The 115,343-nt window shown below is 34.2% G+C and carries 102 protein-coding genes, 1 tRNA gene and 1 pseudogene (2 of these 104 cut by a window edge); 18 read left to right on the forward strand and 86 right to left on the reverse strand.

The window, feature by feature from the left end; genetic code table 11:
* The 18 genes from ileS to NQ558_RS00330 all read right to left on the reverse strand — a co-directional run.
* Positions 1-2,841: the 5' portion of an isoleucine--tRNA ligase gene (gene ileS / locus NQ558_RS00245; protein WP_005359992.1), read on the reverse strand. The gene continues 318 nt to the left of window position 1, outside the view; 2,841 of the gene's 3,159 nt are visible here — the first part of the coding sequence; it begins with the start codon at positions 2,839-2,841; its stop codon lies off the left edge, out of view.
* A 676-nt stretch (positions 2,842-3,517) separates the two neighbouring features.
* Positions 3,518-4,876, reverse strand: a complete 1,359-nt coding sequence (gene radA / locus NQ558_RS00250) for a DNA repair protein RadA (protein ID WP_005359987.1) — start codon at positions 4,874-4,876, stop codon at positions 3,518-3,520.
* Positions 4,877-4,933: 57 nt separating this feature from the next.
* Complete coding sequence (locus NQ558_RS00255) at positions 4,934-5,347, reverse strand: hypothetical protein (protein ID WP_005359985.1); 414 nt, start codon at positions 5,345-5,347, stop codon at positions 4,934-4,936.
* Positions 5,348-5,424: 77 nt separating this feature from the next.
* Positions 5,425-7,890 carry an ATP-dependent Clp protease ATP-binding subunit gene (locus NQ558_RS00260; protein WP_040446213.1) on the reverse strand — a complete coding sequence of 822 codons (2,466 nt, stop codon included), beginning with the start codon at positions 7,888-7,890 and terminating at the stop codon, positions 5,425-5,427.
* A gap of 60 nt (positions 7,891-7,950) precedes the next feature.
* Positions 7,951-9,510 (reverse strand): cadherin-like beta sandwich domain-containing protein, encoded by a 1,560-nt coding sequence (locus NQ558_RS00265; protein WP_005359980.1) that lies wholly within the window; start codon positions 9,508-9,510, stop codon positions 7,951-7,953.
* Positions 9,511-9,548: 38 nt separating this feature from the next.
* The gene (gene purD, locus NQ558_RS00270) at positions 9,549-10,820 is read right to left on the reverse strand and encodes a phosphoribosylamine--glycine ligase (RefSeq protein ID WP_005359979.1); all 1,272 of its coding nucleotides are present in this window, start codon (positions 10,818-10,820) and stop codon (positions 9,549-9,551) included.
* A 48-nt stretch (positions 10,821-10,868) separates the two neighbouring features.
* Complete coding sequence (gene purN / locus NQ558_RS00275) at positions 10,869-11,474, reverse strand: phosphoribosylglycinamide formyltransferase (RefSeq protein ID WP_005359976.1); 606 nt, start codon at positions 11,472-11,474, stop codon at positions 10,869-10,871.
* A 109-nt stretch (positions 11,475-11,583) separates the two neighbouring features.
* The gene (gene purM, locus NQ558_RS00280; protein ID WP_005359975.1) at positions 11,584-12,609 is read right to left on the reverse strand and encodes a phosphoribosylformylglycinamidine cyclo-ligase; all 1,026 of its coding nucleotides are present in this window, start codon (positions 12,607-12,609) and stop codon (positions 11,584-11,586) included.
* Between the two features lie 89 nt (positions 12,610-12,698).
* Positions 12,699-13,199: a 5-(carboxyamino)imidazole ribonucleotide mutase gene (gene purE, locus NQ558_RS00285; protein ID WP_040446211.1), complete on the reverse strand. Its 501-nt coding sequence runs from the start codon at positions 13,197-13,199 to the stop codon at positions 12,699-12,701.
* Between the two features lie 89 nt (positions 13,200-13,288).
* On the reverse strand, positions 13,289-15,307 hold the full coding sequence (locus tag NQ558_RS00290) for an aminopeptidase (RefSeq protein WP_040446209.1): 2,019 nt from the start codon (positions 15,305-15,307) through the stop codon (positions 13,289-13,291).
* A gap of 29 nt (positions 15,308-15,336) precedes the next feature.
* On the reverse strand, positions 15,337-15,687 hold the full coding sequence (locus NQ558_RS00295) for a hypothetical protein (RefSeq protein ID WP_259907595.1): 351 nt from the start codon (positions 15,685-15,687) through the stop codon (positions 15,337-15,339).
* A gap of 10 nt (positions 15,688-15,697) precedes the next feature.
* Positions 15,698-16,162, reverse strand: a complete 465-nt coding sequence (locus tag NQ558_RS00300; protein WP_084812528.1) for a VanZ family protein — start codon at positions 16,160-16,162, stop codon at positions 15,698-15,700.
* 44 nt (positions 16,163-16,206) lie between these two features.
* The gene (pyrE, locus tag NQ558_RS00305; protein WP_005359966.1) at positions 16,207-16,887 is read right to left on the reverse strand and encodes an orotate phosphoribosyltransferase; all 681 of its coding nucleotides are present in this window, start codon (positions 16,885-16,887) and stop codon (positions 16,207-16,209) included.
* 15 nt (positions 16,888-16,902) lie between these two features.
* A complete protein-coding gene (locus NQ558_RS00310; protein ID WP_005359963.1) occupies positions 16,903-17,805 on the reverse strand; it encodes a dihydroorotate dehydrogenase in 903 nt (300 codons plus the stop codon).
* On the reverse strand, positions 17,805-18,572 hold the full coding sequence (locus NQ558_RS00315) for a dihydroorotate dehydrogenase electron transfer subunit (RefSeq protein WP_005359962.1): 768 nt from the start codon (positions 18,570-18,572) through the stop codon (positions 17,805-17,807). Before NQ558_RS00315 ends, NQ558_RS00310 begins: the two co-directional genes overlap by 1 nt.
* A gap of 82 nt (positions 18,573-18,654) precedes the next feature.
* Positions 18,655-19,572: an orotidine-5'-phosphate decarboxylase gene (pyrF, locus tag NQ558_RS00320; protein WP_005359960.1), complete on the reverse strand. Its 918-nt coding sequence runs from the start codon at positions 19,570-19,572 to the stop codon at positions 18,655-18,657.
* A 97-nt stretch (positions 19,573-19,669) separates the two neighbouring features.
* On the reverse strand, positions 19,670-20,947 hold the full coding sequence (locus NQ558_RS00325) for a dihydroorotase (RefSeq protein WP_040446205.1): 1,278 nt from the start codon (positions 20,945-20,947) through the stop codon (positions 19,670-19,672).
* A gap of 120 nt (positions 20,948-21,067) precedes the next feature.
* Positions 21,068-22,891: a DUF2079 domain-containing protein gene (locus tag NQ558_RS00330; RefSeq protein WP_040446203.1), complete on the reverse strand. Its 1,824-nt coding sequence runs from the start codon at positions 22,889-22,891 to the stop codon at positions 21,068-21,070.
* Positions 22,892-23,061: 170 nt separating this feature from the next.
* Here NQ558_RS00330 and NQ558_RS00335 point away from each other — a divergent pair, with 170 nt between their 5' ends.
* Together NQ558_RS00335 and NQ558_RS00340 are read left to right on the forward strand one after the other, a co-directional pair.
* On the forward strand, positions 23,062-23,943 hold the full coding sequence (locus NQ558_RS00335) for a DegV family protein (RefSeq protein ID WP_005359954.1): 882 nt from the start codon (positions 23,062-23,064) through the stop codon (positions 23,941-23,943).
* 253 nt (positions 23,944-24,196) lie between these two features.
* Positions 24,197-25,081, forward strand: a complete 885-nt coding sequence (locus tag NQ558_RS00340) for a DegV family protein (protein WP_005359952.1) — start codon at positions 24,197-24,199, stop codon at positions 25,079-25,081.
* Between the two features lie 521 nt (positions 25,082-25,602).
* Here the strand turns inward: NQ558_RS00340 and NQ558_RS00345 are convergent.
* From NQ558_RS00345 to NQ558_RS00370, 6 genes are all read right to left on the reverse strand, one after another.
* Complete coding sequence (locus NQ558_RS00345) at positions 25,603-26,184, reverse strand: HdeD family acid-resistance protein (protein ID WP_040446201.1); 582 nt, start codon at positions 26,182-26,184, stop codon at positions 25,603-25,605.
* Positions 26,185-26,287: 103 nt separating this feature from the next.
* Positions 26,288-30,043 (reverse strand): phosphoribosylformylglycinamidine synthase, encoded by a 3,756-nt coding sequence (locus NQ558_RS00350; protein ID WP_040446199.1) that lies wholly within the window; start codon positions 30,041-30,043, stop codon positions 26,288-26,290.
* A gap of 147 nt (positions 30,044-30,190) precedes the next feature.
* A complete protein-coding gene (locus NQ558_RS00355; protein ID WP_005359943.1) occupies positions 30,191-30,943 on the reverse strand; it encodes a TIGR03915 family putative DNA repair protein in 753 nt (250 codons plus the stop codon).
* A gap of 23 nt (positions 30,944-30,966) precedes the next feature.
* A complete protein-coding gene (locus NQ558_RS00360; protein ID WP_005359942.1) occupies positions 30,967-32,292 on the reverse strand; it encodes a putative DNA modification/repair radical SAM protein in 1,326 nt (441 codons plus the stop codon).
* A 253-nt stretch (positions 32,293-32,545) separates the two neighbouring features.
* Positions 32,546-33,526 (reverse strand): leucine-rich repeat domain-containing protein, encoded by a 981-nt coding sequence (locus NQ558_RS00365; RefSeq protein ID WP_050750944.1) that lies wholly within the window; start codon positions 33,524-33,526, stop codon positions 32,546-32,548.
* A 95-nt stretch (positions 33,527-33,621) separates the two neighbouring features.
* Positions 33,622-34,770, reverse strand: a complete 1,149-nt coding sequence (locus tag NQ558_RS00370) for a helveticin J family class III bacteriocin (RefSeq protein WP_040446197.1) — start codon at positions 34,768-34,770, stop codon at positions 33,622-33,624.
* A 342-nt stretch (positions 34,771-35,112) separates the two neighbouring features.
* On the opposite strand from NQ558_RS00370, the gene NQ558_RS00375 reads away from it, so the two are divergent.
* Positions 35,113-35,916, forward strand: a complete 804-nt coding sequence (locus NQ558_RS00375; protein WP_005359938.1) for a zinc dependent phospholipase C family protein — start codon at positions 35,113-35,115, stop codon at positions 35,914-35,916.
* Here NQ558_RS00375 and NQ558_RS00380 read toward each other — a convergent pair.
* Positions 35,894-36,904, reverse strand: a complete 1,011-nt coding sequence (locus NQ558_RS00380) for a LacI family DNA-binding transcriptional regulator (RefSeq protein WP_040446195.1) — start codon at positions 36,902-36,904, stop codon at positions 35,894-35,896. The two genes, NQ558_RS00375 and NQ558_RS00380, sit on opposite strands and share 23 nt — an antisense overlap.
* Before the next feature lie 340 nt (positions 36,905-37,244).
* On the opposite strand from NQ558_RS00380, the gene NQ558_RS00385 reads away from it, so the two are divergent.
* The 3 genes from NQ558_RS00385 (at position 37,245) to NQ558_RS00395 (ending at position 41,162) form a co-directional block, all read left to right on the forward strand.
* On the forward strand, positions 37,245-38,528 hold the full coding sequence (locus tag NQ558_RS00385; protein ID WP_005359934.1) for a galactokinase: 1,284 nt from the start codon (positions 37,245-37,247) through the stop codon (positions 38,526-38,528).
* Positions 38,525-40,030, forward strand: coding sequence for a UDP-glucose--hexose-1-phosphate uridylyltransferase (galT, locus tag NQ558_RS00390; protein ID WP_005359933.1), 1,506 nt, complete (start codon positions 38,525-38,527; stop codon positions 40,028-40,030). Before NQ558_RS00385 ends, galT begins: the two co-directional genes overlap by 4 nt.
* 103 nt (positions 40,031-40,133) lie before the next feature.
* Positions 40,134-41,162, forward strand: a complete 1,029-nt coding sequence (locus NQ558_RS00395) for an aldose epimerase family protein (protein ID WP_005359931.1) — start codon at positions 40,134-40,136, stop codon at positions 41,160-41,162.
* A 121-nt stretch (positions 41,163-41,283) separates the two neighbouring features.
* On the opposite strand, the gene NQ558_RS00400 is transcribed toward NQ558_RS00395, so the two are convergent.
* The 9 genes from NQ558_RS00400 to purF all read right to left on the reverse strand — a co-directional run bounded on the left by NQ558_RS00400 (position 41,284) and on the right by purF (position 51,706).
* Positions 41,284-42,684: a glycoside hydrolase family 25 protein gene (locus NQ558_RS00400; RefSeq protein ID WP_005359929.1), complete on the reverse strand. Its 1,401-nt coding sequence runs from the start codon at positions 42,682-42,684 to the stop codon at positions 41,284-41,286.
* 25 nt (positions 42,685-42,709) lie between these two features.
* Positions 42,710-43,894: a bifunctional phosphopantothenoylcysteine decarboxylase/phosphopantothenate--cysteine ligase CoaBC gene (gene coaBC, locus NQ558_RS00405; protein WP_005359927.1), complete on the reverse strand. Its 1,185-nt coding sequence runs from the start codon at positions 43,892-43,894 to the stop codon at positions 42,710-42,712.
* A 47-nt stretch (positions 43,895-43,941) separates the two neighbouring features.
* Positions 43,942-44,337 carry an aspartate 1-decarboxylase gene (gene panD / locus NQ558_RS00410; RefSeq protein WP_005359925.1) on the reverse strand — a complete coding sequence of 132 codons (396 nt, stop codon included), beginning with the start codon at positions 44,335-44,337 and terminating at the stop codon, positions 43,942-43,944.
* Positions 44,338-44,440: 103 nt separating this feature from the next.
* Positions 44,441-45,283: a pantoate--beta-alanine ligase gene (panC, locus tag NQ558_RS00415; protein ID WP_005359923.1), complete on the reverse strand. Its 843-nt coding sequence runs from the start codon at positions 45,281-45,283 to the stop codon at positions 44,441-44,443.
* A 99-nt stretch (positions 45,284-45,382) separates the two neighbouring features.
* Entirely contained in the window at positions 45,383-46,213 is an 831-nt protein-coding gene (gene panB / locus NQ558_RS00420; RefSeq protein WP_005359921.1) for a 3-methyl-2-oxobutanoate hydroxymethyltransferase, read from the reverse strand.
* Entirely contained in the window at positions 46,210-47,082 is an 873-nt protein-coding gene (locus tag NQ558_RS00425) for a Rossmann-like and DUF2520 domain-containing protein (protein ID WP_040446191.1), read from the reverse strand. The genes panB and NQ558_RS00425 overlap by 4 nt, the downstream gene beginning before the upstream one ends.
* A 252-nt stretch (positions 47,083-47,334) precedes the next feature.
* On the reverse strand, positions 47,335-48,543 hold the full coding sequence (locus NQ558_RS00430) for an FKBP-type peptidyl-prolyl cis-trans isomerase (protein WP_040446189.1): 1,209 nt from the start codon (positions 48,541-48,543) through the stop codon (positions 47,335-47,337).
* A gap of 210 nt (positions 48,544-48,753) precedes the next feature.
* Positions 48,754-50,184, reverse strand: a complete 1,431-nt coding sequence (gene purB, locus NQ558_RS00435; RefSeq protein WP_005359915.1) for an adenylosuccinate lyase — start codon at positions 50,182-50,184, stop codon at positions 48,754-48,756.
* Between the two features lie 79 nt (positions 50,185-50,263).
* Positions 50,264-51,706: an amidophosphoribosyltransferase gene (gene purF, locus NQ558_RS00440; RefSeq protein WP_005359913.1), complete on the reverse strand. Its 1,443-nt coding sequence runs from the start codon at positions 51,704-51,706 to the stop codon at positions 50,264-50,266.
* 496 nt (positions 51,707-52,202) lie between these two features.
* On the opposite strand from purF, the gene NQ558_RS00445 reads away from it, so the two are divergent.
* Positions 52,203-52,790 carry a PBECR4 domain-containing protein gene (locus NQ558_RS00445; RefSeq protein ID WP_040446233.1) on the forward strand — a complete coding sequence of 196 codons (588 nt, stop codon included), beginning with the start codon at positions 52,203-52,205 and terminating at the stop codon, positions 52,788-52,790.
* A 145-nt stretch (positions 52,791-52,935) separates the two neighbouring features.
* Here the strand turns inward: NQ558_RS00445 and NQ558_RS00450 are convergent, their stop codons facing one another.
* The 6 genes from NQ558_RS00450 to gatC all read right to left on the reverse strand — a co-directional run bounded on the left by NQ558_RS00450 (position 52,936) and on the right by gatC (position 58,322).
* Positions 52,936-54,237 carry a hypothetical protein gene (locus tag NQ558_RS00450; RefSeq protein WP_040446187.1) on the reverse strand — a complete coding sequence of 434 codons (1,302 nt, stop codon included), beginning with the start codon at positions 54,235-54,237 and terminating at the stop codon, positions 52,936-52,938.
* Between the two features lie 38 nt (positions 54,238-54,275).
* A complete protein-coding gene (locus NQ558_RS00455) occupies positions 54,276-54,788 on the reverse strand; it encodes an RNA polymerase sigma factor (protein WP_005359898.1) in 513 nt (170 codons plus the stop codon).
* A 132-nt stretch (positions 54,789-54,920) separates the two neighbouring features.
* Positions 54,921-54,994: transfer RNA gene (locus NQ558_RS00460), tRNA-Pro, on the reverse strand.
* 80 nt (positions 54,995-55,074) lie between these two features.
* Positions 55,075-56,511 carry an Asp-tRNA(Asn)/Glu-tRNA(Gln) amidotransferase subunit GatB gene (gene gatB / locus NQ558_RS00465; protein WP_005359891.1) on the reverse strand — a complete coding sequence of 479 codons (1,437 nt, stop codon included), beginning with the start codon at positions 56,509-56,511 and terminating at the stop codon, positions 55,075-55,077.
* Positions 56,512-56,522: 11 nt separating this feature from the next.
* On the reverse strand, positions 56,523-57,998 hold the full coding sequence (gene gatA, locus NQ558_RS00470; RefSeq protein ID WP_005359890.1) for an Asp-tRNA(Asn)/Glu-tRNA(Gln) amidotransferase subunit GatA: 1,476 nt from the start codon (positions 57,996-57,998) through the stop codon (positions 56,523-56,525).
* Positions 57,999-58,025: 27 nt separating this feature from the next.
* Positions 58,026-58,322 carry an Asp-tRNA(Asn)/Glu-tRNA(Gln) amidotransferase subunit GatC gene (gatC, locus tag NQ558_RS00475; RefSeq protein ID WP_005359889.1) on the reverse strand — a complete coding sequence of 99 codons (297 nt, stop codon included), beginning with the start codon at positions 58,320-58,322 and terminating at the stop codon, positions 58,026-58,028.
* Between the two features lie 291 nt (positions 58,323-58,613).
* Between gatC and NQ558_RS00480 the strand changes: the two genes are divergently transcribed.
* On the forward strand, positions 58,614-59,339 hold the full coding sequence (locus NQ558_RS00480; protein ID WP_040446184.1) for an MBL fold metallo-hydrolase: 726 nt from the start codon (positions 58,614-58,616) through the stop codon (positions 59,337-59,339).
* 10 nt (positions 59,340-59,349) lie between these two features.
* Positions 59,350-59,457 (forward strand): annotated as a pseudogene (locus NQ558_RS00485) (VOC family protein); the annotation flags it as partial.
* Positions 59,458-59,536: 79 nt separating this feature from the next.
* Here the strand turns inward: NQ558_RS00485 and NQ558_RS00490 are convergent.
* From NQ558_RS00490 to NQ558_RS00505, 4 genes are all read right to left on the reverse strand, one after another.
* The gene (locus NQ558_RS00490) at positions 59,537-60,424 is read right to left on the reverse strand and encodes a cysteine ABC transporter substrate-binding protein (protein WP_005359885.1); all 888 of its coding nucleotides are present in this window, start codon (positions 60,422-60,424) and stop codon (positions 59,537-59,539) included.
* A 152-nt stretch (positions 60,425-60,576) separates the two neighbouring features.
* On the reverse strand, positions 60,577-61,326 hold the full coding sequence (locus tag NQ558_RS00495) for an amino acid ABC transporter ATP-binding protein (RefSeq protein ID WP_005359881.1): 750 nt from the start codon (positions 61,324-61,326) through the stop codon (positions 60,577-60,579).
* Positions 61,327-61,335: 9 nt separating this feature from the next.
* A complete protein-coding gene (locus tag NQ558_RS00500) occupies positions 61,336-62,013 on the reverse strand; it encodes an amino acid ABC transporter permease (RefSeq protein ID WP_005359879.1) in 678 nt (225 codons plus the stop codon).
* Positions 61,994-62,653, reverse strand: coding sequence for an amino acid ABC transporter permease (locus tag NQ558_RS00505; RefSeq protein WP_005359878.1), 660 nt, complete (start codon positions 62,651-62,653; stop codon positions 61,994-61,996). Before NQ558_RS00505 ends, NQ558_RS00500 begins: the two co-directional genes overlap by 20 nt.
* A 421-nt stretch (positions 62,654-63,074) precedes the next feature.
* On the opposite strand from NQ558_RS00505, the gene NQ558_RS00510 reads away from it, so the two are divergent.
* The gene (locus NQ558_RS00510) at positions 63,075-63,722 is read left to right on the forward strand and encodes a phosphoribosyltransferase (RefSeq protein ID WP_005359877.1); all 648 of its coding nucleotides are present in this window, start codon (positions 63,075-63,077) and stop codon (positions 63,720-63,722) included.
* 455 nt (positions 63,723-64,177) lie between these two features.
* Here NQ558_RS00510 and NQ558_RS00515 read toward each other — a convergent pair whose 3' ends face one another.
* Positions 64,178-64,942, reverse strand: a complete 765-nt coding sequence (locus tag NQ558_RS00515) for an NYN domain-containing protein (RefSeq protein WP_040446180.1) — start codon at positions 64,940-64,942, stop codon at positions 64,178-64,180.
* A 184-nt stretch (positions 64,943-65,126) separates the two neighbouring features.
* Here NQ558_RS00515 and NQ558_RS00520 point away from each other — a divergent pair, with 184 nt between their 5' ends.
* Entirely contained in the window at positions 65,127-65,345 is a 219-nt protein-coding gene (locus NQ558_RS00520) for a hypothetical protein (RefSeq protein WP_005359875.1), read from the forward strand.
* A 555-nt stretch (positions 65,346-65,900) separates the two neighbouring features.
* Here the strand turns inward: NQ558_RS00520 and NQ558_RS00525 are convergent.
* Both NQ558_RS00525 and NQ558_RS00530 read right to left on the reverse strand, forming a co-directional pair.
* A complete protein-coding gene (locus tag NQ558_RS00525) occupies positions 65,901-66,071 on the reverse strand; it encodes a hypothetical protein (RefSeq protein WP_005359873.1) in 171 nt (56 codons plus the stop codon).
* Between the two features lie 260 nt (positions 66,072-66,331).
* On the reverse strand, positions 66,332-66,691 hold the full coding sequence (locus tag NQ558_RS00530) for a hypothetical protein (RefSeq protein ID WP_005359872.1): 360 nt from the start codon (positions 66,689-66,691) through the stop codon (positions 66,332-66,334).
* A 17-nt stretch (positions 66,692-66,708) separates the two neighbouring features.
* Between NQ558_RS00530 and NQ558_RS13170 the strand changes: the two genes are divergently transcribed.
* Entirely contained in the window at positions 66,709-66,804 is a 96-nt protein-coding gene (locus tag NQ558_RS13170; RefSeq protein ID WP_084812527.1) for a helix-turn-helix domain-containing protein, read from the forward strand.
* Between the two features lie 103 nt (positions 66,805-66,907).
* Here NQ558_RS13170 and NQ558_RS00535 read toward each other — a convergent pair whose 3' ends face one another.
* Genes NQ558_RS00535 through glnA form a run of 3 tightly spaced genes read right to left on the reverse strand, consistent with a single transcriptional unit; the run spans position 66,908 to position 70,062 of the window.
* Complete coding sequence (locus tag NQ558_RS00535; protein WP_005359870.1) at positions 66,908-68,122, reverse strand: LL-diaminopimelate aminotransferase; 1,215 nt, start codon at positions 68,120-68,122, stop codon at positions 66,908-66,910.
* A gap of 22 nt (positions 68,123-68,144) precedes the next feature.
* Positions 68,145-68,693: an ANTAR domain-containing response regulator gene (locus NQ558_RS00540; RefSeq protein ID WP_040446176.1), complete on the reverse strand. Its 549-nt coding sequence runs from the start codon at positions 68,691-68,693 to the stop codon at positions 68,145-68,147.
* 37 nt (positions 68,694-68,730) lie between these two features.
* A complete protein-coding gene (gene glnA, locus NQ558_RS00545; protein ID WP_005359868.1) occupies positions 68,731-70,062 on the reverse strand; it encodes a type I glutamate--ammonia ligase in 1,332 nt (443 codons plus the stop codon).
* A gap of 237 nt (positions 70,063-70,299) precedes the next feature.
* Between glnA and NQ558_RS00550 the strand changes: the two genes are divergently transcribed.
* Positions 70,300-71,412 carry a L,D-transpeptidase gene (locus tag NQ558_RS00550; RefSeq protein WP_005359867.1) on the forward strand — a complete coding sequence of 371 codons (1,113 nt, stop codon included), beginning with the start codon at positions 70,300-70,302 and terminating at the stop codon, positions 71,410-71,412.
* A gap of 142 nt (positions 71,413-71,554) precedes the next feature.
* Positions 71,555-72,181 (forward strand): ribonuclease H1 domain-containing protein, encoded by a 627-nt coding sequence (locus NQ558_RS00555; protein ID WP_005359866.1) that lies wholly within the window; start codon positions 71,555-71,557, stop codon positions 72,179-72,181.
* Between the two features lie 360 nt (positions 72,182-72,541).
* Here NQ558_RS00555 and NQ558_RS00560 read toward each other — a convergent pair whose 3' ends face one another.
* The 10 genes from NQ558_RS00560 to NQ558_RS00605 all read right to left on the reverse strand — a co-directional run bounded on the left by NQ558_RS00560 (position 72,542) and on the right by NQ558_RS00605 (position 82,456).
* On the reverse strand, positions 72,542-72,928 hold the full coding sequence (locus NQ558_RS00560) for a hypothetical protein (protein ID WP_005359863.1): 387 nt from the start codon (positions 72,926-72,928) through the stop codon (positions 72,542-72,544).
* A 210-nt stretch (positions 72,929-73,138) separates the two neighbouring features.
* The gene (locus NQ558_RS00565) at positions 73,139-73,798 is read right to left on the reverse strand and encodes an HAD family hydrolase (protein ID WP_040446174.1); all 660 of its coding nucleotides are present in this window, start codon (positions 73,796-73,798) and stop codon (positions 73,139-73,141) included.
* Between the two features lie 96 nt (positions 73,799-73,894).
* On the reverse strand, positions 73,895-75,652 hold the full coding sequence (gene aspS / locus NQ558_RS00570) for an aspartate--tRNA ligase (RefSeq protein ID WP_040446171.1): 1,758 nt from the start codon (positions 75,650-75,652) through the stop codon (positions 73,895-73,897).
* Between the two features lie 465 nt (positions 75,653-76,117).
* Positions 76,118-78,472 (reverse strand): ferrous iron transport protein B, encoded by a 2,355-nt coding sequence (gene feoB / locus NQ558_RS00575; protein ID WP_005359859.1) that lies wholly within the window; start codon positions 78,470-78,472, stop codon positions 76,118-76,120.
* Positions 78,473-78,699: 227 nt separating this feature from the next.
* Positions 78,700-78,990: a hypothetical protein gene (locus NQ558_RS00580; protein WP_005359857.1), complete on the reverse strand. Its 291-nt coding sequence runs from the start codon at positions 78,988-78,990 to the stop codon at positions 78,700-78,702.
* Positions 78,990-79,628, reverse strand: coding sequence for a peptidoglycan recognition protein family protein (locus NQ558_RS00585; RefSeq protein ID WP_005359854.1), 639 nt, complete (start codon positions 79,626-79,628; stop codon positions 78,990-78,992). Before NQ558_RS00585 ends, NQ558_RS00580 begins: the two co-directional genes overlap by 1 nt.
* Positions 79,629-79,646: 18 nt before the next feature.
* Positions 79,647-80,963 carry a sensor histidine kinase gene (locus tag NQ558_RS00590; RefSeq protein ID WP_040446169.1) on the reverse strand — a complete coding sequence of 439 codons (1,317 nt, stop codon included), beginning with the start codon at positions 80,961-80,963 and terminating at the stop codon, positions 79,647-79,649.
* 11 nt (positions 80,964-80,974) lie between these two features.
* The gene (locus NQ558_RS00595) at positions 80,975-81,709 is read right to left on the reverse strand and encodes a LytR/AlgR family response regulator transcription factor (RefSeq protein ID WP_005359849.1); all 735 of its coding nucleotides are present in this window, start codon (positions 81,707-81,709) and stop codon (positions 80,975-80,977) included.
* A 20-nt stretch (positions 81,710-81,729) separates the two neighbouring features.
* The gene (locus tag NQ558_RS00600) at positions 81,730-82,308 is read right to left on the reverse strand and encodes an accessory gene regulator B family protein (RefSeq protein ID WP_005359843.1); all 579 of its coding nucleotides are present in this window, start codon (positions 82,306-82,308) and stop codon (positions 81,730-81,732) included.
* A 1-nt stretch (position 82,309) separates the two neighbouring features.
* Complete coding sequence (locus NQ558_RS00605) at positions 82,310-82,456, reverse strand: cyclic lactone autoinducer peptide (RefSeq protein ID WP_005359841.1); 147 nt, start codon at positions 82,454-82,456, stop codon at positions 82,310-82,312.
* A 712-nt stretch (positions 82,457-83,168) separates the two neighbouring features.
* On the opposite strand from NQ558_RS00605, the gene NQ558_RS00610 reads away from it, so the two are divergent.
* The gene (locus NQ558_RS00610) at positions 83,169-83,963 is read left to right on the forward strand and encodes a polysaccharide deacetylase family protein (RefSeq protein WP_040446167.1); all 795 of its coding nucleotides are present in this window, start codon (positions 83,169-83,171) and stop codon (positions 83,961-83,963) included.
* 115 nt (positions 83,964-84,078) lie between these two features.
* Here NQ558_RS00610 and NQ558_RS00615 read toward each other — a convergent pair whose 3' ends face one another.
* A complete protein-coding gene (locus tag NQ558_RS00615; RefSeq protein WP_005359838.1) occupies positions 84,079-85,119 on the reverse strand; it encodes an aldose epimerase family protein in 1,041 nt (346 codons plus the stop codon).
* Positions 85,120-85,287: 168 nt separating this feature from the next.
* Here NQ558_RS00615 and NQ558_RS00620 point away from each other — a divergent pair, with 168 nt between their 5' ends.
* On the forward strand, positions 85,288-85,839 hold the full coding sequence (locus tag NQ558_RS00620; protein WP_005359837.1) for a hypothetical protein: 552 nt from the start codon (positions 85,288-85,290) through the stop codon (positions 85,837-85,839).
* 71 nt (positions 85,840-85,910) lie between these two features.
* On the opposite strand, the gene NQ558_RS00625 is transcribed toward NQ558_RS00620, so the two are convergent.
* The 3 genes from NQ558_RS00625 to NQ558_RS00635 are packed head-to-tail and all read right to left on the reverse strand — an operon-like array spanning position 85,911 to position 88,984.
* Positions 85,911-86,615, reverse strand: coding sequence for an SDR family NAD(P)-dependent oxidoreductase (locus NQ558_RS00625; RefSeq protein WP_005359835.1), 705 nt, complete (start codon positions 86,613-86,615; stop codon positions 85,911-85,913).
* A gap of 20 nt (positions 86,616-86,635) precedes the next feature.
* Positions 86,636-87,814: an MFS transporter gene (locus NQ558_RS00630; protein WP_005359834.1), complete on the reverse strand. Its 1,179-nt coding sequence runs from the start codon at positions 87,812-87,814 to the stop codon at positions 86,636-86,638.
* An 18-nt stretch (positions 87,815-87,832) separates the two neighbouring features.
* On the reverse strand, positions 87,833-88,984 hold the full coding sequence (locus NQ558_RS00635) for an alpha/beta hydrolase-fold protein (RefSeq protein WP_040446165.1): 1,152 nt from the start codon (positions 88,982-88,984) through the stop codon (positions 87,833-87,835).
* 247 nt (positions 88,985-89,231) lie between these two features.
* On the opposite strand from NQ558_RS00635, the gene NQ558_RS00640 reads away from it, so the two are divergent.
* Positions 89,232-90,338: a lactonase family protein gene (locus NQ558_RS00640; protein ID WP_005359831.1), complete on the forward strand. Its 1,107-nt coding sequence runs from the start codon at positions 89,232-89,234 to the stop codon at positions 90,336-90,338.
* Between the two features lie 78 nt (positions 90,339-90,416).
* Here NQ558_RS00640 and NQ558_RS00645 read toward each other — a convergent pair whose 3' ends face one another.
* From NQ558_RS00645 to NQ558_RS00695, 11 genes are all read right to left on the reverse strand, one after another.
* The gene (locus tag NQ558_RS00645) at positions 90,417-92,018 is read right to left on the reverse strand and encodes a response regulator transcription factor (protein WP_005359830.1); all 1,602 of its coding nucleotides are present in this window, start codon (positions 92,016-92,018) and stop codon (positions 90,417-90,419) included.
* Positions 92,019-92,117: 99 nt separating this feature from the next.
* Entirely contained in the window at positions 92,118-93,074 is a 957-nt protein-coding gene (locus tag NQ558_RS00650; RefSeq protein ID WP_005359826.1) for an ABC transporter ATP-binding protein, read from the reverse strand.
* A complete protein-coding gene (locus NQ558_RS00655; protein WP_005359823.1) occupies positions 93,075-94,067 on the reverse strand; it encodes an ABC transporter ATP-binding protein in 993 nt (330 codons plus the stop codon).
* A gap of 13 nt (positions 94,068-94,080) precedes the next feature.
* On the reverse strand, positions 94,081-94,953 hold the full coding sequence (locus NQ558_RS00660) for an ABC transporter permease (protein WP_005359821.1): 873 nt from the start codon (positions 94,951-94,953) through the stop codon (positions 94,081-94,083).
* A complete protein-coding gene (locus tag NQ558_RS00665; protein WP_040446163.1) occupies positions 94,950-95,903 on the reverse strand; it encodes an ABC transporter permease in 954 nt (317 codons plus the stop codon). The genes NQ558_RS00660 and NQ558_RS00665 overlap by 4 nt, the downstream gene beginning before the upstream one ends.
* A 114-nt stretch (positions 95,904-96,017) precedes the next feature.
* Entirely contained in the window at positions 96,018-97,529 is a 1,512-nt protein-coding gene (locus tag NQ558_RS00670) for an ABC transporter substrate-binding protein (protein WP_040446161.1), read from the reverse strand.
* Positions 97,530-97,752: 223 nt separating this feature from the next.
* Positions 97,753-99,072, reverse strand: coding sequence for a neutral/alkaline non-lysosomal ceramidase N-terminal domain-containing protein (locus NQ558_RS00675; RefSeq protein WP_005359813.1), 1,320 nt, complete (start codon positions 99,070-99,072; stop codon positions 97,753-97,755).
* A gap of 45 nt (positions 99,073-99,117) precedes the next feature.
* A complete protein-coding gene (locus NQ558_RS00680; protein ID WP_005359812.1) occupies positions 99,118-100,689 on the reverse strand; it encodes a carboxylesterase family protein in 1,572 nt (523 codons plus the stop codon).
* Between the two features lie 18 nt (positions 100,690-100,707).
* Positions 100,708-102,321 (reverse strand): carboxylesterase family protein, encoded by a 1,614-nt coding sequence (locus tag NQ558_RS00685; protein ID WP_005359811.1) that lies wholly within the window; start codon positions 102,319-102,321, stop codon positions 100,708-100,710.
* A 9-nt stretch (positions 102,322-102,330) separates the two neighbouring features.
* A complete protein-coding gene (locus tag NQ558_RS00690; RefSeq protein ID WP_005359809.1) occupies positions 102,331-102,975 on the reverse strand; it encodes a nuclear transport factor 2 family protein in 645 nt (214 codons plus the stop codon).
* A 9-nt stretch (positions 102,976-102,984) separates the two neighbouring features.
* Entirely contained in the window at positions 102,985-104,088 is a 1,104-nt protein-coding gene (locus NQ558_RS00695) for an alpha/beta hydrolase (protein WP_005359808.1), read from the reverse strand.
* Positions 104,089-104,358: 270 nt separating this feature from the next.
* On the opposite strand from NQ558_RS00695, the gene NQ558_RS00700 reads away from it, so the two are divergent.
* Positions 104,359-105,039 (forward strand): TIGR00266 family protein, encoded by a 681-nt coding sequence (locus tag NQ558_RS00700; protein WP_005359806.1) that lies wholly within the window; start codon positions 104,359-104,361, stop codon positions 105,037-105,039.
* A 164-nt stretch (positions 105,040-105,203) separates the two neighbouring features.
* On the opposite strand, the gene NQ558_RS00705 is transcribed toward NQ558_RS00700, so the two are convergent.
* The 11 genes from NQ558_RS00705 to NQ558_RS00755 all read right to left on the reverse strand — a co-directional run.
* A complete protein-coding gene (locus NQ558_RS00705; protein ID WP_147347941.1) occupies positions 105,204-105,452 on the reverse strand; it encodes a hypothetical protein in 249 nt (82 codons plus the stop codon).
* A 557-nt stretch (positions 105,453-106,009) separates the two neighbouring features.
* Positions 106,010-107,638 carry a Na+/H+ antiporter NhaC family protein gene (locus tag NQ558_RS00710; RefSeq protein ID WP_005359803.1) on the reverse strand — a complete coding sequence of 543 codons (1,629 nt, stop codon included), beginning with the start codon at positions 107,636-107,638 and terminating at the stop codon, positions 106,010-106,012.
* A 100-nt stretch (positions 107,639-107,738) separates the two neighbouring features.
* Positions 107,739-108,548, reverse strand: a complete 810-nt coding sequence (locus NQ558_RS00715) for a Cof-type HAD-IIB family hydrolase (protein ID WP_005359801.1) — start codon at positions 108,546-108,548, stop codon at positions 107,739-107,741.
* 202 nt (positions 108,549-108,750) lie between these two features.
* Complete coding sequence (locus NQ558_RS00720) at positions 108,751-109,014, reverse strand: hypothetical protein (protein ID WP_005359800.1); 264 nt, start codon at positions 109,012-109,014, stop codon at positions 108,751-108,753.
* A 45-nt stretch (positions 109,015-109,059) separates the two neighbouring features.
* Positions 109,060-110,808, reverse strand: coding sequence for a Na/Pi cotransporter family protein (locus NQ558_RS00725; protein WP_005359798.1), 1,749 nt, complete (start codon positions 110,806-110,808; stop codon positions 109,060-109,062).
* A 230-nt stretch (positions 110,809-111,038) separates the two neighbouring features.
* Positions 111,039-111,707 (reverse strand): response regulator transcription factor, encoded by a 669-nt coding sequence (locus tag NQ558_RS00730; RefSeq protein ID WP_005359797.1) that lies wholly within the window; start codon positions 111,705-111,707, stop codon positions 111,039-111,041.
* Positions 111,708-111,876: 169 nt separating this feature from the next.
* Positions 111,877-112,521 carry a phosphate signaling complex protein PhoU gene (gene phoU, locus NQ558_RS00735; protein ID WP_005359795.1) on the reverse strand — a complete coding sequence of 215 codons (645 nt, stop codon included), beginning with the start codon at positions 112,519-112,521 and terminating at the stop codon, positions 111,877-111,879.
* A 4-nt stretch (positions 112,522-112,525) separates the two neighbouring features.
* Positions 112,526-113,275 (reverse strand): phosphate ABC transporter ATP-binding protein PstB, encoded by a 750-nt coding sequence (gene pstB, locus NQ558_RS00740; protein WP_005359794.1) that lies wholly within the window; start codon positions 113,273-113,275, stop codon positions 112,526-112,528.
* Positions 113,276-114,184, reverse strand: a complete 909-nt coding sequence (gene pstA, locus NQ558_RS00745) for a phosphate ABC transporter permease PstA (RefSeq protein WP_005359792.1) — start codon at positions 114,182-114,184, stop codon at positions 113,276-113,278.
* Entirely contained in the window at positions 114,184-115,008 is an 825-nt protein-coding gene (gene pstC / locus NQ558_RS00750) for a phosphate ABC transporter permease subunit PstC (protein WP_005359791.1), read from the reverse strand. Before pstC ends, pstA begins: the two co-directional genes overlap by 1 nt.
* Before the next feature lie 98 nt (positions 115,009-115,106).
* Positions 115,107-115,343 carry the 3' portion of a substrate-binding domain-containing protein gene (locus NQ558_RS00755; RefSeq protein ID WP_326930477.1) on the reverse strand. The gene runs 648 nt beyond the window's last position, so only the last 237 of its 885 coding nucleotides appear in the window; the start codon falls outside the window, past its right edge — the gene reads right to left on this strand; its stop codon occupies positions 115,107-115,109.

The raw sequence follows: 115,343 nt of genomic DNA on the forward strand, positions 1-115,343 counted from the left end.
ATATCCCTCAACCTGAGCCATATCAATAAGTAAATCTTCTTTTTCAAGAACTACTTCGTTGCCGTCAAAATCGAATGTTAAAGGTTCTCCGGCATTAATCTTATCCATAGCTGCATTTCCGTCTAATGATGATAATGCTTCTTTAATCTTGCCTAAGAATTTACCATATTTAGGTCCAACTGTTCTAAGCTGTGGCTTAAATGAATATGAAGTAAATGCTCTTACATCATCTGTAAACTCAACTTCCTTAACATTTAATTCTTCTTCAATGATTTCTTTGTAGAAATCAGATAATTCAAATTCTGCCTTAACGAACATCTTTCCAATTGGCTGTCTATTCTTAATTGCAGATGCATTTCTACATGCACGACCAAGTACTACAATATCAAGTACTCTTTCCATGTTTTCTTCCAATTCTTTGTCAATGTAAGATTCATTAACTTCTGGGAAGTCACATAAATGAATACTTTCAGGTGCTGTTTCATCTACGCTTCTTACGATATTCTGATAAATATCTTCTGTCATAAATGGAATCATTGGTGCAGCAGCCTTTGATACTGTAACAAGTGCTTTATATAATGTCATGTAAGCATTAATCTTATCCTGTGGCATGTCTTTTGCCCAGAAACGTTCTCTTGAACGTCTTACATACCAGTTACTCATATCATCTACAAAATCATCTAATGCTCTTGCAGCTTCAGGGATTCTGTAGTTACCAAGGTTTTCATCTACTGCCTTAACCATAGAGTTAAGTTTTGATAATAACCATTTATCCATAACACTTAATTTATCATAATCAAGTGTGTATTTTGTTGGGTCAAACTGATCAATTTCAGCATATAAGACATAGAACGCATATGTGTTCCAAAGTGTTCCCATAAACTTACGCTGTCCTTCCTGAACTGCTTTACCATGGAAACGGTTTGGAAGCCATGGAGCTGAGTTAGTGTAGAAATACCATCTGATGGCATCGGCACCGTACTGTCCTAATGCTTCAAAAGGATCTACTGCGTTACCCTTTGACTTACTCATCTTCTGTCCGTTTTCGTCCTGAACATGACCAAGTACGATTACGTTCTTGTATGGAGCCTTATCAAACAATAATGTTGATTCAGCCATTAATGAATAGAACCATCCTCTTGTCTGGTCAACAGCTTCTGAGATAAAATCTGCAGGGAACTGTTTTTCAAATAAATCTTTATTTTCAAATGGATAATGATGCTGTGCAAATGGCATTGCTCCTGAGTCGAACCAGCAGTCAATAACTTCAGGTACTCTCTTCATTGTGCCACCACACTCTTTACACTTAAATGTTACCTCATCAATGTAAGGTCTGTGTAATTCAACCTTAGCATTATCAGGATTTCCACTTCTTTCTGCTAATTCTGCACGGCTGCCAATTGATTCCTGACATCCGCAATCGCAACATTCCCAGATATTAAGTGGTGTACCCCAATAACGGTTTCTTGAAATACCCCAATCCTGTACATTTTCAAGCCAGTTTCCAAAACGTCCTTCACCGATTGATTTTGGAATCCAGTTTACAGTGTTATTATTTGCAACAAGTTTATCCTTAACTTCTGTCATCTTAATAAACCATGATTCTCTTGCATAATAGATTAATGGTGTATCACATCTCCAGCAATGTGGATAATCATGTTCAAACTTAGGTGCATCAAATAACTGTCCTCTCTTGTCAAGGTCTACTAATACCTTAGGATCAGCATCCTTTACAAATAAACCTGCATAAGGTGTGTCTTCTGTAAGTTCACCCTTGTCATTTACAAGCTGTACAAAAGGAAGGTCATAGTTACGTCCTACATTAGCATCATCTTCACCGAAAGCAGGAGCAATATGAACAATACCTGTACCATCACTCATAGTAACGTATGTGTCACATGTTACAAAGAAACCTTTCTTTCTCTGCTTATCAGCAATAGCCTTTGCACATTCATATAATGGTTCATATTCTTTATATTCAAGGTCAGCACCCTTCATTGTTTCTAATACTTCATAAGCTTTTTCGTCTTCTGTTGCAAGCTTTCCTAATACTGTGTCAAGTAAAGCTTCTGCCATATAATAAGTATATCCGTCAGCTGCTTTAACCTTGCAGTATGTGTCATTAGGGTTAACACAAAGAGCTACGTTAGATGGAAGAGTCCAAGGTGTTGTTGTCCATGCAAGGAAATATGCATCTTCACCAACAACTTTAAATCTTACGATAGCTGAACGTTCCTTAACTGCCTTGTATCCCTGTGCAACTTCCTGTGATGAAAGAGGTGTTCCACATCTTGGGCAATAAGGTACAATCTTAAAACCTTTGTATAATAATTTCTTATCCCAGATAGTCTTTAAAGCCCACCATTCAGATTCAATAAAATTATCATCATAAGTTACATATGGGTTCTCCATATCTGCCCAGAAACCAACTGTTCCTGAGAAGTCTTCCCACATTCCCTTGTATTTCCATACAGATTCCTTACATTTCTTAATGAAAGGTTCCATACCGTATTCTTCAATCTGTTCTTTTCCATTTAAACCTAATAATTTTTCTACTTCAAGTTCTACAGGAAGTCCGTGTGTGTCCCATCCTGCCTTTCTTGGAACCATATATCCCTTCATTGTTCTGTATCTAGGGATCATATCTTTAATTACACGTGTTAATACGTGTCCGATATGTGGTTTTCCGTTAGCTGTTGGAGGTCCATCATAAAAAGTATATGTTGGTCCTTCTTTTCTATTTTCCATACTTTTTTCAAAGATGTGATTGTCATCCCAGAATTTTTCTGTTTCTTTTTCTCTGTCAACAAAGTTCAAATTGGTTGATACCTTCTTGTACATTTCAATCTCCTTTCTTTTTTGTCATCAGATGTTTGCGAAAATAATGTATTCCCGGTATGCGACAGATTTTTCTGCAAGCAAACACGTTAATTTTCTTATTTTGCTCCGCCGCCTATGGTACAGCGAAAAACTAAACTCGCTCCGCTTGGACAGTAGTTTTATCGCTGTACACTATGCTCGCAAAATTACGAAAATTTGCCTATTGTTTGCTTGCAGAAAAATCTGTCGCATATCCTATCTGCATTGTTTTCGAAAACATCCAATGATATCTGTGTATTTATTTTATTGTGCGTCCACTATGGAGCACTTTTTATTTAGTGTGTAAACACTAAATAAAAAGGCTCCCGCCCTGTAAAGGACGAAAGCCTGTATTTTCGTTAACCACCTTTTACAGCATACGCAGGATTTCTCCTTTAATATGTGTTCCCTTTAACGGTGGATACCGTCAGCGCCTACTAAACTTTATACGTTCTTTGGGCTGCAACTCCAGAGTGATGTTCATATACCTGCTACTTGTATTCGGCTTCCACCTTATCCGAACTCTCTATAACGTTCACTATGCATTATTTATGCAAGGCAACTACTGTCTCTATCAACGCTTTTATTATTTTATTGTCCTTTTGGACTTTTTCTTACTTTGTTATTCTAATCTAACAAATATCAGTTGTCAACTTTTTTAAATAAGTTCTTCAGCTTCTTTTATATTATTTACCCCAATTATATTGATTCCAGTGATTTCTGTAAGATTTTTCTTGGATACAGCAGGCATTATGCACGTTGTAAAACCAAGTTTCTTAGCTTCCTGTACTCTTTTGTCTGCCTGTGATACCGCTCTTACTTCTCCTGCAAGCCCTACTTCACCGAAAACTATTGTCTTTGGGTCTATTACTCTGTTCTTAAAGCTACTGATTAATGCCATTACTAATGCAAGGTCTAATGCCGGTTCATTGATTTTCATTCCACCTGCTATATTAACATATGCATCATAATCGCACATCTGAACTCCAATTCTTTTTTCGATAACTGCCATTAAAAGATTAACTCTGTTATAGTCTGTTCCCACCGCCGTTCGTCTCGGCATTCCAAAGTTGGTGTGGGATATTAATGCCTGTATTTCTACAAGAATCGGTCTTGTTCCTTCCATTAAACATGCCACAACTGAACCTGAAGCATCCTCAGGTCTTCCATCTAACATAAATTCTGACGGATTTAATACTTCCCTAAGTCCTTCTGAACTCATTTCAAATACTCCAATTTCATTAGTTGAACCAAAACGGTTCTTAACTCCTCGGATTATTCTATATGCTGCATGTCTGTCACCTTCAAAATATAAAACCGTGTCAACCATATGTTCCAAAACCCTAGGTCCTGCAACAACCCCTTCTTTGGTTACGTGACCTACAATAAATATTGGAATGGTATTACCCTTAGCTAACTGCATAAGAAAGTTAGTTGACTCCCTAACCTGACTTACACTGCCTGGAGCTGAGCCTATATCCTCTCTTAGCATAGTCTGTATTGAGTCTATTACTACTGCATCAGGTTTTGTTTCTAAAATAACTGACTCTATTATATCAAGGCTTGTCTCTGACAAAAGACTTAAATTATCGGAAAACTGTCCCATTCTGTTTGCTCTAAGCTTAATCTGCTTAAGGGATTCTTCTCCTGAAATATATAAAATCTTCTTGCCATTATTTGACATATTTCTACATACCTGAAGAAGTAATGTGGACTTTCCTATTCCCGGATCGCCGCCTACAAGTATTAGCCCGCCGGGAACTACTCCCCCTCCTAATACTCTGTCCAGTTCTCCAAAACCTGTTGTGATTCTCTCCTCATCATCTGCCGTAACCTGATTTATTGTTACCGGTTTATTATTAATTAATCCCCTTCTAATGTTATTGTTGGTCTTTGCCCCCATCGGTTCTTCTACAAAAGTTCCTACCTCTTTACATCCCGGACACTGTCCTAACCATTTACTTGACTCGTAACCGCACTCTTTGCAAAAGAAAACCGTCTTTTTTGATTTTGCCATGGCTCTCCTATTTTGTTTTGTAGCTTTATTTTATATCTTAATTTAAAATCTTACTTATTATGCTGTTACAACTTTTACAGTAGTAAGATTTCCGTTTTCTAAATCTACATCTAATGTAATCTTTCCGCCAACGTCTGTCTTAGATACTCCAAGGTCTCTGTCTCCAACAAAAACTCTGTATTCCTTGTTAGATTCTAATTCTAATGTAATCTGTGTCTGACCTTTTCCGTCTACGAAAAAGCTTACTTCATCTGCTGTTTCCTTAAAAACGCTTACTGCTGTTCCCGGAATTGATTCATAAACAAAAGTTCCGTTCTTTTCAAGTTTTGTAATTTCCTTAAATGTTTTTACTTTATATAAATCTCCATTAACTTCAAAGTCTGCTAACTTTGTTTTCTGTGGTAATTCATAATTACCGAAGCTGATTGAACCATTATTTTCTTTTCTGATTAATTCCTTAATTACTGCCATTTTGTCCTCCTGTTATTAAATCATCTAATGTGACTTTATCTATTTTTTTTGGTAGTTCTAGTATAATACATTTTAAACTATTCTGCCACAGAAAAAGTTACGGATTTGTTCTTATATGACACTGTAACTTTATCTCCCTGCTTAACTTTTTCTGCAAGTATTTCCTCTGCCAGATTGTCTTCTATTTTGTTCTGAATCATCCTTCTTAAAGGTCTTGCACCATACTTCTTATCGTAGCTTTCCTTTGCAAGGGCACTCTTCAGTGTTTCAGTATATTTAAGCTCAATATTCATCTGTTCCTTAACCTGTTTTGCAAGATTTCTAAGCATAATGTTAACTATGCTCTTTACTTCTTTTTCAGTTAAAGCATGGAATACTATAATTTCATCAATTCGATTAATAAACTCAGGTTTAAACATTAACTTAACTTCTTCCATAACACTTGCTTTCATCTTTTCATAATCCTGCTTCTCTGTTATGTCTCTGCTAAAACCTAAATGTTTAGGGTCTATTATTCTGTTTGCTCCTGCATTTGATGTCATAATAATAATTGTATTTTTAAAGCTAACTTTTCTACCCTTTGAATCTGTAATCTGGCCGTCATCAAGAACCTGTAACAATATGTTAAACACATCAGGATGAGCTTTTTCGATTTCATCAAAAAGAACTACTGAATATGGATTTCTTCTAACCTTATCACTAAGCTGTCCGCCTTCTTCATATCCAACATATCCCGGAGGTGAACCAATAAGTTTTGATACACTGTGTTTTTCCATATATTCTGACATATCAACACGAATCATTGCATCTTCTGAACCGAAAACTGCTTCTGCCAATGTTTTTGAAAGTTCTGTTTTTCCTACACCTGTAGGTCCCAAAAACAGAAATGAACCAATTGGTCTATTGGCACTTTTTAGTCCCACTCTTCCTCTTCGTACAGCCTTTGCCACGGCAGTTACAGCTTCTGTCTGGCCTACAACACGCTTATGCAATATTGATTCTAACTTTAATAATCTCTGCTGTTCGTTCTTTCCCATTTTTGTTACCGGGATTCCTGTCCACATTGATACTATTTCTTCTATTGTATTTTCATCAATAACAGGTCTGTATTCTTTCTCTGTTCCCTGCCACTTTGCAATAGCCTTATCAAGAGCTGTCTGTGCTTTGTCTAAATCCTTTTTGCGCACTGCTGCTCCCTTGAAATCTCCGTGTCTTACGCACATTTCAAGTTCAAGATTTAATTCAGCTACATCAAGTTCTTTATTTGTTACTGACTTTGGCTTTGGTTTTTCCTTAATTCTTACTTTTGAACATGCCTCATCTATTAAGTCAATTGCCTTGTCCGGAAGATTTCTGTCATTAATATATCTTGTTGAAAGTTTTACTGCAGCTTCCACTGCTTCATCTGAAATATTAACCTTGTGAAATTCTTCATAAGCACTTTTTAATCCATGCAAAATCTCAATAGTCTGGGCTTCTGTAGGCTCCTCAACAGTAACCGGCTGAAATCTTCTCTCAAGGGCTGCATCTTTTTCAAAATACTTTCTGTATTCTGCAATTGTTGTTGCCCCTATAACCTGGAGACGTCCTTTTGTTAATGATGGTTTCAAAATATTTGAGGCATCCATTGAACCTTCTGCGCCACCGGCACCGATAATTGTATGAATTTCATCAATAAAAAGAATAATGTTTCCTGAATTTTCAACTTCATCCATTATTCTTTTTAATCTTTCCTCAAACTCGCCCCTATATTTTGAGCCTGCAACAGTACCTGAAAGATCAAGACTTATTAATCTTTTTCCTTCCATTGTTTCAGGAACAAGTCCTTGTACAATCTTCTGGGCTATTGCCTCAACTATTGCTGTCTTACCAACACCCGGCTCTCCTATAAGACAAGGATTATTCTTTGTTCTTCTGCTTAAAATCTGAATAATTCTTCTTATTTCAACATCTCTTCCAACTACAGGGTCAAGCTGACCTGCCTTTGCTGCCTTAGTCAAATCTCTTCCGAACTGGTCTAATGTTGGTGTTGCAGAAACGTTGTCATCTCTTTGACGCTTTTCTGTCTGGATGTACTGTCTTATCTCTCTTGGATCTCTATTTGTAAGTTTTAAAATATCTGCACAAATCTTTTTAATATTTACCCGAAAACTTGTAAGAATACAATGTGCCTCACAATCAGGATCTGCAACTATGGCAAGAAGAATATGCTCTGTTCCAATCTGAGGCAATCCCTGTTTTGACGCCTCTACATAAGCTCTTTCCAATATTGCCTTGGCCCTTGCTGTTGTTTCCAGATTTCTGCTTCTGGACCTTGTACGCACTCTGCCTTCTATTCCCATGTCCTCACTAATGGCTTTCATTATATCTGCATAAACAAGATTATAGTTATACAAAATATTTGCTGCCACACCTTCTGATACTTTGGAAATGCCTGCCAATAAATGTTCCGTGCCGATATAATTCATACCAAAACTTATAGCCACTTCTTTAGCATATTCCATAGCTTCAATAGCCTGTCTGGTAAAATTACCTCTTTCCATTACCTTTCCTCCATATTTTTCTGCTAACATACCCCAGACCGAAGTCTGGGGTATTCCTAATTAATCTAAATCAATAAATTCAAAATCTTCATCATCCTCATCGTCATCCGGAAGCATGTCTTTTAATGTTTCTTTCATATCTTCTTCCGCTTCTAACTGAGCTTTTTCAGATTCTTTCTCTATTTCATCTTCAGTTGTTTCTGCCGCATCTTCTATGTCATCTAAATCTAATACAACATCCTGATTCAAATCAGTAGCTTCTTCAACCTGTGGAATTTCCACATCATCTGCTTCAGGGAAATCTTCAACAACCTCATCTAAAGCTTCTGGTTCTTCAACAGTTTCAGGAATTGAAACATCTTCAGGTTCTTCTATTTCTTCAACCTGTTCTTCCATAGGTTCAATTTCATCTGATTCTTCCACGTCATTTGATTCTGTTAAATCTTCTGCATCTTTCTTGTCTTTTCCATTGCCATTGTTTTTGTCATCATATTTTTTCTGCTTGGCAAGTCTTTTTTCTTTTCTGTTAAGCTTAATATTTATAATAACAAAAATAAGAATAATTATAACAATTACAAGTCCGCATGCAATCTTAAGAAGCATATTGTATTTTGATACTAATGTATTATATTTGTTCTTTACATTGTTGTATGCCTTATTTGCTGCTTCAATCTGAGTATTTACATCATCTTCTGCAATATATCTCTGGAAACATTTTTCATTGTCATCGTAGCAATAAAGGTTTGTATCGCCATTCCAGTTCATTGCATATAGAAGATATAACCCCTCTTCTTCATTTAAAACCCAGGCATTAACTTCCTGATCAATTACAGTAATCTGTTTCTTTGTGTACTTCTTTAAGCAAGATGCCTTTTCAGAAGGATTAACTACCGTATACATTCTGCTGGCAATCTTAATATTTCTTAATGAAGAAAACTTCTTTGTTTCATAATCATAGATGTAAAATCCTTTAGTGCTTCCCTTCTTTAAATAGAAAGCTGTAATGTCTTTCTTGTCACCTTTGATTACTTCATACTGCTTACCGTCATACTCAGCTTTTGTTCTTGAAAAACCTTCAGGAATAAGATCATCCTTAAAATCTTCTACTATCTTGTATTCACCTTTGCCAACTGTAATGTCTGACTTAGAAGCCTTCTTTGATTTCTTACTGCTTGTTGAACTGCTGTCTTTAGCAGTTGTTTCATCTGTTGAACTTCTGGCTTTGTATGTTGCCTGTTCAGCCTCTGTAAGCTTTGTAGTATTAATTTCATATTTGTTTTTTGCGCCTGTACTTGATGTAACAACTACTGCTGTGTAGTTTTTACCAAAATCCATTTTAGTATTAATTCCATCTTTCTCTATAGCCCATGTTGAACCTGAAGTTGCAGGACTTGCAACAATCTCAATAGATTCTGTATCTGACATAACTGTTATGTCATATGTATAAGTTGTTGAGCTAAAATTAAGTTCTGCCTTTGTCTTCTTTCCTGCTGCATTTACAGCATAAACTTTCATAGACTGTAAATCTGTTGTCTGGTCAGCCAAAACACTTACCTGAACGCCTGTTGTAAGCATTGCCAAAGTTAAAATCAGCATAACCATCTTTCTTAAATTTTTCATTTAAATACCTTCCTTATTTTGATATTTTAAGTATATAACTATGCCTCATCAATAGCCTTGCCAATATCATTTCTCATATATTTATTTTCGAACTGAATTAATTTTGTAGCTTCATAGGCATTTGCTCTGGCTTCCTTTAAATCTTTTCCTTTTGCAGTTACCCCAAGTACACGTCCACCGTTAGTAACAATCTTGTCACCTTCAGCCTTTGTGCCTGCGTGGAAAACATAATATCCTTCTTTGTTTTCAAAGTTTTCAAGGCCTTTGATTTCAAAGCCTTTTTCATATGAAACAGGATATCCGTCACTTGCCAATACAACACATACTGCTGCATTGTCTTCAAACTGTAAATCTATCTGATCTAAGGTTCCGTCAACACATGCTTCAAAAACATCAATAATATCATTCTTCATTCTTGGAAGAACTACCTGAGCTTCAGGATCACCGAATCTTGCATTGTATTCAAGAACCTTTGGTCCGTCTTCTGTTAACATTAAGCCAAAGAAAATAACTCCCTTAAACTCTCTTCCTTCTGCTGCCATGGCATCAACTGTTGCCTGGTAAACATACTTCTTGCAAAATTCATCAACTTCTTCTGTATAAAAAGGACTAGGTGAAAATGTTCCCATTCCTCCTGTATTAAGACCCTGATCACCATCTTTTGCTCTTTTGTGATCCTGTGCTGATGTCATAATCTTTATAGTTTTTCCATCAACAAATGAAAGTACTGAAACTTCACGACCTGTCATAAATTCTTCTATTACAATAGTATTTCCTGCATTACCAAACTTCTTATCAAGCATTAATTCCTTAACGCCATCCATTGCTTCTTCCTTAGTATTGCAAATCAAAACACCTTTTCCAAGAGCAAGTCCGTCTGCTTTTAATACAATAGGATATTTAGATGTTTCAAGATACTTCATTGCTTCTTCAGGTGAATCAAAGTTCTCGTATCCTGCTGTAGGAATATTATATTTCTTCATTAAGTCTTTTGAGAAAGCTTTTGAACCTTCAAGAATGGCTGCATTCTTTCTTGGTCCGAATACCCTAAGTCCTGATTCTTCAAACTTATCAACAATACCGCCTACCAATGGATCATCCATACCTATAACTGTTAAGTCGATTTCTTTTTCCTTTGCAAAATCAACTAATTTATCAAATTCCATTGCTCCAATGTTTACACATTCAGCAACCTGACCGATTCCTGCATTTCCCGGTGCACAATAGATTTTATCAACCTTAGGGCTTTTTGCCACTGCTGTTGCAATTGCATGTTCTCTTCCGCCACTTCCAACAATAAGTACTTTCATTTTATATCTCCTTGTCTTACTATCCTTAATAGATTCTATTCAATAAAATTATTCTCCAATTGCTATTTTGCCATTGGCAATATCGTTAATTGCCTGTGGTAAAATCTTCCACTCTGCCTGCTCCATAACTCTCTTCTGAAGAATTTCAGGTGTATCACCTTCTAATACCTCAACAGCCTTCTGGTATATAATAGGACCTGTATCTGTTCCTTCATCTACGAAATGAACTGTAGCTCCTGTAATTTTAACTCCACGCTCCAATGCTTTTTCGTGAACGTGTAATCCATAAAATCCGTTTCCGCAGAAAGATGGGATTAATGATGGATGTATATTTATAATTCTGTTTCTATATTTATTAATTAATTCTTCCGGTAAAACCACAAGAAAACCTGCAAGTACAATCAGGTCAAGATTGTATGAATCTATTGTTCCGATTAATGCCTTATTAAATTCATCTCTTGTAGCATAATCCTTAATACATACGCTTTCTGCCTTAATTCCGTTTTCTTTTGCTCTGGTTAAAGCATATGCGTCTTTCTTATTGCTAATTACAACTTCTAACTTAGCATTTGTAATTACTCCACTATGTACACCGTCTATAATAGCCTGTAAATTAGTTCCACCACCTGAAACCATTACTCCTACCTTTAACATAATTCCTCCTATTAAGTACCAAAAAAGTTATTGATACTAAGCAGTATTTATTTTCTTTAGAAAAGCATATAGGCTAGTTGAAAAACTAGCCTTTTCATTTAAATATTTACTATACTAATTCTGCACACTTTTCTCCGGCTTCTACCTGTCCTAATTCGTAGCATGTTTCTCCTGCTGCCTTTAAAGCTTCCATTGTCTTGTCTACGTCTGCAGGATCAATTGCCAATACCATACCGATACCCATGTTGTAAGTATTGTACATCATTTCTTCTTCAATATCTCCTGTCTTTGCAAGAAGTTTGAAGATTGCAGGTACTTCGTAGCTGTCTTTCTTAACTACTGCCTTTACTCCGTCAGGAAGCATTCTTGGAATGTTTTCGTAGAAACCACCACCTGTAATGTGGCTGCATCCCTTGATTGTTACTCCTGCTTCTTTTACTTTCTTTAACGCCTTAACATAAATTCTTGTAGGTGCAAGTAACGCTTCACCTAAAGTCTTTCCTAACTCATCATAATATGTATTAAGAGATTCTTCTGTCATTTCGAATACTTTTCTTACTAAAGAAAATCCGTTGCTATGAACACCTGAAGATGCAATACCGATTAACTTATCGCCAGGCTTAATGTTTTCACCTGTAATAAGGTCTTTCTTGTCTACAACGCCTACTGCAAATCCGGCAAGATCATATTCGTCAACAGGCATAAGTCCCGGATGTTCTGCTGTTTCACCACCAACTAATGCAGCTCCTGACTGCTTACATCCTTCAGCTACACCACTAACGATTGTTGCAATCTTTTCAGGATAGTTCTTTCCACATGCAATATAGTCAAGGAAGAAAAGAGGTTCTCCACCTGAACATGCAATGTCATTTACACACATGGCAACACAGTCAATACCGATTGTGTCATGCTTATCCATAATATATGCTAACTGTACTTTTGTACCACATCCGTCTGTTCCTGATAATAATACAGGTTCTTCCATCTTCTTAATTGAATCTAAGCTAAAAGCACCTGCGAAACCGCCAAGACCACCTAAAACTTCCGGTCTCATTGTTTCCTTAACATGCTTCTTCATAAGCTCTACTGATCTGTAACCTGCTTCAATATCAACGCCTGCCTTCTTGTAATCCATAGTATAATCTCCTTAATTCTATATGTACTTTTCTATTGCTTTTATATTATTTTATATGATGCTTAAACATCTTTTACACTTTTTAATTCTTAGTAGTTCTTGTAACCTACTTCTTTAAGTCTTGCATCTTTTTCAACTACTGAATCTTTCATTTCCTTGCTAAAATCTTTAAGTTTTGCAAGTAATTCAGCATCTGATGTAGCAAGAATCTTTGCTGCAAGGATACCTGCATTCTGACCGCCATTAATAGCTACAGTTGCAACCGGGATTCCTGAAGGCATCTGAACGATTGAGTAAAGTGAATCTACTCCACCTAAATCTGAAGTCTTCATTGGTATTCCAATAACAGGCATTGGGAATAATGCTGCGCACATACCCGGAAGGTGTGCTGCCTTTCCTGCTCCTGCAATAATAACTTTAACTCCTCTTTCTTCAGCTCCTTTAGCCCATTCAAAGAAAATATCAGGCTCTCTGTGTGCTGAAATTATGGTCATCTCATAATCGATTCCCATCTGATCAAGAAAATCTGCTGCTTTGCTCATTACAGGCATATCTGAATCGCTGCCCATTACAATTGCTACTTTTGCCATTTTGTTCTCCTTTTCACATAAATTCATCTTAAAGCGTTATAAATTTAACATATTCTACATTGTACCCATAAAAATAACTGTAGTCAACATTAGATTTCTTCCAACGGTTCATTTAGAAGTTCTGTTCCTTCCAATACGAAACGTCCGTCTTTTATTATAGTAATTTCGCTGCCATCTTTTCTTACTGCCGTTATTTCACCAAGTTCATCATAAGGCATTGTAATGTCGGTATGGCAACCAAAATATGCTTTCTTTATGTCTGTCTTTCTAAGAGCTGACACTTCATTCTCTCTTGCCACTATTTCCTTGCCGTCAGGATTATATGTTTTAATATCCTCCTCAAAGCTATAGCAGGTATCACCCACTGCAAAATGTGGTCCCATTTTTTCAACAATAAGAATAGGAAGTTTGTAAACCACATGGTACTTCTTTGCAACCATATAAGCTGTTGTGTTAGTACCTATGGCAAACTCTCCAATAGGAAGTGTTTCATGGTTAAACATTACATTCTGCTTAATAAATTTCTTATTCTCTTCCTCAGTGTCAAAATTCTTACAAGTGTAATCTTTTATTTTTCCATCTTCAAATGTAATCTGCAAATCATTATACTTTAAGTCATTTAAATATACCTGACTTACGTGAAGGACTCCCTCTGTTCCCTTTAACTTAGGTGAAGTAAAAACTTCTCCCAAAGGAATGTTTACATCTGCAAGACAGTTTTCAAAATTAGTTTCCTTTAAAGGATTCTTAAGGTCATGCATCTGAACTTTCATGTTAGTTTTGTTGTCGCCTTTTCCAAGAACCTTTACATATTCTGCCTGGTCCAGTGCATCAATTATGTTCTGCTGAACCTTTCCGTATATTTCAGAATCAAGAGTGTTAATCTTTACAGTTTCCTTAAACATCTGTTCAAAGTCGTCCCCAAACTCAGGTATTGGAAAAGCAATAATTGTAAAACTTCTTTCGTCTCCCTTAATATACTCTTGAACCATTGTCTGGTATTCAGTAATATATTCTGACTTAAGTTTCTGCTGTTCTTCTGAAAGTGCATATGCCTGTTTCTTATTTTCCGGTTCAAAAGGTGTCTCTCCGAAAATCTCAATTACTGCAGGGCCTGCCATCTTTCCTGCCAACTGTTTTCTGCTTTCATAAGCATGTCTTGAAACTTCTAATTTTCTCTTAATATATGCCTTGTCCAAATACAATGCATCATCGTATCTGTGATCGTAAGCATACTGCCTGTTAGGACTTGTTGTTGTATAACCTACCTGATAAATTACAGGTTCAAGTCCCATTTTCTTAAAATTAAATATTGCAGATCTGATAATTCTTTCAAAGCCCAATGAATATCTAATATCAACAGTGCCTTTCTTAGAAATATCTTTTCCTGTGTTTATAAAACCAATTCTGTAGCCTTCTGTATAAACCTTTGCAAGTCTGTCTATTTCTTCCTGACTTAAACTGTTAAGAAACTCTGCCATCTTAAGTTCATTAAACCCTACGTGCTCACCATATTTGTAAAGATATCTTAAGTCATTTAAATCGCTGTTCATAACAATATCAACAGCAAACTTATTGTCGGGATTAATTCTGTCCTCAATCATAAGGTCTGTAAAAATCTCTGTGTTATCTTTTTCATATGAATAAACCGTTTCATAAACATTGTCATATTCTAATTGTTCCACATCTTCAAAATAATTATAAATCTGTGTAAACAATTCCATTTGAAGAACTACTTCTTCTAATCTCCCCATATATACATTTCTAATCATTCCACGATTTTTTGTGTAAATATAGCAAAGTATCTTTCCGTATTCTTCTCCTAAAGTTTTCACTGCATACTCAGGATTGGCGAAACTTTCTTCATAGTTTTCACTATAAATTTCTTCAAATAAACTTTTATTAAGTTCTTTCAACCGGTCTAATGAGAAATCATTTATCTCTCCTGATTTTATGATGCTGTTTAAATCATCTATTTTACAAATAAACTTAGATGCCTTACAGAAAAAGCTCTTAAAAGGCTCTGACACTGTATCTTCATTTATTATTTCTCTTATTCGTGAGGTTGCAATCTCATATCTTTCAAAAATAATATCCAAATGCTCCACTCTCTTTCTTTAAAATCTATACACATTTTTTATACATATGCCAAATACATACCTAATATAAAAATCCAAATAACTGCATTAGTTATTGTGCCTATATATGTATATTTTAAAAATTTATTTTCTTCTTTAAAACTATTAATTCCAATAACAAATCCTGCTATAGCTGACACCATAACCAACAATATTAAAAGGCCCACATAAATTCCTGCATTGCCTTTTTTAAGTATTGAAATAACCACTGCCAGTATAAATAACAATATATTTACGCCGGCAATAACTGATGACTTTCTGCCACCTTTTGTATAATTCCTTAAAGGTATCTTTCGTCCTTTTTTCTCTTCTTTTTCTTCTCTTTTTTCTTCTTTGCTTCTCTTCTTCACTTTGTTATTCTCACTTATTTCTATTTTTCATGAATAATTTCATGATTTTTAAAACAATATACCCCAACAGTCCCCCAACTGTATTAAGAAAAATATCATCCACGTCAAAGGCTCCCACTTTTAAAACAAGTTGGGCTGTTTCAATAAGCATGCTGAAAACCATTGTAAGCAATGTTACACTTACAAAATTGTTTACGATTTTCTCCCTTGACATACTTGGTAACAAAAAGCCGAATGGCATAAAGAATGCTACATTTCCTGCCAGATTCATTATTGTAATCTGCCACCCATATGTATGTTTCATTCGCCAAAATCTGTTTATTTCTTTAAACAGAACCAGGTTATATCTGTATTCATCACTAACCATGGTTCTGTCTAAACTTTCTGAAAAAAACATGGCATATAAAGTTACCACCAGATATAGGATGAACAATATTTTTCCAAACATACGCATCTTTTTATCTGATTTTCTCAATTCAACTTTGCCTCCAATATGATAGCTTAATTAGCTGTCATTAACTATTTAGCACCATACTGTTTATAATATTCATCAATTGCTGTCTTGATTGTATCATCAATAACAACTTTTCCATTACATTCCTTATTGTAAAGATATTCAACAACATCTGCCATTGAAACAATTGCGTTAGCCTTAAATCCATATTCTTCCTGAATTTCATCAAGAGCGCTCTTTTCTCCGCCTTTTCCAACTTCCATTCTGTTTAGTGAGACCATTAAGCCTACGATTTCAACATCTGCTGCACTTCTTACCTTTGGTACAGTTTCTTCCATGGACTTTCCTGATGTAGTTACATCTTCAATCATAACAACTCTGTCGCCGTCTTTTAACTTGCTTCCAAGGAAGCTTCCCTTATCTGCGCCGTGGTCTTTTTCTTCCTTACGGTCTGAACAGTAACGGATTTCTTTTCCATATAATTCACTGTAAGCAATAGCTGTTACAACACTGATTGGAATACCCTTGTATGCAGGTCCAAATAAAACATCAAAATCATCTCCATATGTATCATGGATTGCCTTTGCATAATATTCGCCTAATCTCTTAAGCTGTGAACCTGTTACGTATGCACCGGCATTCATAAAGAAAGGTGATTTACGTCCGCTTTTAAGTGTAAATTCTCCAAACTTTAAAACATCACTTTCTACCATAAAATCAATAAATTCCTTCTTATATGCTTCCATTTTTTAATATCTCCTTTATTTTACTAATCCAATTAGACTGTTAATATCTTCCACATTATGTCTTCTCATGTAGTCCTCAATTCCTTCAACCACCTCTATTGTTGTGTTAGGGTTATTAAAGTTTGCAGTTCCCACTGATACTGCTGTAGCTCCGGCAAGAATAAATTCCATTGCATCACTTGCATTTGCAATTCCGCCCATTCCTATTATTGGAACCTTTACGGCATTAGCCACCTGATATACCATTCTTACTGCCACAGGCTTAATTGCAGGACCTGAAAGTCCGCCTGTCTTGTTGGCTAATACGAACTTCTGTCTTTCCACATCAATCTGCATACCTGTTAACGTATTTATAAGTGATAAAGCATCTGCACCACCTGCTTCTGCAGCCTTTGCCATCTCTGTTATATCTGTAACATTAGGGCTTAACTTCATTATTACAGGCTGTTTTGCTACTGCCTTTACTGCTTTTGTAATGGCTTCTACTGCTTTAGGATCCTGTCCGAAAGCTATTCCGCCATGCTTTACATTGGGACATGAGATGTTAATTTCTAACATGTCTACCTTTTCATGGCCTAATTTTTCAACTACATCAATATAATCCTCTGTAGTTCTTCCACAAACATTAACAATAATATTTGTATCATAATCCTGAAGATATGGGATGTCACGCTTTGCAAACAAATCATATCCCGGATTCTGAAGTCCTACCGCATTAAGCATTCCACCGTATGTTTCTGCAATACGTGGTGTAGGATTTCCCTCCCAAGGCACATTGGCAACACCTTTTGTTACAACTGCTCCCAATCTGTTTAAATCTACAAATTCACCGTATTCTGCACCTGAACCAAATGTTCCTGAGGCTACCATTACCGGATTCTTAAATTCAACTCCTGCAATATTAACTTTTGTATTCATTAAAGTTCCACCTCCTCTGCCAAAAATACAGGTCCGTCTTTGCATATTCTCTTGTTATTAACATTTGAATGATGGTCTTTCTCCTTAGACTGACATACACATGCAAGGCAGGCACCAATTCCGCATGCCATTCTTTCTTCTAAAGAAAGCTGACATTCAATTCCTTTTTCAAGAGCATATTCTTTAATAGCCTTAAGCATTGGTGTAGGACCGCATGCATAAATCACATCGCCCTCAACTGCCTGTTCCTTTATGGCATCAATAACTGTACCCTTTGTACCTGTACTTCCATCTTCAGTTGCAATATATAACTTTCCATTGCTTTCTAATTCATCAGTAAGGAATAATTCATCACGATATCCTGCCACAATCTGAACTTCTGCCTTAGCCTTTAATTCTGTGGCAAGCTGAACCATAGGAGGAATACCAATTCCACCACCTATTAATATAGCCTTCTTTCCTTCTCTCTGCATAAAGCCGTTTCCAAGTGGTCCAATAATTGCCACACTGTCTCCTGCCTTATACGCTGACATTTCAGTTGTGCCACCTCCAACAACTCTGTAAACAATACGAAGGCTTCCATTAGCCTTGTCTACCTGACAAATACTAATAGGTCTAGGCAATAATTTAGTTTTGTCATTACAGTAAACTGAAATAAACTGTCCTGCAACTGCTGTGTCTGCTGCTTTTGTTTCAATCCACATGCTATACACACCGGTTCCAATACATTCCTGTGAAATTACTTTTGCAAGTTCTTTACTTCTCATATTCGCTCCTATTTGTTTAATAATTGTTTTATTATCATTTCTTGTTTTATTTTTATGAGTTATTAACAATCTTCCCTGTTTATTAGAAAATTGAGTTAATATCTTCAATCATATCGATTACAGCCTGTCTTGAAGCATCAGCATAATTTAAGCTGCCAAACTTAGCATATTTATCCTGCTTATATGCACAAATAATTCCTCTTGAAGAGTTAACAATTGCACCAAGTCCGTCTTCGTTAAAGTATGGCTTAAGTCCATCTGCTGTACCACCCTGTGCACCGTAACCAGGTACAAGAATGTAGCTCTTTGGCATTACTTTTCTAAGAACTTTTCCCATTTCAGGATATGTTGCACCAACTACTGCACCAATATAGCTGTAGTCGTTACCCATATGTTCTTCTCCCCATTTTGCTACCTTTTCGCCAACCCATTCATAAAGTGGTCTGCCATCAATTAATCTGTCCTGAAATTCTCCACTTGAAGGATTAGATGTTTTAACTAAAATGAAAAGACCTTTATTTTCTTCTTTACATACATCAATAAATGGTTTAATTCCATCTGTTCCAAGATAAGGATTTACTGTTGCAAAGTCTTCATCAAATAATGAATATTTCTTGCTTCCAACCTGTACTTTTCCAAGATGACCTGTAGCATATGCTGCTGATGTTGAGCCGATATCTCCACGCTTAACATCGCCGATTACAACAAGGTCTTTTTCCTTTGCATATTTTACTGTCTTATCGAAAGCAACAAGTCCCGGTACTCCAAACTGTTCATACATTGCTATCTGTGGCTTTACTGCAGGAATCAAATCATATGTATTATCGATAATTCCTTTGTTGTACTGCCAAATTGCCTCTGCCGCTCCCTCTAATGTTTCGCCGAACTCATCAAAAGCTTTCTTTGTAATGTGTTCAGGAATGTAACTCATCATTGGATCAAGTCCTACTACAACAGGTGCGTTTGTTTTTTTGATTTTGTCTACTAATTTGTTTATCATTGCTTTCTTCCTTCCTTATTGGATTTTTGTTATATTTTGATTTTTAATCTATTATTCTCAAAATCTATTTTGTGTTTTAATATTTATTTGCTAAATTTTATTTGTTTGAGTAAACAACTTTTCCGTTAAGAATTGTATATTCAACTTCTCCTGAAACTTTGTAACCGTCAAAAGGTGTATTCTTACCCTTTGATTCAAAAGTGTTTACGTCTATAGTGTATTCTTTATCAGGATCAATAATTGTAATGTCCGCAATCTTGCCCTCATCTAAAGTTCCCTTTGGAATGCCTAAAACTTTCGCAGGATTGTAGCTCATTTTTGCAGCCATCTGCATCGGAGTTAAATATCCTTTCTTAACTAAGTTGGTAACTGTTAATGCTACTGATGTTTCAAGACCTACTATTCCAAATGGTGCATGTTCTAAGTCTTTAGCCTTTTCCTCTGCACTATGTGGGGCATGGTCTGTTGAAATAACATCCATAATGTCATCCTGTAATCCTTTAATAAGAGCTTCCATATCCTCTCTTGCACGTAAAGGTGGATTCATTTTAAAATTACCGTCGTTACTTGTTATATCATCTGAACACATAGAAAAATGATGTGGGCAAACTTCTGCTGTTACTTTTATGCCTTCTTCCTTTGCTCTTTTAACCATTTCAACACTATCCTTAGTTGAGCAATGGCACAAATGTAATGTTGCCCCTGTTTCCTTAGCCAACATAATATCACGCATCGCAATAACGTCTTCAACTGCATTGCTTATTCCCTTAACTCCAAGCTCACTTGACTTGTCTCCTAAGTTAATAACGCCGCCTTCAACTAAATTAATGTCCTCACAATGAGCAAGTACCGGCACATTAGCCTTTGCGGCATTCTTCATTGCTTTTCTATAAACACCTGAGTTCATTACTGACTTGCCGTCTTCGCTTATGGCACAAATTCCTGCCTTTTTAAGCTCTTCCACATCAGTAATTTCAACTCCTGCCATATTCTTTGTAACTGCACCAACAGGAAGTACATTGGTAAGTCCCGTTTTTTCACCTTTTTCAATAATGTACTTAACTGTTTCTACATTATCTACTACCGGTTTAGTGTTAGGCATACAGCAAACAGTTGTAAATCCGCCTTTTGCAGCAGCCTTGCTTCCTGTTTCAATATCTTCTTTGTATGTAAGTCCCGGATCTCTGAAATGTACGTGCAAATCAATTAATCCCGGCATTACATAACAGCCTGCTGCATCAATTACAGTGTCAGCCTGCTTTTCAATTGATTCTGCCTTTTCCTTAATAATTCCATCTTCAACAAAGATGTCCATTACTTTGTCTAAATTCTCTGACGGATTAATTAGCCGTCCGTTTTTAATTAATATTGTCACTATTTACCTCTTTCCATGATTCAGTAGTATTACTGTCTCACTTTGTAAAATTATACAATAAGCCATCTAAAAGTATATCAAAAAAGCACACCCCTTTCAATAAAAAGGGCGTGCCTTATTTTACTTTTTCTTGTATATGCTAATAAGTCCTTGTTCCTGATATGCAATCTCATATCTGCCTGAGCTTAAAACCTGATCAAATTTCTGTTTCTCATTGTCAAATCTCTCATCTACCACAAGATAATCTGTATAAACAGGCTGTTCTAAATGGTTCTGATCATACATTACAAGATTTTTAAACAAATGTGGTGTAAAAAATCCTGATGCACAAACTGAAGCATTAGTAGGAACAAGCTCTAATGCTTTGTCTATTTTCTCATAGGTTGATTTGTTTTCTGTATATGTTTTGTAATAATTAGGCATTTTAGGAAACTGATTGCCTACAAACATTATTCCTGCACAAAGCACTGCTATGCTTACGTATGTTTTCGCCTTTTCTGCTTTAACATCAGCCATATTCATAATTGCAAGATACATTATTAATGCAATAACTCCAAAATTATACTGGAAGTTTATATCATGCATATACACATATGTTGTAAATATATTAATTATAATAAGTGGTGAAAGTAATATATATCTTGTATATTTCTTTCCCGTTGTAAAAATAACAGTTGCCATTGGTCCAAACATTAGTATAAAATAAGCAATCTTTTCTACACTGTCTGCGCTGGAATTTGTAATCATCTGTGCAATTACATATCCCGGATTTGCAATAATGCTTTTGAATACCTGGCTTAATCCTCCATCTGCATCAAAATACAAATTGCTAAATCTGTTATCCATAATTCCAAGTCCATAGCTGTTAACCACAGAAATTGCAATTAGGAAATAAACCGCTGCGCAAACCATTAATATTAGTCCTCTTTTTTTGTCTTTTCTTGAAAGCAAATAGAATGTTCCAAGAACCAATACATATATTGCCGCGTCCTCTTTCACAAAAAATGCAAAAAGCATCATTAATATCATAATGTATGTTTTCTTCTTTTCTGCTGCCCATATTGTCATCAGCAAAAAGAATGTAAGAAAACAGTTCTCATGCATATCATACACTGCCCCGCCTGATGTTGCCGGATACAATGCATAAAGTAAAGTAAATCCTACTGTCATCCAATTAGACAATCTGTATTCCCTGGCAATAAGAACTATTGGTATAACCGGCAAAGCTATCATTAATGCCTGTATTAGCTGTACTGTTACCGGACTTGGAAAAATAAAATATATAGGAAGTGCAATATAATATATTGGTGAAAAATGAACACCAAAATGAGAAAGAAGTCTGTTTCTCTCAAGGGTTGTTGCAACAGAACCTGTCTGTCTCATATTTTCATACATCTGAGTAAATATTCCAAAATCAAATGTTGAATTAAGATATGACTTATATCTTAATACTGTAACTATTCCAACAAATCCAAACAATAACACACCTATTATTGCAACTATAATATTAGTATGTATTCTTTTTATTTTTAATTCTGATATAAACTGATAAATGTCTTCTTTAACATACAAAAAAGCGATCGCTGCTATAAAAGCAAGTATTGCCTGATAACATGGTCCGCCTATTGGATTACCGGCGTTTGTTATCCAATCATTTGAATATCCAATAAAAGCACATAACAATAGGAATATATATGTAAAAACAAACATTAATCCTCCTGCAATCTTTTTGTTTTTGTAATATATAATTCCTAATATAATGCTAAAAATTATAGTCATTATAAATGCCTTAGTAAAATTTCCATCAGCCGGAAACTGAATATTACTAATCTGCTTATAGGCACCTCTTAATATAGATGTTAATGCCCATCCGCCTACAATGCTTATAATAATACCTTCAAGTATTTCTTTTTCATATTTTGTAAATTTTTTTAATGTGTCCACCTTTTTACTCCCTTTTGTTTTCATTTACATGATATTTTACCATACAACCCTAAATATTGTGAACTATTTGTAAATGTTTTTTTGTAAAACCGCAAAATCTATTGATTATTATTCTATAAGTGTTATACTTATGTAGTATTAAATACTACGTAGAAAGGTTATAAAAAACTATGTATAAAATTGTAAGCGACAGCGCATGTGACTTGTCAAAAGAATATTTAGAAAAACACGACGTTACCATCGTACCATTATCAGTATCTTTCGATGGCGAAACTTATTATAGAGATGGAGTTGACATAACAAGGGATGAATGCTACCAGAGAATGGTTGATGATCCTAAACTTTTTCCAAAAACCTCACTTCCAAGTGTGGAAAGCTATGCAGATGTTTTTAGAAGCTTTGTGGAACAAGGTTTTCCTGTTGTATGTTTTACCATAACAACTCTTTTTAGCGGTTCTTATAACTCTGCTATTAATGCCAAATCTTTAGTGTTAGAGGATTACCCTGACGCAAATATTTGTGTTATTGACTCAAAACAGAATACTGTAACTCAGGCATTGTTAATTGACCAGTTTGTCAGAATGCTTGAAGATGGTCTTTCTTTTGAACAGGCTATGTCTAAGTTAGATGCTTTAATGGCCTCAGCCAGAATCTTCTTTACAGTAGGTTCACTTGATTATCTTAAGATGGGTGGTCGTATTGGCAAGGTTGCCACAGCTGCAACAGGCAAGCTTGGGGTTAAACCTGTTATTATTATGAAAGACGGAGATATTGGTCTAGGTGGAATTGGCAGAAACCGCAATAAGCTTAAGAACAGTGTTTTACAGGTTGCAAAGAAGTATTTAGACGAAAATAACAAAGATAATTTTATTGTATCTGTAGGTTATGGTTATGATAAAGAAGAAGGCTTTGAATTTATGAAGGAAGTTGAATCGACTCTTGATGTAAAGCTTGATTCTGAAACTAATGTTGCAATCGGTATTGTTTCAGCTGTACATACAGGACCTTACCCTATAGGTCTTGGTGTAATTAGAAAATACGAAACATTATAATTTATTTATTCTAAATGCAAAATATATTTTTTTAAATAAAATCACTATTTTTTATATTAATGTACTAATTTAAAGTTATGATTTCAAATAATTGTAACTTTAAATTTTTGCATATTTTTGCTTACATTTTATTTTTATTGTTTATATATACTACTATATCTCTTTTCTGTTGTATTTTTGTTTTAATATTATTACTTTTATGATACACTCTAAACATAGGATATAGAGTATTTATCGGAAAGGACTTGATTTTATGTACCAGATTATTAGTGATAGTGCCTGTGATTTAACAGAGCTTTATGTTAAAAAACACAATATAGAAATTGTCCCTCTTACTGCTTCTCTTGATGGAGAAACATATTTAAAGGACAAAACAGAAATTAATAGAAAAGACTTTTATACTACAATGGTTGAGAACCCTGATATTTTTCCAAAGACTTCTCTTCCAAGTGTTGAAAGTTATGAGACAGTTTTTAGAAAGTATGCAGAACAGAACATTCCTGTTGTATGTTTTACAATCTCAATTCATCTAAGTGGTTCATATAATTCTGCTTCAATGGCTAAGGATGTTGTTGAAGAAGATTATCCTGATGCAAAGATTGTTGTATTAGATTCACAGCAGGACACAGTCAGTCAGGCTCTTATAATTGACCAAGTTGTAAGAATGCAAAACGACGGCATTCCATTTGATACAATGATTGAGAACACTAAGAAACTTATGGGCACAGCACGTATTTTCTTCACTGTAGGTTCACTTGATTACTTAAGAATCGGCGGTCGAATTGGAAAAATGGCAATTTCAGCCACAGGAAAGCTTGGAATCAAACCTATCATTATCTTGAAAGATGGTGAAGTAAATCTTGGTGGTGTAGGAAGAAACCGTGGCAAGCTTAAAAAGAACCTTATCCAGATTGCAGACAAATATTTAACAGAAAACGGTAAAGACAACTTCGTTGTTTCAATAGGATATGGCTATGATGCCATAGAAGGCGTAGCATTCAAGGATGAAGTTGAAGCCGGACTTGGTGTCAAACTCAACGGTGACACTAATGTAGAAATCGGTGTTATTACAGCAGTTCATACAGGACCACATGCAATAGGAATTGGAGTTATCCAGAAATACGAAACATTGAAATAAGTTAAGAATTGATTCTTGAAATAAGACTGAAATATAATTTGAAATAAGATTTAGGAGCATACCATTTGTTGGTTATGCTCCTATTTTTTTGTTATAGTAAGTCAATATGTAACAAATTGATTTTAGTCTAGTGTTGCATGGAGCAAATCTAGATGTCTGTACCCCGATATTAGAAATATTTGAAATATTGGGGTACATTCGTCGTGGGTTCAAACTATTTGTTGCGTAATTTTGATAATGATTTTAGTGTGCGTACCCCGAAAAACAAGATATTTCATATAGCGGGGTATTTTTGCTGCAAACTCAAATTATATGTTGTATTATTTGATAAATAATTTTGGTAAATGTACCCCAAAAATAGCGACTTTTGAAATATCGGGGTACACAACACATTTATTAGCAATTTTCCCCGATAATTTTCCCCGATAATTTTCCCGATAATTCAATCTCCCCTCATACAAGAAAAGCCCTACGGATTTCAAAGTTGTTCACTCTAAATCCATAGGGCTCTTCTTATATATTTAGTTCATCTGTGAATCTATCCATTTCTTTATCTTTCCCGAAACAGATAATGTTGTGATTAAATCAATCAATCCAGTTACCGCAAATATTGCTCCTGAACACTGGATTAAGAAATCTCCTGCTGTTCTTGTGCCATCGTCATTGTGATTCATTGGCATTGTTAAAACTGATATGCCAAGTATTATACAAATAATGGCAAATACAAGTAGTGGAATCCAATGGCATCCCATTCTTCTAAGGTCTAACGCATTCTCTATTTTCATAAGTCCACTGACTATTATTATTAATGCAATTACATAAGTAATAATTGAAAGTATTAGATTCATGCATGCAAGCACTACTATCCCAAGTAATATTAAAGCAATTCCTGCCACAAATTCATATCTATAAAAATCATTAATAAAATTCTTTTTTCTGTATTCTATTAAGTATCTTATTCCTAAAGCAAATAACATTACTGCAAGTATTATACAAACAGCATTTAATGTTTTAGTCGGATACAAAAACATTAAAACTCCTATTGCTATAGCAAGAATTGAATACAAAACCATTTCCCATTTTAGATTCTTTAAATAGCTCAATATGGTCCTCCTTTCCAAAACTAAATCAAGAAGCCCTTCAGAGATAGTGTTAGACAACTATCCCTGTGAAAGCTTCTTGTTATGTTCTTGTATGTTTTACTTATTATTTAAAGTAGTTTACACCTGATTCAAATACCTTAAGATCCTGTTCTCCGTAGATATTTGTTGCTACTGAACGACCCTTTCTTTCGATATGAGCCATCTTACCAAAGCATCTGCCGTCAGGACTTGTAATACCTTCAATAGCATAGTATGAACCGTTTACGTTCCATTCTTCATCCATTGTAGGCTGTCCCTGCTGGTTTACATACTGTGTTGCAACCTGACCGTTTGCAAATAATTCCTTAATGCATTCTTCAGGTGCTACAAATCTTCCTTCTCCGTGTGATGCTGGGTTTACATAAACTCCACCAAGTTCTGCATTCTGTAACCAAGGTGACTTGTTTGATACAACCTTTGTATAAACCATCTTTGAGATATGACGGTTAATTGTATTATATGTTAAAGTTGGTGCATTTACATCCTGTCCTGTAATCTTGCCGTTTGGTACTAATCCTAACTTGATTAATGCCTGGAAACCATTACAAATACCAAGTGCAAGACCATCTCTTTCATTTAATAGTTTGTGAACTGCTTCTTCAATCTTAGCATTCCTAAATGCTGTTGCGAAGAATTTAGCTGAACCATCAGGTTCATCACCTGCACTAAATCCACCTGGGAACATAATAATCTGTGACTGTGCAATGCTTTCTTCAAAAATCTTAACTGAGTCTCTAATGTCTTCAGGTGTTAAGTTCTTGAATACCTTAGTAATAACATTTGCACCAGCTTTTTCAAAAGCCTTAGCACTATCATATTCACAGTTTGTACCTGGGAATACAGGGATAAATACTGTAGGTTTTGCAACTTTGTTCTTGCAAACATATACGCTGCCCTTATCATAAATTGGTGTATCAAGTAATGATGTATCCTTATGGCTTCTTGTTGGGAATACCTTTTCTAATGGTTTCTCCCAAACCTTAATTGCTTCGTCCATAGGAATTGAATCATAACCATATTCAAATACTTCCTTATCGTTTGTTTCACCGATAAGAACATAACTTGATGTAATATCGTCAAGTCTGTCTGCAGGTACTTCAGCAATAATATCACCAAATCCAGGTGCAAATAAATCTGCTCCAGGGATTCTTCCACTAATGCTTACACCAATCTTATTACCAAATGCCATCTTACTTACGGCTGGGATAACACCCTTTCCTTCAACAGCATATGCTGAAATAATAACTCCATTCTGAATCATTTCATGAATTTCATCATATAACTTCATGATTTCATCATATACAGGCTTGTCATACTGATCCTTGCTAATTTCAAACTTAACAATCTTATTGCCTGCTGCCTTAAATTCAGGAGTAATAATATCTTTTTCTTTAGCTACATCTACTGCAAATGATACAAGTGTTGGTGGTACATCAATATCATTAAATGTTCCTGACATACTATCCTTACCGCCAATTGATGGAAGACCAAATCCCATCTGTGCATCAAATGAACCAAGAAGTGCTGCAAATGGCTGGCTCCAACGACGTGGATCTTCAGTCATTCTTCTAAAGTATTCCTGATATGTCATACGTACTTTCTTGTAATCACCACCTGTTGCAACAATCTTAGCAATTGAGTCAACTACTGCATACATTGCTCCATGGTATGGGCTCCAACTTGAAAGATATGGATCAAATCCATATGACATCATTGTTACTGTATCGCAATCTCCCTTTAATACAGGAAGCTTAGCTACCATAGTCTGTGTTTCTGTCATCTGATATTTTCCACCAAATGGCATAAATACTGAACCTGCTCCAATAGAACCGTCAAACTTTTCAACTAATCCCTTCTGTGAGCAAACATTTAAATCTGACAATGTTTCTAACCATTTCTGTTTTACATTGTTAACAGGCTGTTTGTTGAAGAAGTTCTTGTTTTCATCAGGCATGTCAACTTCAACTGTTGTTTCCTGATGTGCACCGTTTGTATCAAGGAAGGCTCTTGAAAGGTTAACGATTTCTTTACCTCTCCATTCTAATACTAAACGTGGTTCTTTTGTAACTTCTGCTACTACTGTAGCTTCAAGGTTCTCTTCGTTAGCATATTTTAAAAACTGATCAACGTCACTCTTATCAACAACAACTGCCATTCTTTCCTGTGATTCTGAAATAGCAATTTCTGTTCCGTCAAGACCTGCATACTTCTTTGGAACCTTGTCTAAGTTAATGTGTAATCCATCTGCCAATTCACCAATAGCAACTGAAACACCGCCGGCACCAAAGTCATTACACTTCTTAATAATGTGGCTAACTTCTTCTCTTCTAAATAAACGCTGCAATTTACGTTCTGTAGGTGCATTACCTTTCTGAACTTCTGCACCACAAGTTTCAATAGATTCTTCTGTATGAATCTTTGATGAACCTGTAGCTCCACCACAACCGTCACGACCTGTACGGCCACCTAATAATATAATAATATCTCCCGGATCCGAGTTAAGTCTCTGTACTGCACGTCTTGGTGCTGCACCCATAACTGCTCCGATTTCCATTCTCTTTGCTACATAATCAGGATGATAAATCTCTTTAACTAAACCTGTAGCCAAACCAATCTGGTTACCATATGAGCTATATCCATTAGCTGCTCCCTGAACAAGTTTCTTCTGTGGTAACTTACCCGGAAGAGTTTCTGACATTGATTTAGTAGGATCTGCTGCACCTGTAACACGCATAGCCTGATATACATAAGTACGTCCTGATAGTGGATCTCTGATAGCTCCACCAAGACATGTTGCAGCACCACCGAAAGGCTCGATTTCTGTAGGATGGTTGTGTGTTTCATTCTTAAAGTTTACTAACCATTCTTCTGTTTTTCCATCTACTTCTACAGGAACTACAATACTACATGCATTGATTTCGTCTGACTTCTCCTGATCATCAAGTTTGCCTTCCTTCTTAAGCTTACGCATTGCAATAAGAGCAAGGTCCATAAGACATACAAACTTGTCTTTTCTTTCTCCAAAAACGTCCTTTCTTGTGTCAAGATATTCCTGATATGATTTTTCAATAGGTTCTTTAAAATATCCGTCATCAAAAGTAACGTCTGTTAATTCCGTATTAAATGTAGTATGACGACAATGATCTGACCAATAAGTATCTAATACTCTGATTTCAGTCATTGATGGGTCTCTGTTTTCTTCATTCTTATAGTAATTCTGAATGTGTAAGAAATCCTTAAAAGTCATAGCCAATCCAAGAGAATCATATAATTCCTTTAAAGGTTCTTCAGCCATATCCTTAAAGCCATCGAAAATAATAACATCTGCAGGCTCTTCAAACTCTGTAACTAAGGTTTCAGGTTTCTCCAATCCTGTTTCTCTTGAATCTACAGGGTTAATGCAGTAATTCTTAATCTGTTCAAACTCTTCATCAGATATATTGCCTTCTAAAACATAAGTAGTTGCTGTCTTAATAACAGGCTCTTCATCTTCATTTAAAAACTTAACACACTGAACTGCTGAATCAGCTCTCTGATCAAACTGTCCCGGCAAAAATTCCACACTGAAAACCTTAGAATTATCCGCATCATATGGGAATGTTTCCTCATATACATTATCTACCGGTGGTTCTGAAAATACTGATGTTAATGCTCTGTTGTAAGTTTCATCTGAGATGTTTTCAACGTCATATCTTACAAGCACTCTTACATCCTTTAATGCATCAATTTCAAGATATCCCTTAATATCTTCTGTAAGTTCCTTTGCAGTAACAGCAAAAGGCTGTTTTTTCTCTACATAAACTCTCTTAACTTTACTCATGAATTCCTCCTGAATAGTTTTTCTATTATTTGTATTTTTATGAAATAATGCTCGACCCAGCATACTACATTAATTTCACTCCGTTAGTATAACACCGATTGAAAATAAAGTACATATTATATTTTTCATATTTCCGCATATTTCCAGCTATTCATGCTCTAGCATATTCTTTCTATACCACTTAGGTAAATGCGTACACTGGCACTTAGGATTATATCTTTCCTTTATTGCTATGGTATTAAAAAATATCTTCCACAAATCCTCGTATTCATCATCTTTTCGAACGCTCCTCACTAACTGATCCATATTCTGTCCTTCAACCAAAACAGTTGCCATACCTTTCTGATGAACTGCTGCCTTTATTCTTCTCTGGTCATATATAATCCAGTTCTCATTAGGAAACCTATTTTGAAAATGTGCATACACCTGTGACAGCACATCACACTTAGGCTCAATTCTACTATACAAAACATTACCTTTAAGCTCTTCAAATCTAATAAATTCTATAAATGAATGTGCCTCGTTGGAAGTCTTTCTACTAAGTTCCATTACTCTCATAACTGCCGGAACGTGAAGCATCTTCATAACTCTTGCACCGTATCTGTAACCATATCTCAGAAATTCAAAAACCGCATCCCCCTTATCCTCTGCAAAATTCATACACGTTCTAAAAACTGCAATATAAGCCTCTTCTGAAATCTTAATCTTTATTGAACGAATAACTCTTTCAGCCTTAGAATTGTCAGTTTCAATATTAATAAATTCAGAGAAAAAGGTTGGTGCATAATCCCTGCCCGGATGGATGTTAACAGAATATCCCTTATTCATGTACACCCACCCGTCATAAATTGCTGTCATTATTCCTTCTATATTGTCTTCACAAACTAACGTAACATTCATATTGCTCTCCGATTATTCTAAACTTACTGTTTTAATCCCAAATCCATAAGCGTCATCTGCTTATAAGTTGTGTCATTCTCAATAGCGTAAACCTGCTTTCTGTCAGTATCTGCCAATGTTCTTGCCAATGCATCCTGATCCATTGACAGTGGAATCATAGTCTTTCCACCGCAGGTTATAAAATATGCTGCCCTTTTAAGAACTACCCCCATCTTCTTTAAGCTGTTAAAGTCAAGCATTCCATAATGTCTTGCCGCAGTTATTCTTCTTGCCGACTTTACTCCAATTCCCGGCACCCTTAATAAGGTATAATAATCTGCTCTCATAACTTCCACAGGAAACTTATCCAAATGATTAACTGCCCAATCACATTTAGGATCCAAAGCCACATTAAAATTAGGATGCTCCTTATTAAGCAACTCCTTAACATCAAAGCCATAATACCTTAACAGCCAGTCTGCCTGATAAAGTCTATGTTCCCTAAGCATGGGGTTAGGTCCTATTATTGCAGGTGAATCAATATTATGATTCACATCCACAAAAGCCGAATAAAACACTCTTTTTAAATTAAACTGTTTATACATAGTCTCCGTAACTGACATAAGCTGATAGTCCGTTTCAGGCGTGGCTCCTATAATCATCTGTGTGCTCTGCCCTGCCGGAACAAACTTAGAATTATTCTTCCGCCCAGTTCTTGTTACAATCTGATATCCTTCCTTACCATCTGAAATCAGTCTGCCTGAACCCATCTGAATCTGCTTCATTGGTTTCAAAATATTAGTATAATTCTTATTAGGTGCAAGTTGCTGTAAACCTTCCTTAGTTGGAAGCTCCAAATTAACGCTCATTCTGTCAGCCACAAACCCAACCTTCTCAATAATATCTTCAGAAGCCCCCGGAATAGCCTTAACGTGAATATATCCAAAAAACTTATATTCATTACGCAGCTTCCAAATAGTTTCGTAAATAAGTCCCATTGTATAATCAGGATTCTTTAAAATGCCCGAACTTAAAAACAATCCCTCTATATAATTTCTTCTGTAAAATTCAATGGTAAGCCTGCAAACCTCATCCGGCGTAAATGAAGCTCTAGGTACGTCATTGGACTTCCTGTTAATGCAATACTTACAGTCAAAAATGCACTCGTTGGTAAATAATATTTTAAGCAATGAAACACATCTTCCATCTGCCGAAAAAGTATGACAGATTCCGCAAGCATGAGTATCTCCAATGCCCTGCCCTTTATTGCCCCTGTCAACTCCACTGCTTGTACAGGCTACGTCATACTTAGCCGCATCAGTTAATATCTTCAACTTCTCTGAAATAGTCATATTCTGTGTAATCTCCATAGCCTGTCTCCTTCTTTATGTTTTTTCGAACGTTTGTTCTGTGATTAGAATAACATACTTATATTCAAAAATCAACAACTCTTAGCCTAAATTTTTTATAATTTTTTCATCAAATATTAAGCCAACATTTTTTAACTTTATATCGGAGATTATTCCATTTTTTTAACTTTTTATTTCAAAGATCACGCTAATATTTTTAGCCAAAAGAAGCTGCCCACTTTACATGAAACAGCTTCTCTATTCTTAAAATATTTTATTTAATTATGTTTGCTTTTTTAAAGTATTTATTCAAAATACTAATGTTGTTTTCATTTCCATCCTTTATTGTAATCTTCAGGTTATAATTTTCGTTATTAGGGATATATTCATATACTCCTTTAACCTTTGTCTTAGTGTACTTCTTTCCGTTCCAGCTATAGTACACCTGACTTGTAGTATATTCAGTATCATTTATTTTTGTTACTGATTTTGGTATTGTAATCTCTGAAAAATCACCGCAGGTCTGTGGAAAATCATCCGGAATTTTTTTCTCATAAAGTAATGCTGATAAGCAAATTTCTTCACATCCGTCATTAACATTAACTGTTTTTCGATTCATTGGAACTCTTACAAGTTTTTTTCCGTCCTTTGTATAAACCATTCCATTTATTGATTTATATTTTTTATCTTTTGCCATCACCTGAAGATTTTCCGCTTCACAATAGCTTGCCATTGCCGGTTCAAAAGCTGTATTAAACTTTACTGTTTTAACATTTGAGCCTGACATTAATACTGCTGCTGAATAATCTTCATTAGAATCTAACATCACTTTAAGATTTCCCGGCATTGTTATTGTCTTTAATTTTTTACATTTTCCTAAAGCATTCTGACCGATTTTTCCAACCTTTTCAGGTATAGTTATATTCTTTATTTTTGTTCCGTAAAAACTATACTTTCCGATTTTTGTTACTGTACCTGAAATAGTAACCTTCTTCAGATTTTTACATTTGTAGAATGCTTTATCTGATACTGATGTCACACCCTTTCTTATTACAACCTTCTTAATTTTTTTGTTATTTTTGAAGGTCATTTTAGCCGGCATTTTTCCTTTTCCTTTAATAACCAATGTTCCCTTCTTAATAGAATAAGTTACATTACTCTTTGCTTTTGCCGCATTAACACCCTGAGCCGGAATCAAACCAATTACCATTGTTAATGCTAGTATAACTCCTATTTTTTTGTACAATTTCTTCATATCCGTACCTCCTTGTTTTCTATACGATGCTTTCATATTTGCATCTATTTTGTTTTGTTATATATTAAACGAAAGTTTTTTATATTTTATTCCATTTAATCCATAACAGATTTATCTATACTATAAATATATGAATTTCTTAAGCCATCATTGATTATTGTTGCAAAAAATAACTTCGACCCTCTAATTTTAATTCCTTCAATTTCAACATTTGACTTATTCAAAATAACTTTTTCATCGTTAAATCTTGGAACAGATATAACTGCAGTAGACTTCCAATTACCTGATTTGCTAATATTTGCAATGCAATTATCCAAGTTATCTTTTCCAGATGATTGATATATATTTAAACCATTTGTTAATTCAATTCCCTGAAATGACTTTTGTGGATATGTTGTTTCATCTGACTGCTTTATGAAATAATATTTCAAAGCTTTACTTAATATTGAATTCGACTTACATGACACTGTTTCTTCTTTATCAAGTGCTTTATTTACTTCAGTAAAATCATAACAACTATATTGTAAATTGCTTCCTGCTTTCGCCCATATAATTATATATTTAGAGTCTGTCGAAAGTGCAGCGTCACATCTTGTTAATGTTCCTATATTCTCTGGATTTCCATTACTTCCTGCTTTGTTAGCATAATTAATATATGTTAACCTGTGAAGAGATGTATAATTATATGTTTTATTTGCCTGATATTCGACTCTTGCAACTTGAACTGACCAATATGTGCTATCACTTATCTTATTTTCCTTGCTTGAAACTAATAAATAAGTTTTTCCATTATATTTATATATTTCAAGTGTTTGCCCATGTCCACATTTATTTAATGTCATTTTACTCTCATAACTAGCTTTTTTTGTTGATTGGTCTATTTTCATTTTTAATATACTTATAGTTCCCTGACTTTGCTGGGTTACATAAATATATTTCTTTTCATCATCAATGCAAAAATTTTGAACACCTTTCTTTCCCAACAATCCTTCCAAAGAATATTCTGCAATTGCTGTTGTTTTTCTAACACTTGCTAAATAGTAACTATTAGCCGCTCTTGAATTGGTAATCATTAATCCTCTTTTTTGCATATACTGATTGTAATCACTTAAAGTTTCAAAATCTCCTTCATCATAAATTTCTCCAAGTTGGCTATCACTCGCCATTATGTCATAACTCTTTCCCATTAACATTACACACAACACTAGCATTGATACCATTAACTTTTTCATCTTCTTGTTCATACCTTTTTCTCCTTTCATTCTAAAAATTTTATTGATAATTGCCTAATTGCTATATTTTTTCTATCACTTTCTCTCTCTATTTTTCTCTCTTATTAATTACAACGTATGAGAAAGAAAAAAGTGACAACTTTTTTAATTTATATTTTGTTTAGTTTTTTGTCTTATTTTGTGTTATTTTTCTTCTATAATGACATTATGGTTCTTTTACTTATATTTAACAAAATATTCTCACTTTAAAATGGTAAATATGTTAATATATATTGTATAAGTTCTAATAAATGAAATATTAAAATTAAACATACAAATCAATCATAAAAATATTTGTAAATAGGAGGTGTTTTTATGCCATCTGCATATGCACATTATAAATTTGGAAAAATGGTAATTCCCGGATTACCAAAAGATATAAAGAATGTTATTAAGAAATATCCCGCTCCGTTTAAGGCAGGGTTACAGGGACCAGATTTTCTATTTTATTACAGGGCTTTTTCGAAAAATAAAACTAATCAGATAGGCGTTTCTATTCATCATAAAGATTTTTATCCTTTTATGACACACGCCGTTAAGATTGTAAATAAATATGGAAAAAACAGTTCGCAGTACAGTTACCTTTTAGGACTTATTTGTCACTATGTATTGGACAAAAACTGTCATCCTTATGTTAATGTAACAATGGATGAAACCGATTGTGGGCACATTGAAATTGAGGGTGCTTTTGAGCATAAGCTTCTTGTTGAAGACGGATATACTCCTGAAAGTTTTCCTATGCACCATTTAATTCCAACTAAGGAAAGTGTTGCTGAAAGTATGTCACCTTTTTATAATCAGATTTCAACATACACAATTCACGCTTCACTTAAATGGATGTATATAATCAAGAAGTTCTTTGTTGCGCCACATAAAGCAAAAAGGACATGCATTGATTTATTAATGCATGCCACTTTTCATTATAAAAGTTTATATGGCCACGTTGTTGAACCTGACAGTAATCCTAAATGTGAACATCACTTAGATTACTTGTACGAATTGTTTGAAAACTCTGCGACTGAAGCAGTTTATTTAATTCAAAATTTCAATAATGCTTTATACGGAGATGTGTTGTCAAACAAATTTCGTTATGATTTTAGCGGAGCTCTTTATTTTTAACAGGTCCGCATGATTCTCTTTCAACTAACTCACAAGGCATTTTTACATTCAATGGAGTTGTTATGCTACAGTTAGTAGCTCCAAAAAGGAAGTTGGCACCATACTGTCCCATATCATATGCAGGTGCATGTATGGTTGTCAATGTTGGAGTTGTATAATTACAAATCTGTGCATCATCAAATCCAATAACTGAAATATCTTCAGGAATCTTTAATCCGTTTTCTTTAATAGCCTTCATTGCTCCAAATGCAATATAATCACTTGCCGCAAATACGGCTGTTGGCATATCTTTGGACTGAATAAATTCACTCATCATACTATATCCTGATTCAATGGAATATTGTCCTTCTTTTAAATATTTGTCATAATCAAGACCATGTTCTGAACAATATTTTACATATTCCTTAATTCTTTCATCATCAAAAACTTCATCAGTATCTAAAATTTCTCGTCCGCCTAAAAATCCAATCTTTGTATGACCTAGTTTTGTAAGATAACTCATTGCTTTATTTACTGCATATTCAAAGTCTAATGTAAATGATGTAACACTATAATCTGCTACAGGCATATCTAAGAATACAATATTTTTAGATATTCTCTTTAATTCTTTCACTTCTTTTTTGCTAAACTTTCCAATGCAGATAAGTCCATTAATATTTTCAAGATAATCCATATAATTAACATCTGTCTTGAAAGCTCTTACTATCTGAATACAATTTTTTATACAAAAATCTTCAATACCATTACGAACTGAAAGATAATATGTATCCTGAAGTTCCTGCTCTGCTGAAAACCACTGAACAATACCCAATCTGAATGTGGCCTTTGTACTTCTTCCTACTTTTTTGTAGTTTAATTTTTTTGCAGCATCAATTACTTTCTGCTTAGTTTCCATCGTTGTACTTAAAGATGAATCATTATTAAGTATTCTTGAAACTGTTGTAATACTTACTCCTGCCATTTCAGCAATATCTTTTATTGTTGCCATTTCTTCTCTCCATTCTTCCATTCTATATAAGATTACAATCCATGTAATCAAACTTTCGGTATTTTCTGCTTAAATTTAATGCTATTCTATAGTAATAAACTTTCATAGATTTTGCAATACTTTTTACTAAAGTTTTACTTTTTCTTTTACCGAATCGTTTTTATTTATTTTTCCCTTATTCACTTGTTACAGTTTTTGATTCGACTATTTGTGCAATATATTCAAACTTTATTTTTTTATCAAAAAACTATTGATATTTTACTAAAAAAGTTATACATTTTAGTTAAACAAATTTTACAGTAAAAGCGAAGTAATATTTTTATGTATCGGGAGGTTTTCAATGACAAACGTAACAACATTAAAGAATCAGTTTTTGAATAATGAACACGATAGCACATTGGCTGATTTATATTATGATGATGCAGAAATGATTAAATACCAGAAAGAAAGATATGTTAATGCATTAGATAAATATATAGAGCTTTTCGGTGAAGAGAACGTTGACATTTATAGTGCACCGGGAAGAACTGAAGTAGGTGGTAATCATACAGACCATCAGCACGGTATGGTTTTGGCCGCCTCTGTTAACTTAGATGCAATTGCAATTGTTGGAAATAATGACAAAAATACTATTGAACTTTTTTCTGAAGGTTATTCACCATTAAGCATTAGTCTTGACAACATTGCTGTTAACGAAGCAGAATTTGGTACTACTTCTGCTTTAATTAAAGGTGTTATTGCAGGAATGAACGACCACGGTTACAAAACAGGTCCTTTTAAGGCATACGTTACAAGCGATGTTTTAAATGGTGCAGGTCTTTCTTCTTCAGCAGCATTTGAAGCAATTATCGGAACTATTCTTTCAGGTTTATATAACGATATGAAAGTTTCTCCAATTGATATAGCAATTATTGGTCAGTATGCTGAGAATGTATTCTTCGGAAAACCTTGTGGTCTTATGGATCAGATGGCTTGCTCAGTTGGTGGATTTGTACATATTGATTTTAAAGATCCTGCTAATCCTATTGTTGAAAAAGTTGATTTCGACATTGCAGATAAGGGTTACAGCCTTTGTATAGTTGATACTAAAGGTTCACACGCAGACTTAACAGATGACTACTCTGCCATTCCTAAAGAAATGAAAGAAGTTGCAGCTTTATTTGGGAAAGAATTTTTAAATGATATTCCGGCTGAAGAATTTTTCAATAAACTTCCTGAGATTTTCAGAAAAGTTGGAGACAGAAATATTTTGAGAGCTATGCATTTCTTTAAGGACAATGAACGTGTTCAGAAAGAAGTTGACGCTTTAAAAGCTGATGACTTTGACACATTTTTATCTTTAATTAAGGAATCAGGAGATTCTTCTTACAAGCGTCTCCAGAATATTTATTCTAACCATGATTTCCAGAACCAGCCTGTTTCAATAGGTATTGCAATTAGTGAAAATGTTTTAGGAAACAATGGTGTATGCAGAGTACACGGTGGTGGTTTTGCCGGCACTATACAGGCTTTTGTTAAAACTGATTTTGTACCTGAGTATAAGAAAGCTACAGAAAGTATTTTCGGTGAAGGTGCATGTCATGTATTAAAGATTAGAAAGTATGGAGGTGTTAAAGTATTATGATTAACGTCTCAGAATTAGATAAAAATATAAAAAAATTAGTACAGTATGGTATTAATTCAGGTTTAATTCCTGAATCAGAAAGAAATTATTCAACTAATATGATTTTGGATGCTTTTGGCAAAGATGATTACTCTGATCCTGATATTTCAGGTGAGGAGATTAATCTTGACAATATATTAGATAACCTTTTGGATATTGCCTGTGAAATGAAGCTTATTGAAGACTCTATTACTTACAGAGACCTTTTTGATACAAAGCTTATGAATTTCATAATGCCACGTCCTTCACAGGTTTCAGAAATCTTTTGGAAAAAATATAGCAATTCTCCGAAAGAAGCAACCGATTTCTACTATGATTTTTCTACAAAAACTAATTACATTCGAAAATCACGAGTAGAAAAGGATTTAAAATGGACTGTTCCTTCACAGTACGGTGAAATTGACATTACTGTTAATTTATCAAAGCCGGAAAAAGATCCTAAAGCTATTGCAGCCGCAGGAAAAGCTGCTTCATCTTCTTATCCGAAGTGTCAGCTTTGTATGGAAAATGAAGGATATGCAGGTCGTGTAAATCATCCTGCAAGACAGAACCATAGAATCATTCCTATTACTATCAATGATTCAAACTGGGGATTTCAGTATTCTCCATATGTTTATTATAACGAACATTGCATAGTATTTAACGGACAGCATGTACCAATGAAGATAGATAAAGCAGCTTTTAGAAAATTATTTGATTTTGTTAAGCTCTTTCCTCATTATTTTCTTGGTTCAAATGCAGACCTTCCAATTGTTGGAGGTTCAATTTTAAGTCACGACCATTTCCAGGGGGGTAATTATACTTTTGCCATGGCAAAGGCTGATATTATCAAAGAATTTTCAGTTGATGGTTTTGACGATGTTAAATGTGGTATTGTAAAATGGCCTTTATCAGTTATCAGATTACAGTCAAAAGACAGTGACAGAATAATTGAACTTGCCGACCATATTTTGAAGGCTTGGAGAGGCTACACTGATGAGGATGCATTTATTTATGCTGAAACTGACGGAACACCACACAATACCATAACTCCTATTGCAAGATTTAAGGATGGTATGTTTGAACTTGATTTAGCATTAAGAAATAACATTACTACAGAAGAACATCCTTTAGGTGTATATCACCCACACGAAGAACTTCACCATATTAAGAAAGAGAATATTGGTTTAATTGAAGTTATGGGTCTTGCAGTACTTCCATCAAGATTAAAAGGCGAGATGAATTTACTTGCTGAATATATTCTTGAAGGAAAAGATATTCGCGAAAACGAAGCTATTGAGAAACATGCCGATTGGGCATACGATTTTCTTGCCAACTATGATGACGTTAATAAAGATAATGTTATGGACATTATTCAAGCAGAAATTGGAAAAGTTTTCGTAAAAGTTTTAGAAGACGCAGGCGTTTACAAATGTACACCTGACGGCTTAGAAGCATTTTTGAGATTTATTAAAACTTTATAGTTTTATTTCTATATTTGTTAACATAGGCAAAACTACTTTTTCATTCCCTCCCCTTTTTCATATTTTCTCGTAGTTTTGCCTATTAAAAATTAGGAGGATTATAATGACAGTTAAAGATTTTGGAATTACAAAAGATGGTATTGCTACTAAGCTTTACACCTTAAAAAATAATAATTTAGAAATTAGTGTAACTGATTTTGGTTCAACTCTTGTAAGCATTGTTGTTCCTGACAGAAATAACAAGCCTACAGACATCGTTTTAGGATATGATGATGTATCAGGCTATGAAACAGATGACGGATATTACTTTGGTTGTAATGTTGGAAGATGCGCCAACAGAATAGCTAAAGGACATTTCGTGCTAAATAACACAGAATACAATCTTGATATTAATAACGGACCAAATAACCTTCACAGTGGTCTTAATCCATATTCTAAACGTGTATGGACAGTGGAAAATCAGAATGACACTTCAATTACTTTTTCACTTGAAAGCCCACATATGGATCAGGGATTTCCCGGAGCCTTAAAGATGTATGTTACTTACGAATTGTTGGAAGATGGCTTTAAGATTAACTACAATGCTACTCCTGACAAGGATACTATTATTAACGTGACTAACCATTCTTATTTTAATTTAAATGGCGAAGGTTCAGGTACTGTTTTAAATCACAGTGTAAAAATATATGCAGACAGCTTTACTCCTGCTGACGAAACATCAATTCCTACAGGCGAGATTGAAGCTGTAAAAGACACTCCAATGGATTTTAATAATTTTAAAACTATTGGCCAGGATATTAATAAAAACTACATTCCTTTAAAATATGCTAACGGATATGACCATAACTGGATTACAGATCCTACTGATTCTAAGCTTCACAATATTGTGGATGCTGTAGGTGATGTTTCGGGAATAGAAATGAAGATTTCTACTAATTGTCCGGGTGTTCAGATGTACACAGCCAACTTTGTTGAGAATGTAAAAGGTAAAAAAGACCACATTTACAATGTTAGAGAAGCTGTTTGTTTTGAACCACAGTATTATCCCGATGCTATTAATCATGATAACTTTGTAAGCCCTGTATGCAAGGCAGGATGCACATATAACAAAGATATCATTTATAAGTTTTAACAGAAAAAGCATGTATCAACTTTTTTGTTCTCCTTTACGTTGATACATGCTTTTCTTATTGCATAATTACCGTTTCAAATCTTCTTGCCAAACCTGTGCTTACACAGATTAATCTATGTAATTATTTAATCTTTTTATGTTTTACCTTACTCCAGCTCTTTGAATACACTTTCTTGTTTGCTGCATTCTTTTTGTAAGCTTTTACTCTGAAATAATAAGTTTTCTTTGATTTTAACTTCTTTATTTTAATACTTGTCTTTGTTGTATACTTAGACTTTGTTGTTTTTGAAGTAAATTTCTTTGATGTAGAATACTGTATTCTGTATCCTTTTACAGATGAAATCTTCTTCCACTTAACTGTGGCTTTCTTCTTACCTACCTTAACTGAACTTATTTTTACTCTTGTAGGAGCTTTTACCGGTTTAGGTGTTGCCACTGTATTAACCGTTGAAGGTCCCTTCTTTACTGTAATATCATAACTTCTGTCTCTCACTTCTCCAAACCAGAAATTAATATCTACCTTTCCACTTATACCACTTACCTTAGCTGTAGATGAGCTCTGCCACATACTGTAGTTGCTCTTGTAATCACAGCCATTATTATTGTACTGTGCAACCCATGTTCTCCATGTATTATCACCGCCAAGGCTTGAATCAAGATAATTGTTCCACCAGTTAAGGTTTGCATAAATACCACATTCATAGCCTGCATTCCTAATTATTCCCAGAAACTTGTTTGCAATCTTTGTTCTCATTGATTTTGAAAGCTTAGCCTGAACCGCATCTTCCATATCATAATAAATTGGAAAGTTTAATGTATGTCCCTTTATTAATCTTAAAACATGATTTGCTTCGCTTTCAGCCTGTTTAACTGAAGTAGCATATGAATAAATATAAACTCCATATGGAATATTGTTCTTTTCACATCCTGCAACATTTTCAGCCCATTTCTTATCATCCTGGCTCTTTATGTTATCTCCGTAACCACATCTGATAATTGCATAATCAACATCACTTGCAGCTACTTTCTTCCAGTTAATTGTTCCATTGTGGTAACTAACGTCTACACCTTTCATTGTGGCGCCCTTAATTACCTTCTTATTACCATTAACAAACTGACCTGCTGCATTCTTACCCCAGGCAACAACCTTTGTTGATGCAGGCTTTGTTGTGGCCGGTACTGTTGTAGGTTGCGGTGTTGTTGGTTCTTCTGTTGTTGGTTCCACTGTAGTCTCAGGCATTGTCGTTTCATCAGTTGTAGTCTCAACTATTTCTCCTGTAGTAGTTTCCACTGTCGATGTTTCCACATCTCCTGTGTTCACACCTGAGCCTGTTGAATCATTAATATCTGAGTATGTTTTCTCTCCTGATATTTCAACATTTCCACTACTCTGGACTGTTACGTTGCTTTCTTCTGCCGATACCGTAATGCCACCATATGTAAATCCGTTTGCAAATGTTGCCGTTGTCATTAATGTTGCAACAAGTAAACTGCAAACTTTCTTCTTTAAGTTATTTCTCATCCCTACTCCTTACTTAATCATTCTCCTATTTCTTTACAATAGTATCTAAAATCTGCGCTGCCACTTCTGCCTTAGATTCTAATGGTAACTCAACTACATTGTCCTTAGTTATAAGTGTTACCACATTAGTGTCTGTACCAAAACCGGCACCTTTAACTTTCAAATTGTTGGCACAAATCATATCTAAATTCTTCTTTTCAAGCTTAGCTTTTGAGTTCTCCAACATATTCTCTGTTTCCATTGAAAAACCACATACAAACTGGTTCTTCTTTCTTTTAGACATTGTTCCAAGAATATCAGTGGTTCTTTCTAACTGAATAGACCCTTCCCCATCCTTCTTCTTAATCTTCTCTGTAGCAACAGTTTTCGGTCTGTAATCAGCCACTGCCGCACTCATTATAACAATATCCTGCTGGTCGAAATTTTCATCTACTGCTTCAAACATATCCTGAGCACTTAAAACATCAATAATCTTAACAAAATCAGGTTTCTTAATTGAAGTTCTTCCCGTTACCAAAGTAACTTCTGCCCCTCTAAGCATTGCATTTTCAGCAATGGCATATCCCATCTTCCCTGTTGAATGATTACTTATAAATCTTACAGGATCAATCTTTTCAAGTGTTGGACCTGCTGTTATAAGAACTTTCTTGCCTAACAAGTCCTTTTCACAACCGATAGTCTTTAAAATATATGAATAAAGCACTTCCGGTTCAGGCATCTTACCCTTGCCAGTGTCGCCACATGCCAAATATCCGCTTGCCGGTTCAACAATCTCATATCCGTAACTCTTTAACTTAGTCAGATTGTCCTGTACAATAGGATTTTCAAACATATTAGTATTCATTGCCGGAGATATAATCTTAGGGCATTTAGCCGCCATTATAGTTGTTGTAAGCATATCATCTGCTATTCCCCCTGCAATCTTTCCAATAACATTGGCACTTGCCGGTGCAACCATAAAAATATCTGCCTGTTTAGCCAATGATACATGTTCTACGCTAAATTCAAAATTACGATCAAATGTATCAACCAGGCACTTATGACCTGTAAGTGTTTCAAATGTAATAGGATTTATAAAATTTGTTGCATTTCTTGTCATTATTACGTGAACACTGCATCCCTTCTTTACAAGCATACTTGCAAGGTTGGCTATCTTATATGCTGCAATGCTTCCTGTAACTCCAAGCACAACTGTCTTTCCTTTTAACATAAAAATTTCACCTTTCCAAATTTTACTACAGAAATATGATATAATTTTTATTTTTCTAAGTCAAATAATTTTCCATGTTTTTCGTAATTAGTTACCCTTGTAATCTTATTTTCATCATCAACAAAAACAACTTTAGGCTTATTATCCTTAATTTCTGAAGGATCCATCTGGGCATAACTCATAATAATAATCTTGTCCCCAAGGCTGACCATATGAGCTGCTGCACCATTAAGACAAATCATTCCTGAACCTCTCTCTCCTGCTATAACGTATGTTTCAAATCTGTTGCCATTGTTTACGTCTGCTATCTGTACCTTTTCATATTCATAAATTCCTGATGCATCCATTAAATCCTCGTCAACTGTTATGCTTCCCACATAATCAAGCTCTGACTGAACTACTGTTGCTCTATGAATTTTACTTTTTAACATATTAATCTGCATTGTTTTATCCTTTCATCACTTCCAAATATCTTAATTGTCACAAATTATCATAATTTCAGACAGTAAAACCTACTAATTTTACTGTCTGATTTATTACCATAAATTAGTGTAAAATTGTATTATCTATTAATCTTGTTTTTCCTATGTATACCGCCATTGCAATTAACATAGGTGCTTTAATTTCTTTCTGTTGCTGCATTGTTAGTCCGTTAACTGCCTTAACATAATCGATTTTTGCAAGAGGTTCTTTTTCAATATTTTCTTTCATCTTTGCAACTAATACATCAGCGTCCTTTTCTCCATCTGCAATAAGCTGTTTAGCCAAGTTGATTGTCTGGCTTAAAACTAAAGCTGCCTTTCTTTCTTCAGGTGAAAGATATGTATTTCTTGAACTTTTTGCAAGACCGTCTTCTTCTCTGATAATTGGGCATCCTACTACTTCAATATCCATATTCAAGTCCTGAACCATATGCTTAATGATTGCAAGCTGCTGTGCGTCTTTTTCTCCAAAATAAGCTCTGTCAGGCTGTACAATGTTGAAAAGTTTGTTTACTACTGTACAAACGCCTCTAAAATGTACAGGTCTGCTTAATCCACAAAGTTCTTCTGTTAAAACTGACATATCAACATATGAACTGAAATCGTCATGATACATTTCTGATGGTTCCGGGTGGAATATTAAATCTACTCCTAAGCTTTCACAATATTTTGAATCTTTTTCAAGGTCTCTTGGATAACTGTCTAAATCTTCAGTTGGTCCAAACTGCATTGGATTTACAAAAATACTTACTACTACTTTGTCATTGTTCTCTCTTGCTTTTGTGATAAGGCTTCCGTGTCCTTCATGCAAATATCCCATTGTTGGTACAAAACCTACTGTCTGTCCTTCTTTTTTCCACTGTTTTACGTTTTCTCTTACTTCTTTTATTGTTGTTACAACTTTCATGTTGACCTCCTGTTTGTTGAAGCTACGCTTCGCTGTTATATTTGATTTTTTCAAGTTAATGATTACCGGATTGCTACGTGCTTCGCACTCTCGCAATCCTTAGAAGTACAATTTTTCTATTACTTCGTCATCTATTTTGTATGAGTGTTCTTCTGCCGGGAAAGCTCCGCTCTGGATTTCTTCCATATATTCTTTGAATGCTTTTTTCATTGTTTCGCCTACACCTGCAAACTGTTTTACGAATTTTGGCACGTAGTCTGTAAACATTCCTAACATGTCCTGATATACAAGTACCTGTCCGTCGCACTGGTTTCCTGCTCCAATACCGATTGTTGGAATATGAAGTGTTTTTGTTATTTTTGCTGCAAGTTCTGCAGGTACACATTCAAGTACTAACATTGAAGCTCCTGCTTCCTGTACTGCCTTTGCATCGTCTATTAATTTCTGTGCATCACTTTCTGTCTTTCCCTGAACTTTATAGCCACCAAGTGCATTTATTGACTGTGGTGTAAGTCCTAAATGGGCGCATACAGGAATTGATGCTTTTACTATTGCTTCTATCTGTGGGCAAACTTCTTTTCCACCTTCTAATTTAACCATGTTGGCATGACCTTCTTTCATAAGTCTGCCTGCATTAACAACTGCATCATATGGTGATGTCTGATATGACATAAATGGCATGTCACAAACTAAAAATGTGTTCTTTAAGCCTCTTGATACTGCTGCACAATGATGAATCATGTCTTCCATTGTTACCTGAATTGTATCTTCATATCCAAGCATTGTATTTCCAAGTGAATCACCTACAAGAATTGTGTTTACTCCAACTTCTTCCATTAATTTTGCTGTTGAATAGTCATAGCAGGTAAGCATTGAAATCTTCTTTCCTTCCTGCTTCTGTTTTAACAATGTACTTACCGTATTTTTCATTGTAATACTTCCTCCATCTTACTATAATCTCTATCTTTGTTTTTTATCTTTGCAATTTCCAATACTTCTTTTGACACTGCTTTATAGATTTCATTGGTTTTTTTATCAAAAACGCTCATATGTTTTCTTACTGTAGACACATCACAACGCTCAATAGGCCCCGTAAGTGCTTCTACAACGCCCTCTTCTACAATGTGCTTAACATTTCCCTTAATAATTGGTGCTAATGCATTATGAGCCGATTTTTCATCAAACCCACACTGTTTAAGCAGTTCTTCACTAAGACCTATTAAACCAACAACAAGATTGCTGGCAATAGCCGCCGCTCCGTGGTATTTAATTTTGTCATCCTTTGAAATAATACATACAGTGTTTCCGAAACTTTCAAACAATTCTTTCATTTTATTGATTTTTTCAATATTTCCTTCTATTGTGAAATAACTATCTGATAATTCCTTGTAAGATTCGTATCTGTTACTCACTGCAAAGAGTGGATGGATAGAATAGCCAAAACTTTCATATTCGGCTATACTCGAAAAGATATCTGAGGATAATGCACCACTACAATGGCACACTATTTTATTGTTAAGCAAAGGTTTATTATACTTTGCCATCCAATTTTTATGACTTGATTTTAACTGATTCCATAGATTCTCAATCTGTCCATCGGGGACAGTCAAAAATAAAACTTCACTATCCTCTACCAACTGTTCCATGTTCTCATAATACTTAGAACCGGTAAACTTTGCTGCTTCTATGGCTTCTTCATTGATTATGCTATAATAACCAACTACATTCTGGTTATTATCTGCCAAATATTTTCCAAGGGAAAAACCAACTTTTCCCGCTCCTATAAATCCAAACTTCATGAGCATCCCTCCTTCTTTCAAAATCGGGATAGTTAGTCTCATTCCTAAGATATGAGCTACCGTCGCATCAGTTTTTTATATAGTCATTTTCCTTCGGTATAGTTTCTGTCGAATACCATCCGTGGAATAATTTAGCACATTTAAAATAGTAATGCAACCTTATAGCAAAAAAAAGAATGCCATCTTATCATTCCGATAAAATAGCACTCTTTTTATTCCATCAATACCTGTTTTCAAAAATCCAAGTATTTATTATTTTGCTGTTGTTGCAGCTTCTGTTGTTTCTGCTGCTGTTGTAGGTTCTGAACCTTCCTTAACTGTTACATTTTCAGCAATATATTTCTGAACTCTCTGTGTAATTACAGCATATTCAACTTCTTTTTTACCATATGTTGATTCTAGTTCTTTTACTGATAATGAGTTCTGCTGTGCAAGTGTTTCAGCTTCTTTGTTGTAATCTGAATCTGAAGGAACTAAATCTGCCTTCTTTGCTAATGCCTGGTATACCATCTTTGTCTTTAATGATGATTCAACCTGGCTCATGATGTTGTTATCCCAGTCTTCTTTTGACATTGAAGCTGCTTCAAGATATGAATCAAGATCTACACCATACTGTGACTGAAGCTGTGATTCGTAGTTTGCATCTGCAACTTTCTTTAAGCTTTCTTTTTCTGTTGAGCTGTATGATACAACTTCACAAGAAGCTACAAAGTTTGACCAAACTTTGTTCATAATGTTTGATGTTCTCATCTGTTCTCTTGCATATTTTTCAAATGACTTAACATCTGTTACACCGTATGCACCGAATTTTTCTTTTACAAACTTGTCTGTTAACTTTGGAACTGACTTAGTTGAAATACTCTTAATTGTAAAAGTAAACCAAACTGTCTTTCCTGCAAGTTTAACTTCTTTCCCATCAATCTTTGTGTTGTTTTTGTATGTGTCAGGGAATTTTAATTTCTTAGTAAACTTGTCCCCAACTTTGTGCTGTCCTTCTAATGCTTTAGTAAATCCATCAATGTATCCGCTACTATTATTTCCAAGGTCAATTTCCTGATCAGAAGCTGTACCGCCTTCAAAAGTAACTTTCTTACCCTTATACTTAATCTGTCCTGTGTAGTCAACTTTAACTTTGTCTACTGATGAAATCTTTGCACTCTTAGTATCTTTATATGTTGCGCTCTGCTCTAAGATGTAATCAACCTGTGACTTATAACTATCATCTGTTACCTTTACATCATCTTCGTATACTGTTAACTGTGAATAATCTGCAAGCTTAATAACACCGCTGTCAACTTTAATCTTCTCATCCTTTACAGAATAAACTGTTGCTGCCTCGCTTTCGCTTGCTGTTGTTGTCTCTTTACTTGACTTTGATTTGTTGTCTTTGCTGCCTCCGCATGCTACTAATGACAATGCTAATACAGCAGAAAAACCAACTGCCAAAACTTTCTTAAACATTTTCATTTCTCCTCTACTATTTATTATGACGTGATTTTTGTTAAATCGTTTTAATTCTTAAAGAAAAAAAATAAAATCAGTCATATGTTCGGAAATTCTATACTTTCCGACTCAAACATACAACTGATTTTATCACACTTGCCTTAATAATTAAAGTATTTATTTCATTTAACTGGCATTCTGCCTACTGTTTCACAAAAAAATCACAATTTATACATTGATTGTTGCTGACATTCCAAGAATCTCTTTGTTTTCTTCCAAAATAGGATTAATAACTTCTGTAAGGAATTCGTCAACCTGTTCAGGTGAACGTCCAACATACTTTGAAGGATCCATTGTCTTCTGAAGATCTTCAAGACTCATATTAAATGCAGGATCATTTGCAATAAGTTCAAGAAGATTGTTATCTAAACCTTTCTCCTTAACATTTTTTCCTGCTTCCATTGATAATTCACGAATCTTTTCGTGTAATTCCTGTCTGTCTCCGCCTGCCTTAACAGCATCCATCATAATATTTTCTGTTGCCATAAATGGAAGTTCGCTCATAAGTCTCTTTTCAATAACCTTGTCATAAACTACTAATCCGTCTACTACATTAAGGTATAAATCAAGAATACCATCAATTGCAAGGAATGATTCAGGAACGCTTAAACGCTTATTAGCTGAGTCATCTAATGTTCTTTCAAACCACTGTGTTGCTGATGTAATTGCAGGATTTAAAGCTGTAACCATTACATAGTTAGCTAATGATGCAATTCTTTCGCTACGCATTGGGTTTCTCTTATATGCCATAGCTGATGAACCAATCTGATTCTTTTCGAATGGTTCTTCAATTTCTTTAAGGTGCTGTAAAAGTCTAATGTCATTTGAAAACTTGTGAGCACTTGCAGCAATACCTGCTAATACATTAAGAACCCTTGTGTCCATCTTTCTTGAATATGTCTGTCCGGATACAGGGAAGCACTTTGTGTATCCCATCTTCTTAGCAATCTTGTTTTCTAATTCTTTAATCTTTTCATGGTCGCCTTCAAATAATTCTAAGAAGCTTGCCTGAGTTCCTGTTGTACCCTTGCTTCCTAAAAGCATCATACTGTCAATAATGTAGTCAAGATCATCTAAGTCTAATTTTAATTCCATAAGCCATAAAGTTGCTCTCTTACCAACTGTTGTAGGCTGAGCAGGCTGGAAATGTGTAAACGCCAATGTTGGCTGATTTTTATATTTATCTGCGAATTTTGCAAGTTCATTAATTACGTTTATGAGTTTCTTTCTTACAAGCTTTAATGCTTCTGTCATTACGATAATATCTGTATTATCTCCAACATAGCATGATGTTGCACCAAGGTGGATAATTCCTTTAGCCTTAGGACACTGTACTCCGTATGCGTAAACATGTGACATAACATCGTGACGTACTAATTTTTCTCTTTCTTTTGCAACATCATAGTTAATATCATCAGCGTGAGCTTTTAATTCATCAACCTGTTCCTGAGTAATGTTAAGTCCTAATTCCATTTCTGATTCTGCTAATGCAATCCATAACTTTCTCCAAGTTTTAAATTTCATGTCAGGTGAAAAAATGTACTGCATTTCCTTACTTGCATATCTTTCTGATAATGGGCTCTGGTATCTGTCGTTCATAAAAACCTCCAAAATTTTTTATTAATTAAGATTACAGATTGCGAGAGTGCTAAGCACATAACAATCCGTGTAACTATTTTTACTTGTCATACTCTCCACGAATGTCTTCCGTTGGTGGTTCCATTGGATATTCACCTGTAAAGCATCCCTTACAGATAGCCTTTCCACCTGATAATTCGATTAGTCTGTCTATGCTAAGATAAGCCAATGAATCTGAACCGATTACTTGTCTTATATCTTCTATAGTACGGTTGTGAGCTATAAGCTGTTCCTTATTTGGCACGTCCGTTCCAAAATAGCATTCACTGATAAATGGTGGTGAACTAATTCTTACGTGAACTTCTGTTGCACCTGCATCTTTAAGCATCTGTACAATTCTGTCACTTGTAGTTCCTCTTACAATTGAGTCGTCAATCATAACAACTCGCTTGCCGTTAACAGCTTCCTTCAAAACATTTAATTTTACTCGAACGCTTGATTCTCTACTCTTCTGCTGAGGTTTAATAAATGTTCTTCCAACATATGCATTCTTGACAAAAGCAGTTCCGTAAGGAATTCCTGACTGCATTGCATATCCCATTGCTGCTGCATTACCTGATTCAGGAACCCCCACAACAATGTCCGCATCAACAGGACTATCCATTGCTAAAAACTTTCCTGCCATAATTCTTGAATGATAAACACTTGTACCGTCAAAATTACTGTCAGGTCTTGCAAAATAAATATATTCAAATACGCATCTTGCCTGTTCTTCAGGCTTTAAGCATAATGATTTGTCTGATTTGATACCATCCTTGTCTATTACAACAACTTCTCCCGGCTCCACATCTCTGACAAACTCTGCATCAATTGTATCCAATGCACAAGTTTCTGAAGCCAATATGTAAGCATTATCACGCTTACCTATACAAAGAGGTTTAAAACCATATGGATCTCTTGCTCCAATTAATTTTCTAGGACTTGAAACAACAAGGGCGTACGCACCTTTAATCTTCTTCATAGCATTTACTACTGCTTGTTCGGCTGTTTTAGTCTTAATTCTCTCTCTTGCTATGTGATAAGCTATAACTTCTGAATCGATTGTTGTCTGGAAAATAGCACCTGTATATGCCAATTCCTCTCTCAATTCGTTAGCATTAATAAGGTTTCCATTATGTGCTAACATTAAAGTTCCCTTAACATAATTAATAACCAAAGGCTGTGCATTACTTGGAATGCTTTCTCCTGCTGTTGAATAACGGCAATGACCAACACCAATGTTACCTTTTAAGCTTGCTATATTCTCCTGGTTGAACACTTCGTTAACCAATCCCATCCCTTTTAAAAGGTCAACCTTTCTAGGTCCAAAAGTATCTGATACGGCAATACCACAGCTTTCCTGTCCACGATGCTGTAACGCAAACAGTCCGTAGTAAATTGATGATGCAACATCGTTGCCATCCAAATCATACATTCCAAAGACACCACATTCTTCATGAGGCTTGTCCGGTTCCCAAGACATTCTAGTATCCATGTGACTCATAAACTTCTCCTATTTGTATCTTACAGTATTTATTTGTTTCCGACTTACTATTTTAAGCCGAGTTTTGAGTTCATTATAGAACGTATGAGTTATAATTTCAATCCTTTATTGATATAGATTGGTGTAGAAAATGAGGATGAAGGTGAATTTTAACCGTTAAATATGTCAACTTATCTTTTAATTATTTATGTTGATTCAAACTGATTTTTTCTGCATATAATAATTTTGAGCATTATAATTTTAATGCTCATCAAATACTTGTAATCCCTTGACTACAAGTACTACTATGTTATAATCAAATCAGAGGATAGCGACGTTGATCGGCTATCGTGGCTTCGAAGCAGTTGACTGTTTCGGTATGCAGCCAATTGTGGAGCCTGACCTTGGGTTATGCGATAACCTCAAACCGAATAGGTTTTTCTAAACCGAAAGAAAACGCTTTACAAGAGTCTTGCATATGCAAGGCTCTTTACTTTTAACGTGGGGGATAAATCATATGAATCTATTACAAAAATCAGCCAGAGCCTGGAAAGAAATAATTGAATATAGATATCTCTTTGTTTATGGCTACCAAAAACAATTATATCCAATTAATCTTATTTTTTCTTTAAATGAGTATCCACATCTTGCAGGTTTTCAGTATGCAAAAGATATTGCACTCCCAAACTACTCATCTGCAAAAATAGCAGACCGTGTAATTGAAGGCAAAATATCTTTTGATACGTTAAAAAAAGCTACCCAATATAAAGATATGATTAAGCCTCGTTTGGAGGCACTAATTCATTTAAAAGAATCTCTTGATAATGAATTTAATCTATATTCATTTATGCCTCGTATGTATCCATTTTATACTACAATAAAGGCAGATTATTTAATATCAAGTCATACAAACATAAACAATTTTATATTTATAATTAATACCAATTCACAGAATGAATCGAAATGTGATTTTCTTTGTTGTTCAACTTTTGAAAAAGGAAAACGTGATTATGAAACCAATCAACGTGCCAGAACATTACTCAAAAAAGAACGTATTCACATTCCTTCTAATACTTCTGTTATATTTTTTGATAAAATTAATTAATGTATACATAAAAATCTCCACTATATATAAAGCCCTCATTTCTTCATATATAGTGGAGATTTTATTATAACTCCTCGCCGTTCTAGACAGTGCCATTGTAGAAAAAGGAAGAAATATTTGTTTATCAGTAACAAATGGTATAAGATTATCCATTAAACTTTTTCAGCTTTGATAAGTCTATTATATATGCCTTTTTATTAAGTGTAATTAACATTTTATTTTCCTTACTCATTAAATAAAATTCCATATTCTCCCACTCCTTATTAGGAATTTTCAATTTCATCCACTCTTCTTTTTCAAGATTTATTAAATATATAATTTTATTAGATGCATCACCAAATATGGCATATTTTTCAGATGCAATAATTGGTTCAACTTTTCTTTCCTGAATGTTAATCTGAAATTTAGAACCTTTCATTACATTTTCTATTGTCAGAATATTTTTGTTGAACATATATGTCCAATTAAAATTTATGTCAATTTGTGTATTAAAATATTCCTTTTCAACTTTCCCACTTTTCAAATTCACAAGATACTTACTGTAATATTCAGTTTTATTTTTTGTAAACGCCTTGCCTAGAGTTAATATATGGTAGTCATCCACAAAAACTATTTCATCAGTTGTTGCATATCCGTTTATTACGCTTTTCTTGATTTTCTTTTCTGTTTTGTTTTTCAAATCAAACACTGACCAATATCCCTTTGTTCTAAAATTGCAAAGAAGTGTTTTTCCATTTGGTGAAAGTACAAAATTGCAAATCATTTTGTCATTTGAAAGCTTTATAATTTCATTTGTGTCCAAATTAATTTTGGCAATTGTCTCTTTTATTACAGTATCTTCTTTTGTTTGATACAAGGCCACATAAACTGTCCTTTCTTCCATAACCGGAAAAACTTCACTAACTGCCCCATTATAATTGAATCCGCAAATTTCATTGTTTTTTATAACATAATCAAAAGAAAAATCTTTGCCATCATATTTACCTTGGAATCTATTAACCTGTTCACTTGTCAACTGACTATTTTTTATACAATAAACACTTTTAACTTTTTCTGAATCCTCTTTATTGTACTCCAATATGAAAGTTTCATTCCTTCCAACAATTTCCATATTATTACTTAATTGAATTTCTGCTCCCGGTTCTTCATACTCTTTATATGCATTAGTTTCTCCAATATTGGAAGTAGTTTCTAAGTGAACCTCCTGTACCTTTTTTGTTCCGAACACACTTTGTAAAAATTCTCCAAACGGATTGGAAGTGTCTGCTCCAACGGTTATTCCCATTGTACATACTACTATTAACACCAGACTTGCCATTGCCCATTTCATTCTTTTTATTTTCATAAAATCAGTATTTGAACTTTCTTTTGTAATTTTTTGCTGTTCAAGTAATTCTCTTTTCCAATTTTCCGGAGTTTTGATTGTATCTAATTTTTTTAAATTCATATTTGCCTCCATTCTTCAATTCCTTATGATTTTTGATTTTAAACCTGCTTTTTTATGATTTTTGCAAGCTTTTCTCTACCACGTTGTAACCTTGATTTTACGGTATTAACACTTAACTGAAGAATATCCGAAATTTCTTTTGTACTATATTCCTGATAATAATAAAGAACTAAAACTTCTCGATACTTTAAAGATAGTTTTCTCAATGCTTTAACTAAATTTTCTGTATCACTGTCAAATTGAATTTTATTTGCTGAATCATTTTTCACTCTTTCCAATTTCTCTCTATCTAATCCAATTGATACATTTTTATTCCAAAAAGTTCTATGGTAATCATTGCACTCATTTCTTGCTACTCTAAGTAACCATGCTTTCAAATGTTCACTGTCATTAAAAGTTTTTGAACTCTTGTAAAGCTTTATAAATGTATTTTGAAAACAATCTTTAGCTGCTTCTTCATTTTGTGTCCACACCACACACATTCTTGTTATGTAATCAGAATATTTCTCAACAACTTCTTCATAACTCATACCGGCATAAGTTTTATCCATCTCTCTCCTCCTTCTGTTTTTTTGAAAAATTTATTTTTCTATATAAAACACGATTGCTTTCAAACTTTGGGTGCAAATTAATTAAATATTTTCACGCCACAAAAAAAGAGCCTATTTCTAAGCTCAAAAAAATCGGTGCGACAGGATTCGAACCTGCGACCTCTGCGTCCCGAACGCAGCGCTCTACCAAACTGAGCCACGCACCGCTTAAGAAAAATCATTGCAGATGTTTAATTTTACATCTGCAACAATTTTTTTAACCAAGTATAATATTACTACTTTGTAGTTATTTATTCAATATTTCATTAAGGATTTTGTTAATCATCTGTGGATTAGCCTTGCCCTGTGTAGCCTTCATAGTCTGGCCTACCAAAGCTCCAATTGCTTTCTTGTTTCCACCCTGATAATCGGCAACTGCCTTAGGATTGTTGGCTACAACTTCTTCAATTATCTTCTTAAGACCATCTGTATCGTTGTCCATCTTTAATCCGTGTTCTTCAACATATGCTTCAGGATTTACGCCACCATCAAAGATTGCTTCAAAAACTTCCTTGGCAACTGTTTTGTTAATCACATCATTTTCGATTAATTTAAGGAACTTGGCAAAATTTTCACCTGTAAGTTTTACCTGATCAGGCTCAATGCCCTTGTCCTTAACTATACGCATTGTTTCACCCATAAGCCAGTTGCTTGCTTCCTTAGGTGCGCTACCCTTTTGTACTGCTGCTTCAAAAAGATCTGCCAATGGTTTGTATAATGTAATAATGTCAGCATCATATTCAGGAAGGTTAAATTCTGAAATATATCTTGCCATCTTTTCATCTCTAAATTCAGGTTCTTTTGACTTAACTTCAGCCATCCATTCGTCACTAATGATAATTGGAACAAGGTCAGGATCAGGGAAATATCTGTAATCCTGAGCATCTTCTTTTGAACGCATAGCATAAGAATATTCCTTTGTATCATCCCATCTACGTGTTTCCTGAATTACTGCTTCTCCTGCTTCTATTAAATCAATCTGTCTTTCTCTTTCATTTTCAATTGCTCTTGCAATAGCCTTAAAAGAGTTAAGATTCTTCATTTCTGTTCTTGTGCCAAATTCTTTTGCACCATATTCACGAACTGAAAGGTTTACATCTGCTCTCATAGAACCTTCGTTAAGCTTACAGTCTGATGCTCCAAGATACTGAATTATAAGACGAAGTTTCTCAAGATAAGCTATAACTTCATCGCTTGAACGCATATCTGGTTCTGACACGATTTCAATAAGTGGAACTCCTGAACGGTTTAAGTCAACTAATGAGCAATCATTCCAATCGTCATGTACTAACTTACCTGCATCTTCTTCCATATGAATTTCGTGGATTCTTACCTGTTTTTTTTCTCCATCATCACCTTTGATTTCAACATAACCGTTTGTACAAATAGGTTTGTAAAGCTGTGAAATCTGGTAGTTCTGTGGGTTATCAGGATAAAAATAGTTCTTTCTGTCAAACTTGCAATTCTGTGTAATGCTACAGTTTGTTGCAAGTCCTACAGCCATGGCATATTCAACTACCTGCTTGTTTAAAACAGGAAGGGATCCCGGCATTCCTGTACAAACAGGACATGTATGTGTGTTTGGTGCTCCGCCAAACTCTGTTGAACAGGAGCAGAAAATTTTTGTTTTTGTTGCTAATTCTACATGAACTTCAAGTCCAATAACTGTTTCGTACTGTTTCATTGCTGCTCCTCCTAATCTCTTGCTTTTGCTACATCACATCTGTCATAGCCATTTTTTGCCTGCTCAAATGTGTATGCTGCTCTTATAATATTTTTTTCTTTAAAGCAGTCACCAATAATCTGCATTCCTATTGGAAGTCCGTTAGAATCCTGTCCACATGGAACTGAAATACCCGGAAGTCCTGCAAGGTTAACTGAGATTGTGTAAATGTCTCCAAGATACATCTTAATTGGGTCTGAAAGGCTGTCTCCTAATTTAGGAGCTGTGGTTGGTGCAGCCGGTCCGATAATTACATCGTATTTTGCAAAAGCTTCATCGAAAGCTTTCTTTATAAGTGCTTTTGTTCTAAGTGCTTTCAAATAGTAAGCATCATAATATCCTGAACTTAAAACGAAAGAACCTAACATAATTCTTCTCTTAACTTCTTCACCAAAGCCTTCTGAACGTGTCTTCTTATACATATTGTGAAGTCCATTGTATTCTTCTGTTCTGTATCCGTATTTTACACCATCAAATCTTGAAAGGTTTGAGCTTGCTTCTGCTGACGCAATAACATAATATGCAGGAATTGCATACTCAACAAGGCTTAAATCAAATTCTTCAACAATTGCACCTTTGTCTTTTAATACATCAACTGCCTTAAGAATTGCTTCTTTAACTTCAGGTTCAAGACCTTCACCAAAATAGTCTTTTGGAATACCAATCTTTAGTCCCTTAACATCCTCAACTAAAGCTTCTGTAAAGTTGTAATCATCTCTCTTTACTGATGTTGAATCTTTTGAATCGTAGCTTGCAATAGTTTCAAGAATTGTTGTGCAGTCTGTAACGTCTTTTGCAACAGGTCCAATCTGATCAAGTGATGAACCATAGGCAATAAGACCGTAACGGGATACTGTTCCGTAAGTTGGCTTAATTCCTGTTACACCACAAAATGAACTTGGCTGTCTAATTGATCCACCTGTATCTGAACCCAATGCATATGAGCATTCTTCTGCTGCAACTGCTGCACAGCTACCACCTGATGAGCCACCAGGTACATGTTCTTTATTCCATGGATTCTTAGTTGGTCCATAGAAAGATGTTTCTGTTGTACTTCCCATGGCAAACTCATCCATGTTAGTTTTTCCAATAATTACTGCTCCTGCTTTTTCAAGATTAATAACAGCTTCTGCTGAATATGTTGGATAAAAGTTTCCTAAGATTTTTGAGCTACATGTTGTAAGCTTGTCTCTTGTACACATATTATCCTTTATTGCTACAGGAACACCTGCCAAAGGACCTGTTAGCTGTCCTTCATCAATTAATTTCTGTATATGTTCTGCCTTTTCTAAGACTTCTTCTTTTTTATAAACTGTAACATAACTATTTATATCTTTCTCAACAGCTTCAATCTGGTCAAATGCTGCATTTACTGCATCTACAACCCTGACTTCGCCTGACTTGATTTTTTTACCCAGCTCTACTGCTGTCAAACTCATCAAATTCATGAATATATCCTCTCTTATCTTAGCTTATTATTCTTCAAATGTTTTTGGAACTACAAAAGCTCCATCCTTCTGTTCCGGTGCATTCTTCAATATATTCTCTCTATCATCCCCGTTAACAACAACATCTTCTCTGAAAACATTGTTTACAGGAAATACATGGCTCATAGGTTCTACATTGCTTGTATCAAGCTGATTTAACATATCAATGTAGTCAAGCATTCTTCCCATGTCACTTTTAGCCTTTTCTTTTTCTTCGTCAGATAATTCAAGCTTTGCAAGAATTCCAACGTATTCTATTGTTTCGTCTGAAATAATATTAGCCATAATGACCTCCTCTTTATTCTGTAGTATCTACATACTTTTCCACACTTAATCTATATCTTACAAAATATCGGTGTAAAAATCAATGAAATACGCTTTATTCCGTACAAAAAGCAGTAAAAAACTTTGTATTATTAACATATTAATGTTCTTTCCTTATAACTTGACTTACATATGGATTATAATTAAAATATTTAAAAATAAACTTGTAGTTAATAATGTAATTCAAATGGAGCTAACCCCATTATGCTACATTATTTATTATAGTATCAAATACATATAGGAGGACTTACCTTGACTGTAACATATATCGGACATAGTGGTTTTTTACTGGAAACTGAAGATGCATATTTTCTTTTCGATTATTTTGAAGGCACAATTCCTGAATTAAAGAATAATAAAAGCATTATTGTTTTTTCCAGTCACCGGCATCACGATCACTTTAATCCTGAAATTTTTGAACTTATTAAAATTTATCCGGATATACGTTATGTGTTGTCATATGATATTCCCCTTAAAAGACATCTAAAAAAATATGAAAACCAGGGGATAGACCTAGCGAAAAACATTTTGATAACGAAAAAGAATATCGAAACAATGCTTAAGCTGCCTAACGGAAAGGACTTAAAAATATCAACTTTTAGGTCTACAGATGAAGGTGTAGCATTTCTGTTAGAATATGATAACAAGGTTTATTATCACGCAGGAGATTTAAACTGTTGGTATTGGAAGGAAGAACCTAAGTCTTATAGAAATAATATGATTCAATTATATATCCGCGAAATTCAAAAAATGGATAACTTAAAGATTGATGTTGCCTTTGTTCCTTTGGATCCCAGACTTGAAGAAACAGCATATGAAGGTTTGGAAATATTTATGGAACATACTAATCCACAAATTGTATTTCCAATGCACTGCTGGGGAAAGTATGATATAATCAGTTCTTTCCTTAATAAACATCCTGAATATAAAGAAAAAATCCGGATGATTAATAATGAAGGACAAATTTTTAATGTTTGAGGAAATTTATATGAATTTTAAAATGGTATATGAAAATTATAACGTATTTGACTTAAAAAAATCTTTGGACTTTTATGAAAAGGCCTTAGGGCTTAAGGAAGTCCGTAGAAAAGAAGCTGTGGCACTAACTATATATCAGTAGTGCAACAGCCTTTTTTATATTATATACTATATTTTTAAAGTATGGCCCTTATTTATTATTCAACCACTCCGCCTTCAACTACAAGTTTTTCAGGATCGATACTATCTCCGTAAACACTCTTTAATGTTTCATCAAAGTCCTTATGGAAGAATTTTTCCTTAGCCAATGTCTTAATTTCATCATTTAACCAGTTAAGCAACTCTGTGTTACCCTTCTGTACTGCAGGTGCAATTGTGTCAATATCTCCAAGTGATTCAACTCCTACTACGAATCCTTTGTTCTGTTTTGCCCATGCAAGAACTTCTGTGTTGTCTGTTGAGAATGCATCTCCACGGCCATCTAACAAAGCATCATATGCTTCCTGATATTCATCAAATTTTACAAGTGTTACATCAGGATAGTTTTTTGAAAAATATGTTTCTGCTGTTGTTCCCTTAACAACAATTAATTTCTTTCCCTTTAACTGATTTACATCTGTTATTTCTGCCTTTTGTGGTGAAACAATTCCAAGTGCCACCTTCATATATGGAAGTGCGAAATCAACCTGTTCTTTTCTTTCATCAGTTACTGTAAAGTTTGCCAATGTAATGTCAACTTTTGCTGATTTTAAATATTCAACACGGCTTGCTGCCTCTACATAAACAAAATCAACTGCATCTTCACTACCAAGAAGATCCTTTGCAATTCTCTTTGCAAAATAAACATCATACCCCTGAACTTTTCCATTTTCGTCTACATAACCAAATGGATTCTTGTCGCTAAACACACCAATTTTGATTTTGCCTGACTTCTTAATTTCGTCAATAGTTCTAGCCTTTGCCGTAGCTGATGCCTGACTTGCATTTTCTGCTCCATTCTGTGTAGTATTGCTGTTTCCACATCCTGCAATAACTCCTGCAATAATACCAACTACCAATAAAACTCCTAAAATTTTCTTTTTCATCCTGATTCCCTCCTAAAAAATTTTTGCTGATTTAACCAGCTTTATATCTAAACATTTTCTTATCTAAAGCTGTTTAAAGATTGTTTTAACATTTGTATCTCTAAATATTTTCGTATTAAAAACTGTTTAAAGCTACTTTGACATTTATATATCTAAACAGTTTCATATTGAAAACTGTTTAAAAACTGTTTTGCCCTTTGCGTCTTTGGATTTTCGAAAAATCTTTTTGGCTCAGATTCTTCTACTATTTTTCCCTTATCTAAGAAAATAACCCTGTCTGCAACTGCTTTCGCAAACTCCATTTCGTGGGTTACTATAATCATGGTCATTCCTGTTTGGGCAAGTTCAAGCACCACCTGCAAAACCTCCCTTACCATTTCCGGATCAAGTGCCGCTGTTATTTCATCAAGAAGTAAAATCTCCGGATTCATAAGCAAAGCTCTTACTATTGCAACTCTCTGCTTCTGACCGCCTGAAAGCTGTCGTGGGTAACTATCCTTTTTCTCCAAAAGTCCAACCCTTTCAAGCAACTTTTCGGCTTCTTTTTCAACATCGCTCTTTTTTCTTTTTTGAGCTTTAACCGGTGCCAAAATCAGGTTATCCATAATTGACATATTTGGAAATAAGTCATAACTTTGAAAAACCATGCCTATTTTTTCTCTAATTAAATGAATGTTCTTTTTTTCATTCTCATAATTTTGTCCGTCTAATTTGAGTGCACCCTCATTAATACTTTCAAGCTTATTCAAACACCTTAAGAAAGTACTTTTTCCACAACCTGACGGGCCGACTATAACCACAACCTCGCCTTTTTCGATTCCAAAAGATATATCGTCTAAAACATTTGTTTTTCCATCATATGATTTCTTTAAATGTTCAACTTTCAAAATTTTTTCTGCCATGATTTTCTCCTATCCTGCTAACTTTTTCCCCAAGAATGCTGACAATCTTGAAAAAGGAAAGCATATTACAAAATACATAAGGAATATTGCACCGTATACCCAAAGTGCCGAGTCGCTAGCGGTATATCTTGATGCGTCAATTATTTGTTTTCCAACCTTTACTACTTCCACAACGCCGATAAGCACTACCAAAGATGTTGTTTTAATCATACGTGTAAGCAGATTGATTGCCGATGGAAGCAGCCTTCTTATAGTCTGTGGAAAAATAATATAAATAAATACCTGCAATTTTGTAAGACCAAGCCCATAACCGCTTTCATATTGGTGCTTTGGTATTGAAATAAGTGCGCTTCTAACAAGGTCGCCCATTTCAGCCGTGCCCCAAAATGTGAACACTATGACCGCCGCCAATTCTCCCGGCATGTTCATTCCCAAGTGCTTGGCTGCCCCAAAATAAACAAGGAAAAGTAACACTAGTTGAGGCATAATTCTTACAATTTCCAGATAAATTCTGCAAATCAATTTGACTACTTTGTTTTTTGATGTCATTATCATTCCCAAAATGAATCCCAGTATAATTGAAAAAATCATTGCTATAAGAGCAATTCGTAATGTTACCCAAAGTCCCTGGCATAGCCTTAGAAAATTGTTGCCTTTAAACAACACACTAATCCCCATATTCTGCATAGCGAACCCTCCTTTCAACCAAACTGCAAATCAATGAAATCGGAAGCAAAATAATAAGGTAAGCAATAACCAACATAAATAATGCTTCATCTGTTTTGTAATAAATTCCAATTAAATCTTTTGTAATAAACATTAAATCAGCCAATGCCACAGCACTAAAAACTGATGTTTCTTTTATTAAAAATATAATGTTGGCACAAAATGCCGGAATTGAATTTGAAACTGCCTGTGGAAGAATTACATATCTAAAGGTCTGTGATTTTTTCATTCCAAGGCTTAATGCTGACTGAATTTGAATGCTTTCCACATTATCAAGTCCGCTTCTAAAAGCCTCTGCCATATAACTTCCTCCAAGGAAAGCCAATCCTATAACACCACACTGCTCCGATGTAAGTACAATTCCAACCTTTGGCAATCCAAAATATAAGAAAAATAACTGAATCAACAACGGTGTGTTTCTTGACAATTCAATATAAAATCCAACTATTTTGTCTAAAACCGGCACCTTAAAATATCTAATCAGGCTTACGATTAAGCCTACAACTATAGCAAGCAAAATCCCCCAAAATGCCATAATCAATGTTAACTTTGCTGCTTCCACATACAAGGGTATATGCTCATTAATAAAATTAAAGTCCATTAGTCTACCTGCTTTCTAACTGTGCTATGTGAATATGTAAGAGAATTGCACATACATACTGAACTATATTTTAAAAATTCAATAATACCTCTCATTTTTAATCTCTCCCTTTTTCCCTATTGGTATTGTAGGATATGATAGTTTTTAAAAACGTTTTTTATCAATGGTTTTTTACTAAATTTTCTACCAATTTCTGTATTATATGCATTTTTGTGAAAATTTAACACATATTCATCTTATTTCTTATAAACAATTAGTTTTTCACTTTATTAATTGGGGTGGAATTTTTTGACAGTTTGGAATATTTTTTCATTGAAAACCGCAGAGATTATTGTATAATTGTTTTATAAGTTTGTACGGCTAAAAATTGAATATTGGCAGGTAATCAATTTCCAGATTGATTACGGAAAGGAGGCCCTTTATGATTAAAAACAAAATCGTGAAATACTATGCCAGAAAGGACTCTAACATTGCATTAAAAGTTATTCCTGGGCATTTTGTTACTAATCACTCACACCTTAATTATTATCTTGACATGACTACTATGAAGACACGTCAGAACGAAGCTGAACGAATCGCCATTGCCATGAAGGATTATTATAATGTTATGGATAAGCCAATTGATACAATTGTTTGTTTAGACGGTTGCGAAGTTATCGGTGCTTTTCTTGCAAGTGAGCTTAGCAGATCAGGAGTTTTATCAACTAACGCACATAAGACTATTTACGTCGTCACTCCTGAATTTAATTCCAACGGACAGATGATTTTCAGAGATAACCTGAAACCTGAAATCTATGGAAAGAACGTTCTTCTGCTTCTTGCTTCAGCAACAACAGGAAAGACTGTCCGCAACAGCATTGAATGCATCGAATATTACGGTGGCATTCTTCAGGGTATCTCAGCTATCTTTAGCGCAGTTGATTCAATTAACGGACATAGAATTGATGCACTATTTAGAGCAGATGATATTCCTAACTATGAAGCATTTGCTCACAGTGATTGTCCAATGTGCAAGGAAGGCAAACCTGTAGAAGCACTGGTTAACGGATATGGATATAGTGAGATATAGGATTATTTGATATAGAAGTATTTAATTTCGTTTTATACAATTTAGAAATTATTTTAGATTTATTTTTAATTTGTACAGCCGTATTTTCTGGAGAAATTTATTTTAATAAGATACACTTTTAGGTGTATTGCAGAAAGCACATCCCATAGGGTGTGCTTTCTGTTGTTTTTTGGGGATGACTTTGTATTTTCGGCTACGATTACGTGTCGGTGAGCCAAAATGCCGGCCCCCGGGGGTGTGGACACCGCCCCGAACGACTTTGTACGAAAAATGAGAAGAGAAATCTTCAAACACACACAATTTTTGCCACCAAAAAACCACCACACCGGCAGCCCCATATTTCTGCCAATGTGGTGGTTATGTTTTCTCTTAAATTGTAAATCTCTAGAATCCTATAATTCTTCTACCATATCATTTACACTTATTGCAATCTTTAGAGCTTTTTTCTACATTCTCTAACTATTGCTATTGCTCCACAAACCTTCTTCTTCAAGTCTGTCCCAGTTTACAACAAGTACTTTTGGCTTCTTTCCTCTGTATTGCTTCTCTTCTTCAGCCAAATACTTATTACTCATTAAGTCGTCAAGTGCAGCCTGTATTCTTTCTCTTGAAACTCCACTATGTGCTGAAACATTATCAATGGTTTTATAATATGTTGCCATTTTGCGTCTTTTCTTTAAAATGTATAATGACTTCAAAATCGCATCATAATAATAGTGCTGTTCCTGATTTGTTCTTGGCATTTCAACATATGAGTTAGCTGAAGATTTAAGCTTGTTACTTAACGATCTCTTCACGCCATAAATAATAACTTTCTTCTTTAATTCACGAAGATACTTAATTGCCAAATTAAAATGTGCATCACCTGTAAATATAACAAATACATCCGGCGAATCTTTTTTTGCCGCTTCACGATAAATTGCATCTAATATAATAAAATCTGTAAAATCCTTATCTACACCATCTTTAGTGCTTGCGGTGTGCACAACATTTTTTGTAATTTTTTCTAATTTAGGTAATTCTTTTTCTATTGCACTACCATTAAAATCCCCAAAAAACATTAACTTTTTCACATTATATTCTTCTGTAAGTTCATCATACCATTCCTGCACATTAGGTTTCATTGAAAAAATATTATTGTATCCATAGTACCAATGTTCATAGTCTACAAATACTGCTGCGCTAGGCTTATCGCTTTTTTTGAATAAATTGCTAAACAACGTTCTCCTCCTTTCCCAGTTAATCTATTGCATTATAACAAATTTTTGTCATAAGGTAAACAACCGCCGCAAAATCCACAACGGTTTGCGACGGTCAAGTTTTTAATATTTCGTTACAAAAATTGTATATTGGATTAATGGCAAGGGAATTGAAATAACCACTGCAAAAGATATTTCTAATATTATGAACATATTGTCTTACACTGAATTGTCAAAATATGAAATCAAAGAAGAAAAAGCCGGTGGATTTTATATTGATATTTATTGTGGTAATGATGTAAAACGACTGACAATGCTAAGTGATTATATTGTGTTGGATGGGGTAAGTTATAAAACAAATGAAGATTTGACAAAGATAATTCAGCCGTATATGGATAATGTGTATGGGAAATACATAGAATAAATAATAAACGGGAGTTCATCAGGGGATATACCCCAAAAATAGAAAGATTTGAAATGTCGGGGTACATTTATCGCATTTTCAAACTATATGTTGCATAAAAATGATGGAGTTTGAGGCAAGTGTACCCAGAAAATTAAGGATTTTCAAATGTCGGGGTACATTTATCGCGTTCTCAAACTATATGTTGTGTAAAATCATTGAAATTTTAGACAAACGTACCCCCAAAAAATTGGGAATTTAAAATATCGGGGTACACCTAGGATAAAATATCACTTATAAGTGGCATGTAACATTCAAAAATGTGAAATTTGTACCCCAAAAATCAAGGAAAAAATTATATCGGGGTACCGGGAGCAAAAAAGACTTCAATGCTAATTAATAGTTCGTTGTAATTGTAACAAACTAATTAGCGTTGAAGCCTTGTTAATTCATAAACGGAACATTATTGTTTCCTGACTTTGTTATGATTCTTTTTCTTCAATATTATTGTTCAGCACCTCAACAAAACTGTCCTCATGTGCTTCATGTAAAGGATTGTACATTTCTTTTATTCCATTAACTGATATATAATACATATGTGGGATTTTTGTATTCGTACTCTCTGGCCATACCGGACGCAATAAACATATCCATAAATTCATCCAAATCCATATTGCAATCATAAACTGCATCTCCCAGATTATTCATTGCCTCTTCTCTTTCAAAATCATCAAATGTACAAGTCATTCTAACCTTCCCCTTTACTGTTGAACATTAATATCTCAAAACAATCAATTATAATTCTACTTTGTTTTCTTATTCCTTGTGGCTGACCACTTTGAATAAATCGTCTTATTATTTGATACTTTATACGTTCTTATTCTAACATAATATTTCTTTTTATTCTTTAACTTTCTAATCGTTCTAACAGTTGTAGAATTACTTTTTATTGTAATTTTCTTACCTTTTTTGAAAGATTTATTAGTTGCATATTGCAACTGATATCCTTAAACTCCTGAAACTTTTTTCCATTTTATTTTAATAGATTTCTTTCCACTATTAACACTTTTAATTGCTGTTGCATTTACGTATGTATTGTTAATAGCTGTATTCGAAATATCTTTATTTGTATTGTTGATTATATGTTTTATATCTGGTTCTGTTGACTTCTGTAACGCATCCGTATAACTATCCTTATATGAATATCCACATTCTTTACATTTATGTAATGTATATCCACTTTCACTTTCGGTTGGTTTAATTACTGTATCGACATATTTATGTCCTAACGCATCTATTGTTTCTGTATACGACTCATCACATTCAGTACATATATATTTTTTAACTCCTAACTTTGAGGCATCCATCTTAAACGTCGGATCACTTGAAACGCGGTGACAATGTTAATATTTCTACCCTGGCATATTTGTGTAAGATTTTAGAATGTTCAATAGAAGATGTTGTTAGCATAAAATATTAGTAGAAATTCCAAAGACTTTTCTACTTAACAAAAAATACTACTTTATCAGATGTAATCTCATTTGATAAAGTAGTATTTTTATGTTCTAAAATATTTCTAATCCCTACAGATTCTTGATTCTCTCAATTGCCTTTAATGTATTCTCATGTGTTCCAAATGCTGTCAGTCTGAAGTATCCTTCACCACTTGGACCAAATCCTGAACCAGGTGTTCCTACGATGTTGGCATTGTTAAGAAGATAATCAAAGAATTCCCATGAAGTCATATCCTTTGGTGTTTCAAGCCATACATAAGGTGCGTTAACACCACCGCTTACTGAAAAGCCTGCATTTTTAAGTCCGTCCATAATAACCTTAGCATTGTTCATGTAGTAAGCAACCTGTGCCTTTGTCTGCTTCTTTCCTTCTTCTGAATATACAGCTTCGCCGGCTCTCTGGATAATGTATGGAGCACCATTAAACTTTGTTCCATGTCTTCTAGCCCAAAGTGCATTAAGCTTTGTTCCGTTAGATTCTAATTCTTTAGGAATTACTGTAAATCCAAGACGTGTACCTGTGAAACCTGCGTTCTTTGAGAAACTTCTTAGTTCAATGGCACAAGTCTTTGCACCGTCACATTCATAAATTGTGTGAGGTACGTTGTCTTCTGAAATATATGCTTCATATGCAGCATCGTAAATAATAACTGCACCAACTTTGTTAGCATAATCAACCCATTCCTGTAACTGATCCTTAGTAATTGTTGAACCTGTTGGGTTGTTAGGGAAACATAAATAAATAATGTCAGGTGTTTCCTTTGGAATCTCTGGTGCAAAATTAGTAGCCTTTGTACATGGCATATAGATTACATTGCTCCAGCTTTCAGTTTTCTTAATAAATTCTCCTGTTCTTCCTGCCATAACGTTTGTGTCAACATATACAGGGTAGACAGGATCACATACAGCGATTCTGTTATTTTCTGCAAAAATATCACCAATATTACCTGAATCTGATTTTGCTCCGTCACTAATAAAGATTTCATCTAAAGCAATATCAACACCTCTTGCTTTGTAATCATTCTCTCTGATGGCACTTCTCAAAAATTCGTAGCCCAAATCAGGTGCATATCCGTGAAATGTTTCTGCTACTGCCATTTCATCAACTGCCTTATGTAAAGCTTCAATAACTGCAGGTGCCAATGGCTGTGTAACGTCCCCAATACCTAAACTGATTACATCTCTGTCAGGATTAGCTTCTTTGTAAGCTGCAACTTTTTTTCCAATAGTTGAAAACAAATAACTACCCTGTAACTTTAAATAATTCTCATTAATCTTATACATCTTTTTCTGTCCTTCTTTCTTTTTATTCTTTATACATAATTGCCAGAATCATTTCGGCTGTTTCAACCATAGTTCTTCCACTGTCCATGGCTGATTTTTGTATGTACCTGTGTGCCTCATTTTCCGACATATTATTTTTGTCCATTAGAACTTCTTTGGCCTGATTAATCACTGCCTGTTCTTCTTTTGTACGCTGTCCCGGCTTTCTCTTTTTCTTTCGGGTTCTCTCAAATAAGTTATTCTCCATCATTTCGATGGAATTAAGGAAATCCCTTACCTTGATTGGCATCTCCAGCATTGCAATGCCGGTTTCGTCTTCAAGCAATCTCTGTTTTGATGCTACAAGAAGCATCTCGAATCTGCCTTCAACATTCTCCAATATTCCGGTATACAACATATCCGGGAGTCTGTACCCGCTTATTATAATTCCTTCACCTAAATTATCCGCCAGGTTTATGGCCTGCGCCCCGGTTGTGCAACTTGATACAACATCGTATCCGTTTCTAACCAAAAGGTTCTTTATGGCCGTTCCATCTTGGGCTTTAGGAAATGCTACTATTATTCCTGACAATGTTTTCCCTCCGAATTTTGTTCAATCTTAATGATTCTTAGATTCGTCCTAAATACCTGTCAATTTCCCAATCAGTAACCTGTGATGTGTATTCCATCCATTCTTCTTCCTTAGCCTTAATGTATTTCTTGAATACTTCCTTGCCAAGAACTCCCTTAACAAAATCTGATTTTCTCATTTCCTGAATTGCTTCGTAAAGATTCTTTGGAAGATTTTCAATTCCTGCTTCATCTCTTTCCTCATCAGTCATTGAGTAAATATCTCTCTGAATGCTGTCAACAGGCTGAAGGTTATTCTTAATTCCGTCAAGTCCTGCTGCTAAACATACTGCAATTGCAAGATATGGGTTAGTAGCACAGTCAGGGCTTCTAAGTTCAACTCTTGTACCAAGTCCTCTTGCTGCCGGCACTCTAATAAGGGGGCTTCTGTTTGTTGCTGACCATGCAATGTATGTTGGAGCTTCGTATCCCGGAACTAATCTCTTATATGAATTTACAATAGGATTAATAATAGCTGTCATTGAACGCATATGCTTCATTAATCCTGCTATAAAGTTGTAGGCTTCTTTACTAAGTCCGTTTTTGTCATTTTCATCAACGAAAATATTCTGTCCTTCTTTGTTAAATAAAGACATATTAATATGCATTCCTGAACCGCACATTCCGTATTTTGGCTTTGGCATAAATGATGCATATAATCCATGACGTTTTGCAATAGTCTTTACTGTAAGTTTGTATGTCATAATCTTATCAGCAGTTTCTAATGCTTCACCGTATTTAAAATCAATCTCATGCTGTGCAGGTGCAACTTCATGATGTGATGCTTCCACTTCAAATCCCATTTCTTCAAGGTTAAGAACCATATCTCTACGGGCATTTTCGCCTAAGTCTGTTGGTCCCAAATCGAAATAACTGCCTTTCTCATGGCTGATTGTTGTTGGGTTTCCGTAATCGTCAGTATGGAAAAGGAAGAATTCACATTCCGGTCCTACGTTAAATTCGTATCCCATATCTTCTGCTTCTTTCAGAACCTTCTTTAATATGTATCTTGGATCATTTTCAAGTTGTGTGCCGTCAGGTTTGTAAACATCACAAATCATTCTGGCAACTTTACCCTGATGTGGTCTAAAAGGTAAAATTTCAAAAGTGTCATAATCAGGATATAAATACATATCTGATTCTTCAATTCTGGCAAAACCTTCAATAGAAGATCCGTCGAACATAATCTTGTTGTCTAATGCCTTAGCTAACTGGCTCTTTGTAATTGCAACATTCTTTAATGTTCCGAAAAGGTCAGTAAACTGCAGACGGATAAATTCTACATCCTCTGTCTCTGCCATATTTAATATTTTCTGTTTTGTGTATCCCATTTTGTTCTCCTTCCAAAAATGAAATTTTCTGTGGAATCTATATTTTTTCCTACTAATAACAAATTTTATCAAATCCCACAATTCACGTCAACAAAATAGGACTTTCATTAATAATGTTTTTTTATCAATATTCCTATTTTTTCTATTGCAATTAGTTTATTAAAAATATAGAATATGCGTAGACTATTTTTTTAGTCGCACTAATTGATAAAAATATATGAAGTATGGAGACACTAAATGATAAAAAATAAGATTCACAAATGCTGGCGTCTTGGTGCCGGCATTTTATTACTAAATATTGCTATTTTTACCGTAGGCTGTTCAAGCAAGAGCGTTGATTCTAAGGAAACAACAACTAATTCCGAAACGACTGTGGCACAGACTACCGTTCCGGAAACTACAATTGTTAATTATAAGAAGCTGATTAATTTTAAGGCTGAGCATCCTTTCTATATAAAAGTTAACAAGAAAGAGAACTTTGCCATTGTTTACGGCATTGACAAGAAAGGTAAATATTCAGTTCCTTACAAGGCTTTCGTTTGTTCAACCGGTCGCGAGGACGATTTTACACCTAATGGTACTTTTACCGTTTCAGAAAAATATCGTTGGCGATTAATGGTTGATAACACATATGCCCAGTACGCTGTAAGAATTCAGGGACAAATTATGTTGCATTCAGTGCCTTACACATCACCTGAAAGTGATGCCCTTGAATACTGGGAATACAACAAACTTGGCAATGTTGCCTCTTTAGGCTGCGTAAGATTTCAGGTTGCTGACATAAAATGGATTTACGACAACTGCCCTGAAGGCACAAAAGTCAAAATCTACTCAAAGGCTAACGAAAAATCTGTGCTTCCTTTACCTGAAATGCAGAAGCTAAACGAATCCGATCCACGTTCCTCATGGGACCCGTCAGATCCTGACGAAAATAACCCATGGAACACCGATTCAAAAACTTCTAAGAAGAAACGTAAAAAGAAGAAAAAAGAAACAGAAACAACAACTTCTTACAGCAACACAGACAGCGAAGAAGAAACAATTGGCAGAGAAACAATCGGTCGTGAAACAACAGCAAAATCAAGCTATACAAACAACAAAACCACAACCCAAAAAACAACAACAAAGAAAAACTCAAAACCAAAGACAACTAAAAAAACTACGAAAAAAGAAAACACAACAAAGAAAAACAATACAAAAGAAACAACCAAGAAAAATACTACAAAAAAGAAGACTGAAAAACAAACTGAGAAGAAAACAGAAAAAATAACAAAGGCTCCAACAAAGCCAACAGCCAAAGCAACCGAAAAAGTTACGGAGGCTGTTAAAGAAACAAATTCTCAGGAATAAATTTAATCAAATAATTACGAAACACTATTTAATCTCCTAGCAGTCAAAATTTGTATAAGCAAACAATAGGCAGATTTTTGACGGCTAGGAGTATACACAAAATAATTTTGCAATTATTTGATTTATGTACAGGAGGTTCTTTATGGCAAAAAAATTTTATGCTGTTAAAAATGGTAAGACTCCCGGAATTTTTGAAACGTGGGACGAATGTAAGAAAAGCGTTGACGGCTATTCCGGCGCAGTTTTCAAAAGCTTTAAAACTAAAGATGAAGCTCTTGCTTTTTTAGGCATTGAAAGTTCTTCCAATTCAGAAATCCCTATTGACGTTGATGGCAGCATTACCTCTGATTCTTCCTGCGCCACCGCCTATGTTGACGGAAGCTACAATATTGCCACCAAGGAATTCGGCTACGGCGTCGTAATGTTTCACAATGGCGAAGAACTTCATATGTCAAAATCTTTCTCCGATGCGGAAATGGCTTCAATGCGTAATGTTGCAGGCGAGATTTTTGGTTCAATGGCAGCAATGGAATATGCCGTAAACCACGGCATCACCAATCTTTCAATTTATTATGATTATATGGGAATCTCAAAATGGTGTACCGGAGAATGGAAAGCCAACAAGAAAGGCACAATAGCCTACAGAGATTATTACAATAAAATCAAAACCAAAGTAAACGTACAGTTTGAAAAAGTCAAAGGTCATTCCGGTGACAAATACAATGATATGGCTGATATGCTGGCAAAGAAAGCCTGCGGAGTGCTGTAGATTATAATTATTATATTTTTAAAATAAAAATCCTCCAAGTAGAATGTATTCTCATTCTTCCCGGAGGATTTTTTTATAAGGATCGTTCCATCCCTTGCACTTCCGCAATTAACATGAACACAAATGACATTATAAAGATATGAATAATTTGTTTTATAACCCATCTGCTCTTTCCTTCTCTTATTACACAGTACATTTCTGAATATTTTAAAAATGGAACTCCTGAAAAATAGTAAATAACCTATATTATATTGTCTACATATGACATATTTATCATTTGCGCTTTGATTTTTCCTTCTTTTAATGTTTTACATATTTTATGTATCATGTCTTTTTTATATGTAGAACATTCCTTTAACTTTAATATCCCTCATTGACAACTTTCCATTTACCATTTTGCAGTTTTAAATATATAAATCTTGTTGCCTCATTTGTCTCATCATATATTTGGAACATCACTTTTTTTCCTTTAATCTTCTTAAATTTTAAATCTTTTACTTTATGTGCAAAATTTTTATAATAATCACTTGCAACTTTTTCAGCCTCACTAATCTGCTCATCTGTATAAATTTGATTTTTTGTCTCTACATTTTTCTTAGCAACTGTGGTGTCAACTTCTTTTGTTTCAGTTATAGCAATCACCTTTGATTCAGTTGCTGAATCATTTACACCCTTCTCTTTTTTACACGAAAAAATAATGCAAGACATTGCCAACAATGCTGTACATAATAAGATTCTCTTTTTCATCTTCAACCTCCGAGTCTTTTATAAATATGTTTTCTGTTTTTTATCTTCACATAACTTATCATTTTTATGTATCAAATTTGTATAATAAATTTGGCGAATTTTTGCTTAATAAAAACTCCAAAGGATTATCTTATTAAGTAAAAAAAGAAACCACCATGCTCCTCACACAGTGGTTTCTTTATTTTACACTTTTATTTTCTATTTACTTGTCTAGCCTTCTAATACTTCTATAAGTTCTTCCGGCTTCGCAATTATGCTCTTTGGCTTCAGGCTTTCCAGCAATTCTAAGTCTCTAAAACCCCACTGGCATAGTACACAGTCAAGCTGTGAGTTGTCTGCTGTGGCTTTGTCTACGTCGGAGTCTCCCACGTATATTGACTCAGCCTTTGTGCTGTCAAGTTGTTCAAGTGCTAAGTTTACTTCATCAGGTGCCGGTTTCTTGCCAATGCCACCGGCTTCGTTTTCACCAATTGCCACGTCAATATATTTCTTAAAATATATTTCATTTAACTCTGACACTGCACACTGAGCCTTGTTTGAAACAATTGCCATCTTGTAGCCCTTGTCCTTTAGGCTTTTTAACAAATCCAATATCCCGGGATATGCGTCAGTCTTTATCTGGCAATGTGCCTGATAGTATTCCATAAAAGTTTCATAGGCTTCCTCAAACTTAGGATTGTTCAAGCCATCAGGTACGGAACGCTCCACAAGCTTCTTAATTCCATTTCCAACATCCATTCTAACTCTGTCTATTGTATGTTCTTCCCAGCCAAACTTTCTAAGCACATAGTTAACTGCATCTGCCAAGTCTTCTAATGTGTTTAACAATGTTCCATCCAAATCAAAAACTACTGTACTGTACTTTTTCATTTCAACCATCTCCTTGCTAAACAATATTACTGTCTTTCTTTAACCTCTCTGCTAAACAATATTATTGTCTTTCTTTAATCTATCTGCTAAACAATACTACTGTCTTACTTTAATGTGAACTTCTCTTAACTGCTGTTCGGTTACTTCTCCAGGTGCTCCACACATAAGATCCTGTGCATTACCATTCATTGGGAATGGAATAACTTCACGAATGTTTTCTTCATCACGAAGAAGCATAATCATACGGTCAACACCAGGTGCCATTCCTGCGTGTGGTGGTGCACCAAACTGGAATGCATTGTATAAAGCTCCGAATTTTTCCTTTAAGTCTTCTTCTGTATAGCCTGCAATTTCAAATGCCTTAACCATAATCTTCATATCATGGTTTCTAACAGCACCTGATGAAAGTTCTACACCATTACATACAATATCGTACTGGTATGCAAGAATTTCTTCAGGATCCATTGTTTCAAGAGCTTCCAGTCCACCCTGTGGCATTGAGAATGGGTTATGAGTAAATTCCATCTTCTTTGTTTCCTTGTCATATTCATACATTGGGAAATCATTGATATAACAGAACTTAAATGAGTTCTTTTCAATAAGGTCGAGTCTTTCGCCTAATGCTGTACGAATCTGACCTGCATATAAAGCAGCATTCTTTTCATTGTCAGCAATAAAGAAGATTGTGTCTCCAACTTCAAGACCAGCTGTTTCTCTGATTTCTTCCTTCATGTCATCAGGAATAAACTTATCGATTGGTCCCTTGTATGATTTGTCTTCCATTACTTCTAAGTAACCAAGTCCACCCATGCCAATACTCTGTGCAAACTTAAGTAATTTCTCGTGGAATCCCTTAGACATATCTGCGTGAACCTTAATAGCTCTTACTGTCTTTCCGTGGAATGGCTTAAATGTACATCTCTGGAAAAAGTCTGTAAGGTCAATGATTCTTAATGGGTTTCTAAGGTCAGGCTTATCTGAACCAAATTCGAGCATAGCCTGTTTATAACTGATAATAGGGAATGGAGCCTGAGTAACTTCATATCCTTCAGGTGCAAACTTATTAAATGTGTCCGCTAAAACTTTTTCACCTACTCTAAAAACATCTTCCTGAGTTGCAAAACTCATTTCAAAGTCTAACTGGTAGAATTCTCCAGGTGAACGGTCTGCTCTTGCATCTTCATCTCTAAAACATGGTGCAATCTGGAAATACTTATCAAAACCTGACACCATTAATAACTGCTTATACTGCTGTGGTGCCTGTGGTAATGCATAAAACTTTCCTTTAAACTTTCTTGAAGGAACGATATAATCTCTAGCTCCTTCAGGTGATGATGCACAAAGGATAGGTGTCTGGATTTCTAAGAATCCCATTTCTACCATTTTTTCTCTTAAATATGAAATAACCTTTGAACGAAAAATCATATTGTCTTTAACCTTTGCATTTCTAAGATCTAAATAACGATATTTAAGTCTTACATCTTCACGTGTTTCCTTTGAAGTCATAATTTCAAAAGGTAACTGTTTATATACTTTTCCTAAAATATCTACGCTTTTTGCTTCTAATTCAATTGTTCCTGTTGGAATCTTTGGATTGTATGTTTCTTCGTCTCTGTGTTCAATTGGTCCCTCTACTGAAATACAATCTTCCTTGTTTAATCCTTCAAGAAGAGAAGTGTCACGCATTACAACTTGCATAACTCCATACATATCTCTAAGGTCAATAAAAGAAACTCCACCGTGGTCTCTGATATTCTCAATCCAACCGGCAATTCTTACTGTTTCGCCAACATTCTTTTCTGAAATGTTGTCCATTGTTACGTCACGATAAATGTTATTTGTGTTCGTGTTCATTAGTTTTCTCCCTTCAAAAATACGAGTATCCGATTTCAATCAGGACTTAAACTCAAAAAGAGTTCATTTGCGAATTCTCTCACTAAGACTTAAGCAACAAAAAAGGCCCGTCCCAAAACGAAATCGTTTCAGGACGAACCATAAATATCTTTAAGTCCGCGGTACCACCTGATTTACTGCTCTGCAGCCACTCATCGGTTTAAAAACCTGCTGTTTATCGTTCAGCTACGGCTCACCTACTAATCAAATATCAACTCTTCTAATATTACTACCTATCAAAAGTACTATCTAAACAACTATTAAATTCAACTTTCGGATTGCAGCTCTAAAGTGTTATTCACATTAATTCATTCTACAGTACTTCCACCTACGCCTGCTCTCTGAAAGCGATAATTAATGCTACTTCTCTTCGTCGTCGCCATTAAAACTGATTATATTATAAGAAAAAACACTTGTCAAGCAAACTTAAACACCTGCAACTATAAGAATCAGATTAACCAGAAAAGCTATTATCCAAGCCATTCCACACTGTAATGCCACAACTCCAATAGCCCATTTTCCACCCAGTTCTCTTTTTACTGAAGTAATGGCTGCAACACACGGAGTATACAAAAGTGTAAATACTAAAAATACTATTGCATTATGTGTGTTAAACATTGTTGCCACAGGACTTCCTCCTAAAAGCACTGTCATAGTACTTACAACACTTTCCTTTGCTGTAAATCCTGTTATAAGGGCTGTTGATGCTCTCCAGTCTCCAAATCCCAGTGGTGCAAATATTGGTGCTATTACACCGCCTATTAATGCAAGAATACTATCTTTAGAATCAGACACTATATTAAATGTAATGCTAAATGTCTGAAGGAACCATATAATAAGAGAAGCAATAAATATTACCGTAAATGCTCTGGTAATAAAGTCTTTTGCTTTATCCCATATAAGTCTTAACACACTTTTAGCTCCCGGCATTCTGTAGTTTGGAAGTTCCATAACAAAAGGAACCGGTTCACCTTTAAACTTAGTTTTGTCTAATACTAATGCGTACAATATTGCAACTATTATTCCCGTAAAATAAAGACCAATCATTACCATTGTTCCATTTTGTGGGAAGAATGCTGCAGTAAAAAACGCATAAATTGGAATCTTTGCCGAACAACTCATAAACGGTGTCAGCATAATAGTCATCTTTCTGTCTCGCTCTGAAGGTAAAGTTCTTGTTGCCATAATAGCAGGAACTGAACAACCAAAACCTATAATCATAGGTACAAAACTTCTTCCTGATAAACCTATTTTTCTTAAAAGCTTATCCATTACAAAGGCAATTCTTGCCATATATCCACTGTCTTCCAACAATGATAGGAAGAAAAACAAAACAACTATGATAGGTAAAAAACTTAAAACACTACCTACGCCTACGAAAATTCCGTTAATAACTAGTGACTGCAAAACTTCATTAACATTGGCACCGACCATTGCACTGCTGCATAAATCACTTAAATAACTTATTCCCATATCCATAAGTGCCTGAAGTCTGTTTCCTATAACACCAAATGTTAACCAGAAAATCAATGCCATTATTACTGCAAAAGCAGGAATTGCTGTATATTTTCCTGTAAGGATTTTGTCTATTTTTTGACTTCTTAAATGCTCTTTACTCTCCCTTGGTTTTACAACAGTTGACTTGCATACCTTGTCTATAAATGTAAAACGCATTTTTGCAAGGGCTGAAAGTCTATCCATTCCACTTTCATTTTCCATCTGAACAATAATATGTTCAATCATTTCTTTTTCATTTTGCTCAAGCTTTAAACGATCAATTATATCTGTATCACCTTCTATTATTTTGCTTGCTGCAAATCTAATAGGCACCAAATTGCTATGTGCATGATCATCAATAAGATGCATAATAGAATGAATGCATCTATGAACTGCACCATGGTCTTCTCCATCAGCATCACAAAAATCCATTCGTCCCGGTCTTTCTCTATGAACTGCCACATGCATAGCGTGTTCAATTAATTCATCTACACCTTCATTCTTTGCTGCAGAAATAGGTATAACCGGAATTCCAAGTGTTGCCTCTAGCTTATTAACATCAATTGTTCCACCGTTAGCAGTTACCTCATCCATCATATTAAGAGCAAGAACCATTGGTATATCAAGCTCTATTAACTGCATTGTAAGATACATATTTCGTTCTATATTAGTTGCATCTACTATATTAATTATTCCACGTGGTCGCTCATTTAAGAAATATTCCCTTGATACAATTTCTTCGCTTGTATAAGGTGACATGGAATAAATTCCCGGCAAATCCACAACCATTGTGTTTTCCTGGCCTCTTATCTGACCATCTTTTCTGTCTACCGTAACTCCCGGAAAATTTCCAACGTGCTGGTTAGAGCCTGTAAGCTGATTAAACAAAGTAGTCTTTCCACAGTTCTGATTTCCTGCCAATCCGAAAGTTATTAACTGTCCTTTTTCTATTGTTTCCCCACGCTGTTTTACGTGGTAAATTCCTGATTCACCAATATGAGGATGGTTAGTAAAATTAGAAGATTTATGTTCTCCTGTTTCTTTTTTACCTTCTCTTTTTTCCACTAATTCTACTTCAATCTTCGCCCCATCATCTTTTCGAAGAGTTAATTCATATCCCCAAATTCTATATTCTATAGGGTCACCCATAGGTGCAGCCTTAATATATGTAATCTCAGTTCCCTGTATTAATCCCATATCAAGGAAATGTTGACGTAATTGACCGCCTCCACCTACCTGACGTATTATTCCCGTCTGTCCCTGTTTCAAATCTGAAAGTCTCATAATGTAATATGCCTCCTAGCCCTGTAACCTTAATGCGTTTCTATGGCTACTTGCTTTTTCCTACACTAGTTATATGTAAATACATTCCAATTAGGATTATGCTGATTGTGACCTGATTTGCACTCTCACAATCTCTCACGCATATTATTCATTATAGACCATATCGAGAATTTTTATCAATAAGTTTCTTGTTTATTCGACAATAATTTTTCCATCACTGTACTTTATTATTCCGCATTCATTCTTGAATTAAATGCCTCATCCCATTTATCTTTATCGTCAATGTATTTCTGATTAAGCCAGTCAATGCACTGGTCCACGCCTTCGTGAGTATAAGGAAACTCCACTTTCTCCTTATTTTCATCCTTAGTATTTTCAAAATTATATGGCTCAGGATAAACGAATACGCTAATATTTTCTTTGTCATAAGTTTTCATAAAAAATCTCATTCCCTTATAACTTCCTGAAAAACCTGCTCCTGCCAAACCATTAAAAGGTACACCCATCTTTGTAATCATTACTGTTCATCCTTTCTATAATCTGCCACATCCTGCTTAAACTTCTTCCACGCATCCTCATGGGTTACAAAATATCTTGGACACTCTTTTCCTGTAATGTCATAATGCCTTATAACGTCCCCATCTTCCAGTCCACACTGTTCCTCTAACCAAGCCACAAGCTTAACCAATGACTTGTATGTCTTCTTGTTAAATTTTCCCGTATCATCAGGATGACAAACCTCTATTGAAATAGTGTCATTGTTTCGCCAATTACTTGCTGCAGACATTTCAGACAAAGGAATACATTGAATAATCTCTCCCTTTAAGCCCACAACAAAATGGGAACTGACATTAGACTGATCCCCTGCATAAAAATTTCTATTTTGTTCTGCCGTACTTCCCGGATTGCCAACATAGTGAACCACAATATCCTTTACGGAACTTAGCTTTTCACCGCTTCTTGAAGTGCCGTCCACCTCAATAATTTCCGACTTAATCCAGTCCGGCATTTCAATCTCATCCAGTTTTACAACTTTCTGTCTGTTAATAAAGTACCTTGCCCCTATAAGTGCCACTGCGGCAACTGCCACAATTAAAAGAAAAATAAATATTCTCTTTAATAAGCTTTTCTTCTTTTTTCTTCTTCTGTTTTTCATTTTAATCTCCGTTGTTATTTACACAACATAAGAATTATTAAGTACTAACATTGTCCTAAAACTTTTATTGCCCCATGATGTAGAAACCCAACCATCATATTTTTCTGCAACTTTTTCAACGCTTTCAATTCCTACGCCGTGAATATTTCCGTCTTTCTTTGTTGTAAGCAACCTGTCACCCTGACTTACTATCTCCCCACTAAATGAATTTTCTATCTTTATTATAATAAAACTTCCGTCATTTTGCATATACATTTGAACTTTTATTTTCTTCTCGTCACTTTTCAGTGCTGCTTCATATGCATTTGAAATCAAATTACTAACCATTGCTACAAGATCCATGGACTCAACACACTCAATATTAAATCCCGGTTCAACGAAAATGTTAAATTCTATATGATTGGTTTTAGACTTATCATAATATTCGCTTAAAATAGTATTAAGTATAGAATTCGTACTATATTCAATAAGCTCACCCTCTTCATATTCGGTCAAAACAGAATCCATAATGTTTATTGCTTCATCTTTATTATCCTGTTCTAACAATCCATACACAGTCCTCATATAATGATTTGAATTATGTAATAATTCCATATACTTATCATTTGCCTGATTAATCTTCTTATAATTTTCAAGCTCCATTTCCTGCATAAGAACTGTACGCTTATTAATTTCTCTTTCCATACAAAGTTTTGCATATCTGTTATAGGCATAAAATGCTGTTCCATTTCCTGCCATAAGCAGAATACAAAATATTGCAAGACAGTATTTTGCTAAAGTTACATTTCCAAAATCAATATTGCAAAAAGCTATGGAAAACATAATTCCAATACTCGACAACGGCAAAACCATATAGAGCATAAATGTTGCCCCATCCATATTTGTTCCTTCTTTTGCCACAAACTGTTTAATAACGGCAAACACCATAAGGGTAACTATTTTTACAATTACAGTTAACATTATGGCTGAAGGTTCATACATCATACTGCTTTCAATTAACTGCTGGGATGTTACACTTAATGCTCCCACAACAATTAATTCTGTTCCCATAAGAACTACCGTGCCTATGAAAGTTCCAAATATTTTTTTGTATATGTTTCCACTAAAACCTACTACAGCTAACAAAAAATACATAAACGGCACAACTGACAGATTTAATACTGTATTATTAAAGCTATTAATTGCAAAAATAATTAATGCAAAACATAATACTATAAATATATTTCTCTTTTTTCCTTTATTTTTATAGCCTAAAAAGGCATCATAAAAATCAGATAGCATCCATATTTCAAATATACACACTAATAAATGGAAAATCAAAATCAACGTTTTCATTCTATTCTCCCCTACCTATATTTTCTCTCAAAATACTCTGTAACCTGTTTTCTTAAATTCTTAATCTTCGTTCTTGAAACTGATAAAACCTGACCATCAACTAATTTTAGTTCCTCAGAGTAAAGCTTTTTTACATATTTCAAATTAACAATATAACTGTTATGTGCATAAGCGAAATTACTTTCCTTAAACAATTCGTACAAAAAATCTAAACTCTTTTTACAGGAATACACTTTTTCTACCAGACCACCTTTGTTTAATGTATGTACTTTTGTTCCTCTCTTAGAAATTTCAATATACATAATTTCATTAGCATACACCTGGACCTGACTTCTTTCTCCCCGACATACAATCGAAGGCTCATCTTTATTGTTCATTAAATATTCAAAAATTTCTTTAAACTCACTTACCATTCTCTCTCTTGAATATTCCTTTAATAAAAATCTAAAAGGCGAAACTTTAATATTCTCCGGAGATGGTTTAAAATATCCTGAACAGAAAACTAAAGTTGTACTTTTATATCTTTTTCTAAGTTCAACAGAAACCTGATTTCCGTCTGTTTCACCCATTTGAATATCCAAAACAACTAAGTCCAAATCCCCACGTTCATCTATGTCAAAAAGAAATTCCTCACCTGACAGATATTCAAAAAACTTTACATCTTCCGCATATCCTAATTCCTTAATTATATCTTCAACGTACTGTATAAAATTTTTGTCATCATCACATATTGCAACATTAAACATTATCTTATTCCACTCTTTATCTATCTGTTTTTTATTTCGCTCATAGTCTGAGCTACCGCTGCGATTACTATAACAATATGAGTATACAACATTATAGTGGAAAATTGATAACTTTTGTAAACAAAAAATACAACTAACAAACAACATTGTACTAACCATATAATAAATGAAACTTTTTTATATTTTTTTAATTCATTTTGCGACAATTTTTTGTTAGGATTCTGTGTTGGTATTATAAAAATAAGTGCTAAAAGTGTTATTACTTCAAAAATTACATATACTATTTCTTTGGTTATACATAATTTTTCAATACAAATTAGCATTATGACTATCATCAAATTAGATAAAATCACACATTGCCAAAACTCTTTTGCATGCCAGCCTCCTGCAAAACTTCTAAACGGAATAACTGCAAGAAGAAAAAGTCCTACCGCAAGCCACTTACCTGTTATTAAACAAATTATTAAAGCTATGGCTATATTGATTAATTTTTCAAAAAATAGCGTGTATCCGTATCGATACACGCTACCTTCTTCCTCTTTGATTTTTCCGGAAGCAATTTGGCAATCCACAATATAATTGGTTAACTTTTCAATCATATTATTTTACCTTTTTAAACTTGCTTGCCTGTTCTGGAAATTCAGGCTGATGAACAATCCATGCGCAAGCTGTGTTAGCACTCTGAATAACTAACATTAAAGCCATACAGTTTGCTAAAACTCCTAATTTAGAAATTAATTTCTTCATAATCTTTGTTCCTCCTTCTTATTTATTTACAACCCCTTATCTTTAAAAGAATTGGATGTATTGACTTTTCTATATATTTAAGTTTTTCCGAAAAGTACTGTCAGATGTGTTCTTCTTTTGTAATCTGTATTCTTCCCCATATATACAGATGAGTCCGATTTCTCCATATACCTTTTAAGTGCGTCATAGTTTTGCATCTTATATTTTTTCCATTATATTTGAGTCATTTTTTGGCATTTTCTAATTCCTTATTCCTAATTATTTAAATTAATATCTTATAAATACCTTTACTACCTTAAACACTGATTTAGTACTTTCCGCTATTTCATTTTTACCCCTACTTCAGTTGCAGTGCCTTCCCGACGTTCTAATTTAATTTTCCGCTCCATTGAACGCCCAGTACTTTTTTAATGTATTTTCAAACATTTCCTGCACAGAACTGTTAGTCATTTTTATAGCACTAAGTTTCCTATTTGTACGCAAAGTGGCAAAAATTGTATGTTTTTTGGGCGATTTTTGCAGTTTTGGCGCACTTAACCATATTTGAAAAGTATGCCGAGAAAAGATTTAAGGTAAATATGTGAATCAGTTACAGGGTGATTTAGGTCGTAAAATTATTGATGTTTTTTAATCTGCTTTTATTTTGAATAATCTTTTTCATATTATCATTATTTCCGCATAAACTATAGTAATTATCTTGGAAAGTATGCTTATGTCATCTTCAGAACGAATCCCACTTATGAAAAGAAGTATTTTATGGCTTGTTATTCTTATTATGATAGCCGGTGCTACATATATTTACGAAAAAGATTTATTTAGCAACGGACTTGAAGCCATTACCGTTTCTACTAATGGCAAGAAGCTTCCCATTTATCGCGTTAACACTGACAAACCTATGGTTGCACTGTCTTTTGACGCTGCATGGGGAAATGAAGATACTCAGAAAATCCTTGATATTTTAAAGAAATATAAGATTAATGTAACTTTCTTTATGACCGGTGGTTGGGTCGAAAGCTACCCTGATGATGTAAAAGCCATAAAAGCAGCCGGACACGATTTGGGAAATCACAGCGAACACCACAAGCACATGCCACAGCTTAGCAACTCTTCCATTTGTGACGAATTAAACTCCGTAACCGAGAAAGTTGAAAAGCTTACTAACACTAAAATGTGTCTTTTCCGTCCACCTTACGGTGACTACAACAATGCCCTTATTGAACAGGCGAAAAATTGTGGCTACTACACAATCCAATGGGATGTTGACTCTCTTGACTGGAAAAATTATGGCGTTGAACCAATTGTAAACACAGTTTTAAACCACAAATCACTAAGAAACGGCTCCATCATCCTTATGCATAACGGTGCCAAATACACCGCCCAAGCTCTGCCTAAAGTAATAGAAGGACTGCAGGAAAAAGGCTTTCAGATTGTGCCGATTTCTAAATTAATCTATAAGGACAATTATCATATGGAACCTGACGGAAGCCAGGTAAAAGATGGGGAATAGATAGAAAAAGAGGCTGTGCTTTAATGATTGTAAAATCATTAAAGCAACAGCCACAACACATTAGGATAATTGGCAAGTTTCCTAATTATCTAAAAGGAGAAATTCAAATTATTCCTTAATCTCTTATTACCTTAAAAGAATATATGGTTTCTGAAATTAATTGTTCACCTTTTCTAAACACAGGCAAACTAAATCCCTTGCAATTAATTGCATTAGGAACAAACTGAGTTTCCATACAAAATCCACAATATCCTTTGTATATTATATTATTCTTTTGAGGACTATCATTTTCTGCTATTCCGTTAAATATTATCAATGCTTCCGCATCTGTATAAACATCAACTTCTCTACCTGTAATGTCATCATATAAACTTGCTACTTTCTTATTTACATTCTTAGACAATACATATACTTCATCAAATCTTTTAGGTGTTCTTTCAAAATAAGTTCCATCGTCAGAATCCATTGCTTCCATTATTGTTCTCATTTTGGTAAAATCTGCCGGAGTTCCTATAACTGAATGAGTGCCACTTGTTACAAGCCCTTCCTCTTTTCTGTTAACTATTTTATCAGAATTTATCTGTAATTTCAGTTTTCTCACATCTCCTCCATTCAGGTTGAAATATGTGTGGTTTGTAGGACATAATATTGTAGTCCCATAAGGAATCATTTTATAACTTATTTTCAAATTTGAATCATTATCAAATTTAAATGTTATCTCTGCATCTACATTACAATTAAAGCCACCTTCTCCTTTATCCTGTAAATAGAAAGATACACTATTTTCCTCTTCATTTATCTTTCCTTCAAAATGTCTAAATCCGTAGTTTCCACTTGCACCGTGCAAAAAATGTTTTCCAAATAAATTTCTTTCCAATTGAATTTCTTTTCCATCAATCACACATTTTCCATATTCAATTCTATTAGCGCACCTTCCTATGGTTATTCCTGCGAATGAATTTTTTTCAAGGTCACTGGCTTTATTTATTCCTAAAACAACATCTCCAATGTTTCCTTTTTTATCTAGAACATTAATACTATGAATTGTTGCGCCAAAATCCAATAACTCTACATATTCTTCTTTTTTGTTTTTTATAGTATATTTTTTAACCTGTTGTCCGTTACTTAACATTCCAAAATTTTCTATACTTACCATCCTGCTCATCTCCCTTACTATGTATTAATTATATATTTCCGTGTTTTAAATCATAATTATATATATTCTAGAATATGTGGATAATTTAAAGGTATCTATGTGTAAATATTTACTAAGAAAATTGTCTTTGTTAAAATATGTTTATCAAAACTTGATTAGGAGGTTTACATGCCAAACGAAAAGGAAAAATATTTTAAAAATTATAAATTAGAAAACATACCTGATGATTCACGAAAAGGATACAAACGTATATACAAATATATTGGCAATTATTATTCATTTGATATTTCTGCCACTGATATTAAAAAAACTAAATTTCTTTTTCTGTTTTTGGAAATTGTCAGTACTTTAGTTTTTATATTCACAGCATTGCAAAAAAATCCCATAAACACAAACAGACTTTGTATTATACCTGCTCTCATCACCATATGTCTATGGATATTCGAATATGTTGCAGTTGGATTTTTTTGTTTTGTTAAATTTCCTTTAAAAGAAGAAGATTATAAAAGAATAAATAGTACTTTTTACATTACTTTTATTTGCCGCTTCTTATTATTGTTAATTACATCTATTGTTTCATTTATATTGAGCATTAATTTTTCTTTAGGGGTAAACGGTATTTTAATTTTCTTTGGATATTTACTTTGTTCTATTATTGCTTTATTTTTAAAAATACAATATAAACTTTTAAATTCCAAACTAAAAATTTCAAGTAATTAATCTTACTATATGGGGTCACATCACTCTAAAAAAGGAAGTAGCTTTTTCTTATATCTGCTACTTCCTTTTTTCTACCATGGCATTTTATTTCTTCTGTGATCTATAAACATCTCTTTTCTTGATATTGTGTCAATATCACTTGCAATTTTCATTAAGTCTTTTGCACTATCACTAGGATTTACCTCTGCTATGTTTCCACCACCCATAGTTGTTTTTAACCATCCGGGATGAAGACATACCACCCTTGCTCCAGGTATTTTTTCATCAAAATATTTTTGTAAAATAACACATGCCATATTCTCAGCGCACTTAGACATTGCATAACTATATTCCTGACTTCTGTGATTTGCTCCTATGCTTCCTGCCTCAGAAGTTACACAAATTATTTTCGTTTGTGCATTTATTAATGGCAACAATTCTTTTATGATTCTTAAAAAACCAACAGCATTAATATCCACAACTTTTGCTATTGCATCCAAATCTGTTTCTTCAAGGGGAACTCTATCCTGTGGTCTTATAAATCCTGCACAATTGTATATTTCGTCAATTTCAGTTATACAATTTTTTAATACTTTTAATTTATTAGCAACATCCTCCGTAGAAGAAATATCGCATTCAAAAAAATGCAAATTATCTGAATATTCTGAATCTTCCAATTCTTCAATTTTTAAGTTCTTCTTAATATCAAATGCCCAAACATTATCATTTCTTTCTAATGTCTGTTTTGCAATTTCTATTCCTAAGCCTCCTGCTGCCCCGGTAATAACTACATTCATTCATCTTCCTTTCCCCAATATTATTGGTTTCTAAAATTTTTTTCTATGATATTTATTCTGCCTTTAAAAACAATAAGTAAAACAAATGCCACAACCATAGGTATTATCATTATTCTCCACATAAGTCTGTAGCCAAAAGCTTCAATTACATATCCTGCAACCAATGGTCCTGCCATGTTTCCAAGGTCATTTCCAATGTAAGCTGTGTTACTGCCTGCTCCTCTTCTTTCTTTAGGTACACTTTTCATACATAATGTCTGAATTGCCGGCTGAGCAGCCCCATAACCAAAAGCTGATACAAAAGCTGCCACAAGAAACATAAAGAGATTTTCCGCTATACTAATTATATAAAATGATAATGCAAAACATATTAGTGCAGGTATAACCACCTTAACTAATCCATATTTATCACTTAATTTTCCAATAATAGGTCTTGAAATTAACATTACTCCGGCATAAACCGTAAAGAAAAATCCAATATTCATTACTCCCATATTAGTTCCGTATATTGCCAAAAATGAATTAACCGTAAAAAATGTTCCTGATAATAAGAACAATAGCAATGCCGGTACTGTTGCTTCAGGAGCTGCTATACTTGAAATGCTTATTTTAAATTTCTTGGTATTTTTCTTTTCCTCCAACTTCATATTTGCTGTAGCGATGGCACCTAATACAACACATGCTGCTCCAAGTAAAAATGTTTTGTTATATCCAATATATCTATATAATGTTAATCCTATTGTTGGACCTACCGCCTGACATGCTGCCTGTGCCAATGAGAAAATTCCTATACCTGAGCCAAATTTTTCAGTCGGTAAAGTATCCGATGCTATTGCTAAACAACACGTTGCCGTAAATGCTCTTGCACTTCCTTCAAGTAATCTAAATCCTATTAACATTGGTACACTATCTGAAATTCCATAACCTACATACGAAATGATCATAACAATCATAGACAATACCAAAATTTTCTTTCTGCTAAAACTATCTATAGCCGGTCCTGAAAATATTTTAAAAATCAGCGCTGTAGCTGCAAATAATCCTGACAAAAACCCAACTAATGTTGCTGCCGCACCTAAATAATCCGCATATTTTGCTACTAACGAATTTACCATTTGTTGTCCCAAATTCATTAAAGCATTAGCAACAAATATGCTTATAAATGCTGCGTTCCAAATTTTGTTATTTTCTTTTTCCATATTTTTTAGCCTTTCCAATTATTTGAAAATAAGCTGTGCGTAATAATACAAACCCAGCCTCCAGCTTTTCCATCTGCTTGTTCCTTCCGGATAAACTTTCCTAACGTAACATGGCAGTTTTTCTACGCCGGCATTTTCATATATTCTGTCATCCTCTTCAAAAAACTCAAAATGATCTTCATTTGGTGTTGTTGATCTGAAAAATACTTTATAATTCTTTTCGAACTCTTTTGGATTTGAAATTGCCTCTTTATATTTTCTCTCATAAGTCCACTTATTTGGATCCTGAGTTATTCCTGCTGTAAACTGTCCCATATATTCAAAAAGTTCCGGATGTCTGAAACCAATATCATTTGTTTGATACGATCCCATTGAAAGCCCACCAATTGCTCTGTATTTCTTTTCTGTTTTTACTCTATAATGACTCTCTATATAAGGAATAAGACTTCCTATAAGCATATCTTCCAAACCTAAATCCCATTTTCCTTTTTCCTGAAGCTTAATATCATACCTAAGCATTCCATTAGTCATTACAACAATAAATTCCTCGCATTTTTTATCGGCTATAAGATTATCCATTATCTGAGACATATTGGCTCCATATTCCCATGCAATTTCATTATCCATTCCACCATGCAAAAGATACAATACAGGATATTCCTTATCATTTTTCATATATCCCGGTGGAGTGTACACAAATGCCCTTTGATATTCCTTAAAATTATCTGCATAAAAAATTTCTCTTGTAAAAGATCCATGTTCCACATTATGCATCATTGCAAACTCCATATCATAATCAGGGATTTCAATATAATTACATGGTCTGTCTAATGTCCAATATATTGGAATAAATGGTGACAATACCAATGCTCCGTCTATATAAATTGAAACACCAACCTGTCCTGTCAGATAGTCCTTATATGGGTATATTCCATAAAAAAAACCATCATCCTTTTTTTCTAATACAAGTGGACTATCATTCCAACTTAATTCCACTTCAACATTTTCAGCCTTTGGAGCATATATTTTAAATAAATAATCACCATTAGGTTGCAATATAGCTCCACTTTTAAATCTTGTTTCACCAATTTTCTCATCTAATGGTGGATTAAAACCCAATGCCTGATTTCTAAAAAATTTATTTTTTAAAAATTCTTTTGAAAATTCCACTTTTACCTCCTTTGCTACATTTTGTTTTTATATAATCTCTATATCTAAATTTTATTATTTTCAGACTTTTCTTTGTACGTGCCTATTTCAAGAAAATGTGTATTATTTTATTTTTAATGCATTTAGTAATTAAAAATATACACACACATTTAAATATTCCACATTTTCTTCAATACCTCTCATTGTTAATTAATTGTATAAATTATAAGATTAACCCATATAACAACGGAAATGAGGTGGATATAATATGAATTTATTGATTGGAAACTGGTCTCCGGAAAAAGGTCGAAAAGGACTTTCCATATATGAATATAACTGGTCAAACGGAGAAATTTCATTTATCAAAAATATTGAATCTGATGTTGGCATTAGCTATTTAGTGGCCTCTTCATCAAAGGAGGTCTTTTACGCAACAAATGAAACTGATACTGTAGAGAACGGAATATTTTACAATCAAATACTTACTTTTAATTGTAATGAATCCATATCTGTTTTGAATCGTGTTTCTTCACTTGGACCTAATCCAACATGGATTTGTGAAGATGACAAAGGTAAATATATTCTGGTCAGTCATCACGGTGGATTTTCTCACACTTGTACTGTTGCCAAAAACATTAACGGTCGACTGGAAGAAAAACTGGTCTACGATGAACCTCACGTAATATTAATAAAACTAAATTCAGACGGTTCCTGTTGTGAAGCTACTGATGCTTTTCTTCCAAAAACAAATAAACCTAATGCTTCCGGTTTAATGTCAAGAACACACAGTATTAACAAAGCTATCGGTAAAAATATTTTCTTTGTTTGCGACAAAGGGTTAGATGCTATTTTTTCTATATCAATCGATTATAAAAATAATAAAATAATTGAATTAGACAAAATATCTGTTGGTATAAATGAATCACCACGTTACGGTGTAGTTCATCCTGACAAGCCTATTGTTTACGTAAATATGGAAGGTAGTACAAATATATATGCATTAAATTATGATTCCAAGGGACATATGTCCATAAATCAGTGTTTAGACATTTGCTCTGATAAGAATACCAATATAATGCCATCTGACATTATTTTTAATAACTCTCATGACTATATTTATGTTGGCTTAAGAGGAATAAAATCAATTGCCATTATAAGACTTGATAATGCGGGATTAATGCATTTAGTAAAACTAGTGGAGAATCCTGACGGCAATCCTAATCAACTTCGTTTTTCACCCGATGGAAAATATTTATTTGTCACTAATATTTTTGAGGGTAAAATAACCCGTTTTACTGTAAAAGATAATTATGATCTAGTTTATGACGGCATTGTTGCTGAAGATAATTGTCCTGCTTCAATGCTATTTATATAATAAAACTATTAATTTCTTTCTCACTATTGTGTTAAAAAAAGAGGATATATGAAACTAATCATCATATATCCTTTTTTGCTATTTTAATTTTCTATATTCACTTGGAGTTTTTCCAACAATCTGTTTAAATCTTTTGCTAAAATATCTTTGGTCTTGAAATCCCACAGCTACTGCAATTTCAAATATTGTCTTGTCTGTATCAAACAACATTTTCTTAGCAATTTCCATTCTATATTCAGTTATGTAATCAGTCATATTCTTTCCTGTTTGTTTCTTAAATAAATGCGAAAAGTAAACCGGACTTAAATTTACAACTTCTGCTAAAGTTTCCGCTGTTATCTGCTTATCATAGTTTTCTTTTATATATTTAATGGCTTTTCTTAATGGCCTAAAATTCTGTTTTTCTGCATCATCAGCAAGAATTTTAAACATCTGATCAAATTTATGTTCTAAATTCTTCTGATAATCCTCCAGCGTTCTTGAATAATTTAAAATCTTTTTTATGTATTCTTTTTCCACTTCAACATTCATGTGTTCTGCTAAAACTTTACCATTTATTTCAAAAAATGTATCTACAAAATTCATTAAATAATTTCGAGAATTGTACTCTGTCAAAACATAATCCGGTAAGTCAAATAACTGCTTTATCATATTATGAAATTCATCAACATTTAGCGTATCTGCTGTAGATTTTAACTGTTCTACTATTCTCTCTAATTTTTGCTTATAACTTACATGTATATCAAATGTCTTTTTATAATATAAAACTTTACGTGTTCCCTGCTTCATTCTTGCCCATGCCGAACTATAAGCTTCCTCTCTTGAATTTGGAACTTTTGTATGATCCTCATATCCGTTTCCTACGCAAAGAGTCAGACTCATTCCATAGTGTCTTATTGCATATTCTTCTGAATCTCTTCTAATATCTTCAAATTTGCTTTTTATAATTTCATCATACTGCTTATCATAATTTATTATTGCCAATACTCCATTAAATCTAAAGTCAAAAATCATTTCATAGCAATACTCATAAATATAATTATTAGTATTCATTTTTATTTGTTGCTGAATATATGACAAGTCTGTATAAAACTGATTCTCCTTAAAATTAGGCATCTCCCCATGCATTTCATCTAATCTGAATAACAATGCTCTAAACATTCCTTTTTTAAATCCAGATTTCATTATGGAATTGAGAAAATTTAAATCTAATGCCATATCACTTTTTTCAAACATTAATTTCCAAAAATATAAAGACTGCATTGATAAGCTGGCATCATATTGTATTTGCTCAATATTTATTCTTCTTATATCTCTTGATATTCTTTCTAATTCATTGTTAATTTTTTCAATATCAATAGGTTTGGACACATAACCATATACCTGTATTTCTAATAATCTATACATAAAATCTGCATCATCTTTTCCACCGATAACAAGCACTTTACATTTCTTCTTTATTGAATAAATTCTTCTAATACATGTAATGGCATCCAACCCATCCAAATCTTTATCAATTATTACAAGTCTTGGATTAATTTCTTCAAATCTTTGAAATATTTCTTCTCCTGATGTTACCCATGATAATACTTCCATTTTATTTTCATTAAATTTTGCCTGTGTCGTAATCTGCTTAATAAAACCTGAATCGTTTGATGCTAACATTACCTTTATTCTCATAAATAACCTCCGGTTTTGAACTTGTAACTATATTGTACATCATTATGTAAAATAAAGAAATCAGGCAGATAATATTGTATCTACCTAATTTCTTTATTTTTATAAATTATTTATTTCCCTTACTTTGCAACATGATACAAAATGTCCAGGTAAAACTTCTTCCAATATCTGAGGTTTATTACACTCTTCTGTTGCATATGGACATCTTGCTGCAAATCTGCATCCTGGTTTAGGATCAATTGGCGAAACTATCTCACCCTTTAAAGGTATCCTTTTCTTTTCCGCATGGATATCAACCGTTGGTATTGCAGAAAGCAAAGCTTTTGAATATGGATGAAGTGTATTTTCAAATAATTCATCTGACTTACATGTTTCAATCAGTTGTCCTAAATACATTACACATATATTATCAGAAATATGTTTTACTACTGACATATCGTGTGTTATGAACATATAAGTAAGTCCTTCCGACTCCTGTAGGTCCATTAGTAAATTAAGAACCTGAGCCTGTATGGAAACATCTAATGCGGATACCGGTTCATCACAAACTATAAATTTAGGATGTAGCGCCAATGCTCTTGCAATTCCAACTCTTTGACGTCTTCCACCGTCTAATTCTCTTGGATATGCTAAAGCCAATCTGTCTTCTATTCCAACCAGTTTCATCAATCTTTCCGTTTCCGCTTCCAATTCTTCACCTTTATACTTTCCTGACAGTTTTAAAGGTTCCTGAATTGTTTCTTTTATGGTCATTCTGGGATTTAAAGATGAATACGGATCCTGAAATATAATCTGCATATCATTTCTTAAATCTGCAAGCCCGTTTTTATCAACTTTTGTTACATCTTTTCCATCAAAGATTATCTGCCCATCTGTACTGTCCTGCAAATGAATTATTGTTCGTCCTAATGTTGATTTGCCACATCCTGACTCTCCAACAACTCCCATTGTCTTTCCTTCTTCAATTTTAAATGTAACATCATCTACTGCATGTACCTTACCTTTTGGTGAATTAAAATATTTTTTGAGGTGTTTTACTTCAAGTAATGTTCCCATTTATTTTTCACCTCCTCTTATTTTGTCCAACTGACAACATTTGCAAATATGACTTCCACCTACATTTACTGTTTCAATATTACCATTTCTACATGCTTCCGTTGCATATTTACATCTTGGATTAAAGCTGCAACCCTTAGGTAAATCAGACGGATCCGGTGGTAATCCATTAATAGGTGATAATCTCTTTACATGTGAATTTATATCCGGAATTGCACCAAACAATCCCTTTGTATATGGATGTGTAGGGTTGTCAAATACTTCTTCTTTTGTTCCACATTCTATTATTTCTCCTGCATAAACAACCGCTACATCATCACATACTTCCGCAACTACTCCCAAATCATGAGTAATCATAATCATTGCCGTATTGTAATCTTCCTTTAGCTGATTTATCATATCCAAAACCTGTGCCTGTATTGTTACATCAAGGGCTGTTGTAGGCTCATCTGCTAAAAGTAAATCCGGATTGCATGCTAATGCCATCGCTATAACTACTCTTTGTTTCATTCCACCTGAAAACTGATGTGGGTACTCTCTTGCCCTGTTTTCCGCAATTCCTACCTTCCCTAACATCTTAATTGCTTCAGCTGTTGCCTCAGCCATACTCATTTTCTTGTTATGTGTTTTTATTACCTCTGCGATTTGGTCTACAACTTTTTTTACCGGATTCAGACTTGTCATTGGATCCTGGAATATCATAGATATTTTTCTTCCACGAAGTTTTCTCATTCCTCTTTCACTTCGCTTTAAAATATCTTCCCCTTCCAAATAAACTTCTCCATCTGAAATCTTACCTCCCGGATTTGGAAGGATTCTTAAAATTGCTTTTGCAATTGATGTTTTTCCTGCACCTGTTTCTCCTACCAATCCAACAGTTCTTCCTCTGTCCAGATGAAAAGTTACTCCATTTACTGCATGAACTATTTTCCCTTCGGAGGTATATTCTACTTTTAAATTTTTTACTTCAAGAAATTTTTTATCTTCGCTCATTTATATGCCTCCCTTAATGTTTAAGTGTTGGATCAAGTGCATCTCTTAGTGCATCTCCAAATAAGTTAAATCCCATTGTGAAAAGACAAATAAATACTCCTGGGAATAATACCATATGTGGAGATGTTGTTATAAAGTTTCTTCCAGCAGTTAACATTGCTCCCCATTCAGGGGTTGGTGGCTGAACTCCTAATCCAATATAACTTAAACCTGTTGCCATCAAAATATTTGATGATATCTGGTTAGCTGTTGTTACAATCATTGGAGATAAAGCATTTGGTATTACATGTTTCATAATTATTCTTGCATTTGAACACTTTATTGATTTTGCTGCTTCGATATATTCCATATCTCTTACAGACAATATATTTGCTCTCATCATTCTTGCCATTCCCGGTATGGATGCAACACTTAAAGCTACAATTGTCTGAACAAATCCTGCTCCTAATACTGCTGAAATAATAATTGCAAAAAGCATTGATGGCATAGACTGTATTACATCTAATATTCTCATTATGATATTATCAACCTGTCCGCCAAAGTAACCTGATATGGAGCCTATAAATATACCTATAATCAATGCTCCTGCCGTTGATGCCACGCCTAATAGTATTGAATATCTGCTTCCATAAAGTAATCTTGTAAATATATCTCTTCCTAAATCATCTGTTCCTGCAAAATGTTTTAAAGAAGGTGTTAAAAAAGCATCTGAAACCGTAACCTTTGTTGGTGAATACTGTGTAAGTATTGGTGCAAAAACTGCTGCAAAACAAAGTATAATTACAAGAAGTATTCCTACAATTGCCATTGGATTTTTAAAAATTCGGATAGCTACAGCTTTAGAAGCACTATTCTTTTTTATTTTTTCAGTACCTTTACTGCTCATGCTTTCTTCCTCCTTTTCTTTTGTCCTTCATATTGAGATTTAATTCTTGGATCAACAAAGGCATAAAGTAAATCAACTAATAACATACAAATACTAAATAAAACTGCAATAAAAATAACTGATCCCTGAACCGCATTGTAATCTCTGTTTGAAATAGCTGTTGTCATATACATTCCAATTCCCGGTATTGAGAAAACACTTTCAATTACCATTGTACCGCCAATCATAAATCCAAAGCATGAACCTGCAGAAGTTATAATTGGTATAAGTGCATTAGGCAATGCATGATTTAATATTACCTTTCTTTCTGATACACCCTTTGCTCTTGCTGTTGTTACATAATCAGATCTTATTACTTCCAGCATACTTGACCTTGCAAGTCTTGCGTTTGATGCAAAACCTCCTACACCATTTGCTATAATAGGTAGAATATAATACTGCGCACCACCTATTCCAAATGGTGGAAGCCAACCAAGCTTTAATGCAAATAAGATAACTAGCATTAATCCTAACCAGAAACTAGGCATTGATGCACCTACCAGTGAGATAATAAGAATTAATCTGTCTGCTATTGAATCCTGCTTAATTGCTGCCCATATTCCAAAAGGGACACCAACAACTACTCCAATAATAACCGTTCCAATTGCTATAATAAATGTTCTCGGAAATCTAGTAAGCAAATCTGACATTACAGATGTGCTATAAATATATGATGTTCCAAAATCTCCATGTAATAATGAACCTAAATATGATACAAGTCTTGATATGTATGGAGCATTCAAGCCATGTAATTCTCTATATTGTTCCAACTGTTCCGGTGTTGCTGAGCTTCCTAAAACTATTTGTGCAGTGTCACCTGGCACAAAGTACATCATTGTAAATACAAGTATTGCAACACAAATCAATATTGGAATCATCCATAATATTCTTTTTATAATATATCTGCCCATATTTTTCTCTCTTTCAACATTAGTGCCATATAATTTTTTTATTTTACACATCAATTATATGGCACTTTTATGTTTCTTATCTGTCTGTATGCATCTATTACAGGTTATATCTTTTTAATATTCACAACTTCCAGGAAGAATATATGTTCCTGAGAAGTATGCAAATTTACTTACTTTGCCTGATTTTGCAACTATGTAATTTGCTCTTGTAAATAAACCATATGCATACGCATTTTCATCTAAGTATGTTTCAAATTCATTTACTGAATCTTCATTATGTGTGTCTGTTGATAAGGATTTTTCCATTAATTCCTGTAATTTATCATCTTTAATAAAGTTAGCTGTCTGTCCATCAAAGCTTCTGTTATCAAATAATAAGCTCCATGGGAATGTACAATAATCATCTGTTCCCTTAATATCAAGAATTAAGTCAAACTGTTTTGAATCTGTCTTATATGTCTGATATAATGCATCTTCCACATTCACAATCTTTGAATTAATACCAATTTCCTGTAATGCCGCCTGAATAACTTCAGCTACTTTGTCAAGGTTAAATGCCGGCTGTGTTAAAATCTTTAATGTCTTTCCTGATACATCTACACCTGAATCTTTTAATTTCTGTTTTGCTGTTTCAATGTTGTAATTATAATAATCTCTATCTTTCCAGCTTTCAACATAGTCACCTGAAAGTGGGTTAGCCATGGCTGATAATGTTTCTCCATATCCACCACATGATGCTTTCAAACAGTCTTCTGCATTAATAGCATAATATATTGCTTCTCTTAACTCTTTACTTGTTGAAAGAATACTGTCTTTTGACATATTGGGAAGTACTGTAAACATCATATTTGAGTTAAGCTGTTCAACCTGATATCCATTTGTTGCTTTTCCATTAGCATAAAAAGGATCAATTGCTGTTGTATCCATATACTGAGCAACATCAATGTCGCCTGTCTGAATTGCTGTAGCCATCTGTGATGCCTCTGTTACTACCTTGTACACTATAGTGTCTACATTAGTTGTTGACACTGAACTTCTTTTTGAGTCATCTGTCTGCCAATAGTCTTTATTTTTTTCTAATGTAATTGTTGAACCTGCTATCATTTCTTTAACCTGATAAGCTGCTGTTGTAACAGGTTTTGTTGTCATTCCATCACCACTATCTTCATAAGCCTTTTTTGAAATAACAGGAACAATATTTAAAATATATTCAATTGTTCCTAAAGGATTATCTGATAATTTGATTTCTGCTGTAATTTCGTTTCCTGCCGCATCTTTAATGTTATCATAGAAAACTACATCATATGTTAAATCATCTACTTTATTTATTTCTTTGGCACATTCAAGTTCCATATCCTCTAATGAGCATCCAAAATCTTTTCTTACAGCTGCATATTCATAAAAATTGTACATAATCGCTGTTCTCATTGCACTCATTGTTCCAAATGGTGAAATATCGTTCCAGTTATCGTTAAGACCAATAGTAACTTTGTCGACTGTTCCTCCTGATGAACTGCCTGCTCCTTTGTCTGATGAAGATCCTCCTGAAGATCCACATCCTGATAATAATCCTACACTCATTGCAACAGTTAAGCCTATTGCCACAATCTTTCTAAATTTTTTCATAGTACTTATTCCTTTCCTTTTTTTGAGATTATCTAAAAACATCCTGCACTGTTTTCTTGTGATTTTATAATAACATAGCACTTTTTTGCCTTTAATATCTCAATTTCAAGATTATGTGTATTTTTTCAATGTGTTTGTTTAAAATGTAGACAATATTTATTCTTTTTACATTTTACTAGGTATTTTTTACCAAATCAATTTTCTTTTTGCTGTATTTTGTTAGTTATTTTTCTATTATTTCATTACACATATCAATTATAACCGGAGTTATAATTTCCTCAGTGACGCCATCTTTAACTTTGGATGCATAAAAAGCAAACGTTCTTCTGTCATATCCTGATTTGTCAGGAAGATATCCAATTCTTTCTCCTGTATGTGTAACTATAAAGAATTTTTCAAAAGGAGCTTTTTCTTTTAATCTTAATCCTATTTCTGCTACAAGCTCTGCATTCATCCCTACAAAACCTATACCATTAATGGAAGATACTTTCAAATTTAGATACTGATCTTTATCATCAACAATTTTCAATAGCGGTGACTGATCTTTAGGTAATACCATTCCTTTAAATCCGTCAGGTTTAACCAAAGCCTGTCCGGGTAAAGCAACATTTTTTTCTATTGTTTTAAATACAAAGTCAGTGGAAAAATCTTTTTCTGTAAATTCACTCATTACTTTTAATACATCTACTGCATGCCTTTGTGCTAAAGCTTCACAGTAGTCCCATGCTTCATAGCCTGTATCTATATCCTTTGTAGTCTTGTCGTGATTATATTTTTTATATGTACAGAAATATATAGGATTAACATTGCCTGCTGCTCCGGAACACCACTGGAAAATTGCTCCCATATCTTCATATCGTTTTTCCATATATTCGCTATACATTCCCGGCAAATCACCTGACATTAAAAGCTTATCTCCTGCTTTGTTCTTTTTCAGAAAACAGCATGTTCCATGAACTCCATAATTAACTAATTGGTCTATTATATTATTGTCCATATCTCTTATTTGCATAATCAAAAATTCATGGTCACACGGGCCTGCAAAATCCATTCCCTGAGTCCATGTTCCATCCTCTAACTGTTCATCCCTGCAAACATTTATATAGCTCTTTCCTGTTTTAAAAGCTATTTTTGCAGGTTTCATTTTTTTAATAGCTTTCTCTACGGCTTTAACTGTCTGTTCAATAACAATATTCCCATATGCAATGACCCATTTCATTTTTATAGGGTCTCCCATATTTCCTTCATGTGTCTGATCAAATGTTGGTGCTTCATGAGAATGAGTCACTGCAAACATTACATTCTCACTTTTTATTCCAAATTTGTCATATAAAATATTTTTCAAGTCCTCTGTTCTGGCCATATCAGCCGCATCATAAGTTATTATCGCTATTTTTTCTTTTTCATTTTCCACAACTAATGCTCTCACAAACATATCCTTATACACGCCTTCAAAAGTAATTGGCATAAAAGATAATGCCGGATACATTGATTCCGGTGGATTTATGCATTCTTTAGCTGCACCTGCTTTAAAGTTACTCATATTTGCCTCCTGTTGCTGTACAATAATGTAATTAAATAATCTCTTTTATTTATCTGCTTTTTTTAATAGTTCTCTTAGTTTTATATCGTGATTTTTTTCCACTTTACATTTTTCATCAAAAATCATTGTATATATGTTATCTTTTTGCATTTTGTTCCATTCAGGCACACACCCTCCATTTGGATTTCCACTGTATGCCATGTTAACCCATGCCTGACACATTATATCTTCTAATTGGTCACTTATTCCAGGTTCAAAGCTTGCTTCTATAAATGAAACATTATGGAAAACAAATGGTATTTCCGAACAATGCCACGCCACTGTTCCTCCATTGAAGTCTGACTCTTTTTTAAATAGCCAATTCCATACATCTCCACCTATTTCAAGTCTTTTTTTCACTAAATTAAGCTGACCATCTCTTTCTTTATAATCCATAAACAATACGTCTGCAGGATTGTTATCCGGATATACTTTTTTAAATTCTTCTAGTATTGTTTCGTACTCATTACCCCATTTTTCCTTGCAGAAAGTCTGAATCTGCAAGTCACTCCAATGATTCTTATATCCGTCTCCAAGTTTATTATTTGGAATCAAATTAGAATTAGCTTCTCCAAAAACGTTTCCTATAATCATAGGTATTTTAGAAGTCTCTTTTCTAAATCCATTCTTTAACGTACTTCCAATAATTAATTCTCCATCTTCTATTGGCTCCCATCTCCATGAAAAATCCCTGCCTAATTCTTCTTTTAATTTTTCTTCTGCCTGATTAGCTGCTTCAACCAAATCCCAATATGGAAATTCTTCTATTTTTTTTATGGTTTGTTTGGAAAGTCCTAACTTTTCTACAGTTAATCTTGCAAGTTTTTGTGCAATCTGTTTCTTAGTGTAACCTTCCGGAATTATTTGTTCTTTTATTCCACCACTATCTATTGCAACTTTATGATATAGTCCATCACATTCCGGACATTGCATAGTATATAAAATTTTTGCCACACCACCAGATTGTCCAAACAACATTACATTTTCAGGATTTCCGCCAAAACAGCTAATATTTTCCTTTATCCATTTAAGGCACTCTATTATATCTCCCATTGCACAATAAGATGATTTCGCATATTCTTCACCATATTCTGACAAATCCAAGCTTCCTAACACATTATGTCTATGATTAAAGGATACTACTACAACATTTCCAAACTTAGACAGTTCTTCCCCGTCATATGCATATTGTTCCACACTTGAACCACTATTCCATCCTCCTCCATGCATCCAAACCATTACCGGTTTTTTTTCATTCCTGTCTAATGACTGTGTCCATATATTTAAATATTGGCAATTTTCATCCTGTGGCATATAATAATGTGGACAAACCTGTGCATCATATCCTATAGGAGTAGTTCTTTCAGGACATACATATCCATATGATACTGCCGGTTTTGAATTTTCCCATGGTCCAACTTTAGACGGCATATGAAATCTTTCTGCGTTAGCATATTTTATTCCTCTAAAAATATATGTACTACTCTTTTTTATGCCTGCTATATTTCCATTTTTTGTTTTTGCCAAAGGATTATCACTTAAAACTATTGCTTTTTCCGTTAATTTATCACAAAACATATCTTTCTTATCCTTCCTTTATATGTGAAGTCTTGTGCCTCCACCATATAATCTTTCTGGTCCCTTATCGCCTGGTCCTAAAGCTCCTGCTTTTTCCACCAGTTCTATTAATTTATCGTCATAATTAATTTTTTCTTCAGTTTCTTTATCAAATATCATTGTAGGAATTACATCTTTCTCTGCTACATTCCACTTTGGTAGTCCCTTATGATTTGGGTTTCCCGTATAAGCAAATGAAACTAAAGCACCTGCCATTTCATCCTGTAACTTTTCTGAAATGCCGGGAATATATTCTGATTCAAAAAACTCTGCATGATGGAAAATATATGCCTCATCTGCGTTATGCCAAGGTGTTGTTCCTCCGTAACACGGCATATCTAAAGATAACATCCAATTGTATGTATCTGCACAGTTTTGTTCAACTCTCATTTTGCATAAATCTTTATGAGGTTTTCTCATAAAAACATCAACATATAAAGCTTTTGCCGGATCTTTTTTTGGATACGCTTTTCCAAATTCCCGTATAATGTCATCAGTATACTTCCCATATCTTTCAATAAGCTGATCTATTGTTTGTTTTGACTTCCATTGATTAATATCTCCTATACCCCCATTATGTTTTGCCGATGATACAAATTCTCCCAAAACACTACCCGTAATCATAGGGATACTTTTTGTTTCCTCCCTAAATTTCATTCCAGCCATTTGAGGATTTCCGAAATAATTTTTATAGTCTACAGGAGGTGTCCACTGTAATCTTTCTCCATGACGCTTCATAAAATTGTCATATGCATAATTAATTGCCTTTGCCAGCTTGTAATATGGAATTGTCTCTATTTCTGAAATATTTTCTTTCTTTATGTTAAGAAACTTAACTATATCTCTTGCAACTTCTTTGTTGTTTTCATGGGTAAATGTAGAATCTCTTCCTGTGCCGCTATGTATAGACACTTTATGATACAAACCATCTGCTGCAGGCATTTGCATAAGTTCTATTATTTTAAATCCACCACCGGACTGTCCAAAAAGCATTACATTATCCGGATCTCCACCAAATTCTGAAATGTTTTCTTTAACCCATTTCAATGATGCTACCAGATCCATCATTCCTACATACCCTGACTCTTCATATTCCTTGCCATATTCATATAAATCTAAATACCCTAAAGCATTTAATCTATGGTTAACAGAAACTACTACTACCTTTCCCCATGTTGCCAATTCCTCACCATCATAAGCTGTTATTTCAATTGCTGAACCATGTTCCTGACCACCACCATGAATCCAAACCATAACCGGAAGTTTTTCATTTTTTTCTATGCTTGGTGTCCATATATTTAAATTTTGACAGAATTCACTTTGTGGATACCAAAAATGTGGTTCTGTAAAAGAGTCTCCCGGTATACGTGTACTTATTTCATCCGGTACAGGACCATATGCCACTGCATCCTTTATTCCTTCCCACTTATCCGGTTCTGTAGGCAAGTGAAATCTCTTCGCCTTCGCATATTCTATACCTTTAAAAACAAAACAATCATCTCTCCATGTTCCTCTTAATTTCCCATATTTCGTATTAACAACAGGATAATCCGGATTGCTAATAGCTTTATTTTTCAACTTTTTTATATACATTTTTTACTCCTAATTAAAAATCCAATTACTACTATCATCATATAATTTCTTAATTGTTTCCGGTTTATCTTTACCTGCCCATTGTTCTGAATACTTTAGTCCACCTTCATACAAATCTCTTCTTGCAGCCATATTAAAATTATTACTTCTATATTTTTCTAATTGTTCCTTTTTTATATAAAACGGTTCATCCCCAAAAACAGAATCCATTCTATCCTTTTCATATATTCCTTCCATGTATACAATTCCCCATACTCCATCCCGCTTTTCCACTCTGTAATGCATTCTGCTGTTGCATTGTATATCTACCCATTTTCCATCCAAGCAGGTTCTAAATGTTAATGTACAAATTATTTCAGCAATAGCTTTTTTGTCCTTCAACCATACAACTGTGTTATTAATTTTGTGTCCATGACTTTCTTTTTCATCCGGTTTATTTTCTCTTTTTGTAGGCTTTGCATTAAAGTAATCTGTAACTTTCCCCTTAAACCATGTGGTAAATATTTCTCCGTCCTTAAACCAACATTTTTCTCTCTGTTCCTTTAGTCCATAATCAGTACAATATCTTTCATACTCTACAAGTTCTCTTATTTTTTGTTTTTCAATTATTTCTTTATTTTCTATGTTCCCCATTGGCAATTCATAAAATTTCATGTTTTTCTCCTATAGTTCATTAATAATATTAACGGTTTCATTTACAATATCTTCCGCCTGTGGCACATGTCCCAGTCTATCAATAATTGCATGAGAAATTCCTCCATATCTGATACATTTAGCCTTGTTTCCTGCTTTTCTTAATTGCATCACATAAAATTCATCCTGCTGTCTCAATCCATCATACTCGCAACTAATCATTAGTGTATACGGCATATTGCTTTTATCCGGATCCATCATTGGACTATATATTGGGTTATATACATCCTGTGGATTTTTCATTGTCATTAGTTCTATAGGATCTTCTCCATATTTAACCATATGGCCTAAATTAATTAATTTCTTCTCCATATCTCCCTGTTCTTCTGAAAAATCATACACGTCTTCACTCCACACATATCCATCCATTGTAGCATCGCATTTTACTGTGCAAGGATATGCCAAAACTAATGCCTTAATCCAATTTAATCCGGAATTTCTTGCTTTAATAGCTGTAGATAAAGCAAGATTTCCTCCTGCACTATCTCCTCCCACTGCTATTCTGTTTTTATCAATTCCATACTTTTCATAATTTTCATAAATATGTTTTAGGCAGTTAAAACAATCATTCTGAGCATTAGGGAATGGTTTTTCAGGTCCTTTGTTATACTCAATGCTGAAAACTACTGCATCGGCTCTTTCTGCCACTAATTTGCAATAGTTTTCTAATACACTTACAGATCCTCCTATCCATCCACCTCCATGAATCATTACTAATGCAGGTCTCTCTTTTTTTTCAGTTCTTCTTTTGTAATATCTCCATATTTCAACATTATTTTTCTCTAAAACTAAACTTTCGCACTTTGTAATAATTTCTGTCTCGTTAAGATTTAAATTAGGATATCCCATTGAGTCTCTCATTCTTTGGGCTAACTTTTCCAAACTGATTTCGTTGCATTTTTCTTCCCCAACATGTTCCTGTTGATTTTCTAACGCTTTTATTTCATACGGATCCATGTATCCTTTTCTTCCATCTACCGGACTTTCCTTAAAAATAACTTCCGTTCCATAGGATTGTATAATTTCTTTTTCTTCTCCTAATTTTTTTACTAACTCATCGCTATATCGTTTCATATACACTCTCCTCTTATTTGTATTTGTAATTCAATCCTCCTTTAAATTACACTAGTATCCGACCTTATCTGTATTTATACTATCATTTGGCTATTGTACTTTCTGTAGTTTATTTTTTGAATTTGTGTACTATTTAAATATTTATTGTCTATTTTTTACATTACAATGTGTAATATATTATTTTTTATTATGCTTTATTAATATAAACTGTTTTTTTTTACTACTTATATGATATAATATTTTAAATTATCAATTTTTCAGGAGGACAATATGAAGTATTCGATTCAGGGAGATACTCTTCCGGTTGTTATTTGTGAACTTGACGCCGGAGAAAAAATTATTACAGAAGGTGGTGGCATGGCTTGGATGTCACCTAATATGAAAATGGAAACTACCGGTGGTGGTATTGGAAAAATGTTCGGAAGAGCCTTATCCGGTGATACTCTTTTTCAGAATATTTACACTGCAGAACGTACTAACGGAATGATTTCCATTGCTTCAAGCTTTCCAGGTTCTATTAAAGCTTTTGAAATCACTCCGGGGAATGAAATTATTCTTCAAAAATCTGCCTTTCTTGCTTCTGAAGCAGGTGTTGAATTATCAATGCATTTTAGAAAAAAACTTGGCTCAGGTCTTTTCGGTGGTGAAGGCTTTATTTTACAGAAGCTTTCAGGTAATGGTATTGCTTTTGCAGAATTTGATGGCCATGTCATTGAATACGAATTACAGCCTGGTCAGCAGATTGTTATAGACACCGGACATCTTGCCGCTATGTCAGTAACATGCCAGATGGATATTCAGACCGTTCCCGGTATAAAAAACATGTTCCTCGGTGGTGAAGGATTGTTTAACACTGTTGTTACAGGTCCGGGCCATGTATGGTTACAGACAATGCCTATTTCCAATATGGCAGGAGCTCTTCTACCATATCTGCCAACGTCAAATAAATAATTGAAGTATTAGTATTCTATTATTCAAGTATGTTTAATTAATAATAACTTGCGACTTTGATTACATTAATATGATAAAAAATCCCCCAGTATAATGATTTCAACCACTATGCTAGGGGATTTTCTTATTTTATTAGTATTTGTACCATATATGAATATTCTTCTCTATATGGTACAGATTTTAAGTCTGCTACAGCTCAATTTGCTTATATTTGTACCATATTTGCAATTTTTTCTCTGTATGGTACAGATTTCAAGTTTCTTGCATTTCAACTTGCTTATATTTGTACCATATACACATTTTCTTCTCCGTATGGTACAGATTCCAAGTTTCTTGCTCTTCAACTTGCCTATATTTGTACCATATACACATTTTCTTCTCCGTATGGTACAGATTTCAAGTTTCTTGCTCATCAATTTGCTTATATCTGTACCATCTATACACTTTCTTGCCTATATGGTACAAATTCAAGGTTTTCACGATAATTATTCCGCATACACCACAACATTTTCAATTATTCGATAATTTTGTGGTATATTTTTAATTTATGTCAACCAGTTTCTTGTCTCTTTTTATATGAATCAACAATTTTATACCACAACAATTGCAATATTCATACTAATTTGTGGTGTAAATTGTTTTATGCAAACCATATAATCACATATTTTGTTTAAAATTTGCCTTTACACACCACAACAATATTGAATTATCTAATAAGTTGTGGTGTTTCTTGTTTTTCCAGTTTACATAACTTTTATTCTAATCGTTATCAACTTACATAACTTCCATTCTAATTATCATTGGTTTACATAACTTTGATTTCTATTATCCAAGTTTGTATAAATCTCAATTTTAACCGCTACTAGTTTACATAACTCCAAAGCTCAACTTTCCCAAATCTTAACAGCTCTCCAAGTCTCAATTTCAGATAAAATTGTCTTTCAATCATTTGCATAATTTCATCTCGCATCTACTCTGCCACTTCTTTTCCTGCTGTAAGCACTTTTATTCCCACAACTGTTCCTATCATAAGAACAATTCCAATTGGAAGTGCCAACCACCCAAGCCCTGCTGCCTTCTGCAACGCACCTGCGATAATGTATGTGATAAATGAAATAACTGCAACTGTTGCAGCGTAAGGTATCTGTGTTGATACGTGGTTTGTATGTTCGCACTGCGCTCCCGCTGATGACATAATTGTTGTATCTGAAATTGGTGAGCAGTGGTCACCGCATACTGCACCTGCCATACATGCTGAAATAGCAATAATCATCATTGCAGGATCAGTTTTCTGGAACGCCTGAACAACAATAGGAATAAGGATACCAAATGTTCCCCATGAAGTACCTGTTGCAAAAGCAAGTCCACAACCTACAACAAATATAACTGCAGGAAGGAATATTGCAAAACCTGTTGCACTATGTTTCATAATTCCACCAACATATTCTGCTGCACCAAGGCTGCTTGTCATATTCTTCAATGTCCATGCAAAAGTAAGAATAAGAATTGCAGGTACCATAGCCTTAAATCCTTCAGGCAAACAATCCATACACTTCTTGAAGCTTAAAATTCTTCTTACAACATAGAATACAATAGTAATCATTAATGCAAAAATACTTCCGATAGCAAGTCCAACTGAAGCATCACTTTCAGAAAAAGCCTTAACAAAGCTTGTTCCTTTAAAGAATCCACCTGTATAAATCATACCAATAATACAACAAATAATAAGAGTAACTACAGGAACTACAAGGTCACAAACCTTGCCTCTCTTTTCTTCAGCCTGTTCTTCCTCTTTGTAAGTCTTCTGACCTGTTGTAAACAAGTCTCCTTTTGCTGCATTGGCTTCATGCTTAGCCATTGAGCCAAAATCAACTTTTAACAATACTATTGAAATCATCATAACAATAGTAAGCAAAGCATAATAGTTGTATGGAATTGACTTAATAAATACTACAAATCCATCCTGTCCTTTTACGAAACCTGTTACCGCTGCAGCCCATGAAGAAATAGGTGCAATAATACAAACAGGTGCTGCTGTTGCATCAATCAGATATGCAAGTTTTGCTCTTGAAACATTATGCTTATCTGTTACAGGTCGCATGACACTACCAACTGTAAGGCAGTTAAAATAGTCATCTACGAAAATAAGACAACCAAGCGCAATAGTTGCAAGCTGAGCACCAATTCTTGTTTTGATATGTTTAGATGCCCAATCACCAAAAGCTGCTGAACCACCTGCTGTATTCATAAGTGCAACTATTGTTCCAAGAACAACAAGGAATACTAATATTCCCACATTATATTCATCAGATAGTGAACCGATTATTCCGTCCTCTAATACATGTTCAATTGTTCCCTCAAATGAGCCTCCTGAATAAAAAATTCCACCAATTACAATTCCAATAAATAATGAACTGTAAACTTCCTTTGTAATAAGTGCTAATGCTATGGCTACCAGTGGTGGAACCAGTGCCCAAAATGTTCCAAAGAACTGTGGAACATACTTAGCCTCTTCGTCGGCACCAAAAACTGTTGTTCCAATAAGAACAACAAACATTAAAGTAAGTACCGCGATAATTCTTTTGTTTCCTCGTTTCATTTTTTCTCCCTTTCCTTATATTTAATTACAGTGTCTCAAAATCTCATCCCACCTGTGCTTTCACAATAGTCGTACTTTTTAACACTTTAATATTTTTGTTTTATTTTTCAAGAATAAACTTCTCGATAACGTGAGCTATTCCATCTTCATTATTAGATTTTGTAATGTAATCTGCGTTCTCCTTAACCACGTCTGTAGCATTGGCCATAGCAACACCAACGTGTGCGTACTTAATCATTGTAAGATCATTAAATCCGTCACCACAGGCAATGGTATTCTCTTTTGGAATTCCAAGATGATTAATAAGAACTTCTATTGAATGTGCTTTATCAATTCCCATTGGCAATGCTTCTATAAAGAATGGCTCTGAACGATATATGCTTATTCTTCCCTCAAACTTCTTTGAGAGAATCTTTTCATGTTCTGCTGCAATCTCGCCCGGTGCCGTTAACAGACATTTGTTAGGATTGTAATCAACATACTCAACAAGATTTTTCTCTTTAAGAGGCAACTTGTTAATAAATGATTCCAATTCAATATATTCATCTATTGGAGTTCCAACAACAATGCTATCGTCATCATAAGTAATAAGACCGATTTTGTTCCCTGTTGCATAATCAACTAATTCAGGAATATATTCTTTTGATAATGCATTCTCATAAATAACTTCCTTTGTTTTCCAGTTGATTACTTTTCCTCCATTAAAAGAAAGAACATATCCACCGTACTTATCAAGCTCAAGTGTTTTTGCAACCTGTGCTACTCCCGGCGTTGGGCGTCCTGATGCAAGCGCCACAATATGTCCTTCTTCCATTATTTGCTTCAATGCCTTTAATGTTTTAGGTGTAACTTTTTTGTCATCATTTGTAAGAGTTCCATCCAAATCTAAAAATAATACTTTTCTATCCATGCTTTATCTCCTGTTTTGTAAAATTTATTAAAGGTTTGGCCACCCATAATTTTACCATAAAAATTAAAACATACAAATAGTTTTATATAGTTAGTTTTTGGCATTAAAATATTTAATTTTTTTAGTTTATATTCCGTAATAATTATTTATATTAACAATAGTTAATTATCCCATATATTTATTTAATTTTCATTCACTGTATTCACTCAACATCCTTAGGTGTTGTATTTCTGTATATGTACATGACTGCTCCGAAATATCCCGGTATAACAGCTACGTAACCAATAATTACAGCCAATGTTATATAAGATATTTTACAAAAAATTTCCAATACAACACAAACTATTGTTGCCACAAGTATCCAAAACATAACACTTATAGCCATATATAAACTTTTTTTGTTTACCTTTGTTAAATGGTTTAGTTCTGAAGATATAAGCCACAATTTTTCATAAATTGTATGCATAAAATCAACCTTCTTTCTTTAATCTGCAATAAACCTAACTTAATTCTAGTCAATTGCATATTTATCTTTGTTCTGTGTATAAACCTGATAGAATTTACTTCCCGGATTTTTATCTATTTCACTGCTGTATGCATGAAGTCCAAGACTGTCATGGTCAATTTCCTCAACACATCCTGCAATGTTAGAACAATGGTCTGATATTCTTTCCAAAGAAGTAAGAATGTCTGTCATTATAAATCCCTGCTCAATTGTGCACTTACCATTTTTTAATCTGTCAATATGTCTCTTCTTCAACTGGTGTTTCAAATGGTCTATTACTTCTTCCAATGCCTCAACAGTTAATGAAGCATCCATATCATTATTTTCAAAAGCTGTCTGTGACTGATTCAAAATATCTTTTGCTGCATTAATTAAAACTTTTAATTCTTTTCTTGCATTTTCTGAGAAATGTAATTTTTTATCATGAATTTCTTCTGCTGACTTTGCTATTCCTACTGAGTGGTCTGAAATTCTTTCAATGTCTCCGATGATGTGTAATAACTCACTTACGCTCTTACTGTCACTTTCACTTAAGTCTCTTGTACTGATTCTTACAAGATAGGTTCCTATCTTATCCTCGTACTTGTCCACTTCTTCTTCGTACTCTTTAACCTTGTCTATTACTTTTGAATCGTACTCACTTAAAATGTCACAGGCACAGCTTACTCCTTCAATTGTTTTCTCAAACATTTCCATTACAACTTTTTTACATCTGTCAATTGCAATTGCAGGTGTTGTCATAAGACGTTCATCAAGTAACTGTAATGATTCTTTCTTTTCTGCATCCTTTATAATGATACATGCAAGTTTTTCCAACTGGTTTGCAAATGGGAATAATAATAATGTACATAAAATATTAAATGTTGTATGAACAATTGCTATTCCAAGCTGATTGGCTGAATCACTTATAAATGGAAACTGTATAATTGAATTTAATAAGCAAAATACTGCAAGCCATACCGTTGTTCCGATTATGTTAAATGACAAATGAACAATTGCTGTTCTTTTTGCGTTTTTGTTTGCTCCAAATGATGAAATAATTGCTGTTACACAAGTTCCGATATTCTGTCCCATAATGATAGGAATTGCACTTCCGTATGTTACTGCTCCTGTTGAAGCCAATGCCTGAAGTATACCTACTGAAGCTGATGAACTCTGGATTACTGCTGTTAAGAATGCACCTGCCAATACACCTAATACCGGATTGCTAAACATTACTAATATGTTTCTAAATTCAGGAACATCTCTTAATCCGCTAACAGAACCTGACATCTGTTCCATTCCAAACATTAAAACTGCAAATCCTAAAAGAATCATTCCTGTATCTGCACGTTTTGAGTTTTTCTTTGACATAATCATTATCAAACCAATCATTGCAAGAATTGGTGTAAATGATGTTGGCTTTAAAAGACTAACCCAAATGTTTGAGCTTTCAATCCCTGTTAAACTAAGAATCCAAGATGTAATGGTTGTTCCAACGTTTGCCCCCATAATAATTCCTATTGCCTGCTTAAGACTCATAATTCCTGAGTTAACAAAACCCACAACCATAACTGTTGTTGCTGAAGAACTCTGAATAATTGCTGTTACTCCTGCCCCAAGCAAAAATCCCTTAAATCTGTTAGATGTTAATTTTTCAAGAATGTTTTTCAACTGATTCCCAGCTCTTTTTTCAAGAGCATCACCCATAATATTCATTCCAAAAAGGAATAATGCTAAACCTCCAATAAGAGATAATACGTCAAAAATGTTCATTTTTTCCTCCTAAAACTTTTCTAAATGTCAAATATTGGGGTAAGATTGTGAGAGTGCGAAGCACGTAACAATCCGTGTAATTTCTTCCCTGTCTACATATTCATAGTATAGTGGGAGTGTAAATTGTAACTATTCTCTTTGTTAAATCTAAGTAAAATTTATTAAATATATTAAGTTTCTTAAATTTAGATTTAATAATTACCACAAGTCACTTATTTCTATTATCACAATTAAGCCGAGATTTTATAACCAACTCCACGGATAGTTTTTATAACATCTCCTGCCGTTCCAAGTTTCTGCCTAAGAGTTCTTACATGAACATCCACTGTTCTACTTTCTCCGTCAAAAGAGTATCCCCAAATCTTGTTAAGAAGCTGTTCTCTTGACAAAACAATACCTCTATTCTTTAAAAGAAGGCATAACATTTCATATTCTTTTAATGTTAAGACAACTTCCCTGTCGTCAACTTTTACAAGATGCTTTATTGGGCAAACATAAAGATTATTAATTGTATAATCCTTTTCTTCATGCTTGTACTCAGATCTTCTGATTAACGCTTTAACTCTTGCAACCATTTCCATCATGCTAAATGGTTTTGAAATATAATCATCTGCACCACTTTCAAGTCCGTTTATTCTGTCATACTCACTTGTTTTTGCTGTTTCCATAATTACCGGAAGCTTCTCAATTGCAGGATTGCTTCTTATTTTCTTTAAAACATCAATTCCACTTTCCTCAGGAAGCATTACATCAAGTATTACAAGACTTGGCTCTTCTTCCTCAACTGCCTTCCAAAATTCTGAAGGTTTCTCAAAGCCTTTTGCCTCAAGACCTGTACTGTTTAATGCATATATTACTAATTCTCTAATACTGCTATCGTCTTCTACCAAATAAATCATATATACCTCCAAATAATTAAATTCTAACTAACATATTATTAACCTTACTTTCCAGGTTAAATTAACTTTAGCCCCGGAAAGTAAGATTTATGTTAAATGCAGGTAAAAATTGGGAGATATTTGAATTTTTTACAATATATTTTTGAAAAGTTTTAGGTTTTATTTTGATTTACTCTGCGTGATAGCCTAGAATTGAGTACTCAACCCATTCTGCAATATTAGTTGCATGGTCGCCTATTCTTTCAAGATATTTGGCAATCATAAGAATATCAATAAATTCTTCACCATCACTTTCTCCTGAAGAAATTATTCTTATTAACTCTTTCTTTATCTCTTCAAAATAGTTATCAACAACATCATCATAGACAATAACATTTCTTGCCATTTCAATATCTTTCTTTACAAAAGACTTAATGCTCTTTGTTACCATTTTTATAACTTCGTTTGCCATGTCACTTAAATGTGTTTTGTATTTTACATCACTTTTTTTAATATACTGAGCCAATTCAACAATATCTGATGCCTGGTCGCCTATACGCTCCATGTCTGATATCATCTTAAGTGCTGAGGAAATAACTCTTAAATCCCTTGCTACCGGCTGCTGTCTAAGCAAAAGTTTCATACAAATAGATTCAATATCTCTTTCTTTTTTGTCAATTTCGCTGTCTGTTTCCAATACTTCTCTTTTTAATTCTTCATGGTCATCTTCCATTGTAATTTTGATGGCTCCTGAAATAGCCTGCTCACAAAGTTTACCCATTTTAATTAATTCATTATTTAGATTGTCAAGCTGTTCATCAAACTTATTTCTCATATCATCAACCAAACCTTCCTGTAATATAATCCTCAGTTCTCTTGTCTCTAGGCATTGAGAACATTTGCTCTGTGTCACTATATTCAACAACCTCTCCCAACAAGAAGAAAGCTGTATTGTCTGATATTCTGGCTGCCTGCTGCATGTTATGAGTTACCATAACAATTGTGTAATCCTTCTTTAATTCTGTTGCCAAATCTTCAATCTTTGATGTAGAAATAGGATCAAGTGCTGATGTTGGTTCATCCATTAATAACACTTCTGGTTCAACTGCTAAAGCTCTTGCAATACAAAGTCTCTGCTGCTGGCCACCTGACATTGCAAGGGCATTTTTCTTTAATGAATCTTTTACTTCATCCCAAATTGCTGCCTGTTTTAATGTTCGCTCAACAATTTCGTCAAGTTTTGCCTTTGAACGGATACCGTGAGTTCTTGGTCCATATGCAATGTTATCGTATATGCTCATTGGAAAAAGATTAGCTTTCTGGAATACCATTCCCACTCTTTTTCTTAAGTCATTTACGTCCATGTCTTTATATATATCAACACCATCAAGTGTTATTTTTCCCTGTATTTTACAATCCACTACAAGATCATTCATTCTGTTAAGTGATTTAAGTACTGTTGACTTACCACATCCTGAAGGTCCTATAAATGCTGTAATCTGGTTCTTTGGAATTGATAAATTTACATCCTTTATGGCATGAAAATCTCCGTAAAAAAGGTCCATGTCCTTTATATCTATTTTTCCCATTTATTTATTTTCCTTTCCAATCTTGTTTGCAAGTATGCCCGATAAACCATTAATAATTAAAATAATTATCAAAAGTATTACCGCTGTTGCATAAGCCTGATTTGTGTAAAGTCCTTCTGACAATAAGCAGTACATATGAACTGCCAAAGTTCTTGTTGAAGATAAGAAAAACTTGCCCGAGCCCCAAGGCACTGCCGCCACTGAACCTGCCGTAAAAATAAGTGCTGCACTTTCACCAACAATTCTTCCTATTGCAAGAATAACCCCTGACAAAATTCCCGGAACTGCTGCCGGCAAAACAATAACAAATATTGTTCTAAGTTTTCCTGCACCTAAACCAAAACTGCCTTCTCTAAATGAGTCTGGCACAGCAATAAGCGCTTCCTCTGTTGTTCTTATAATTGTTGGCAAAACCATTATTGCCAGTGTTAAAACTCCGGCTATTAATGAATATCCCCAATGTAAGGCAAGAACAAATGCAAGGAAACCGAACAAACCGAAAACAATTGAAGGTATGCCTGCCAATGTTTCAGTTGTAACTCTTATGATTTTTACAAGTTTTGAACCTCTCTTTGCATACTCAACAAGATAAATTGCTGCTGCCACTCCAATAGGTACTGAAATAATCAGTGTCATTGCAACTATTATAATTGTGTTAATAATAGCCGGTGTCATTGAAACATTATCTGAATTGTATTTCCATGCAAACAAGTCTGCATTAATATAGGGAACACCTCTTATAACTATGTAAGCAACAAGATAAACCATTATTCCAACTGTAATTGCCGCTGCAAGCATTATAAGAATCAGCATAATAAGTGAGCCCGGTTTTCTTAAATATTCTTTTAACTTGCTGTTTGTTTTTACTATAGGAGCTTTTCTGCCTACTGCTTTTACTTCTTTTTCCATTATTCAGACCTCCTATTAATTATTGAAAAACATACATTTATAATTAATACAAATACAAACAATACTACTGCTGTAGCAATTAATGCTCTTCTATGTAATCCTGTGGCATAAGCCATTTCAAGTACGATATTGGCTGTAAGTGTTCTGACACCACTTGTAATGCTGTCCGGTATAATTGCCTGGTTCCCGGCAACCATTACAACTGCCATTGTTTCACCTATGGCTCTACCCATTCCAAGAATAATTCCTGACATAACACCTGACTTTGCCGCCGGTATTACCGTCTTAAAAATACTTCTTTCCTTTGTTGCACCAAGGGCAAGCGCTCCTTCATAATATGCTTCCGGTACTGCCACAATTGATGATTCTGCTGTGTTAATAATTGTTGGAAGTATCATCATTCCAAGAAGAATTGATGCTGCAAGTATACCGTCACCTGCTGTTCCAAACATTTCCTGAATAATTGGAATAATAACAACCAGTCCGAAGAATCCGTATATAATAGAAGGAATCCCTGCCATAAGGTTAATTATTGGTTTGATAAATTTATATAATTTTTTGGGACAGTATTTTGCAAGAAATACTGCTGTTAAAAGTCCAATTGGAACACCAATTATCATTGCCCCTGCTGTTACATAAATACTGCCTACAATCATTGGCCATATTCCAAAAAGATTTTGTGACACACGCCATTGTGTTCCAAAAAGGAACTTTGTTATTCCTATTTCTTTAATTGCCGGCACACCATTTGCAAACATAAATAAACAAATTGTTATAACTGCTGCAATAGATATACATGCGCATACAAGAAATACTATTTTCATTAAAAAATCTAATACTTTATTCAAAATATTTTCTCCTTCATTCACTAAAAGCAGAGGAATTTTAATCCCTCTGCCTGTACCCTTATATGCAGATTTTATTACTGAACATCAGCCCAGTCTGTTAAGTCACCTGTGTAGATTTTCTTAATCTGATCTGATGTAAGGTTTGTTACCTGATTTTCTGTGTTAACAATTACAGCGATACCATCTAATGCAATTTTCTGAACCTGTAATTCTTTTGCTTCTTCATCTTTTAATTCTCTTGATGACATACCGATTTCTGTTGCACCTTCGATTGCTGACTGAATACCTGCTGAAGAACCTGATTCCTGAAT

The organism is Eubacterium ventriosum, from assembly GCF_025150745.1.
GTDB lineage: Bacteria > Bacillota > Clostridia > Lachnospirales > Lachnospiraceae > Eubacterium_G > Eubacterium_G ventriosum.

Excerpts from the sequence above, each read along its gene's own strand:
- radA (WP_005359987.1), bottom strand. The coding sequence starts at position 4,876 with ATGGCAAAATCAAAAAAGACGGTTTTCTTTTGCAAAGAGTGCGGTTAC.
- NQ558_RS00255 (WP_005359985.1), bottom strand. The coding sequence starts at position 5,347 with ATGGCAGTAATTAAGGAATTAATCAGAAAAGAAAATAATGGTTCAATC.
- NQ558_RS00260 (WP_040446213.1), bottom strand. The coding sequence starts at position 7,890 with ATGGAAAGAGGTAATTTTACCAGACAGGCTATTGAAGCTATGGAATAT.
- NQ558_RS00265 (WP_005359980.1), bottom strand. The coding sequence starts at position 9,510 with ATGAAAAATTTAAGAAAGATGGTTATGCTGATTTTAACTTTGGCAATG.
- purD (WP_005359979.1), bottom strand. The coding sequence starts at position 10,820 with ATGAAAGTACTTATTGTTGGAAGTGGCGGAAGAGAACATGCAATTGCA.
- purN (WP_005359976.1), bottom strand. The coding sequence starts at position 11,474 with ATGTTAAAGGTAGGAGTAATGGTTTCAGGTGGTGGAACTAATTTACAG.
- purM (WP_005359975.1), bottom strand. The coding sequence starts at position 12,609 with ATGGATTACAAGAAGGCAGGCGTTGATATTGAAGCAGGTTACAGATCA.
- purE (WP_040446211.1), bottom strand. The coding sequence starts at position 13,199 with ATGGCAAAAGTAGCAATTGTAATGGGCAGCGATTCAGATATGCCTGTA.
- pyrE (WP_005359966.1), bottom strand. The coding sequence starts at position 16,887 with ATGGAAGCATATAAGAAGGAATTTATTGATTTTATGGTAGAAAGTGAT.
- NQ558_RS00310 (WP_005359963.1), bottom strand. The coding sequence starts at position 17,805 with ATGAATACAAAAGTTAATATTGCAGGAGTTGAATTTAAGAATCCGGTA.
- NQ558_RS00315 (WP_005359962.1), bottom strand. The coding sequence starts at position 18,572 with ATGAGAAGTAAAGAACTTGCAAAAGTAATTTCACAGGAATGTATTGGA.
- pyrF (WP_005359960.1), bottom strand. The coding sequence starts at position 19,572 with ATGATAAACAAATTAGTAGACAAAATCAAAAAAACAAACGCACCTGTT.
- NQ558_RS00335 (WP_005359954.1), top strand. The coding sequence starts at position 23,062 with ATGTATAAAATTGTAAGCGACAGCGCATGTGACTTGTCAAAAGAATAT.
- NQ558_RS00340 (WP_005359952.1), top strand. The coding sequence starts at position 24,197 with ATGTACCAGATTATTAGTGATAGTGCCTGTGATTTAACAGAGCTTTAT.
- NQ558_RS00350 (WP_040446199.1), bottom strand. The coding sequence starts at position 30,043 with ATGAGTAAAGTTAAGAGAGTTTATGTAGAGAAAAAACAGCCTTTTGCT.
- NQ558_RS00355 (WP_005359943.1), bottom strand. The coding sequence starts at position 30,943 with ATGAATGTTACGTTAGTTTGTGAAGACAATATAGAAGGAATAATGACA.
- NQ558_RS00360 (WP_005359942.1), bottom strand. The coding sequence starts at position 32,292 with ATGGAGATTACACAGAATATGACTATTTCAGAGAAGTTGAAGATATTA.
- NQ558_RS00365 (WP_050750944.1), bottom strand. The coding sequence starts at position 33,526 with ATGAAGAAATTGTACAAAAAAATAGGAGTTATACTAGCATTAACAATG.
- NQ558_RS00370 (WP_040446197.1), bottom strand. The coding sequence starts at position 34,770 with ATGAACAAGAAGATGAAAAAGTTAATGGTATCAATGCTAGTGTTGTGT.
- NQ558_RS00375 (WP_005359938.1), top strand. The coding sequence starts at position 35,113 with ATGCCATCTGCATATGCACATTATAAATTTGGAAAAATGGTAATTCCC.
- NQ558_RS00380 (WP_040446195.1), bottom strand. The coding sequence starts at position 36,904 with ATGGCAACAATAAAAGATATTGCTGAAATGGCAGGAGTAAGTATTACA.
- NQ558_RS00385 (WP_005359934.1), top strand. The coding sequence starts at position 37,245 with ATGACAAACGTAACAACATTAAAGAATCAGTTTTTGAATAATGAACAC.
- galT (WP_005359933.1), top strand. The coding sequence starts at position 38,525 with ATGATTAACGTCTCAGAATTAGATAAAAATATAAAAAAATTAGTACAG.
- NQ558_RS00395 (WP_005359931.1), top strand. The coding sequence starts at position 40,134 with ATGACAGTTAAAGATTTTGGAATTACAAAAGATGGTATTGCTACTAAG.
- NQ558_RS00400 (WP_005359929.1), bottom strand. The coding sequence starts at position 42,684 with ATGAGAAATAACTTAAAGAAGAAAGTTTGCAGTTTACTTGTTGCAACA.
- coaBC (WP_005359927.1), bottom strand. The coding sequence starts at position 43,894 with ATGTTAAAAGGAAAGACAGTTGTGCTTGGAGTTACAGGAAGCATTGCA.
- panD (WP_005359925.1), bottom strand. The coding sequence starts at position 44,337 with ATGCAGATTAATATGTTAAAAAGTAAAATTCATAGAGCAACAGTAGTT.
- panC (WP_005359923.1), bottom strand. The coding sequence starts at position 45,283 with ATGAAAGTTGTAACAACAATAAAAGAAGTAAGAGAAAACGTAAAACAG.
- panB (WP_005359921.1), bottom strand. The coding sequence starts at position 46,213 with ATGAAAAATACGGTAAGTACATTGTTAAAACAGAAGCAGGAAGGAAAG.
- NQ558_RS00425 (WP_040446191.1), bottom strand. The coding sequence starts at position 47,082 with ATGAAGTTTGGATTTATAGGAGCGGGAAAAGTTGGTTTTTCCCTTGGA.
- NQ558_RS00430 (WP_040446189.1), bottom strand. The coding sequence starts at position 48,543 with ATGTTTAAGAAAGTTTTGGCAGTTGGTTTTTCTGCTGTATTAGCATTG.
- purB (WP_005359915.1), bottom strand. The coding sequence starts at position 50,184 with ATGAACGACAGATACCAGAGCCCATTATCAGAAAGATATGCAAGTAAG.
- purF (WP_005359913.1), bottom strand. The coding sequence starts at position 51,706 with ATGAGTCACATGGATACTAGAATGTCTTGGGAACCGGACAAGCCTCAT.
- NQ558_RS00445 (WP_040446233.1), top strand. The coding sequence starts at position 52,203 with ATGAATCTATTACAAAAATCAGCCAGAGCCTGGAAAGAAATAATTGAA.
- NQ558_RS00450 (WP_040446187.1), bottom strand. The coding sequence starts at position 54,237 with ATGAATTTAAAAAAATTAGATACAATCAAAACTCCGGAAAATTGGAAA.
- NQ558_RS00455 (WP_005359898.1), bottom strand. The coding sequence starts at position 54,788 with ATGGATAAAACTTATGCCGGTATGAGTTATGAAGAAGTTGTTGAGAAA.
- gatB (WP_005359891.1), bottom strand. The coding sequence starts at position 56,511 with ATGAAACAGTACGAAACAGTTATTGGACTTGAAGTTCATGTAGAATTA.
- gatA (WP_005359890.1), bottom strand. The coding sequence starts at position 57,998 with ATGAATTTGATGAGTTTGACAGCAGTAGAGCTGGGTAAAAAAATCAAG.
- gatC (WP_005359889.1), bottom strand. The coding sequence starts at position 58,322 with ATGGCTAATATTATTTCAGACGAAACAATAGAATACGTTGGAATTCTT.
- NQ558_RS00490 (WP_005359885.1), bottom strand. The coding sequence starts at position 60,424 with ATGAAAAAGAAAATTTTAGGAGTTTTATTGGTAGTTGGTATTATTGCA.
- NQ558_RS00495 (WP_005359881.1), bottom strand. The coding sequence starts at position 61,326 with ATGGCAGAAAAAATTTTGAAAGTTGAACATTTAAAGAAATCATATGAT.
- NQ558_RS00500 (WP_005359879.1), bottom strand. The coding sequence starts at position 62,013 with ATGCAGAATATGGGGATTAGTGTGTTGTTTAAAGGCAACAATTTTCTA.
- NQ558_RS00505 (WP_005359878.1), bottom strand. The coding sequence starts at position 62,653 with ATGGACTTTAATTTTATTAATGAGCATATACCCTTGTATGTGGAAGCA.
- NQ558_RS00510 (WP_005359877.1), top strand. The coding sequence starts at position 63,075 with ATGATTAAAAACAAAATCGTGAAATACTATGCCAGAAAGGACTCTAAC.
- NQ558_RS00520 (WP_005359875.1), top strand. The coding sequence starts at position 65,127 with ATGAACATATTGTCTTACACTGAATTGTCAAAATATGAAATCAAAGAA.
- NQ558_RS00525 (WP_005359873.1), bottom strand. The coding sequence starts at position 66,071 with ATGACTTGTACATTTGATGATTTTGAAAGAGAAGAGGCAATGAATAAT.
- NQ558_RS00530 (WP_005359872.1), bottom strand. The coding sequence starts at position 66,691 with ATGGATGCCTCAAAGTTAGGAGTTAAAAAATATATATGTACTGAATGT.
- NQ558_RS00535 (WP_005359870.1), bottom strand. The coding sequence starts at position 68,122 with ATGTATAAGATTAATGAGAATTATTTAAAGTTACAGGGTAGTTATTTG.
- glnA (WP_005359868.1), bottom strand. The coding sequence starts at position 70,062 with ATGGGATACACAAAACAGAAAATATTAAATATGGCAGAGACAGAGGAT.
- NQ558_RS00550 (WP_005359867.1), top strand. The coding sequence starts at position 70,300 with ATGATAAAAAATAAGATTCACAAATGCTGGCGTCTTGGTGCCGGCATT.
- NQ558_RS00555 (WP_005359866.1), top strand. The coding sequence starts at position 71,555 with ATGGCAAAAAAATTTTATGCTGTTAAAAATGGTAAGACTCCCGGAATT.
- NQ558_RS00560 (WP_005359863.1), bottom strand. The coding sequence starts at position 72,928 with ATGAAAAAGAGAATCTTATTATGTACAGCATTGTTGGCAATGTCTTGC.
- NQ558_RS00565 (WP_040446174.1), bottom strand. The coding sequence starts at position 73,798 with ATGAAAAAGTACAGTACAGTAGTTTTTGATTTGGATGGAACATTGTTA.
- aspS (WP_040446171.1), bottom strand. The coding sequence starts at position 75,652 with ATGAACACGAACACAAATAACATTTATCGTGACGTAACAATGGACAAC.
- feoB (WP_005359859.1), bottom strand. The coding sequence starts at position 78,472 with ATGAGACTTTCAGATTTGAAACAGGGACAGACGGGAATAATACGTCAG.
- NQ558_RS00580 (WP_005359857.1), bottom strand. The coding sequence starts at position 78,990 with ATGATTACAAAGATGGGTGTACCTTTTAATGGTTTGGCAGGAGCAGGT.
- NQ558_RS00585 (WP_005359854.1), bottom strand. The coding sequence starts at position 79,628 with ATGAAAAACAGAAGAAGAAAAAAGAAGAAAAGCTTATTAAAGAGAATA.
- NQ558_RS00590 (WP_040446169.1), bottom strand. The coding sequence starts at position 80,963 with ATGAAAACGTTGATTTTGATTTTCCATTTATTAGTGTGTATATTTGAA.
- NQ558_RS00595 (WP_005359849.1), bottom strand. The coding sequence starts at position 81,709 with ATGTTTAATGTTGCAATATGTGATGATGACAAAAATTTTATACAGTAC.
- NQ558_RS00600 (WP_005359843.1), bottom strand. The coding sequence starts at position 82,308 with ATGATTGAAAAGTTAACCAATTATATTGTGGATTGCCAAATTGCTTCC.
- NQ558_RS00605 (WP_005359841.1), bottom strand. The coding sequence starts at position 82,456 with ATGAAGAAATTAATTTCTAAATTAGGAGTTTTAGCAAACTGTATGGCT.
- NQ558_RS00610 (WP_040446167.1), top strand. The coding sequence starts at position 83,169 with ATGTCATCTTCAGAACGAATCCCACTTATGAAAAGAAGTATTTTATGG.
- NQ558_RS00615 (WP_005359838.1), bottom strand. The coding sequence starts at position 85,119 with ATGGTAAGTATAGAAAATTTTGGAATGTTAAGTAACGGACAACAGGTT.
- NQ558_RS00620 (WP_005359837.1), top strand. The coding sequence starts at position 85,288 with ATGCCAAACGAAAAGGAAAAATATTTTAAAAATTATAAATTAGAAAAC.
- NQ558_RS00625 (WP_005359835.1), bottom strand. The coding sequence starts at position 86,615 with ATGAATGTAGTTATTACCGGGGCAGCAGGAGGCTTAGGAATAGAAATT.
- NQ558_RS00630 (WP_005359834.1), bottom strand. The coding sequence starts at position 87,814 with ATGGAAAAAGAAAATAACAAAATTTGGAACGCAGCATTTATAAGCATA.
- NQ558_RS00640 (WP_005359831.1), top strand. The coding sequence starts at position 89,232 with ATGAATTTATTGATTGGAAACTGGTCTCCGGAAAAAGGTCGAAAAGGA.
- NQ558_RS00645 (WP_005359830.1), bottom strand. The coding sequence starts at position 92,018 with ATGAGAATAAAGGTAATGTTAGCATCAAACGATTCAGGTTTTATTAAG.
- NQ558_RS00650 (WP_005359826.1), bottom strand. The coding sequence starts at position 93,074 with ATGGGAACATTACTTGAAGTAAAACACCTCAAAAAATATTTTAATTCA.
- NQ558_RS00655 (WP_005359823.1), bottom strand. The coding sequence starts at position 94,067 with ATGAGCGAAGATAAAAAATTTCTTGAAGTAAAAAATTTAAAAGTAGAA.
- NQ558_RS00660 (WP_005359821.1), bottom strand. The coding sequence starts at position 94,953 with ATGAGCAGTAAAGGTACTGAAAAAATAAAAAAGAATAGTGCTTCTAAA.
- NQ558_RS00665 (WP_040446163.1), bottom strand. The coding sequence starts at position 95,903 with ATGGGCAGATATATTATAAAAAGAATATTATGGATGATTCCAATATTG.
- NQ558_RS00670 (WP_040446161.1), bottom strand. The coding sequence starts at position 97,529 with ATGAAAAAATTTAGAAAGATTGTGGCAATAGGCTTAACTGTTGCAATG.
- NQ558_RS00675 (WP_005359813.1), bottom strand. The coding sequence starts at position 99,072 with ATGAGTAACTTTAAAGCAGGTGCAGCTAAAGAATGCATAAATCCACCG.
- NQ558_RS00680 (WP_005359812.1), bottom strand. The coding sequence starts at position 100,689 with ATGTTTTGTGATAAATTAACGGAAAAAGCAATAGTTTTAAGTGATAAT.
- NQ558_RS00685 (WP_005359811.1), bottom strand. The coding sequence starts at position 102,321 with ATGTATATAAAAAAGTTGAAAAATAAAGCTATTAGCAATCCGGATTAT.
- NQ558_RS00690 (WP_005359809.1), bottom strand. The coding sequence starts at position 102,975 with ATGAAATTTTATGAATTGCCAATGGGGAACATAGAAAATAAAGAAATA.
- NQ558_RS00695 (WP_005359808.1), bottom strand. The coding sequence starts at position 104,088 with ATGAAACGATATAGCGATGAGTTAGTAAAAAAATTAGGAGAAGAAAAA.
- NQ558_RS00700 (WP_005359806.1), top strand. The coding sequence starts at position 104,359 with ATGAAGTATTCGATTCAGGGAGATACTCTTCCGGTTGTTATTTGTGAA.
- NQ558_RS00705 (WP_147347941.1), bottom strand. The coding sequence starts at position 105,452 with ATGAGCAAGAAACTTGAAATCTGTACCATACGGAGAAGAAAATGTGTA.
- NQ558_RS00710 (WP_005359803.1), bottom strand. The coding sequence starts at position 107,638 with ATGAAACGAGGAAACAAAAGAATTATCGCGGTACTTACTTTAATGTTT.
- NQ558_RS00715 (WP_005359801.1), bottom strand. The coding sequence starts at position 108,548 with ATGGATAGAAAAGTATTATTTTTAGATTTGGATGGAACTCTTACAAAT.
- NQ558_RS00720 (WP_005359800.1), bottom strand. The coding sequence starts at position 109,014 with ATGCATACAATTTATGAAAAATTGTGGCTTATATCTTCAGAACTAAAC.
- NQ558_RS00725 (WP_005359798.1), bottom strand. The coding sequence starts at position 110,808 with ATGAACATTTTTGACGTATTATCTCTTATTGGAGGTTTAGCATTATTC.
- NQ558_RS00730 (WP_005359797.1), bottom strand. The coding sequence starts at position 111,707 with ATGATTTATTTGGTAGAAGACGATAGCAGTATTAGAGAATTAGTAATA.
- phoU (WP_005359795.1), bottom strand. The coding sequence starts at position 112,521 with ATGAGAAATAAGTTTGATGAACAGCTTGACAATCTAAATAATGAATTA.
- pstB (WP_005359794.1), bottom strand. The coding sequence starts at position 113,275 with ATGGGAAAAATAGATATAAAGGACATGGACCTTTTTTACGGAGATTTT.
- pstA (WP_005359792.1), bottom strand. The coding sequence starts at position 114,184 with ATGGAAAAAGAAGTAAAAGCAGTAGGCAGAAAAGCTCCTATAGTAAAA.
- pstC (WP_005359791.1), bottom strand. The coding sequence starts at position 115,008 with ATGAAAATAGTATTTCTTGTATGCGCATGTATATCTATTGCAGCAGTT.